Annotated in this window: 104 protein-coding genes and 3 tRNA genes (1 of these 107 cut by a window edge); 71 read left to right on the top strand and 36 right to left on the bottom strand. The window is 70.5% G+C overall.

The features are described from left to right. Window positions 1-182: 182 nt before the first annotated feature. Window positions 183-1,706: a recombinase family protein gene (locus tag AW273_RS17880; RefSeq protein ID WP_083949846.1), complete on the bottom strand. Its 1,524-nt coding sequence runs from the start codon at window positions 1,704-1,706 to the stop codon at window positions 183-185. Window positions 1,707-1,890: 184 nt separating this feature from the next. Further along, window positions 1,891-2,898, bottom strand: a complete 1,008-nt coding sequence (locus AW273_RS17885; RefSeq protein ID WP_062349468.1) for a DUF695 domain-containing protein — start codon at window positions 2,896-2,898, stop codon at window positions 1,891-1,893. A gap of 59 nt (window positions 2,899-2,957) precedes the next feature. Here AW273_RS17885 and mnmA point away from each other — a divergent pair, with 59 nt between their 5' ends. After that, window positions 2,958-4,040 (top strand): tRNA 2-thiouridine(34) synthase MnmA, encoded by a 1,083-nt coding sequence (gene mnmA, locus AW273_RS17890; RefSeq protein ID WP_269750248.1) that lies wholly within the window; start codon window positions 2,958-2,960, stop codon window positions 4,038-4,040. Window positions 4,041-4,134: 94 nt separating this feature from the next. Here the strand turns inward: mnmA and AW273_RS37285 are convergent, their stop codons facing one another. Continuing rightward, window positions 4,135-4,767, bottom strand: a complete 633-nt coding sequence (locus tag AW273_RS37285) for an MBL fold metallo-hydrolase (protein ID WP_062349469.1) — start codon at window positions 4,765-4,767, stop codon at window positions 4,135-4,137. A 19-nt stretch (window positions 4,768-4,786) separates the two neighbouring features. Here AW273_RS37285 and AW273_RS17900 point away from each other — a divergent pair, with 19 nt between their 5' ends. The 3 genes from AW273_RS17900 (at window position 4,787) to ligA (ending at window position 8,593) form a co-directional block, all read left to right on the top strand. Then, a complete protein-coding gene (locus AW273_RS17900) occupies window positions 4,787-5,788 on the top strand; it encodes a methionine synthase (RefSeq protein WP_062349470.1) in 1,002 nt (333 codons plus the stop codon). Window positions 5,789-5,938: 150 nt separating this feature from the next. After that, complete coding sequence (locus tag AW273_RS17905; protein WP_198168210.1) at window positions 5,939-6,340, top strand: hypothetical protein; 402 nt, start codon at window positions 5,939-5,941, stop codon at window positions 6,338-6,340. Between the two features lie 60 nt (window positions 6,341-6,400). Further along, on the top strand, window positions 6,401-8,593 hold the full coding sequence (gene ligA / locus AW273_RS17910) for an NAD-dependent DNA ligase LigA (protein WP_062349472.1): 2,193 nt from the start codon (window positions 6,401-6,403) through the stop codon (window positions 8,591-8,593). A gap of 117 nt (window positions 8,594-8,710) precedes the next feature. Here ligA and AW273_RS17915 read toward each other — a convergent pair whose 3' ends face one another. Then, window positions 8,711-10,108, bottom strand: a complete 1,398-nt coding sequence (locus tag AW273_RS17915; RefSeq protein WP_062349473.1) for a glycoside hydrolase family 6 protein — start codon at window positions 10,106-10,108, stop codon at window positions 8,711-8,713. A gap of 311 nt (window positions 10,109-10,419) precedes the next feature. Between AW273_RS17915 and AW273_RS17920 the strand changes: the two genes are divergently transcribed. The 7 genes from AW273_RS17920 to AW273_RS17950 all read left to right on the top strand — a co-directional run bounded on the left by AW273_RS17920 (window position 10,420) and on the right by AW273_RS17950 (window position 20,182). Continuing rightward, a complete protein-coding gene (locus AW273_RS17920; protein ID WP_062349474.1) occupies window positions 10,420-12,513 on the top strand; it encodes a putative bifunctional diguanylate cyclase/phosphodiesterase in 2,094 nt (697 codons plus the stop codon). Window positions 12,514-12,589: 76 nt separating this feature from the next. Next, window positions 12,590-12,889: an Asp-tRNA(Asn)/Glu-tRNA(Gln) amidotransferase subunit GatC gene (gene gatC / locus AW273_RS17925; protein ID WP_030456557.1), complete on the top strand. Its 300-nt coding sequence runs from the start codon at window positions 12,590-12,592 to the stop codon at window positions 12,887-12,889. After that, complete coding sequence (gatA, locus tag AW273_RS17930; RefSeq protein ID WP_062349475.1) at window positions 12,886-14,379, top strand: Asp-tRNA(Asn)/Glu-tRNA(Gln) amidotransferase subunit GatA; 1,494 nt, start codon at window positions 12,886-12,888, stop codon at window positions 14,377-14,379. Before gatC ends, gatA begins: the two co-directional genes overlap by 4 nt. A 20-nt stretch (window positions 14,380-14,399) precedes the next feature. Next, window positions 14,400-15,632 carry an AAA family ATPase gene (locus tag AW273_RS17935; protein ID WP_062349476.1) on the top strand — a complete coding sequence of 411 codons (1,233 nt, stop codon included), beginning with the start codon at window positions 14,400-14,402 and terminating at the stop codon, window positions 15,630-15,632. A gap of 5 nt (window positions 15,633-15,637) precedes the next feature. Next, window positions 15,638-16,267, top strand: coding sequence for a DUF4276 family protein (locus tag AW273_RS17940; RefSeq protein WP_062349477.1), 630 nt, complete (start codon window positions 15,638-15,640; stop codon window positions 16,265-16,267). Further along, the gene (gatB, locus tag AW273_RS17945; RefSeq protein ID WP_062349478.1) at window positions 16,260-17,768 is read left to right on the top strand and encodes an Asp-tRNA(Asn)/Glu-tRNA(Gln) amidotransferase subunit GatB; all 1,509 of its coding nucleotides are present in this window, start codon (window positions 16,260-16,262) and stop codon (window positions 17,766-17,768) included. The genes AW273_RS17940 and gatB overlap by 8 nt, the downstream gene beginning before the upstream one ends. Before the next feature lie 581 nt (window positions 17,769-18,349). After that, complete coding sequence (locus tag AW273_RS17950) at window positions 18,350-20,182, top strand: VanW family protein (RefSeq protein WP_157555891.1); 1,833 nt, start codon at window positions 18,350-18,352, stop codon at window positions 20,180-20,182. On the opposite strand, the gene AW273_RS17955 is transcribed toward AW273_RS17950, so the two are convergent. Beyond that, the gene (locus tag AW273_RS17955) at window positions 20,179-21,282 is read right to left on the bottom strand and encodes a PQQ-dependent sugar dehydrogenase (RefSeq protein ID WP_062349480.1); all 1,104 of its coding nucleotides are present in this window, start codon (window positions 21,280-21,282) and stop codon (window positions 20,179-20,181) included. The two genes, AW273_RS17950 and AW273_RS17955, sit on opposite strands and share 4 nt — an antisense overlap. A 40-nt stretch (window positions 21,283-21,322) precedes the next feature. Between AW273_RS17955 and AW273_RS17960 the strand changes: the two genes are divergently transcribed. The 6 genes from AW273_RS17960 (at window position 21,323) to AW273_RS17985 (ending at window position 28,974) form a co-directional block, all read left to right on the top strand. Next, the gene (locus tag AW273_RS17960; protein WP_062349481.1) at window positions 21,323-22,234 is read left to right on the top strand and encodes a 2-hydroxyacid dehydrogenase; all 912 of its coding nucleotides are present in this window, start codon (window positions 21,323-21,325) and stop codon (window positions 22,232-22,234) included. A 150-nt stretch (window positions 22,235-22,384) separates the two neighbouring features. After that, the gene (locus AW273_RS17965; RefSeq protein ID WP_232327480.1) at window positions 22,385-25,054 is read left to right on the top strand and encodes a putative bifunctional diguanylate cyclase/phosphodiesterase; all 2,670 of its coding nucleotides are present in this window, start codon (window positions 22,385-22,387) and stop codon (window positions 25,052-25,054) included. A gap of 171 nt (window positions 25,055-25,225) precedes the next feature. Continuing rightward, the gene (locus tag AW273_RS17970) at window positions 25,226-27,016 is read left to right on the top strand and encodes an acetolactate synthase large subunit (protein WP_083949850.1); all 1,791 of its coding nucleotides are present in this window, start codon (window positions 25,226-25,228) and stop codon (window positions 27,014-27,016) included. Then, entirely contained in the window at window positions 27,016-27,540 is a 525-nt protein-coding gene (gene ilvN, locus AW273_RS17975) for an acetolactate synthase small subunit (protein WP_030456565.1), read from the top strand. The genes AW273_RS17970 and ilvN overlap by 1 nt, the downstream gene beginning before the upstream one ends. A 32-nt stretch (window positions 27,541-27,572) precedes the next feature. Further along, the gene (gene ilvC / locus AW273_RS17980) at window positions 27,573-28,562 is read left to right on the top strand and encodes a ketol-acid reductoisomerase (RefSeq protein ID WP_062349573.1); all 990 of its coding nucleotides are present in this window, start codon (window positions 27,573-27,575) and stop codon (window positions 28,560-28,562) included. Window positions 28,563-28,743: 181 nt separating this feature from the next. Continuing rightward, window positions 28,744-28,974, top strand: coding sequence for a hypothetical protein (locus AW273_RS17985; RefSeq protein ID WP_062349483.1), 231 nt, complete (start codon window positions 28,744-28,746; stop codon window positions 28,972-28,974). Here AW273_RS17985 and AW273_RS36355 read toward each other — a convergent pair. From AW273_RS36355 to AW273_RS18005, 5 genes are all read right to left on the bottom strand, one after another. After that, entirely contained in the window at window positions 28,936-29,397 is a 462-nt protein-coding gene (locus tag AW273_RS36355; protein WP_083949851.1) for a Clp protease N-terminal domain-containing protein, read from the bottom strand. The genes AW273_RS17985 and AW273_RS36355 overlap by 39 nt on opposite strands. A 114-nt stretch (window positions 29,398-29,511) precedes the next feature. After that, window positions 29,512-30,048, bottom strand: a complete 537-nt coding sequence (locus AW273_RS17990) for an FHA domain-containing protein (protein ID WP_062349484.1) — start codon at window positions 30,046-30,048, stop codon at window positions 29,512-29,514. Window positions 30,049-30,098: 50 nt separating this feature from the next. Beyond that, window positions 30,099-30,965, bottom strand: a complete 867-nt coding sequence (locus AW273_RS38680; RefSeq protein WP_062349485.1) for a CAP domain-containing protein — start codon at window positions 30,963-30,965, stop codon at window positions 30,099-30,101. 163 nt (window positions 30,966-31,128) lie between these two features. After that, window positions 31,129-32,454, bottom strand: coding sequence for an MFS transporter (locus AW273_RS18000; RefSeq protein WP_062349486.1), 1,326 nt, complete (start codon window positions 32,452-32,454; stop codon window positions 31,129-31,131). A 45-nt stretch (window positions 32,455-32,499) separates the two neighbouring features. After that, window positions 32,500-33,384, bottom strand: a complete 885-nt coding sequence (locus AW273_RS18005; protein WP_062349487.1) for a hypothetical protein — start codon at window positions 33,382-33,384, stop codon at window positions 32,500-32,502. Between the two features lie 317 nt (window positions 33,385-33,701). Here AW273_RS18005 and serA point away from each other — a divergent pair, with 317 nt between their 5' ends. The 3 genes from serA (at window position 33,702) to AW273_RS18020 (ending at window position 37,947) form a co-directional block, all read left to right on the top strand. After that, the gene (serA, locus tag AW273_RS18010; RefSeq protein ID WP_062349488.1) at window positions 33,702-35,291 is read left to right on the top strand and encodes a phosphoglycerate dehydrogenase; all 1,590 of its coding nucleotides are present in this window, start codon (window positions 33,702-33,704) and stop codon (window positions 35,289-35,291) included. 400 nt (window positions 35,292-35,691) lie between these two features. Continuing rightward, window positions 35,692-36,738 (top strand): 3-isopropylmalate dehydrogenase, encoded by a 1,047-nt coding sequence (locus AW273_RS18015; protein WP_062349489.1) that lies wholly within the window; start codon window positions 35,692-35,694, stop codon window positions 36,736-36,738. 117 nt (window positions 36,739-36,855) lie between these two features. Then, window positions 36,856-37,947, top strand: coding sequence for a branched-chain amino acid aminotransferase (locus tag AW273_RS18020; protein ID WP_062349490.1), 1,092 nt, complete (start codon window positions 36,856-36,858; stop codon window positions 37,945-37,947). On the opposite strand, the gene AW273_RS18025 is transcribed toward AW273_RS18020, so the two are convergent. After that, window positions 37,944-38,594, bottom strand: a complete 651-nt coding sequence (locus AW273_RS18025; RefSeq protein WP_062349574.1) for an O-methyltransferase — start codon at window positions 38,592-38,594, stop codon at window positions 37,944-37,946. The genes AW273_RS18020 and AW273_RS18025 overlap by 4 nt on opposite strands. A 194-nt stretch (window positions 38,595-38,788) precedes the next feature. Between AW273_RS18025 and cimA the strand changes: the two genes are divergently transcribed. After that, window positions 38,789-40,363, top strand: a complete 1,575-nt coding sequence (gene cimA / locus AW273_RS18030) for a citramalate synthase (protein WP_062349491.1) — start codon at window positions 38,789-38,791, stop codon at window positions 40,361-40,363. A gap of 21 nt (window positions 40,364-40,384) precedes the next feature. Here cimA and AW273_RS18035 read toward each other — a convergent pair whose 3' ends face one another. From AW273_RS18035 to AW273_RS18050, 4 genes are all read right to left on the bottom strand, one after another. After that, on the bottom strand, window positions 40,385-42,052 hold the full coding sequence (locus AW273_RS18035) for a heparinase II/III family protein (protein WP_232327481.1): 1,668 nt from the start codon (window positions 42,050-42,052) through the stop codon (window positions 40,385-40,387). Window positions 42,053-42,157: 105 nt separating this feature from the next. Further along, window positions 42,158-42,817: a nucleotidyl transferase AbiEii/AbiGii toxin family protein gene (locus tag AW273_RS18040; RefSeq protein WP_062349492.1), complete on the bottom strand. Its 660-nt coding sequence runs from the start codon at window positions 42,815-42,817 to the stop codon at window positions 42,158-42,160. Continuing rightward, window positions 42,817-43,209, bottom strand: coding sequence for a hypothetical protein (locus AW273_RS18045; protein WP_063910005.1), 393 nt, complete (start codon window positions 43,207-43,209; stop codon window positions 42,817-42,819). The genes AW273_RS18040 and AW273_RS18045 overlap by 1 nt, the downstream gene beginning before the upstream one ends. A gap of 61 nt (window positions 43,210-43,270) precedes the next feature. Continuing rightward, window positions 43,271-43,552 carry an antibiotic biosynthesis monooxygenase family protein gene (locus AW273_RS18050; protein ID WP_062349493.1) on the bottom strand — a complete coding sequence of 94 codons (282 nt, stop codon included), beginning with the start codon at window positions 43,550-43,552 and terminating at the stop codon, window positions 43,271-43,273. A 32-nt stretch (window positions 43,553-43,584) separates the two neighbouring features. Here AW273_RS18050 and AW273_RS18055 point away from each other — a divergent pair, with 32 nt between their 5' ends. From AW273_RS18055 to AW273_RS18065, 3 genes are all read left to right on the top strand, one after another. Next, window positions 43,585-44,355: a fumarylacetoacetate hydrolase family protein gene (locus AW273_RS18055; RefSeq protein ID WP_062349494.1), complete on the top strand. Its 771-nt coding sequence runs from the start codon at window positions 43,585-43,587 to the stop codon at window positions 44,353-44,355. Window positions 44,356-44,389: 34 nt separating this feature from the next. Further along, window positions 44,390-45,715: a glutamate--tRNA ligase gene (gene gltX, locus AW273_RS18060; RefSeq protein ID WP_062349495.1), complete on the top strand. Its 1,326-nt coding sequence runs from the start codon at window positions 44,390-44,392 to the stop codon at window positions 45,713-45,715. Between the two features lie 214 nt (window positions 45,716-45,929). Beyond that, window positions 45,930-46,508: a hypothetical protein gene (locus AW273_RS18065; protein ID WP_157555895.1), complete on the top strand. Its 579-nt coding sequence runs from the start codon at window positions 45,930-45,932 to the stop codon at window positions 46,506-46,508. Between the two features lie 3 nt (window positions 46,509-46,511). Here the strand turns inward: AW273_RS18065 and AW273_RS18070 are convergent, their stop codons facing one another. Continuing rightward, window positions 46,512-48,482, bottom strand: coding sequence for a M3 family metallopeptidase (locus AW273_RS18070; protein WP_062349497.1), 1,971 nt, complete (start codon window positions 48,480-48,482; stop codon window positions 46,512-46,514). Window positions 48,483-48,630: 148 nt separating this feature from the next. Between AW273_RS18070 and AW273_RS18075 the strand changes: the two genes are divergently transcribed. The 5 genes from AW273_RS18075 (at window position 48,631) to AW273_RS18095 (ending at window position 50,445) form a co-directional block, all read left to right on the top strand. Further along, window positions 48,631-48,702 (top strand) — tRNA-Gln (locus AW273_RS18075). Between the two features lie 18 nt (window positions 48,703-48,720). Beyond that, window positions 48,721-48,793, top strand: a tRNA-Glu gene (locus AW273_RS18080). 31 nt (window positions 48,794-48,824) lie between these two features. Beyond that, window positions 48,825-48,897, top strand: a tRNA-Glu gene (locus AW273_RS18085). A 73-nt stretch (window positions 48,898-48,970) separates the two neighbouring features. Continuing rightward, complete coding sequence (locus tag AW273_RS39115; RefSeq protein ID WP_062349498.1) at window positions 48,971-49,906, top strand: TlpA disulfide reductase family protein; 936 nt, start codon at window positions 48,971-48,973, stop codon at window positions 49,904-49,906. A 41-nt stretch (window positions 49,907-49,947) separates the two neighbouring features. Continuing rightward, a complete protein-coding gene (locus AW273_RS18095) occupies window positions 49,948-50,445 on the top strand; it encodes a PaaI family thioesterase (RefSeq protein WP_062349499.1) in 498 nt (165 codons plus the stop codon). A 1-nt stretch (window position 50,446) separates the two neighbouring features. Here the strand turns inward: AW273_RS18095 and AW273_RS18100 are convergent, their stop codons facing one another. After that, complete coding sequence (locus tag AW273_RS18100; RefSeq protein ID WP_062349500.1) at window positions 50,447-52,138, bottom strand: hypothetical protein; 1,692 nt, start codon at window positions 52,136-52,138, stop codon at window positions 50,447-50,449. A gap of 63 nt (window positions 52,139-52,201) precedes the next feature. After that, the gene (locus AW273_RS18105; RefSeq protein ID WP_062349501.1) at window positions 52,202-52,930 is read right to left on the bottom strand and encodes an IclR family transcriptional regulator; all 729 of its coding nucleotides are present in this window, start codon (window positions 52,928-52,930) and stop codon (window positions 52,202-52,204) included. 132 nt (window positions 52,931-53,062) lie between these two features. On the opposite strand from AW273_RS18105, the gene leuC reads away from it, so the two are divergent. The 4 genes from leuC to AW273_RS18125 are packed head-to-tail and all read left to right on the top strand — an operon-like array spanning window position 53,063 to window position 55,634. Beyond that, window positions 53,063-54,451 carry a 3-isopropylmalate dehydratase large subunit gene (gene leuC / locus AW273_RS18110; protein WP_062349576.1) on the top strand — a complete coding sequence of 463 codons (1,389 nt, stop codon included), beginning with the start codon at window positions 53,063-53,065 and terminating at the stop codon, window positions 54,449-54,451. A 14-nt stretch (window positions 54,452-54,465) separates the two neighbouring features. Continuing rightward, entirely contained in the window at window positions 54,466-55,053 is a 588-nt protein-coding gene (leuD, locus tag AW273_RS18115; RefSeq protein ID WP_062349502.1) for a 3-isopropylmalate dehydratase small subunit, read from the top strand. Beyond that, window positions 55,032-55,274, top strand: a complete 243-nt coding sequence (locus AW273_RS18120) for an SCO5555 family protein (protein WP_062341426.1) — start codon at window positions 55,032-55,034, stop codon at window positions 55,272-55,274. Before leuD ends, AW273_RS18120 begins: the two co-directional genes overlap by 22 nt. 60 nt (window positions 55,275-55,334) lie before the next feature. Further along, window positions 55,335-55,634 (top strand): HU family DNA-binding protein, encoded by a 300-nt coding sequence (locus tag AW273_RS18125; RefSeq protein WP_062349503.1) that lies wholly within the window; start codon window positions 55,335-55,337, stop codon window positions 55,632-55,634. Between the two features lie 59 nt (window positions 55,635-55,693). On the opposite strand, the gene AW273_RS18130 is transcribed toward AW273_RS18125, so the two are convergent. Further along, entirely contained in the window at window positions 55,694-56,611 is a 918-nt protein-coding gene (locus AW273_RS18130) for a TetR/AcrR family transcriptional regulator (RefSeq protein ID WP_063910006.1), read from the bottom strand. 106 nt (window positions 56,612-56,717) lie between these two features. Here AW273_RS18130 and AW273_RS18135 point away from each other — a divergent pair, with 106 nt between their 5' ends. After that, the gene (locus tag AW273_RS18135; RefSeq protein WP_062349504.1) at window positions 56,718-58,160 is read left to right on the top strand and encodes an MFS transporter; all 1,443 of its coding nucleotides are present in this window, start codon (window positions 56,718-56,720) and stop codon (window positions 58,158-58,160) included. On the opposite strand, the gene cofC is transcribed toward AW273_RS18135, so the two are convergent. After that, window positions 58,157-58,777 (bottom strand): 2-phospho-L-lactate guanylyltransferase, encoded by a 621-nt coding sequence (gene cofC / locus AW273_RS18140; RefSeq protein ID WP_157555897.1) that lies wholly within the window; start codon window positions 58,775-58,777, stop codon window positions 58,157-58,159. The genes AW273_RS18135 and cofC overlap by 4 nt on opposite strands. An 81-nt stretch (window positions 58,778-58,858) precedes the next feature. Between cofC and AW273_RS18145 the strand changes: the two genes are divergently transcribed. The 4 genes from AW273_RS18145 (at window position 58,859) to AW273_RS18160 (ending at window position 62,982) form a co-directional block, all read left to right on the top strand. Next, window positions 58,859-59,533, top strand: a complete 675-nt coding sequence (locus AW273_RS18145; protein WP_062349506.1) for a lysophospholipid acyltransferase family protein — start codon at window positions 58,859-58,861, stop codon at window positions 59,531-59,533. Window positions 59,534-59,554: 21 nt separating this feature from the next. Next, the gene (locus tag AW273_RS18150; RefSeq protein ID WP_062349577.1) at window positions 59,555-60,559 is read left to right on the top strand and encodes an NAD(P)H-dependent glycerol-3-phosphate dehydrogenase; all 1,005 of its coding nucleotides are present in this window, start codon (window positions 59,555-59,557) and stop codon (window positions 60,557-60,559) included. A 100-nt stretch (window positions 60,560-60,659) separates the two neighbouring features. Further along, on the top strand, window positions 60,660-61,847 hold the full coding sequence (locus AW273_RS18155; protein ID WP_232327482.1) for a trans-sulfuration enzyme family protein: 1,188 nt from the start codon (window positions 60,660-60,662) through the stop codon (window positions 61,845-61,847). Window positions 61,848-61,887: 40 nt separating this feature from the next. Next, on the top strand, window positions 61,888-62,982 hold the full coding sequence (locus AW273_RS18160; RefSeq protein ID WP_062349507.1) for a D-alanine--D-alanine ligase family protein: 1,095 nt from the start codon (window positions 61,888-61,890) through the stop codon (window positions 62,980-62,982). Here the strand turns inward: AW273_RS18160 and AW273_RS18165 are convergent. Both AW273_RS18165 and AW273_RS18170 read right to left on the bottom strand, forming a co-directional pair. Further along, window positions 62,979-63,401, bottom strand: a complete 423-nt coding sequence (locus AW273_RS18165) for a DUF3515 domain-containing protein (protein ID WP_062349508.1) — start codon at window positions 63,399-63,401, stop codon at window positions 62,979-62,981. The two genes, AW273_RS18160 and AW273_RS18165, sit on opposite strands and share 4 nt — an antisense overlap. Next, a complete protein-coding gene (locus tag AW273_RS18170; RefSeq protein ID WP_062349509.1) occupies window positions 63,398-63,631 on the bottom strand; it encodes an Lrp/AsnC family transcriptional regulator in 234 nt (77 codons plus the stop codon). The genes AW273_RS18165 and AW273_RS18170 overlap by 4 nt, the downstream gene beginning before the upstream one ends. A 64-nt stretch (window positions 63,632-63,695) precedes the next feature. Here AW273_RS18170 and AW273_RS18175 point away from each other — a divergent pair, with 64 nt between their 5' ends. The 3 genes from AW273_RS18175 (at window position 63,696) to thiD (ending at window position 66,950) form a co-directional block, all read left to right on the top strand. After that, window positions 63,696-64,628 carry a thiamine-phosphate kinase gene (locus AW273_RS18175; RefSeq protein ID WP_062349510.1) on the top strand — a complete coding sequence of 311 codons (933 nt, stop codon included), beginning with the start codon at window positions 63,696-63,698 and terminating at the stop codon, window positions 64,626-64,628. Between the two features lie 797 nt (window positions 64,629-65,425). Further along, window positions 65,426-66,118 carry a hypothetical protein gene (locus tag AW273_RS18180; RefSeq protein ID WP_062349511.1) on the top strand — a complete coding sequence of 231 codons (693 nt, stop codon included), beginning with the start codon at window positions 65,426-65,428 and terminating at the stop codon, window positions 66,116-66,118. 28 nt (window positions 66,119-66,146) lie between these two features. Then, window positions 66,147-66,950 (top strand): bifunctional hydroxymethylpyrimidine kinase/phosphomethylpyrimidine kinase, encoded by an 804-nt coding sequence (gene thiD, locus AW273_RS18185; RefSeq protein ID WP_062349512.1) that lies wholly within the window; start codon window positions 66,147-66,149, stop codon window positions 66,948-66,950. Window positions 66,951-67,006: 56 nt separating this feature from the next. On the opposite strand, the gene rpmB is transcribed toward thiD, so the two are convergent. After that, a complete protein-coding gene (gene rpmB, locus AW273_RS18190; RefSeq protein WP_030456605.1) occupies window positions 67,007-67,192 on the bottom strand; it encodes a 50S ribosomal protein L28 in 186 nt (61 codons plus the stop codon). Window positions 67,193-67,315: 123 nt separating this feature from the next. Here rpmB and AW273_RS18195 point away from each other — a divergent pair, with 123 nt between their 5' ends. The 12 genes from AW273_RS18195 to ftsY all read left to right on the top strand — a co-directional run bounded on the left by AW273_RS18195 (window position 67,316) and on the right by ftsY (window position 81,164). After that, window positions 67,316-68,866: a DAK2 domain-containing protein gene (locus AW273_RS18195; RefSeq protein WP_062349513.1), complete on the top strand. Its 1,551-nt coding sequence runs from the start codon at window positions 67,316-67,318 to the stop codon at window positions 68,864-68,866. 34 nt (window positions 68,867-68,900) lie between these two features. Continuing rightward, a complete protein-coding gene (gene recG, locus AW273_RS18200; protein ID WP_062349514.1) occupies window positions 68,901-71,063 on the top strand; it encodes an ATP-dependent DNA helicase RecG in 2,163 nt (720 codons plus the stop codon). 622 nt (window positions 71,064-71,685) lie between these two features. Continuing rightward, complete coding sequence (rsmD, locus tag AW273_RS18205; RefSeq protein ID WP_062349515.1) at window positions 71,686-72,252, top strand: 16S rRNA (guanine(966)-N(2))-methyltransferase RsmD; 567 nt, start codon at window positions 71,686-71,688, stop codon at window positions 72,250-72,252. Between the two features lie 9 nt (window positions 72,253-72,261). Further along, the gene (gene coaD / locus AW273_RS18210; protein ID WP_062349516.1) at window positions 72,262-72,738 is read left to right on the top strand and encodes a pantetheine-phosphate adenylyltransferase; all 477 of its coding nucleotides are present in this window, start codon (window positions 72,262-72,264) and stop codon (window positions 72,736-72,738) included. Window positions 72,739-72,813: 75 nt separating this feature from the next. Then, window positions 72,814-73,371, top strand: coding sequence for a YceD family protein (locus AW273_RS18215; protein ID WP_062349517.1), 558 nt, complete (start codon window positions 72,814-72,816; stop codon window positions 73,369-73,371). Window position 73,372: 1 nt separating this feature from the next. Continuing rightward, complete coding sequence (gene rpmF, locus AW273_RS18220; RefSeq protein ID WP_030456611.1) at window positions 73,373-73,552, top strand: 50S ribosomal protein L32; 180 nt, start codon at window positions 73,373-73,375, stop codon at window positions 73,550-73,552. 235 nt (window positions 73,553-73,787) lie between these two features. Continuing rightward, a complete protein-coding gene (gene rnc, locus AW273_RS18225) occupies window positions 73,788-74,543 on the top strand; it encodes a ribonuclease III (RefSeq protein WP_062349518.1) in 756 nt (251 codons plus the stop codon). Further along, window positions 74,543-75,400, top strand: coding sequence for a bifunctional DNA-formamidopyrimidine glycosylase/DNA-(apurinic or apyrimidinic site) lyase (gene mutM / locus AW273_RS18230; RefSeq protein ID WP_062349519.1), 858 nt, complete (start codon window positions 74,543-74,545; stop codon window positions 75,398-75,400). The genes rnc and mutM overlap by 1 nt, the downstream gene beginning before the upstream one ends. Further along, window positions 75,394-75,663: an acylphosphatase gene (locus AW273_RS18235; RefSeq protein WP_062349520.1), complete on the top strand. Its 270-nt coding sequence runs from the start codon at window positions 75,394-75,396 to the stop codon at window positions 75,661-75,663. The genes mutM and AW273_RS18235 overlap by 7 nt, the downstream gene beginning before the upstream one ends. Before the next feature lie 189 nt (window positions 75,664-75,852). After that, window positions 75,853-76,047 (top strand): hypothetical protein, encoded by a 195-nt coding sequence (locus AW273_RS18240; RefSeq protein WP_062349521.1) that lies wholly within the window; start codon window positions 75,853-75,855, stop codon window positions 76,045-76,047. Window positions 76,048-76,185: 138 nt separating this feature from the next. After that, window positions 76,186-79,875 (top strand): AAA family ATPase, encoded by a 3,690-nt coding sequence (locus AW273_RS18245; protein WP_062349522.1) that lies wholly within the window; start codon window positions 76,186-76,188, stop codon window positions 79,873-79,875. 134 nt (window positions 79,876-80,009) lie between these two features. After that, window positions 80,010-81,164, top strand: a complete 1,155-nt coding sequence (ftsY, locus tag AW273_RS18250) for a signal recognition particle-docking protein FtsY (protein ID WP_062349523.1) — start codon at window positions 80,010-80,012, stop codon at window positions 81,162-81,164. 104 nt (window positions 81,165-81,268) lie between these two features. Here the strand turns inward: ftsY and AW273_RS18255 are convergent, their stop codons facing one another. Continuing rightward, window positions 81,269-81,757: a DUF6461 domain-containing protein gene (locus AW273_RS18255; RefSeq protein WP_062349524.1), complete on the bottom strand. Its 489-nt coding sequence runs from the start codon at window positions 81,755-81,757 to the stop codon at window positions 81,269-81,271. 19 nt (window positions 81,758-81,776) lie between these two features. Next, the gene (locus AW273_RS18260) at window positions 81,777-82,847 is read right to left on the bottom strand and encodes a PLP-dependent cysteine synthase family protein (RefSeq protein WP_062349525.1); all 1,071 of its coding nucleotides are present in this window, start codon (window positions 82,845-82,847) and stop codon (window positions 81,777-81,779) included. A 227-nt stretch (window positions 82,848-83,074) separates the two neighbouring features. On the opposite strand from AW273_RS18260, the gene AW273_RS18265 reads away from it, so the two are divergent. Continuing rightward, window positions 83,075-83,662 (top strand): sigma-70 family RNA polymerase sigma factor, encoded by a 588-nt coding sequence (locus tag AW273_RS18265; RefSeq protein WP_157555899.1) that lies wholly within the window; start codon window positions 83,075-83,077, stop codon window positions 83,660-83,662. A gap of 35 nt (window positions 83,663-83,697) precedes the next feature. On the opposite strand, the gene AW273_RS18270 is transcribed toward AW273_RS18265, so the two are convergent. Beyond that, a complete protein-coding gene (locus AW273_RS18270; protein WP_062349527.1) occupies window positions 83,698-84,027 on the bottom strand; it encodes a YciI family protein in 330 nt (109 codons plus the stop codon). Between the two features lie 20 nt (window positions 84,028-84,047). Between AW273_RS18270 and AW273_RS18275 the strand changes: the two genes are divergently transcribed. Further along, a complete protein-coding gene (locus AW273_RS18275) occupies window positions 84,048-84,467 on the top strand; it encodes a hypothetical protein (protein WP_157555901.1) in 420 nt (139 codons plus the stop codon). Here the strand turns inward: AW273_RS18275 and AW273_RS18280 are convergent. Continuing rightward, window positions 84,464-85,381, bottom strand: a complete 918-nt coding sequence (locus AW273_RS18280) for an anti-sigma factor RsbA family regulatory protein (protein ID WP_369409043.1) — start codon at window positions 85,379-85,381, stop codon at window positions 84,464-84,466. The genes AW273_RS18275 and AW273_RS18280 overlap by 4 nt on opposite strands. A gap of 260 nt (window positions 85,382-85,641) precedes the next feature. Between AW273_RS18280 and AW273_RS18285 the strand changes: the two genes are divergently transcribed. The 3 genes from AW273_RS18285 to AW273_RS18295 are packed head-to-tail and all read left to right on the top strand — an operon-like array spanning window position 85,642 to window position 87,337. Then, entirely contained in the window at window positions 85,642-85,905 is a 264-nt protein-coding gene (locus AW273_RS18285; RefSeq protein ID WP_232320237.1) for a hypothetical protein, read from the top strand. A 28-nt stretch (window positions 85,906-85,933) separates the two neighbouring features. Then, complete coding sequence (locus AW273_RS18290; RefSeq protein WP_232327483.1) at window positions 85,934-86,704, top strand: polysaccharide deacetylase family protein; 771 nt, start codon at window positions 85,934-85,936, stop codon at window positions 86,702-86,704. Between the two features lie 9 nt (window positions 86,705-86,713). Continuing rightward, window positions 86,714-87,337 carry a DUF2461 domain-containing protein gene (locus AW273_RS18295; RefSeq protein ID WP_062349530.1) on the top strand — a complete coding sequence of 208 codons (624 nt, stop codon included), beginning with the start codon at window positions 86,714-86,716 and terminating at the stop codon, window positions 87,335-87,337. Between the two features lie 125 nt (window positions 87,338-87,462). Here the strand turns inward: AW273_RS18295 and AW273_RS18300 are convergent, their stop codons facing one another. Together AW273_RS18300 and typA are read right to left on the bottom strand one after the other, a co-directional pair. Beyond that, window positions 87,463-88,089 (bottom strand): superoxide dismutase family protein, encoded by a 627-nt coding sequence (locus AW273_RS18300; protein ID WP_062349531.1) that lies wholly within the window; start codon window positions 88,087-88,089, stop codon window positions 87,463-87,465. 92 nt (window positions 88,090-88,181) lie between these two features. Then, complete coding sequence (typA, locus tag AW273_RS18305) at window positions 88,182-90,035, bottom strand: translational GTPase TypA (RefSeq protein WP_062349532.1); 1,854 nt, start codon at window positions 90,033-90,035, stop codon at window positions 88,182-88,184. Between the two features lie 169 nt (window positions 90,036-90,204). On the opposite strand from typA, the gene AW273_RS18310 reads away from it, so the two are divergent. Next, window positions 90,205-90,960 (top strand): alpha/beta hydrolase, encoded by a 756-nt coding sequence (locus AW273_RS18310; protein WP_232327484.1) that lies wholly within the window; start codon window positions 90,205-90,207, stop codon window positions 90,958-90,960. 63 nt (window positions 90,961-91,023) lie between these two features. Here the strand turns inward: AW273_RS18310 and AW273_RS18315 are convergent, their stop codons facing one another. Further along, the gene (locus AW273_RS18315; protein ID WP_062349534.1) at window positions 91,024-92,460 is read right to left on the bottom strand and encodes an aldehyde dehydrogenase; all 1,437 of its coding nucleotides are present in this window, start codon (window positions 92,458-92,460) and stop codon (window positions 91,024-91,026) included. A gap of 203 nt (window positions 92,461-92,663) precedes the next feature. Between AW273_RS18315 and AW273_RS18320 the strand changes: the two genes are divergently transcribed. Further along, window positions 92,664-93,542, top strand: a complete 879-nt coding sequence (locus AW273_RS18320; protein ID WP_062349535.1) for a coiled-coil domain-containing protein — start codon at window positions 92,664-92,666, stop codon at window positions 93,540-93,542. A 10-nt stretch (window positions 93,543-93,552) separates the two neighbouring features. Here AW273_RS18320 and AW273_RS18325 read toward each other — a convergent pair whose 3' ends face one another. Then, complete coding sequence (locus tag AW273_RS18325) at window positions 93,553-94,800, bottom strand: GH1 family beta-glucosidase (protein WP_062349536.1); 1,248 nt, start codon at window positions 94,798-94,800, stop codon at window positions 93,553-93,555. Between the two features lie 73 nt (window positions 94,801-94,873). On the opposite strand from AW273_RS18325, the gene AW273_RS18330 reads away from it, so the two are divergent. From AW273_RS18330 to AW273_RS18340, 3 genes are all read left to right on the top strand, one after another. Then, window positions 94,874-95,506, top strand: a complete 633-nt coding sequence (locus tag AW273_RS18330; RefSeq protein WP_062349537.1) for a TetR/AcrR family transcriptional regulator — start codon at window positions 94,874-94,876, stop codon at window positions 95,504-95,506. Window positions 95,507-95,545: 39 nt separating this feature from the next. Next, a complete protein-coding gene (locus tag AW273_RS18335; RefSeq protein ID WP_030456635.1) occupies window positions 95,546-95,923 on the top strand; it encodes a MerR family transcriptional regulator in 378 nt (125 codons plus the stop codon). A gap of 74 nt (window positions 95,924-95,997) precedes the next feature. Continuing rightward, a complete protein-coding gene (locus AW273_RS18340) occupies window positions 95,998-97,443 on the top strand; it encodes a peptidoglycan D,D-transpeptidase FtsI family protein (RefSeq protein ID WP_062349538.1) in 1,446 nt (481 codons plus the stop codon). Between the two features lie 7 nt (window positions 97,444-97,450). On the opposite strand, the gene AW273_RS18345 is transcribed toward AW273_RS18340, so the two are convergent. Continuing rightward, the gene (locus AW273_RS18345) at window positions 97,451-99,352 is read right to left on the bottom strand and encodes an ABC transporter ATP-binding protein (protein ID WP_062349580.1); all 1,902 of its coding nucleotides are present in this window, start codon (window positions 99,350-99,352) and stop codon (window positions 97,451-97,453) included. Between the two features lie 153 nt (window positions 99,353-99,505). Between AW273_RS18345 and AW273_RS18350 the strand changes: the two genes are divergently transcribed. From AW273_RS18350 to AW273_RS18365, 4 genes are all read left to right on the top strand, one after another. After that, window positions 99,506-101,935, top strand: a complete 2,430-nt coding sequence (locus AW273_RS18350; RefSeq protein ID WP_062349539.1) for an ATP-binding protein — start codon at window positions 99,506-99,508, stop codon at window positions 101,933-101,935. Between the two features lie 355 nt (window positions 101,936-102,290). Further along, on the top strand, window positions 102,291-103,010 hold the full coding sequence (locus AW273_RS18355; RefSeq protein WP_062349540.1) for an AMP-binding protein: 720 nt from the start codon (window positions 102,291-102,293) through the stop codon (window positions 103,008-103,010). 72 nt (window positions 103,011-103,082) lie between these two features. Continuing rightward, on the top strand, window positions 103,083-104,354 hold the full coding sequence (locus AW273_RS18360; protein ID WP_062349541.1) for an ABC transporter substrate-binding protein: 1,272 nt from the start codon (window positions 103,083-103,085) through the stop codon (window positions 104,352-104,354). A 24-nt stretch (window positions 104,355-104,378) separates the two neighbouring features. Further along, complete coding sequence (locus AW273_RS18365; protein ID WP_062349542.1) at window positions 104,379-105,605, top strand: MFS transporter; 1,227 nt, start codon at window positions 104,379-104,381, stop codon at window positions 105,603-105,605. On the opposite strand, the gene AW273_RS39120 is transcribed toward AW273_RS18365, so the two are convergent. Beyond that, window positions 105,606-105,737 (bottom strand): hypothetical protein, encoded by a 132-nt coding sequence (locus AW273_RS39120; protein WP_269750250.1) that lies wholly within the window; start codon window positions 105,735-105,737, stop codon window positions 105,606-105,608. Between the two features lie 81 nt (window positions 105,738-105,818). Here AW273_RS39120 and AW273_RS18370 point away from each other — a divergent pair, with 81 nt between their 5' ends. The 3 genes from AW273_RS18370 to AW273_RS18380 are packed head-to-tail and all read left to right on the top strand — an operon-like array spanning window position 105,819 to window position 109,567. Then, on the top strand, window positions 105,819-107,270 hold the full coding sequence (locus AW273_RS18370; RefSeq protein ID WP_062349543.1) for a benzaldehyde dehydrogenase: 1,452 nt from the start codon (window positions 105,819-105,821) through the stop codon (window positions 107,268-107,270). A gap of 23 nt (window positions 107,271-107,293) precedes the next feature. Continuing rightward, window positions 107,294-108,454, top strand: a complete 1,161-nt coding sequence (locus AW273_RS18375) for a CynX/NimT family MFS transporter (protein WP_062349544.1) — start codon at window positions 107,294-107,296, stop codon at window positions 108,452-108,454. A gap of 30 nt (window positions 108,455-108,484) precedes the next feature. Further along, the gene (locus tag AW273_RS18380) at window positions 108,485-109,567 is read left to right on the top strand and encodes a glycerophosphodiester phosphodiesterase (protein ID WP_062349545.1); all 1,083 of its coding nucleotides are present in this window, start codon (window positions 108,485-108,487) and stop codon (window positions 109,565-109,567) included. Here AW273_RS18380 and AW273_RS18385 read toward each other — a convergent pair whose 3' ends face one another. Together AW273_RS18385 and AW273_RS18390 are read right to left on the bottom strand one after the other, a co-directional pair. Then, a complete protein-coding gene (locus tag AW273_RS18385; protein ID WP_062349546.1) occupies window positions 109,568-110,107 on the bottom strand; it encodes a cysteine dioxygenase in 540 nt (179 codons plus the stop codon). It abuts the gene before it with no gap. Beyond that, window positions 110,104-110,988 (bottom strand): amidohydrolase family protein, encoded by an 885-nt coding sequence (locus AW273_RS18390; protein WP_062349547.1) that lies wholly within the window; start codon window positions 110,986-110,988, stop codon window positions 110,104-110,106. Before AW273_RS18390 ends, AW273_RS18385 begins: the two co-directional genes overlap by 4 nt. 126 nt (window positions 110,989-111,114) lie before the next feature. Between AW273_RS18390 and AW273_RS18395 the strand changes: the two genes are divergently transcribed. Beyond that, window positions 111,115-112,095 (top strand): LacI family DNA-binding transcriptional regulator, encoded by a 981-nt coding sequence (locus tag AW273_RS18395; RefSeq protein ID WP_062349548.1) that lies wholly within the window; start codon window positions 111,115-111,117, stop codon window positions 112,093-112,095. On the opposite strand, the gene AW273_RS18400 is transcribed toward AW273_RS18395, so the two are convergent. Beyond that, window positions 112,078-112,389, bottom strand: the final stretch of a protein-coding gene (locus tag AW273_RS18400; protein ID WP_063910008.1) for an aromatic amino acid lyase. The gene runs 1,014 nt beyond the window's last position; only the last 312 of its 1,326 coding nucleotides appear in the window; its start codon lies beyond the right edge, outside the window; its stop codon occupies window positions 112,078-112,080. The two genes, AW273_RS18395 and AW273_RS18400, sit on opposite strands and share 18 nt — an antisense overlap.

Below are 112,389 nucleotides of genomic sequence, written 5' to 3' on the forward strand. Positions count from 1 at the left end.
CGATCACGTGATCGCTGCCTACGCCCGATCGATCGTGGCCGCTGCCGGGCCTCTCAGCGATGACGCCGTGGACCGGCTGGCGGCCTTGCTCGGCTACCGGTAGCGGCGCTCACCTCCTTATCCCTTGTGCGGGCAAGCCCTTGCCGGTGGCTGGCGGCGTGGGCTTGCCCGTCATGGCGCGGCTATGCGGCATCGCGTACCCACGTGAGGCGTTCGTGGGCGGGCAGACGCTTGCCGGGCGTCTTGGGGTTGATCCGGACCTGGCCCAAGTACTGCGGGCTGAGAAGAATCTTGGCGATCTTCCGGCGGACCTCCACCGGAGCATCGCGCCACCGGGTCACCGCATCGGCAGCAGGGCTCCCGTCCTCAGGTGCCAGCAGTGAGGCAAGCTCGGACGGGCTGGTCAGCCCGCGCAATTGGGCCTGCTTGTCGGCAAGCTTCGGCTTGATGTCCTCGATGATCCGGGCGAACATGCGGGCCTCGGAGACATTGGCGGGCACCGCGTTCTCGGCCTCCTCCAGCTCGGCCCGAAGCCGCGCGATCGCGGTCTCCAGCGCGCGGATCTGCGGGGTGTCCACACGGTGGGCTACCCGCGCGGTGAAGTCGCCTTGCGCGAGGAAGTCCTCGATGACGGCGTTGAGGATCTTGTCAACGGGGGCTTTGGTGATGCGGGCGCATCCGCCGTTCTGGCACATGTAGTCACCCCGCTTGCTGTTGAGCGTGGTGATCGGACCCAGGCACTTGGCGCACCGCATCGTCCGGGTGTACTCGTGCTTGACGCTCCCGAATCGAGGCGCGGTGGACTGGTGCGCCGGTTCGGCCAAGATCCGCTGTACGTCCCACCACAGATCACGCTCGACGATCGCGTCCCACGTGCCTTCGATCAGCTCGCCGTGGTGAACCCGCAGACCCGTGTAGGCGGCTTTGGTCGCCATGTCCCGCAGATGCGCGTGGGTGTAGGGGTTGCCCCGCTTGTTGCGGTACCCGCGCTCCTCGAACTCCCTGGCGATGCTCCGTCCACTGCGGCCTCGCCGGTACAGCGTGAACAGATCAACGATCATGGGCGCGGTGTCGGGGTCGGCCTCCCATGTGATCAGTTTCCCGGTCCGCTCGTGGTAGACCGGACGCAACCCCACCGGGCACAACCCGTGCGGGCGGCCTTCTGCGGCGTTGGCGGCCATGTCCCGCCTGATCCGCTGGGCGATCTTCGCCGACTCATACTCGCTGTCGTTGGCGTCATCGATCAGCCCGCGACGATCACGCGGGTTGGCCGGGTCATACAGACGGCCGTGCGTGGTGACGAACACCAAGATTCCCTGCCGCTCCAGCAGGTCAAGCATCGTCACCCACTCCAGCACCCGCCGCGAACCCCGGGAGCTCTCCCACAGGACCAGGACGTCCGCGCCGAACTCCCCGCTACGCAGGTCGGTCATCAGACGGTCGAAGTCGTCGCGGACATCGGTGCTGTACCGGGAGGCCGACACCGCCCGGCCTTCGCGGTAGGGCTCGCCCAACGTGATCCGATGCGCCGCGCATGCCCGTTCGTTGTCCTCGTGCTGCTGGGCGGGCGATTTCATACGCTTAGACCGGTCTTCACTGACACGGAGGTATTCCCGGCCGGTCAGTTCCCTGCTTCCCGGCAGGTCATCACCGGGGAGCAGAGAGGCGGGTAACCCCTTCGACCTGGGATGCAATGACTTGGTCATACATCGAAGGTAACTCTAAGAAGGTCCGAGCACTGAGGAGCGCAGGAGAGCGAAGCGAACCGGAGCGACGAGGGAAGACGCCGGATCAAAGCGCTCAGGCCGCGCGTGCGGAGCACGCGCCAGGTACCCGCGCTCAGGCCGCGCGTGCGGAGCACGCGCCAGGTACCCGCGCCAGGTACCCGCCCTAGGTAAGGAAGTGGGCCACCGCCGACCACTCCGGGTCCATCGTCGTGACGATCGCCGGGCGGCCCTCGCGCCAGACCAGGTCGCGGATCGCGCGTTCGGTGGCGCCCGTCGGGTCGGCGTAGACGTGGAAGGTCCGGACGCCCTCCGAGCTCACGTGGGCCGCCACGACCGCCGGGCCCAGTGCCGCGGTGAGGGTCTGGTGGAAGGTGTTGAGGGCGTCGAGCGAGTCGCCCGCCGGTAGGCCGTCGGCGTCGGACTTGCGATAGGGCAGGGTGACGGCGATGTGCTGGTCGTAGAGCGGGTAGTCGACCGGGCGGAGGGGGAACCTGGCGGTCGCGGTGAGTTTCTTGCCGCGGGCCGTGGTGCCCTCCAGGAGGGCCCACTGTTCGTCCTGGAAGCCCTCGGCGACGTCGGCCACGACGGCCGGGAGGTGGATCGCGGGCAGGGCGTCGATCGGTTCGATCTGGGCGGCGGTCACGTCGCCGACCCAGCGGGCGACCTCGTCTTCGCCGAGGAGGCGGTCGAGGGCCAGCATGGCGGTCTCCATGCGGGTGTCGTCGTCGATGTCCTCGAAGATCGGGTGATAGGCGGAGATGTCGACCCGCGGGCTGCCCGGCGGAACACGCAGCGCCACCACGAAACGGGCCATGTCGAACTCGTGGGGGCCCACGGGGAACCGCACGTCGGCCGGGATCGAGGCCGCCTGCCGGGACGGATGGAACTCCCACATCGCGTCGGGCTCGGGGGCCGCCTTCGCCCAGCGGTGGGCCAGGGAGCGCAGTTCGGGGTTGGCGGCCGAGCTGACGACCAGGGAGAAGAGGCTGCCTCGGCCGTTGCCGACCTCCCAGACCAGGCCGGGGTCGATCGCAGCCACGGCGGGGGCCATCAGTTCCGCCTTGTCGTCGGCGGCCTCCACCCGGGGGCGGGCCTCGGCCCACCACGTCCAGAACTCGGAGATCGCCACCGCCGGGTCAACCGGCTCGCTCTTGCGCCCGAACAACCGCATGGCGTGCAATCCAACCAGCAGGACGGGCAGGACGCCAACGCGGGTAGGCTCGAAGGGTTATGGGATTCAAGCCTCTGCGCGTGCTCGCCGCCATGTCCGGCGGCGTCGACTCGGCCGTGGCCGCCGCCCGCATCGCGGAGGCGGGCCACGATGTGACGGGTGTGCACCTCGCGTTGTCGTCCAACCCGCAGTCCTACCGCACCGGCGCCCGGGGCTGCTGCACCGTCGAAGACTCGCGTGACGCCCGCCGCGCCGCCGACGTCATCGGCATCCCCTTCTACATCTGGGACATGGCCGAACGTTTCCACCGCGACGTGGTGGAAGACTTCGTGGCCGAATACGCCGCCGGGCGCACCCCCAACCCCTGCCTGCGCTGCAACGAGAAGATCAAGTTCGAGGCAGTGCTCGACCGGGCCCTCGCCCTCGGCTTCGACGCCGTCGCGACCGGCCACCACGCCCGCCTTGAGGACGGCGTGCTGCGGCGCTCGCCCGACGAGGGCAAAGACCAGTCCTACGTGCTGGGCGTGCTGACCCGCGAGCAGCTCTCCCACGCGATCTTCCCGCTGGGCGACTCGACCAAGGCCCAGGTGCGCGAAGAGGCCGCCCGCCGGGGCCTGACCGTGGCCGACAAACCCGACTCCCACGACATCTGCTTCATCGCCGACGGCGACACCCGGGCGTTCCTGGCCGACCGCCTCGGCGAGACCGAGGGCCCCATCGTCGACGCGTTGTCGGGCAAGGTCGTCGGCACCCACGGCGGCGCGTTCGGCTACACCGTCGGGCAGCGCAAGGGCCTCAACATCGACCGGCCCGCCGCCGACGGGCGGCCCCGCTACGTGTTGTCGATCGAGCCGGTGTCCAACACGGTGACGGTGGGGCCTCGGGCCGCGCTTGAGGTGAGGTCCATCGTCGCGACCAAGCCCGTGTGGAACGGGCCCGTCGACACCTCGGCCGGGGAGATCGGGTGCCTGGTGCAGTTGCGGGCACACGGGGAGGTCTATCTGGCGCGGGTGCGGGTCGGCGAGGGCGAGGTCCACATCACGCTGGAGACGCCGGCCACGGGGGTCGCGCCTGGTCAGGGGGCTGTGCTCTACGACGGCGACATGGTGATCGGCTCCGCGACGATCGCCTCGGCCGCCTGAGAATCCTTTCTCTGTTACGGCACCGCCTGGCCGGCGCCGACCGCCGTCTCCGGCCAGCGCCGGTTCGTGTTTCCGGCATGTCGGGATTCGTGGGTCAGGCGAATTCCACTGACTCGCCCGGCTTGAGGCGGCGCATGTCGGCCTTCTGTTTCTTGCCCTCCATCGTCATGAAGTTGTCGATCATGCCCTGGCCGATCTCGTTCACCATCCCGTCGTGGGTCGAGAAGGCGTGGTCGGGGCGGACCATTCGCAGGTACTCGATGAAGTCCCACACCCGCAGCCACGGCGCGTTCGACGGGGCCAGGAGGGTTTCGACGGGCACGCCCGGGTCGGTCAGGGCGTCGCCGGGGTAGAAGACGCGGTCGTCGATCAGGAAGCCGATGTTCTGGATGATCGGGGCGTCCGGGATGGTGGGGGCGTGCCATTCGCCGATGACACGCACGGAGAAGCCGGCCACGTCGAAGACGTCGCCCTCGCGGACGGTCTGGATCTTCACGGGGACCTCGCCGAGGGTGTTCGTGACCCCGTTGCAGGTCCAAACCTCCAGGTCGGGGCTGGCCGACTTGATCAGGTTCGTGTCGAGGTGGTCGACGTGCTCGTGGGTGATCAAGGCGGCTTCCGCGCCGTCGAGGAGGCCGGTCCCGCTGAAGCTGCCCGGGTCGAGGACGAACGTGCGGCCGTCCTTCTCGAAGCGCCAGCAGGCATGGCCGAGTTTGGTGAGCTTCATAATTCCTAAGCTAGTCCTCGTGCATTCGTACCCATGGGACCAGGCCACCGCGACCGGGGTCGGCTCCCACCCCGGCGAAGACCATTTCGAGGCGCTCCGGACCGTTTTCGGGGAGCTGCCGATGCCTTATCTGCCCGAGTTGCCGGGGCGGGGGGTGGGGGCGGACATGATCGGGCGTACCGCGTCGTTGCTCATCGAACTGCCCGTCGAGGTGCAGCCCTCGGGCTGGCGGATCGCCGACCGGCCGGGGCGCGACCACAAGCGGGCGCGTGATCATCTGCTCCGGGATCTCGACGCGCTTGAGGAGGTCGCGCAGGGGTACACCGGGCCGCTGAAGATCCAGGTCTGCGGGCCGTGGACGCTCGTCGGGGCCATCGAGCTGCGTCACGGCGACAAGATCCTCGCCGACGCCGGGGCGGTCCGCGACGTGACCGACTCGTTGACCGAGGGGCTCGCCGCGCACCTCGCCGACGTGCGGAAACGTGTTCCGGGGGCCTCTCTGGTCGTGCAGGTCGACGAGCCGGGGCTGCCGGGGGTGCTGGCCGGGACGGTGCCGACGGCGTCGGGGTTCTCCCGTCTGGCGGCGGTCGAGGGGTCGCTCGCGGCCGCGCGGCTCGGGCAGGTGCTGTCCGCCGCCGAGTTCCCGATCGTCCACTGCTGCGCGCCTTCCGTGCCGTTCGAGGTGCTGCGCTCGGCGGGGGCCAAGGGGATCTCGCTCGACGCCGCGCTCATGCGGCGGCGCGACGAGGACGCCCTCGGCGCGGCCATCGAGGCCGGGATCGCCTTCTTCCTCGGCGTGGTGCCGGGCACCGACAGCCGGCTGCCCGACGTCGGCGTGGTCGCCAAGCCCGCGCTGGAGTTGTGGCGGCGGCTGGGGTTCCGGCCGGAAGGGCTGGCGCGGCAGGTCGTGCTGACGCCCGCCTGCGGGCTCGCGGGGGCCTCGCCCGCCTACGCGAAGGCCGCGCTGGCCAAGTGCCGCGAGTCGGCCCGGGTGCTGCGGGAGGACCCGGGGGAGGAGTAAGAGCACTTTCCGTTACGGCTCCGCCTGGCCGGCCCCGCCCGCCGCCGGGGGCCGGCCGCCGCATCCGGCGCCCGACCGGCCGCTCCTCCGCGCGCCGCGACGACGTGGAAGTACATCCGATTGCAAGTGCGGCCAGGTATCCCTGCATCTATGCGGATATTTCTGATCATGGGGGCGGTACTGGCCGGGCTCCTCGTCGCGGCCTCGCCGGCCGCCGCCGACACCTGGCACTGGGGGCCGGTGAAGTCGGCCGACGGCAAGGGCGGGGTCACGAACGGGAAGATCGTCAGCACCGCCACGGGGCTCAAGATCACGGCACGGCTGCACGACGCCACGGCAGGCGGTTCGTGCTCATGGGTGCGGTTCCGGTACCTGACCGACAACGGCAAAACGGTGTACAAGTCGTACAAGACCTGTAAGGCCGGATGGAGCGCGGTAACCCTCAAAACCGGGCACGTGCTCAGCGTCGAAGCGCGGGTCTGCCGGGGCACGGCCACGGCCGTTACCGGGCGTTGCTCCGCTTATGAGGGGGTCTGGGCGCAGGGCGGCTGAGCACGGGAAAGTCGGTCGGCGGCGATAGGTTCTCCCTGAGTCGCGAGAGGGGAGCGGGGCATGACCGAGCAGACCGCGCCGGAGCCGAGTCCGGAAGAGGCCGAGCTCAGCAGGCGGCACTCGGAGCTCGCCGAGTTGATCGAAGAGGCGAGTTTCCGCTATTACGTGCGTGATTCGCCGACGGTCAGCGATGCCGAATACGACTCCTGGATGCGGGAGATCACGGCCATCGAGGAGCGGCGGCCGGAGCTGCGCACCCCCGACTCGCCGACGCAGAAGGTCGGCGCGCCGATCTCCACCGAGTTCACCGCCGTCGAACACCTGCAGCGGCTCGAAAGCCTCGACAACGCCTTCAACACGGCCGATCTGGCGGGGTGGCAGGGCCGGGCAGAGCGGCTCGCCGAGCGTGATCCCGCGCCCTACCTGTGCGAACTGAAGATCGACGGGCTGGCGGTCGCGCTGGTCTACGAGAAGGGGCGCCTGGTCAGGGCCGCCACCCGCGGCGACGGGCGCGTCGGCGAAGACGTGACGCCCAACGTCCGGACCATCGCCGACGTGCCCGAGCGGCTGACCGGCGACGACGTGCCCGACCTCATGGAGGTCCGGGGTGAGGTGTTCCTGCCGGTCTGGGGGTTCGAGAAGCTCAACCGGGAGCTCATGGACGCCGGCAAGCCGCCTTTCGCCAACCCGCGCAACTCCGCCGCGGGGTCGTTGCGGCAGAAAGACCCGCGCATCACCGCTCACCGGGCGCTGCGCATGATCGTCCACGGTGTCGGGAAGTGGGAGGGCGCGGGGGCGCCGAAGGCCCAGTCCGAGATGTACGAGCGGCTGAGGTCGTTCGGCCTGCCGGTCAGCGACCGATACAAGGTCGTCGCGACGATGGCCGAGGTCCACGAGTTCGTCGACCACTACGCCGAACACCGCCACGACACCGAATACGAGATCGACGGCGTGGTGGTCAAGGTCGACCGCGTCGACGTGCAGCGGCAACTGGGGTCGACGAGCAAGGCGCCCCGGTGGGCGATCGCCTACAAATACCCGCCGGAAGAGGTCACGACCAAGCTCCTCGACATCCGCGTCGGCATCGGGCGCACCGGCCGGGTGACGCCGTTCGGCATGATGACCCCGGTGGTCGTGGCCGGTTCGACGGTCGAGCGGGCGACGCTCCACAACGCGTCCGAGGTGGTGCGCAAGGGCGTGCTGATCGGCGACACGGTCGTGCTGCGCAAGGCGGGCGACGTGATCCCCGAGATCGTCGCGCCGGTGGCCGACCTCCGCGACGGCACCGAGCGGGCGTTCGTGATGCCGACCCACTGCCCCGAGTGCGGCACCGAACTCGCCTACGAACGCGAGGGCGACGCCGACCTGCGCTGCCCCAACACCCGGGCCTGCCCCGCGCAGCTCCGGGAGCGCATCTTCTTCGCCGCCGGCCGCAACGCCTTCGACATCGAGGGCCTCGGCTACGTCGCCGCGACCGCCCTCACCCAGCCGCTGCCGCCGCAGGAGCCGGTCGTCCGCACCGAGGCCGACCTGTTCGACCTGACGATCGACCGGCTGCTGCCGATCAGGTCGTCGGTCCGCGACCAGGACTCGGGCCTGGCCAAACACGACCCCGAGACGGGCGAGGAGAAGGTCGTCTCCTTCTTCGCCAACAAGTCGGGCGCGCCCAGCAAGAACGCCCTGACCATGCTGGAGAACCTGGAGAAGGCCAAGTCGGCGCCGGTCGCGCGGGTGCTCGTGGCCCTGTCGATCCGGCACGTCGGGCTGCCCACCGCGACCGAGCTGGCCGCGCGGTTCCGCTCGATCCAGGCCATCGCCGACGCCTCGGTCGACGAACTGGCCGAGGTCGAGGGCATCGGCGCGCGTGTGGCCGAGTCGATCAAGGAGTGGTTCGAGGTCGACTGGCACCGCGAGATCATCGACCGGTGGCGGGCGGCGGGGGTCGTGATGGAGGACCCCGAGCCCGTCGACCGCCTGCCGCAGACCCTCGAAGGGCTGACGTTCGTCGTCACCGGCACACTGGCGGCGTTCAGCCGCGACGAGGCGTCGCAGGCGATCACCTCACGGGGCGGGAAGGTGACGTCCTCGGTGTCGAAGAAGACGAACTTCGTCGTGGTGGGGGAGAACGCGGGGTCGAAGTACGACAAGGCGGTGGCGCTGAAGGTGCCGATCCTCGACGAGGAGGGGTTCCGGGTGCTGCTGGTCCAGGGGGTGGAGGCGGCGCGGGATCTGGCGGTCGCGGGGCAGGAGTAGGCGTCACTTCCGGACATGGAAGAGGCCACCCGTTCCGGGCTTCTGGGCCGGGACGGGTGGCCTCGGTCTGCGGGGGTGCTCGGGTGTGGTTCGGCGCAACCCGCAGAGTTCAGGGTGTTACAGGGCGGTGCAGGTCACCGACGGCACGTTGTTGGTGCCGCTGCTGTTGCCCAGGAAGCCGAAGTTCGTGGTGGCGTTCGGGTTGAGGTTGCCGTTGTAGCTGAGGTTGCTCACCTGCACGTTGCCGCCCGACTGGGTGTGGCTGCCGTTCCACAGTTGGGTGAGGGTCTGGCCGTTGGCGTAGGTCCAGTTCACCCGCCAGCCGGTGAGCGCGCTGCCGCCGCTGTTGCGGACCACGACCTCACCCTGGAAGCCGCCGCCCCACGAGCTGGTCACCGAGTAAGTGGCCGTGCACGACTTCCCGCCCGGCGTGGGCGTCGGGGTGGGGCTCGGCGTGGGAGTGGGCGTGGGCGTCGGCGTGGGCGTGGGCGTCGGCGTGGGCGTGGGCGTGGGCGTGGGCGTCGGCGTGGGGGTCGGGGTCGGCTGCGGGGTGTACGGAGCCGCCATCGCCAGGTCGTAGGCGCGCTGGGGCACGAACTGGCCGGCGCTTGCGATGCAGCCGTCGGCCTCACCGGGCAGCTTGATCCACAGGAAGGCGTCGATCGCCGAGTCGCCGGTGTTGGTGGTGCTCCACGTGCCGGTGGCGCGGCCGCCCGGGTCGCACCACTCGCTGCCGAGCGGGCCGTTGCCGTTGCGGCTGGTGTCGATCACGGCCTTCAGGCGGGAGATGCCGGTCGCGGCGATGATGTTCTTCGCGTAGGCGATCTCGGTCGACGAGTAGCGGTAGTTCGAGACGTTGAGGGAGATACCGTCGGCCGAGTTGGCGATGTCCGACTGGAGGAGCCGGTTGGCCGCCTCCTGGGCGCCGAGCCAGCCCGAGTGGCCGATGTCGAAGTAGACCTTGACCTGCGACGAGGCCGCCTTGAGCTTCTTGCCGGCGTACGCCATCGACGCCTTGACGTCGTTCTGGAGCGAGGTGCTCATGCAGTTCGTCATGATCGGCAGCACGTCGGGTTCGAGGACGATGTACGCCGCGCGGCCCTGGAGACCCGCCGCGACCTCGTCGATCCAGGCCCGGTAGGCCGCGTGGCTGGGCGCGCCGCCGGTCGAGGCGCCGGAGCAGTCCCGGTTGGGGATGTTGTAGACCACCATGATCGGGATCTTGCCCTGGGACGCCGCCGCGCCCACGTAGGAGCTGACCTGCGAACGGACCGCCGAGGTGTTGGTCGTGGTGAACCAGCGGCCCTGCGGCACGGCCGCGATGCGGTCGCGGATCACGGCGGTCTTCGAGTCGTTCGGGTTGGCGGCCACCCAGCGGGCGGCGCCGGTGTCGGGGTCGACCCAGAACACCGAGTCCGCGGCGTTGGCGGCCGACGTGCTGAGAACGGCGGTGCCCACCCCCAGGGCGATGACGGCGGCGGCGAATGCGGCCGTCAGAGTCCTTCTTCGAAACATGAGATACTCCGTCCCAGAATGTGGGAGCGCTCCCACCAGGTTGCGGCGATCTAATCACCAGTTGGCGGGCACCTGAAGGCCCAGGCCGAATAAGGCGGGGTTCCCAACGTGAAACACCCAGGCAACGCGGTGGAAACGGCTATCCGGGCATCTGAAACTTTCAGTGCGAACGTGCTAGATCAATCCATCGCACGAAATATCCCGTAACGCAACGTGCCCAAGCGGTTTCGCGAAGTGGCCCGTAGGCCGTACCCTCCCATAGTGACCTCTTGGGGGGTTTCTCAACGATGACTGCAATTGCGCGCCATCTCATGCCATGTCCTGAGATCGGTGACTCGACCGGACCTATTGACCGCGCCCCCGCGCCGCCCGACACTCGGGACGCCGGGCCGCGGCCCGGCTCGCCCCTGTGGATCTACTTCGCGTCGATCATCACGATCGGGTTCACCGCCCTCGTCGTCGCGACCGTCCGGCTCGGCGGCCCCGAGCTGGGGCTGCTCGGCGCCGACCCGCTCTTCTGGGTGCTGGTCGTGCTCGTCTTCCTGGGCGAACTCCGGCCCGTGATGGTGAGCTCGTCCGCCCTCGTCGGAGGCACCCCCACCTCGACGATGTTCACCTTCGCGGTGCTGATGCACTACGGGTTGTCCGCCGCCGCGATCATGCAGGCCGTCGCGATGCTGGTCAGCGGGCTGGTGCACAGACGGGCCTGGCATCGCATCGCGTTCAACATCGCCCAGGTCACCCTCGCGTGCCTGGCCGCCGCCGTCACGTTCGGCATGTTCGGCGTGCACTCCCGGCCCATGAACACCTGGACGCCCACCGGTGCCGACATCCCGGCCATCGTGCTCGCCGGCCTGGCCTACTTCCTGGTCAGGGGCCTGCTGGTGTGCGGCGCGGTGGCGCTGCACGAGCGCAAGACCGTGCTCCGCGTGCTGAAGACCTCGCTCCTGCCGCAGGGCCTCGTCTACGGGGCGCTGCTGGGCCTCGCGCCGCTGGTCGTCGTGGTGATGGAGCACTCCGCCGGGCTGGTGCCGCTGTTCGTGGCGCCGCTCGCGGCCGTCTACTTCACCGCGACGCTCTCGATGCGCCGCGACCACCAGGCGATGCACGACGGCCTGACCGGCCTGCCCAACCGCAAACTGCTCATTCTCCGTACGGAGGAAGCGCTCGCCGAAGCCCGCCACGACGAGCGGGTGGGCCTGCTGCTGCTCGACCTCGACCGGTTCAAAGAGGTCAACGACACCCTGGGACACCCGGTCGGCGACCTGCTGCTCAAGATCGTGGCCCATCGGCTGACCCACTCCGTCCGGCCCGGCGACGTCGTCGCGCGGCTCGGGGGCGACGAGTTCGCCGTGCTGCTGCCGCAGATCCGCGACGCCCAGGCGGCCAAAGAGGTGGCCTCCCGCCTGCGGGTCGCGCTGACCGAACCGGTGCGGCTCGAAGGGATGACCTTCGACCTCGACGCGTCCATCGGCATCGCGCTCTACCCCGACCACGCGCCCGACTTCGAACTGCTGCTCCAGCGCTCCGACGTGGCGATGTACATGGCCAAGGAGGCCCGCTCGGGCGTCGAGTTCTACGTCGCCGAACGCGACCGCAACTCCCCGGAGCGGCTCAGCCTGCTCGGCGACCTGCGCAGGGCCATCGACGGGGCCGAACTCGACCTGCACTACCAGCCCAAGGTGGCCCTCCAGGACGGCAGCGTCGAAGGCGTCGAGGCACTGCTGCGCTGGTGGCATCCGGTCCGCGGCCCCGTCTCGCCCGGCGAGTTCATCCCGCTGGCCGAGCAGTCCTACCTGATGCGCGAGCTCACCCAGTACGTCATCGCCAAGGCCCTCGACCAGGCCGCCCGCTGGTGGCATTCGGGCCTGGAGGTGCCGATCTCGGTCAACGTGTCGGCCCGCGACCTGCTCGACTCGGGGCTGCCCGACCAGCTCTCGGCCGGTCTGGCCCACTACTCGCTGCCCGCGAACGCCATCCACCTGGAGGTCACCGAGCGCATCCTGATGACCGACCAGGCCTATTCGGCCGACACCATCCGCACGCTGGCGACCCTGGGCGTGCCCCTCGCGCTCGACGACTTCGGCACGGGCTATTCGACCCTCGTACGGCTGCAGCGGCTCCAGGTCGACGAGGTCAAGATCGACGCCTCGTTCGTCCGGAAACTGGGGGAGTCGGCCGACGACGAGCGGATCGTGCGCTCGATCATCGATCTGGTCCGTTCCCTCGGATTGCGTGCCGTGGCAGAAGGTGTGGAATCGGTCGACATCGCCGCGCAATTGCGGGGCATGGGGTGCCATGCCGGGCAAGGCTGGTGGCTCGCCGAGCCCATGCCGGCCGAGGAGGCCGCCGTGTGGTTGCGGTCGCGGCTGCGGCTGCCGATGGCCACGGTCAGGGTCGATTGACCGCGTCGAGGAGGGGCGGCGGCTCGCCCTAGGATGAGGTGTCCACACTCCATCCAGGAATCGGGTTAAACGACTTATGTCTGCCATAACCCGCGAAGAGGTCGCTCACCTCGCCCGGCTGTCCCGGCTGGCGCTGGCCGACGAGGAACTCGACCACTTCGCCGCCCAGCTCGACCAGATCGTCGGCGCGGTCGCCCGCGTCGCCGAGGTCGCGACCGCCGACATCCCGCCGTCGTCACACGCGCTGCCGCTGACGAACGTGTTCCGGCCCGATGTCGTCGCGCCCAGCCTCACCCCCGAGCAGGCCCTTTCCGGCGCGCCCGCCGTCGAGGACGACCGCTTCCGCGTGCCCCGCATCCTCGGGGAGGAGGCGTGAGCGAGCTGATCAGGAAGACGGCCTCCGAGCTGGGGTCGCTGATCGCCTCCGGCGAGGTCTCCGCCGTCGAGGTGACCCAGGCCCACCTGGACCGGATCGCCGCGGTCGACGACCGCGTCCACGCGTTCCTGCACGTGGGCGCCGAGTCGGCGCTCGCCCAGGCCGCCGCCGTCGACGCCCGGCGGGCCGCCGGCGAGGAGCTCGGCCCGCTGGCCGGCGTGCCGATCGCCCACAAGGACGTCTTCACGACGACCGACATGCCCACCACGGCCGGCTCGAAGATCCTCGAAGGCTGGCGCCCGCCCTACGACGCGACGGTCACCCGCCGCCTGCGCGAGGCCGGGCTGGTCATCCTGGGCAAGACCAACCTCGACGAGTTCGCGATGGGCTCCTCGACCGAGAACTCCGCCTACGGCCCGACCCACAACCCGTGGGACCTGACCCGCATCCCGGGCGGCTCGTCGGGCGGCGCCTCGGCCTCGGTGGCGGCCTACGAGGCCCCCCTCTCCACCGGCACCGACACGGGCGGCTCGATCCGCCAGCCCGCCGCCGTGACCGGCATCGTCGGCATGAAGCCGACCTACGGCGGTTCGTCGCGCTACGGCCTGATCGCCTTCGCCTCGTCGCTCGACACCCCGGGCCCGTTCGCCCGCAACGTCCTCGACGCCGCCCTCCTCCACGAGGCGTTCTCCGGCCACGACCCGATGGACTCGACCTCGATCGACCAGCCGGTGCCCTCCGTGGTCGAGGCCGCCCGGCAGGCCGACGTCGCGGGTCTCACGGTCGGCGTGGTCAAGGAGTTCGGCGGCGACGGCTACCAGCCGGGCGTGCTCGCCCGGTTCCAGGAGGCCGTCGAGCTGCTCGAATCCCTCGGCGCCAAGGTCGTCGAGGTGTCGTGCCCCTCGTTCACCTACGCGCTGCCGGCCTACTACCTGATCGCGCCCTCCGAGTGCTCGTCGAACCTGGCCCGGTTCGACGCCATGCGCTACGGCCTCCGCGTCGGCGACGACGGCACCCGCTCGGCCGAAGAGGTCATGGCCCTCACCCGGGCGGCCGGCTTCGGTCCCGAGGTCAAGCGGCGCATCATGCTGGGCACCTACGCGCTCTCCTCCGGCTACTACGACGCCTACTACGGGTCGGCGCAGAAGGTGCGCACGCTCATCTCGCGCGACTTCGAGGCCGCGTTCCAGCACGTCGACGTGCTGATCTCGCCGACGACGCCGACCACGGCGTTCCCGATCGGCGAGCGCGCCGACGACCCGATGGCCATGTACCTGGCCGACCTGTGCACGATCCCGTCGAACCTGGCCGGGAACGCGGCCCTCTCGGTGCCGTGTGGTCTCGCCGACGAAGACGGGCTTCCCGTCGGTCTGCAGATCATGGCTCCGGTGCTCGGCGACGACCGGTGCTACCGGGTCGGCGCGGCCGTCGAGCGGGCTTTCGAGGCCCGCTGGGGCGGGCCGCTGCTGTCCAAGGCTCCGGCTCTGTAGAAACAGGGAAGGAGGGCGGCATGATCACTCGCATCGAGATCGACGGCTTCAAGTCGTTCGAGAACTTCGCGCTGGATGTGCCGCCCTTCCTGGTCCTCATCGGCACCAACGCCAGCGGCAAGTCGAATCTCCTCGACGCGTTGACCTTCCTGTCGTGGGCTTTCGCCTTCGATCTGGATGTCGCCGTCGATAATGTTCGCGGCGATGCCCGAAGCCTCTTTAGGCGCCGAGGTGACGGTTCGACGGTTGATCGGATTCGTTTCGCCCTAGAGGGCGAATTCTTCGGTTCGGAGGGCGACGAATACCGTCTCCGCGTCCGCTACGAGTTGGAACTGGTCTGGGGAGTCCGAGACGATCTTCTCGATGGGTTGGTGATCGCGAGCCACCGCATCGCCCCTGAACTGATTCCGTCGGAAGGGGAACCCAGCCGTCCAGGTTGGATGAGTTTGCCTGTCCAGGCCGGTGCGCAGGTCATTCCCTCGCAGAAGGGTCTGCGCGACAAAGCCGATCTGTTTCCGGCTCACGGCGAGGCGGAAGCCTCCATTGGTGCGTTCGCCCTGCGGCGCATCGAGGTCGAGCTTATGCGCATGCGTGTCCTCCATCTGGAAGCGGCGGCATTGCGGCAGGTCAGCAGAGTCGGCGATGCATCGAAACTCGACCCGACGGGACTTCGGCTGCCCAATTACCTTCGTCGTCTCGCCCGCAGGTCGGCATCGCCCGACCGGCCGAAAGGTGTCTTGAACGACATCACCATCGAACTCGGTGGATTGGTTCGGGAGGTCACAGGTTTCGACGTGGTGGTCGACGAAGCCCGGAGAGATGTGCGGATCGAATTCTCGTCTCCTTATCAGCAGGGGATAGCCGCCGAATCGGCGTCTGACGGAACTCTGCGGATTTTGGCGATGCTGGCCGCGATGCATGACGAGGGGCTTACCGCCGCCGAGGAGCCGGAGAACGGAGTGTTCCCCGAGCGGCTCCGTCAGTTGCTCGGGATCGCGCAGGAATTGGAGGGGGACCGGCAAGTCCTGTTCACCAGTCACTCTCCAGTGGTTCTCGATGCCGTCCCACGCGAGAACATCGCCTACTTCGACATGACCACGGTGATCGAGAACGGCAAGCCCAGCCGAGTCACCCGAGTCCGTCGTCTCCGCGACGAAGGCGGGCCCTCCTCCGTCGACGGCGAGCGGTGGGCCCGGGTCACCGACTCCGAACTCGATCGGTTCCGCGCCGGAATCGAGGAGCCGGTCGGGTGAGAAGTGTGAGTTGCGTCCTCATCCGCGAAGGCCCCACCGACGACTGGTTCCTGCCGATCCTGCTGCGCCGCGCCCTGGAGACGATGGTCATCGAGAACTTCCCGTCCTGCCGGGAAGTGCAGGAGATCCGCAGTCTGCCGAGAGCGGGGAACCAGCATCCCGACTCGGTGCTGAAGGCACTCGACGCCGAGAGGGGCACCTTCGATGTGGTCCTCTACCACCACGACGGCGCCCCTCCCGCGAAGTCGGAGGAGACCATCAGCCGTATGACCCAGGCGTGGGCGTCCGCGAAGTCGCCTGAGCCCATGGTCACGGTGGTCCCGATGAAGGAGACCGAAGCCTGGATCCTCGCCGACCAGGCGGCGGTCGCACGGGTCTTGTGCGTGCGGAAGTTCACCACGATCATCCCTGCCGGTCCCGCCGCAGAGGGGTGTCCCGACCCCAAGGCGACTCTGGCGGCGTTGTTGAAGAATGACGCTGGAATGAACCCCAGTAAGACCGGCGTTGTTCGCAATTTCTACGTAACCATGGCCGAAGCTGCTGATATCGCCGTGCTGAAGAAGGTGCCGTCCTTCCAGCAGTGGTGGGCCGACATGATCAAAGCTCTGGAAGGACTGGGTTATCAGCATGGCTGACACGCCGACACTCATGCCCTACGACGAGGCGTTGGAGAGGTTCGAGCCGGTGCTCGGCCTGGAGACCCACGTCGAACTCGGCACCGACTCGAAGATGTTCTGCGGCTGCCCGACCACCTTCGGCGCCCCGCCGAACACACACGTCTGCCCGACGTGCCTGGCCTTCCCCGGCGCGCTGCCGGTCGCCAACGCGGTGGCGATCGAGTCGACGATCCGGATCGGCCTCGCGCTCAACTGTTCGATCGCCGAGTGGTGCAGGTTCGCCCGGAAGAACTACTTCTATCCGGACATGCCGAAGAACTACCAGATCAGCCAGTACGACGAGCCGCTCTGCTTCGACGGCCACCTCGACATCACCGTCGATGGGAAGACGGTCCGGATCGAGATCGAGCGGGTCCACCTCGAAGAGGACACCGGCAAGTCCACTCACGTCGGTGGCGCGACCGGACGCATCCACGGCGCCGACCACTCGATCGTCGACTACAACCGGGCCGGCATCCCGCTGGTCGAGATCGTCACCAAGCCGATCGTGGGCGCCGACCGGCTCGCTCCTGAGGTCGCCCGCGCCTACGCCACCGAGCTGCGCGAGGTCATGCGGTCGCTGGGCGTCTCCGACGTCCGCATGGACCAGGGTTCGATGCGTTGCGACGTCAACGTCTCGCTGATGCCGCGGGGCTCCAGCGAGTGGGGCACGCGTACCGAGACCAAGAACGTCAACTCCTTCCGCAGCGTCGAGCGGTCGGTCCGCGGCGAGATCGAGCGGCAGGCCGCGATCCTGGCCGAGGGCGGCCGGATCATCCAGGAGACCCGCCACTTCCACGAGGACACCGGCCTGACCACGTCGGGCCGCTCGAAGGAAGAGGCGCAGGACTACCGCTACTTCCCCGAGCCCGACCTGGTCCCGATCGCGCCCGACCCGGCGTGGGTGGCCCGGCTCAAGGCCGAGCTGCCCGAGCTGCCGTCGGTGCGACGCGCTCGCCTCCAGGCGGAGTGGGGGGTCAGCGACCTCGACATGGCCGCGATGCACAACGCCGACGCGTTCGGCCTGGTCGAGGCGACCGTCGAGGCGGGCGCTCCGGCGGCCGACGCGCGCAAGTGGTGGATGGGCGAGCTGGCCCGCCGCGCCAACGAGAACGGCGTCGCGCTGGCCGAGTTGCCGATCTCCCCGGCGCAGGTCGCGCGGGTGACCGAACTGGTGAAGTCGGGCGCGCTGAACGACAAGCTGGCCCGCCAGGTCCTCGAAGGCGTGCTCGCCGGTGAGGGCTCGCCCGACGAGGTCGTCGAGTCGCGCGGCCTGAAGATCGTCAACGACGAGGGCGAACTGTCGGCCATCATCGACCAGGTCATCGCCGACAACGCCGACGCCGCCGACAAGATCCGCAGCGGCAAGATCGCCGCCGTCGGCGCCCTCGTGGGCGGGGTCATGAAGGCCAGCCGGGGCAAGGCCGACGCGGGCCGCGCCCGCGCGCTCATCTTCGAGAAGCTCGGCGTCAGCGAATAGCTCGAAGTCGCCCGGGCCTGCCCAGGCCCGGGCACTTCTCTTTTCCGCTACGGCTCCGCCCACCAAGGCCCCGCCCGCCGCCTCCGCCTCCCGCCGCGTCCGGCGCCCATCACCCGCTCCCGGATCCCGCCGCGACGGACCACCTCTGACGAAACGCCGCGGCCTTTGACACGCCCGCCAATACTCGCCATATGACATAGCGCTAAAAAATCACCGCACAAATCCTTGATCTGTTTCATCCGCACTCATGCCCGTGCTGAATGTGCCATGACAGATCCCTGACAGCCCCGTCCTCGTGGCACCTGGCTCTGTTATAAGAAGTCCGACGTCTCGCGCCAGAACGTCCTTCCACGGTCGCTTGACATGACCCCTGACAGGGCGAACCTCATGTTTTCGCGACATATCCAGAAGAGGGTGCTTTAGGGTTAACTGAAGGGAGTTTCCCCTGAGCCGGAGGAGAGCAAGGCGTGCGGAACGCCGAAGCGTCCATCGACCCGCCGACGGATCCGTTCGGGACGGACTCTGAGGCGGTCTCCGCACGTAAACACCCGGTTCGCGCGGGCGGTTCGTTGCCCCCGGGCGTGACGTCCGACATCTTCGGCAGCGCCCCCCTCGTCAAGTCGCCGCCGTCCGACGCCTCGTTACCGCCGCCGGCCAAGGTCGAGGTCTGGCCGGTCGCCGCGCCGCGCAAGGTCACCATCGCGCCGCTGCCCGCCGAGGTCGAGGATCTGCCCGAGGAGGGGCCGGGGTTCCGCTGGGTGCGGCCCGCCCTGTTCGCCGTGGCGGGGCTCCTGGTCCTGCTGTACACCGTCCCCGCCTTCCTCATGGCCGGCAACGTCTATCCGGGCACGACCGTGCTCGGCGTCGACGTGGGCGGGCTGAACGCCCGCGAGGCCGCCGACCGGCTGACCACGGGGCTGGTCAGCGCGGCCACGAACGCCATCGTGGTGCGCCACGGGACCAAGAGCGAGCGCATCAGCCCCGAGCGGAGCGGCCTGTCGATCGACATCCCGGCCACCGTGCGGGCCCTGCCCATGGGGTTCCCCAGTCCGGCCGACATCTGGCGGGCGATGACCAACGGGCGTGAGGTGACGCCGGTCGTCCGGGCCGACAGCGGACGGCTCGGCGAGGTCGTCTCCACCCAGGTGGCGCAGGCCATGGAACGGCCGATGGTCGAGGGCGACGTCACCTTCGACGGCCTGCGGCCCCAGCCGGTCTACCCGAAGGAGGGGAGCACGCTCGACGTGCCCCGAGTGGTCGAGGCGGTGCGCGACGCCTACCTCAACCCCGACGTCATCGTCGACGTCAAGCCCGTCCAGGCCGCTCCGCGCGCCACGCGCGAGGGCGTGAACCGGGCGGTGGCCTGGGCGCGCAGGGCGGTCGCGGCGCCGGTCACGCTGACCTACGGGGGCGTCTCCCTGGAGCTCGCGCCGGTCGACATCGCGGCGGCGCTGAGCTTCGTGCCCGGCGAGACCGGCGGGCTGGAGGCCCGGTTCGACGCCGCCGTGGCGACGCGGGGCATGCGGTTCGTGCCCGTGCAGGAGGCGCCCCGCGACGCGACCTTCGTCATCGAGGGCGGGCGGCCCAAGCTGGTGCCCGGACGGCCCGGCATCGGGATCGACACCTCCAAACTGGGCGCCCAGATCATCGCCATCCTCGGCCGCCAGAGCAGCCGGACGGTGACCGTGCCGATGACCCTGCTGAAGCCCGGCCTCGACGACAAGGAGGCCGCGGCGATCGGCATCGAGACCGAACTGGTCAGGGTCGACATGAGCTACAGCTGCTGCCAGCCCCGCGTGACCAACATCAAGGAGACCGCGCGGCGCGTCAACGGCCTGATCGTCCGGCCCGGCGAGACGTTCTCCCTGAACCAGGCGACCGGGCTCCGCGAGGGACGACCCGGATACGCAGGGCCCGCCGAGCCGGTCGAGATCCGCGGGGAGCAGGGCCGGGACGTGCCGGGGGTCTCGGTCGCCGGGACCGTCCTCTACAACGCGGCCCTCCGCGGCGGCCTCGACATCGTCGAGGCGGTGCCGCACGAGTCGTTCCTGCCGCCCTACCCGGCCGGGGTCGAGGTGGCCGTCTCCTACCCGGGGCCCGACCTGGTCTGGCGCAACAACACCGACTACGGGGTGCTGATCCAGGCCTCCGCCACCGACACGGTCATGACGGTGTCGTTGTGGGGGACCAAGACCTACGACGTCACGATCACCCAGAGCAGCCGCACCCGGTTCACCTCCACCCCGGCGCTCCAGGGCCCCGAGTCGGGCTGCGTGGCCTCGGTGGGCAGCGCCGGGTTCACGATCGTGACGACCCGCGAGCGGGTGCGTCTCGACGGCACCGCCGAGACGCCGGAGGACTGGAAGACGGTCTACCGGCCGCGCCCCGAGATCGTCTGCTCCGACGCCGACTAACGTCCGGGGATGACCAGGATGCGGTCGTCGCCGTTCTTCGGGTCGCCGCGGCCGTCGCGGTTGCTCGTGCCGACCCACAACGAGCCGTCGGGCGCCGTCGCGACCGACCGCAGGCGGCCGAACTCGCCCTCGTAGAGCGCCTCCGGGCGGCCCGCCGCCCCGTCTTGGGTCACCGGGACCTTCCACAGCCGCTCGCCCCGCAGCGCCGCCGCCCACACCGCGTGGTCGGCGTAGGCCAGGCCCGAGGGGGACGCCTCGTCGGTCGACCACGTCACCAGCGGGTTGACGAAACGGTCGTCGGCGGCGACGCCCTCGACCTCCGGCCAGCCGTAGTTGCCGCCCGCCCGGATCAGGTTGAGCTCGTCGAAGGTGTTCTGGCCGAACTCGGTGGCGTACATGTTGCCGCTCTCGTCCCAGGCCAGGCCCTGGACGTTGCGGTGGCCCATGCTCCAGACGAGGGTGCCGAACGGGTTCTCGGGGGCCGGGTCGCCGTCGACCGTCATGCGGAGGATCTTCCCGGCGAGGGAGTCGCGGTCCTGGGACAACCCCCGATCGCCGATCTCGCCGGTGGAGGCGTACAGGAAACCGTCGGGGCCGAAGGCCAGCCGGCCGCCGTTGTGGTTGCCGCCCTTGGGGATGCCGGTCACGATCGGCTCGGGGTCGGACAGGGCGCCGTCGTAGCGGTAGCGGACGATGCGGTTGTCCTGGGCCGAGGTGAAGTAGACGAAGATCTGCCTGTCGCGCTCGTACTCGGGGGAGACCGCGAGGCCCAAAAGGCCGCCTTCTCCCGACGCGGCCACCCCGGCCACGGTGCCGACCTCGGTCTTCCGGCCCGACGGGGCCACCTGGACGATCTGGCCCGAGTCGCGCTCGGTCACCAGCGCCTCGCCGGTGGGCAGGAACGCGATGGCCCACGGCACCTCCAGGCCCTCGGCCAGCGTGCGCGGACCGTCCGCGGGAGCGGAGGTCTCCGACGCCGTCGCGGCCAGCGGGGTCGGCGTCACGCCCGTGCCCACTCCGGTCTCCGCCGTGCAGGCGGCGGTGCAGCCCACCGTCAGTGCCGCCGCCAGCGTGAGCAGCCCGGTCCGGCCTACGCGCATCAGTTACACCCTTCTGTACCGGTCATTAGGGTTGTCCCCTGTGAAGATCTGGGTGGCCCCGCAGGCCGAGTCCGCTGTCCCGACTGACCTGGCCGACGTCGAATACACGCTCTTCGACGGGCGCGACCATCCCGAGCCGCCCGGGGCCGAGGACGTCGAGGTGTGGGTTCCCCCGCTCATCCCGGTGCCGGACATCTCGGAGCTGCTGTCGCGGATGACACGTTTGCGCCTCATCCAGACGGTTACCGCCGGGGTCGAACCCTACCTGCCTCACGTCCCCGATGGTGTGTTGCTGTGCAACGCCAGGGGCGTGCACGACGCCGGAACCGCCGAGTGGGCGGTCGGCGCGATGATCGCGATGCAGCGCGAGTTCCCCCTGTTCGTGCGCGCCCAGGAACAGGGCCGCTGGGCCTATCGGCACACGGGTGTGCTGGCCGACTCCACCGTGCTCATTCTCGGGTACGGCTCCATCGGCGCCGCCCTCGAACGACGGCTGGCCGGGTTCGAGGTCGACGTGATCAGAGTCGCCAGGAGCGCCCGCGACGGCGTCCACGCCGAATCGGAACTGCCCGACCTGCTGCCCCGGGCCGACGTCGTGGTGCTGCTGGTGCCGGCCACGGCCGGCACCAAGGGCATGGTCGACGCCGCGTTCCTGGCCCGGATGAAGGACGGCGCCCTGCTCGTCAACGCCGCCCGCGGGCCCGTGGTCGACACCGGAGCGCTGCTGGCCGAGCTCGAATCGGGCCGGCTGCGGGCGGCGCTCGACGTCACCGACCCCGAGCCGCTGCCCGAAGGGCATGCGCTCTGGAAGGCGCCCCACCTGTTCATCACCCCTCACGTCGCGGGCAGCACCCCCGCCTCGACCAGGCGCGCACTCGTCTATGTCGAGGCACAGCTGCGAAGGCTGCACGACGGCCGTCCGCTGACCAATATCATCAGCGGGGGCTACTGAATCTGGTTCCGGACCGTAGCGAGGCCGTGACCTCGGGTCCGTACCGTGAATTCCTGTTTATCAGATCGGTGACGACTGGGCCGATGTCTCCATCAGGGGCGGCACCGGCGCGCAAACTGACGATGTGACCGGAAGTAAAGGGCGACGAGCGTGAACGGCACGCGTGACCCCAGGGTCTCGCTCATCGCCGCTGCCGGGCTCGGCGCGGCGGTCATCGCCGCTGCCCTGATAGCGGGGGGATCGGCCTCCGCGGTGACGGCGGTGGCGGGCCTGGTGACCGGCCTGCTGGCGGCGGTCTCCCTCGTGGTGGCCTCGGGCCGCGTCATCTCGGGCGAGCGCGACACGGGCGACAGCGCGAGCGACCGCCGAGAGGCCGTGGGCTGGCGCTGGCTGGCCGGCGGCGCGCTCACCTGGCTGGCCGGGATCGGCGTGCGGCCGGTGGCCGAGGGCACCGCCTTCGTGCTCACCTTCGCCGACCTGATGCTGCTGGTCGGGGCGCTGCTGCTGATGATCGGCTGCTGGCTGACCTCGTTGCCGCCGCCGCAGAGCCGCGGCCTGTTCCGCCAGATCAGCGACGGTTACCTGTCGGCCGCCTCCCTGTTCGCGATCACTTGGGCGCTGCTGCTCGCGCCGATGTTCGCCAAGGCCGAGGAGCCGGGCGCCTTCTACACGACCCTCGCGCTGCCGCTGCTGTGCCTGCTGGCGACCTGCGCGGCGGCCCCGTTCGTCGCGGTCTCCCGGGCGGCCAACCGGGCGGTCGGACTGGCCGGGCTCGGGGTGTTGTCCGCGGTCACGGTGGCCGAACTGGCCACCGCCGTCTCCCGCCTCAACGGCGTCGACCCGGTGATCCCGGCCGGGCTGGTCGCCCCCCTGGGATTCCTCGCCCTGGCCGTCGCTCCGTGGATCGAGGAGGCCGGACGCCGCCGGGTGCCCTCGGATCAGCGCAACGCCGCCACGCCTCCCGTGGTGGTCACCGTCACCCCCTACGCGCTCGTGCTCGCGGCCGTGGCCGTGGTGGCCGTCAAGGCCGTCGGCGCCACCGGCGACGTGCTGATGCCGGTCGTCACCGTGTCGGCCGTGGCCGTGTTGCTGGCCCGGCTGCTGATCGTGATGTTGTCGGCCGACGGCATGCGGCGGCAGATGGTCGTGAGCGAGCGGCAGCTCCGGCAACTGGCCGAGAACACCGGCGACGTCGTGCTGATGGTCGACCTCGAAGGGGTCGTACAGGAGATCAGCGACGGCGTCGAGACCACCTACGGCTACCCGCCCGCGAGCCTGCTCGGCCAGCCGATCGTCGACTACGTCCACCCTGAGGACGTGCCCGTCATCCAGGCGCTGCTGCGCCAGCTCGCCGAAGACGACGGCAACATCGAGCGCTACGGCACCTGCCGGCTGGCCTGCCGGGTCCGCGCCGCCGACGGCACCTGGCGGCCCACCGAGTCGGTGGCGACCCGCGACGTCCGCCGCGAAGACCTGATCCTGGTGACCACCCGCGACGTCTCCGACCAGGTGGCGCTACGCAACCAGGTCACCCACCTGACCTTCCACGACGGCGTGACCGGGCTGCCCAACCGGGCCTACTTCGAGGAGCGCACCCGCGAGGTGCTCGCCCGCTCGGCCGGCACCGCCGTGATCTTCCTCGACCTCGACGGCTTCACCGGCGTCAACGACTCCGTCGGCCACGCCAGCGGCGACTACCTGCTCGGCCAGGCCGCCCGGCGGCTGCGCCAGGCCCTGCGGGCCGACGACACGCTCGCCCGGTGGGGCGGCGACGAGTTCGCCGTGCTACTGGAGGCCGGGGCCGACGCGCAGATGGTCGTCGACCTGGCCGAACGCCTGGTCCGGGCGGTCTCCCAGGAGCCCTTCCGGGTCGCCGACCGCGACATCGCGCTGACCGCGTCCGTCGGGGTGGCCTTCACCGAAGACGACACCTCGGCGGCCGACCTGCTGCGCAACGCCGACGTGGCCATGGCGCGGGCCAAGGGCCTGGGCGGACGCCGGGTCGAGGTCTTCGCCGCCCACATGCACGCCGAGGCCGTACGCCGGCTCGAAACCGCCGCCGACCTCCAGCGGGCCCTGCTCGACCAGCAGTTCGCGATCGAATACCAGCCCGTGGTCGACCTGGCCACCTCCCGCGTCACCGCCGTCGAGGCGCTGGTGCGCTGGTGCCGGGGGAGCGGCGTGTTCACCCCGCCCGAGCAGTTCCTCGGCACGGCCGAGGACACCGGCCTGATCGTGCCGCTGAGCGAGTGGATACTGCGCGAGGCCTGCCGCGAGGTCGCCGAATGGCGCGCGGCCAACTGGGACATCGGCCTGTCGGTCAACCTGTCGAAGCGCCAGATCATGGCGGCCGGCTTCGTCGAGACGGTGTCGGAGGCCCTGACCGACAGCGGCCTGCCCCCCAGCGCCCTCACCCTCGAAGTGATCGAGGAGATGCTGGTGGAAGACGCCGAAGACACCATCGGCAAATTGTCCGACCTCCGCGCGCTGGGCGTCCGTTTGGCGATCGACGACTTCGGCACCGGCTACGCCTCGCTGGCGCTGCTCCGGCAGCTCCCCGTCGACATCATCAAGATCGACCCCTCGTTCGTCAGCGGCCTGGGCCGCGACGAGACCCTCAGCCTCCTGACCCGCACGATCGTGCGCCTCGGGCACGACCTCGGCCTGATCGTGGTGGCCGAGGGCATCGAGCGCCCCGAGCAACTCGACCTGCTGCGCGAGATGGGCTGCAGCCGCGGCCAGGGCTACCTGGTCGGCCGCCCGATGGCCGCCCAGGGAGTGAGCTCCCTCATCCGCACCAGCCTGACGGCCTCGGCCTGACCCGGCCTGTCTCATTTCCTGAGACGTCCGTCCCACCGGATTTGACGACTGCCCGTTTCATCGGACAAGGTGGTTCCATGCATCGCGGTGGGATCCTCCTCGTAGTACTTCGCAGGCGCGCCTGACGAAGTCCGAAGTCCTGCGCGCGCCGCCCCAGTCCCGCTTCAGCGGATGGGGCATTTTTTATGCCGGAACACGCCCAGCTCAGCCTCAAGGAACGAGCCGATGACCGAACAGATGACAGGTGCTCAGGCCCTCGTGCGGGCCCTGGAGCAGGTCGGGGTCGACACCGTGTTCGGGATCCCCGGCGGTGCGATCCTCCCCGCCTACGATCCCCTTTACGACTCCAAGAAGGTCCGGCACGTGCTCGTGCGTCACGAGCAGGGCGCCGGGCACGCCGCCGAGGGATACGCCCAGGCCACCGGCCGGGTCGGGGTCTGCATGGCGACCTCGGGTCCCGGCGCCACCAACCTGGTGACCCCCATCGCCGACGCCTACATGGACTCGGTGCCGATCGTGGCGATCACCGGCCAGGTCGCGTCGGCCGCCATCGGCACCGACGCCTTCCAGGAGGCCGACATCTCCGGCATCACGATGCCGATCACCAAGCACAACTTCCTCGTCACCGACGCCGCCGACATCCCCCGCACGATCGTCGAGGCCTTCCACATCGCGGCGAGCGGGCGCCCCGGCCCCGTCCTCGTCGACATCTCCAAGGACGCGCTCCAGGCGACCACCACGTTCACCTGGCCCGTCCAGATGCAGCTTCCGGGCTACCGCCCGGTCACCCGCCCGCATTCCAAGCAGATCAGGGAGGCGGCCCGGCTCATCGCCGAGTCCAAGCGCCCGGTCCTGTACGTCGGCGGAGGCGTCCACAAGGCGCAGGCGTCGGCGGAGCTGTTCGAACTGGCCGAACTGACCGGCATCCCGGTCATCACGACCCTGATGGCCCGGGGCACCTTCCCCGACAGCCACCGGCAGCACCTCGGAATGCCCGGCATGCACGGCACGGTCGCGGCGGTCGGCGCGCTCCAGCGCACTGATCTGATCATCGCGCTGGGCGCCCGCTTCGACGACCGCGTCACCGGCCGGCTCGACACCTTCGCCCCGTACGCGAAGGTCGTCCACGCCGACATCGACCCGGCCGAGATCTCCAAGAACCGCCACGCCGACGTGCCGATCGTCGGTGACTGCAAGGAGGTCATCGCCGACCTGGTCACGGCGATCAAGGCCGGTTCCGCCCGGGGCGACTACACCGAATGGTGGCGCCACCTCGACGCCTACCGCGAGACCTACGCCCTCGGCTACGAGACCTACGAGGACGGCTCGCTCGCGCCGCAGTACATCATGGAGCGCATCGGCGCCCTGGTCGGGCCCGACGCCATCTACACCGCGGGCGTCGGCCAGCACCAGATGTGGGCCTCGCAGTTCATCGGCTACGAGAACCCGGGCTCGTTCATCAACTCCGGCGGCGCGGGCACGATGGGCTTCGCCGTCCCGGCCGCGATGGGCGCCAAGATGGGCCGTCCCGACAAGGACGTGTGGGCCATCGACGGCGACGGCTGCTTCCAGATGACCAACCAGGAGCTCGCGACCTGCGCGCTCGAAGGCGTCCCGATCAAGGTCGCGGTCATCAACAACGGCAACCTCGGCATGGTGCGCCAGTGGCAGACGCTCTTCTACGAGGAGCGCTACAGCAACACCGACCTGCAGTCGGCCCGCCGCATCCCCGACTTCGTCAAGCTGGCCGAGGCCTACGGCTGCGTCGGCCTGCGTTGCGAACGGCCGGAAGACGTCGACGACACCATCCGCAAGGCGATGGAGATCACCGACATGCCCGTCGTGATCGACTTCGTGGTGCACCAGGACGCCATGGTCTGGCCGATGGTCGCCGCCGGCACCAGCAACGACGACATCAAGTACGCCCGTGACATGGCGCCGAAGTGGGAGCACGAAGACTGATGAGCAGGCACACCCTGTCCGTTCTGGTCGAGAACAAGCCTGGCGTGCTCGCCCGGGTCTCGGCCCTGTTCAGCCGCCGCGGATTCAACATCGACTCGCTCGCGGTCGGTCCGACGGAACACGCCGACGTCTCCCGCATGACGATCGTCGTCAACGTCGAGGACCTGCCGCTGGAGCAGGTCACCAAGCAGCTCAACAAGCTGGTGAACGTCCTCAAGATCGTCGAGCTCGACACCGCCCAGTCGGTGCAGCGCGAACTCATGCTGATCAAGGTGCGGGCCGACGCCGACTCGCGCAGCCACGTCCTGGAACTGGTCAACCTGTTCCGGGCGCGCTGCGTCGACGTCGCCCCCGACGCGGTCACCATCGAGGTCACCGGTACGGTCGACAAGCTGGAGGCGTTCGTGCGCGTCCTTGAGCCGTTCGGCATCAAGGAACTCGTGCAGTCGGGCATGGTGGCCATCGGCCGCGGTGCCCGGTCGATCACCGACCGCTCGCTCCGGGCCCTGGACCGGACCGCTTAAGAAACCCTGAAAGGTTTATCGAAGTGACTGAGATCTACTACGACAACGACGCCGACCTGTCGATCATCCAGGGCCGCCACGTCGCCGTCCTGGGCTACGGCAGCCAGGGCCACGCGCACGCCCTGAGCCTGCGCGACTCCGGCGTCGACGTCCGCGTCGGACTCCCCGAGGGCTCCAAGAGCCGGGAGAAGGTCGAGGCCGACGGCCTGCGGGTGCTCAACCCGTCCGAAGCGGTCGAAGAGGCCGACCTGACCATGATCCTCGCGCCCGACCACATCCAGCGCCACCTCTACGCCGAGCACGTCGCGCCGAACCTGGTCGAGGGCGACGCCCTCTTCTTCGGCCACGGCCTCAACATCCGCTACGGCCTCATCGAGGCCCCCGAGGGCGTCGACGTCGCCATGGTCGCCCCGAAGGGCCCGGGCCACCTGGTCCGCCGCCAGTTCGCGGCCGGCCGCGGCGTGCCCTGCCTGGTAGCCGTCGAGAAGGACGCCACCGGCAACGCTTGGCCGCTCGTGTTGTCGTACGCGAAGGGCATCGGCGGCACCCGCGCCGGCGCGCTCAAGACCACCTTCACCGAGGAGACCGAGACCGACCTGTTCGGCGAGCAGGCCGTGCTCTGCGGCGGCGTGTCCGAGCTCATCAAGGCGGGCTTCGAGACCCTGATCGAGGCCGGCTACCAGCCGGAGGTCGCCTACTTCGAGTGCCTCCACGAGATGAAGCTGATCGTCGACCTCATGTACGAGGGCGGCATCCACAAGATGTACTGGTCGGTCTCCGACACCGCCGAGTACGGCGGCTACAGCCGCGGCCCGCGCCTCATCAACGACGAGACCAAGAAGGAGATGCGCCGCATCCTCGACGAGGTCCAGTCGGGCGAGTTCGCGCGTGAGCTCGTGGCCGAGTTCGACGGCGGCCAGAAGCGCTTCCAGCAGTACCGCGACGAACTGGCCGAGCACCCGATCGAGAAGACCGGCGCCAAGCTCCGCCCGATGATGTCCTGGCTCCAGAACCAGGCCTGAGCCGATCACGGCCCCCTTCTCCTCCGAGGACGTCTTCGGGATGAAGGGGGCCGTTCTGCTTTCTCGCCGCGCGGAACCTCTCGCCGTCCATGGTGAAAAGCTCGATTCTCCGTTACGGCTCCGCCTGGCCGGCCATATGGGCGACTCTGGCCTCATCACCCGCCGAGCCGAAGGAGGACCGGTGAGCACGTATCACGTGGCGGCGCAGAAGTGCGGGACCTGGTGGGCGCTGACGGTGGAGGGGCCCGGGCTGTCCCGGCCCGCGCACACTCAGGTCCATCGGCTCGACGAGGCCGAGGACATGGTGCGTGACCTGCTGGCTTTGTCGGCCCTGCCGGGTTCCGGCGACGTCATCGTGGCAGTGCCCCCGGACTCAAGGCCAGACCCAGCCGACCGGAACCGGTTCCCGTAACACGTCGACGACCTGCCGTCGGAAGGCGGCCGGATCCGCCCCGAGGCGGGCAAGAAGATCCGCAGCTCCACCTGCGGCCTCCTCCGCCAATCCCAGCAGGAGGTGTTCGGTGCCGATGTACCGGTGGCCGAGGAGGTGGGCCTGACGCCGTGCTTGTTCCAGAACCGCAGTGATCCCGGTCGCCGTCGGCGGATCGTCGGCCCGGGGCGGGTGGGCCAGGTCTTGGGGACCGGCGCCGAGCTTGTGCAGGCACAGGACCGCGACCCCGTTTCCGTTCTTCAGCAGAGCGGCCATGAGGTGCTCGGGTGCCACCTGGGGAGCATGTGCGGCGACCGCCGCCTGATCGGCCAGTGCGAGCACTCTTTCGGCGTTGGTGGTGAGAAACCGCTCGACAGGCCCTCGCAGCACTCCGCGCGGGAACATGGGGACTCCTCTCGTAACGGTGGAAACCAGGAAAGCCCGGCTCCCTTGATCAGGAGAAGCCGGGCTTGTGTTCGACTGAGAGCGGACGAACCCGCCCGTGCGGAGCACGGGCGATTAGACGGGCACTGAGACCAGGAAGGCGCAGTCGCCGAAGCTGATCTCGTCACCGCTGCGGATGCGGGCCGGGCCCACCAGCCGCCACCCGTTCAGGCGGGTGCCGTTCAGTGAGCCCAGGTCGACCAGCAGCCAGTGGTCTTCTTCTCGTCGCAGTTCCGCGTGGATCCGCGACACGGTCAGGTCGGCCAGCACCAGGTCGCAGGCTGAGCCGCGCCCCACGACATATCGGATCCGGGTGTCTGCCGGCAGTGCGAGGCGGGGGAGCTTGGGGCGGCGCCAGGCCGCCCGCAGGCGGGTGCTGAAGTCGGACACCGAGCCGACGAGGTCGGTGGCCCGTCGCCGGAACCTGCCCCGCTGGGGCAGGTCGGCGACGAGTTGTTCGAGCTCTGCGGCGCTGCGGGCGCGCAGGGCCTGGTCGACCCTGCCGACGAACGTCTCCATGGAGAGGTGGCCTTCGGCCGCCCGTTCACGTAGCTCGTTGAGCGCACGCTCGCGGTCCTCGTCAGAGGCGCGCACGTGTGGCTCGGAGCTCATGTCTGGAGTATCCGCTTTCCGTCAGGCCGGTGTCCAGATAGCCCCTAACCTCAGGGCTTCGCGAAGTCTTGGGTCCAGTATGGCCCACCCGCGACCACGTGACCCACGCCGATGTGCGTGTAGGTGCAATTCATGATGTTGGCCTTGTGGCCGGGGCTGTTCATCCAGCCCTGAACGACCTGGGCGGCCGTCTGGTAGCCCTTGGCGATGTTCTCGCCGGCGGCGCGGAAGCTGAAGCCGGCCTGCTTGAGGCGGTCGCCGAACGAGCGGCCGTCGGCCGAGTCGTGGCTGAAGTAGTTCTTCGCCGACATGTCCGCGGAGTGGTTGAACGCGGCGGTGCGGAGCTTGGCGTCGTGCGTCAGGGGGCCGCAGCCGCCCTTGGCGCGCTCGGCGTTGGTCAGCCGCACGACCTCGTTCTCGACCGCCGTGCCGACGGTGGAGCCGGTGGGGGTGGCCGACGGGGTGGCGCTGGGCGTGGCGCTCGGCGACGTGCTGGGCGAGGCCGACGGCGACGGGGACGGCGCGGGGGCCGGGGTGCACGTGGTGATGTTCACCCGGCGCGAGTTGACGACCTGGCCGAAGCGGCCCGTCACCTGGGTGTAGTAGACGCCGGGGGCGCAGGTCGTGCGGACCCGTAGCTTGGCCGTGCGGACCACCTTGGAGCCGCTCTTGAGCGTCTTGTCCGGTCCGGCGACGAACTGCTTGATCCGCACCCGGACCCGGGTCTTGCCGAAACAGTTGCCGGTGCGGGAGCCGACGGCGGTCAACTGGCCGAGCTGGTTCACTGCCGGCTTGGAGGCGACGATGCGGCAGCGCGCGGTATGTGCCTGCGCCGCCGCCGCGGAGGCGGTCGTCGCCGGGAGCGTCGCTGCCAGCAGCACACCGGCGCAGAAGAGCGCGCGGAGTGAAGTCTTCATGAACTTCCTTCCAGGGGTGGGGGTTCCGAAGCTCTGGAATGGAACCGAAGTATGGCCTGGTCGGAAGTGCTGTGTGAGGAAAACCGTCATATTCGGTGACCTGGCCGAGATCATCCTGTTACGGAATCCCTGATGGCCACGTTCCAGCCGATGGTTCTGTGATTTAGGTCACATCATGTGAAAGCTGGGACATCTTGGCACTGGTGAGGTCGTACTTGAAGGTCATCAGGACGCCCAGGAGGATGATGATCGCCGGCACGATCGTGATGCCGATGAGCACCGCGAACTCGGCGCTCTCGGGCTGGGTGACCGGGTTGGCGGGGTCCGACTCGCGGAAGCCGCCGATTGCCAGGGTCACGCCGTAGATGGTCGCGCCGAAGGCGGCCACCGCGCTCTCCACCGCCGTCCACAGGCCGGTGAACACCCCGCCGCGCCGCTTGCCGCTCACCATGCCGTCGTACGCGATCACGTCCGCCAGCATCGAGAACTGGAGGAGCTGGAGGCCGGCGTACCCGACGCCGACCACGACGATCACCGCGTGGGCGTAGACCGGTCCGAACAGGGGGGTGGCCACGGCCGCGACCGCCCCGCTCATGAACAACACCCCGGAGAGGATCATCGCGCCGCGCTTGTCGAGCTTCTTCGCCAGCCACACCCAGAGCGGCATCGTCACGAGCATCGGCCCGACCAGCGCCGCGAACAGGGTCGTCGTCGCGCCGGTGCTGCCGATCGTGTACGCCGCGAAGTAGGGGGCGCCGGCCAGCATGACGTACGCGCCGAGGGTCTGCGCGCTGCTCAGGCCCAGCAACCACATGAACGGCCTGGAGGTGCGGGCCGCCCTGAGCTGGGCCTTCAGGCTGGCCTCGGGCTCCGACTGGCCGGTGTAGGGCGCGCCCGCGGTGCCGAAGAAGGAGGCCAGCATCGCGAGCAGCAGGATCACGCCGAAGACCAGGCCCATGAGCCGGTAGCCCTCGACGGTGTCGCCCGCGAGGATCGGCGCCAGGATGCCGCTCATGCCGATGCCGATGGCGATGAAGATCATGCGCCACTGGAGCAGCGACGTGCGCTCGTGGTAGTCGTGGGTCATCTCGGCGGGCATCGCCTTGTAGGGGACCTCGTAGAGGGCGTACCCGCTGGCCGCGACCAGGAAGGCGGCCCCGACGAAGAGCGCGGCCGGGACGCCCGTGAGCGGCGGGCCGATGAACATCACCACGAACGCGACCGGCAGGATCGCCGCCCCGCCGAGCAGCCACGGCCGCCGGGGGCCCCACCGCGACACCGTCCGGTCGGACCACTGGCCGACGAGCGTGTTGGCGACCAGGTCCCACGCCTTCGGCAGGAACACCACGACACCGGCCAGCAGCGGATCGACGGCCAGCACGTTGGTCATGTAGATGAGCAGCAGGAGGCCGGGGATCGTGGTGAAGTTCGCCGTGCAGAAGGAGCCGACGGCGTAGCCGAGGCGCACTCGGGTGGGGACCGTGACCATGGCCGCAATTCAAGCCCAATCACGGTAAATCGGATAGGGAATCGATCAGTCCGTTACGTCGGCACAGACGACGTGCGCGCCCAGTTCGATCATGCGCCGCTCGGTGAACGCGTCGGCCACCCGCGCCATCAGCACCGGAGCCTCGCTGGCGGCCAGTTGCGGCAGCCTGGCGCGCACCCCGCGATGGAGGTCGCGGACGATGTCCTCGGAGTTGGCGGTGTGCACCTTCACATGCAGCATGATCCCCTGCGACCCCGAGACGGTCCGCGCGGCGGAGATCCACACGTGGTGGACGACCGGGATGTCACGCAGCAGCTCGGCGATGGCCACCCGCAGGGCGGGCAGGATCGGGTGGTTCGTGCGCTGGTATCCGGGGTCGACGACCTGCATCGCGCCCGACAGGTGCTGGCGCGGCTGCGGGATCCACGGCGCGGGCGCGGCCGGGGCGTGCTGCTGCACCGGCGGGACCGGCGCGCCCAGCGGCATCGGCGCCGCGGTGCGGACCGGCGGCTTGGGGATCCGGTCCATGCTGCCGGTCGCGTAGGCGTTCGGCGTGGCGCCCGACAGGACGGGATGCGGTCCGCTGCGGGTCTGGCGGAGGTATCGCTGGAGGTCGTCGATCGGCACGGCCGCGGCGGCGGGGCCCGCGGCGTCGATGACGATCTCGCGGACCCCGGTCACCCGCTGGATGTCCAGGATGGTGTCGGCGTCGCACACCGACAGCGAGTGGCTGCCCCGGTGGCGCGCGTAGGTCGCCGGACCGGTGTAGCCGAGCAGCACCCGTTCGCCACTCTGGGTGGTGCCGAGCACCACGGAACGATCGGGCCGGACGGCGACAAGGATGCCCCAATCCGCCAAAGCGGCGAGAAGTTGGTGCGGACTGCCGTGCTGGGCGAGCACTTCGCCGAGAGCGGGATTCCCGATGCTCATATGCTGAACCATAGGTACCGAACCACGATTTAGCAGGCTAATCGGCAAGATTAGGTGCGATCAATACCAAGTTGGCGGCTGTGGGGATTGGCTCGGTCCAACCCGGGTATGCCGATGAATCCGCCGTTTACGTGAGGGATTCTCACGACTCCCCTGGGTAACAGCCGTCTCGTATGGCGGATCCTCCGAGGGCTCTCCGAACGGCGTGGATAGACTCGTCGGCGACCCATGAAGCGAGACGCGGCGGCCTGGGGCCGGCTGCGGCTCGCGCTCGTGAATCTGCCCTTAGAGTCGTCACGTTCGAAGGAAATCATCCAGTGAACAAGCCCGTCGTACTGGTCGCAGAGGAGCTCTCCCAGGCCGGTCTCGCCGTCCTCGGAGCGGACTTCGAGGTCCGTCAGGTCGACGGAGCCGACAGGTCCGCGTTCCTTCCGGCTCTCTCCGACGTCGACGCTCTGATCGTGCGCAGCGCCACCCAGGTCGACGCCGAGGCCGTGGCCCACGCGCCGAAGCTGCGTGTGGTGGCCCGCGCGGGCGTCGGCCTCGACAACGTCGACGTCGACGCGGCCACCAAGGCCGGCGTCATGGTCGTCAACGCGCCCACCTCGAACATCACCAGCGCCGCCGAGCACACCGTCGCGCTCATCCTCGCCTCGGCCCGCAACGTCGCCCAGGCCCACACCGCCCTCAAGGGCGGCGAGTGGAAGCGGTCCAAGTACACCGGTGTCGAGCTCGACGAGAAGGTCGTCGGCATCCTCGGCCTCGGCAAGATCGGTCAGCTCGTCGCCCAGCGCCTCGCGCCGTTCGGGGTGGAACTGATCGCGTACGACCCCTACCTCCCGGCGGCCCGCGCGGCGGCCATGGGCGTCCAGCTCGTCTCGCTCGACGAGGTGCTGGCCAAGGCCGACTTCATCACCGTCCACCTGCCGAAGTCCAAGGAGACCATCGGCCTGATCGGGGAGCGAGAGCTCCACATGGTCAAGCCGAACGTCCGCCTGATCAACGTGGCGCGCGGCGGCATCATCGACGAGAACGCCCTCTACTCCGCCATCAAGGAGGGCCGGGTCGCCGGCGCCGGCATCGACGTGTTCCCCAAGGAGCCCGTCACCGACAGCCCGCTGTTCGAGCTCGACCAGGTCGTCGTCACGCCCCACCTCGGCGCCTCCACCCACGAGGCCCAGGAGAAGGCCGGCACCCAGGTGGCCCGCAGCGTGAAGCTCGCCCTCGGCGGCGAGTTCGTGCCCGACGCGGTGAACGTCCAGGGCGGCGCGGTGGCCGAAGAGGTCAAGCCGGGCCTGCCGCTGACCGAGCGGCTCGGCCGGGTCTTCACCGCCCTCGCGGGCGAGGTCGCCACCCGCCTGGTCGTCGAGGTCCGGGGCGAGATCGCCTCGCAGGACGTGCGGGTGCTGGAGCTGGCCGCGCTCAAGGGCGTCTTCACCGACGTCGTCGAGAACGGCGTCACCTACGTGAACGCGCCGCTGCTGGCCCAGGACCGGGGCACCGTCGTCGAGCTGGTCACCAGCCCCGACAGCCCCGACTGGCGCAACGTGATCACCGTCCGCGGCGTGCTGGCCGACGGCCGCACGGTCTCGGTCTCCGGCACGTTGTCGGGCCCGCGCCAGATCACCAAGATCGTCGAGGTCAACGGCTTCGCGATGGAGATCGAGCCCACCGACCACCTGGCGTTCTTCACCTACACCGACCGCCCGGGCATCGTCGGCATCGTCGGCCGCCTGCTCGGCGAGCAGAGTGTCAACATCGCCTCCATGCAGGTCGCCCGTGGCGCCAAGGGCGGCAAGGCCCTGATCGCGCTGACCCTCGACTCGGCGGCCCCGGCCGACGTGGTCGACCAGATCGCCAGCGAGATCGGCGCCGACAGCGGCCGGGTCGTCGACCTCGAAGGCTGATCGTCACGACATCGAGGCCGCATCCGTTCCCGGAACGGGTGCGGCCTTTGCCGTCTCATGGGGTGAGATGGTAGGTCGTCCTACGAGATGGCTGGGGTACTGTGGCAGGGATGCGTCGGGTACTCGTAATTACCTGCCGCGGCGGGGTCTGACCCAGCAGGCCGGCGACCCGCCGCGGAGTCGTGGCGTGCCGACCTCCTTTCTCCTCCCAGAGCCTGGAGACCCTCATGTACGACATGTATCCGTGGAACCGTCCCGAAGACACCGACGACGAGGTCGCCGAGGCGCTGCAGATCGCCCTCGACCGGCGCGACAACGGCGGCTCGCCCGAGCGCTGACGCGACATTCCGTATGGTGAGATCGTTGTTCGATCTCCGAGACAGCCCGCTAAGGTACCCCCATGGATTCGAGCAACATCCGCCTGGCAGTGATCCCCGGCGACGGGATCGGCACCGAGGTCGTCGCGGAGGGCCTCAAAGTTCTCGACGCGGTCGGCGTCAAGGTGGAGTCCACCCACTATGACCTGGGTGCGGCGCGCTACCACGCCACGGGTGAGACCCTGCCGGACTCGGTGCTCGCCGAGCTGCGCGGCTTCGACGCGATCCTGCTCGGCGCGGTGGGCGACCCGAGCGTGCCGCCGGGGGTGCTGGAGCGCGACCTGCTGCTGCGCCTGCGCTTCGAGCTCGACCACTACGTCAACCTGCGCCCGGTGAAGCTCTTCCCGGGCGTGGAGACCCCGCTCGGCAAGGCCCGCCCCGAAGACATCGACATGGTCGTCGTCCGCGAGGGCACCGAGGGCCCCTACGCCGGCGCGGGCGGCGTGCTCCGCAAGGGCACCCCCCACGAGATCGCCACACAGGACTCGGTGAACACGGCCTACGGCGTCGAGCGGGTCGTCCGCTACGCCTTCGAGAAGGCCGCCGGCCGCGAGCGCCGCCACCTCACGCTGGTCCACAAGACCAACGTGCTGACCTTCGCCGGCGACCTGTGGTCGCGCACGGTCAAGCGGGTCGCCGAGGAATACCCGCAGGTCACCACCGACTACTGCCACGTCGACGCCGCGTCGATGTTCTTCGTCTCGCAGCCGCAGCGGTTCGACGTGATCGTCACCGACAACCTGTTCGGCGACATCATCACCGACATCGGCGCCGCCATCGCGGGCGGCATCGGCCTGTCGGCCAGCGGCAACGTCAACCCCGACCGCACCGCGCCGAGCATGTTCGAGCCGGTCCACGGCTCCGCCCCCGACATCGCCGGGCAGGGCAAGGCCGACCCGAGCGCGACCATCCTGTCGGTCGCCATGCTCCTCGACCACATCGGCCAGCCCGAGGCCGCCGCCCGCGTCGAGCAGGCGGTCGCCGACGACCTGGTCGAGCGCGCCGGCGCGTGGGCGGCCCGCACCACCCGGGAGATCGGCGACGACATCGCCGCCCGAGTAGCCGGCTGATCGCCGGCCACCTTCGACGTTCCCTAGCGCACAGTGGCCCGTGTTGGGCCACTGTGCGCTTTTTCGTGCCCCGCGACATGCCCTAGGTTTTCATCAGTAGCGTAGAGAGGAACCCGCATGACCAGCCAGCTCAGCTTTGAGGTGCGCGCCAACCCCCAGGCGCGCAGCACGTCGGAAAGAGAGCGGGTGCTGGAGGCGCCCGGCTTCGGGCAGACGTTCACCGACCACATGGTGTCGATCGACTTCACCGAGGGCGAGGGCTGGCACGACGCCCGGCTCGAACCCTACGGCCCGCTCGTGCTCGACCCGGCCACGTCGGTGTTCCACTACGCCCAGGAGCTGTTCGAGGGGCTGAAGGCCTACCGGCAGGCCAACGGCTCGATCGTCGCGTTCCGCCCCTACGCGAACGCGGCCCGGTTCAACACCTCGGCCGCCCGCATGGCGATGCCCGAGCTGCCCGAGGACGTGTTCGTCGAGTCGCTCGAACTGCTCGTGCAGACCGACCGCGAGTGGGTGCCCACGACCGAGGGCCATAGCCTCTACCTGCGCCCCTTCATGATCGCCACGCAGGCCGGGCTGGGTGTCAACTACCCCTCGAAGACCTACCGCTACATGGTGATCGCCTCACCGGCGGCCTCCTACTTCGCGGGCGGCGTGAAGCCGGTGTCGGTGTGGTTGTCGACCGAATACACCCGCGCGGCCCCCGGCGGGACCGGCTTCGCCAAGTGCGGCGGCAACTACGCGGCCGCCTTCGTGGCCCAGCGCCAGGCCGTCGCCGAGGGCTGCGACCAGGTCGTCTGGCTCGACGCCGTGGAACACCGCTACGTCGAGGAGATGGGCGGGATGAACCTGTTCTTCGTCTTCGGCGACCGCCTGCTCACCCCGGCGCTCACCGGCACCCTGCTACCGGGCATCACCCGCGACTCGATCCTCACCTTCGCGGCCGACCTCGGCCTGACCGCCGAGGAGGGCCGCATCTCGATCGAGGAGTGGCAGGCCGGGTGTGAGTCGGGCGAGCTCACCGAGGTCTTCGCCTGCGGCACCGCCGCCGTCGTCACCCCGGTCGGCTCGGTGAAGGGCGCCGACCGCGCCTGGACCGTCGGCGACGGCACCCCCGGGCCGGTCACCCTGAAGATCAGGGAAGAGCTCATGGGCATCCAGTACGGCACCCGCCCCGACCCCCACAACTGGGTGCACAAGATCGCCTAACGCTTGCGCGCCAGCGTCAGACCGTCGGCCACCGGGAGCAGCACCGAATCGACCCGGGGGTCGGCGGTCACCATGTCGTTGAACTCGCGCAGCACCGGCACGTTGCCGTCCGCGTCGGGGTCGGTGATCCGGCCGCCCTGGATCGTGTTGTCGCAGACGATCAGGCCGCCCGGACGCATACGCGGCAGCAGCGCCTCGTAGTAGGCCGGATAGCCGGCCTTGTCGGCGTCGATGAACGCGAAGTCGATCTCCTCGCCGCCGGGCAGCGCGCCCAGGGTCTCGACGGCGTCGCCGAGCCGCAGTTCGATGCGGTCGGTGAGCCCGGCGCGTTCCCAGTACCTGCGGGCCATCGACGTCCATTCCTCGCTGACGTCGCAGGCGATCAGCCGCCCGCCGGGAGCCAGGCCCCGGGCGATGCAGATCGAGGAGTAGCCGGTGAACGTGCCGACCTCGACCGCCAGTCTCGCGCCGGTGAGCCGCACCAGCATGGTCATGAACGTGCCCTGCTCGGGCGCGATCTGCATGCCGGCGAAGTCGGCGTGCAGAGCCGTCGTCTCGGCCGCGAGATCACGAAGGACCTGGTCGGGCTGGGTGGCGTGGGCGGAGAGGTAGGCGGGCAGCGCTTCGCCCAGATAGGAACCCTTCATGATCACTATCTTACTTGGTGAGATCGATGTGCCAGAGGGTGGTTCCGGCGGGTAAGCTCGGCTTCACCATGTTCAACGGTCTGCTCATTATTGGCAGGCGCGCCGGCTGACGGATCATTCCAGCCAGGCGCGCAGACCTCTCACGCCCGTGAGGGGTCTTTTTGTTTGTCTCGCAATCACCCCAAGGAACCGAGATGGCCGACGACCGCTTCCACGTGTACGACACCACGCTCCGCGACGGCGCTCAGCAGGAGGGCCTCAACCTCTCCGTGGCCGACAAGCTCGCCGTCGCCCGTCACCTGGACGCCCTGGGGGTCGGTTTCATCGAGGGCGGTTGGCCGGGCGCCAACCCCAAGGACACGGAGTTCTTCCGGCGCGCTCAAACAGAGCTCGACCTGAAGCACGCGCAACTCGCCGCGTTCGGCGCGACCCGCCGGGCCGGAGTGAAGGCCGCCGACGACCCACTGGTGGCCGCCCTGCGCGACTCCGGCGCGCCCGTCGTGACCCTTGTCGCCAAGAGCCACGACCGGCACGTCGAACTGGCCCTCCGCACGACTCTGGAGGAGAACCTCGCGATGATCCGCGACACGGTCTCCCACCTGCGTGCGGAGGGCCAGCGGGTGTTCCTCGACGCGGAACACTTCTTCGACGGCTACAAGTCCAACCCCGCCTACGCCCTGGAAGTGCTCCGGACGGCGGCCGAGGCCGGGGCGTCGGTGATCGCCCTGTGCGACACGAACGGCGGGATGTTGCCCGACGAGCTGGCGGACGTCGTCCACAACGCGGTTCAGACCAGCGCCCGGATCGGCATCCACTGCCACGACGACACCGGCTGCGCCGTCGCCAACACCCTGGCGGCCGTGCGGGCCGGGGCGACCCACGTGCAGGGCTGCGCCAACGGCTACGGCGAGCGCTCGGGCAACGCGAACCTGTTCACCGTGGTGGCGAACCTGCAGCTCAAGCGGGGCTTCGACCTCGTGCCGCCGGAGGCGCTGCGCGACCTGACCCGCATCGCCCACGCCATCACCGAGGTCACCAACGTGACCCCCAACTCCCACGCCCCCTACGTCGGCGCCTCCGCCTTCGCCCACAAGGCCGGCCTCCACGCCTCGGCGATCAAGGTCGACCCGAACCTCTACCAGCACATCGACCCCGCCGAGGTCGGCAACGACATGCGCATGCTGGTCTCCGACATGGCCGGCCGCGCCTCGGTCGAGCTGAAGGGCCGCGAGCTCGGCTACGACCTGACCGGCGACCAGTCGCGGGAGCTCGTCGACCGGGTGAAGGACCTGGAGTCGCGCGGCCACACCTTCGAGGCCGCCGACGCGTCGTTCGAGCTGCTGCTCCGCGACACCCTCCACGGCGAGAGCCGCCGCCACTTCACCGTGGAGTCGTGGCGGGTGATCGTCGAACGCCGCCCGACGGGCGAGGTCGTCAGCGAGGCGACCGTGAAGGTCCACGCCAAGGGCGAGCGCATCGTCGCCACCGGCGAGGGCAACGGCCCCGTGAACGCCCTCGACCGGGCCGTCCGGCTGGCGCTGGAGAAGCTCTACCCCGAGCTGGCGACCGTCGAGCTGATCGACTTCAAGGTCCGCATCCTGGAGGGCACCCACGGCACCGACGCGGTGACCCGCGTCCTGGTGACGTCGAGCGACCCGAAGGGCGACTGGAGCACGGTCGGCGTCGACGAGAACATCATCGAGGCGTCCTGGCACGCCCTGGAGCAGGCGGTGACGTTCGGCCTGCTCCGCGCCGGATACGAAATCTAACTGCCGCGCCTCCGGCGCGATCTAGACGAGGTCCTTGCCCGAAACCTTGAAGGTGACCGGCCCGTTCGGGGTGTGCGCGATGACCGTGCGCCCCGAACAGGTCACCGACCCCTCGGCGGTGCCCGGCACGACCACGGTCAGCAGGCCCTTGGCCGACGGTGACACGATCACCGGGGCGGCGGTCTTCTGCATGTAGGTCTGGGAGATCCACCCCTGGAAGGGCTTCGGCCGGCCGGAGACGATCTGCTGGCCCTTCACCGGCTTGCAGCCCGGCAGCACGAACTGCACGACGGAGGCCCGCCAGTCGTTGTCCTTGACCACGACCCGGCCGCCGCCGTTGCCGGCGACCGACATGCGCGGATCGAGGTGCCACAGGTTGCGCACCTTCCCGGACGCGACCGTGTCGAGGACCGCCATGACGTCCTTCTTGTCGTGGTTGACCAGCACGGCCCTGGTCCGGCTGACGCCGTAGGCCCGGTCGGTCAGCGTGTACGACTGGCGGTCGTCCTTGACGGTCTTCTTCGTCAGCGACGACGGCGTGCCCGGCCGCAGCCTGCGCCCCTGGGGGATCGGGACGTTGTGGGCCTCGGGGCTGAGGGTCCAGTTGCGGTAGGGGCTCGGCTCGTAGGAGTGGAACCCGGCCTCGGTCAGGATCGGCCGCCCCTGGGCGTAGTAGGTGACGCCGAGGTGGTCTTCGTGGCCGTGGAACTTCATGCCGGGGCCGTACCGGATCGAGTAGTAGGAGGCCTCTTTGGAATCCCAGGCGGACCGGCCGAAGACGTACCCGGCCTTGTAGATCTGGACCTTCGAGTCGGGCCGCGCGTAGGCGGAGGGCTGCACGTCGGCCGCGCCGTCGCCGATCGGCACCAGGAAGCCGTTGGGCATCGTGGCGGCCGAGATGTGCTCGGGCATCAGGTCGAAGCGGGCGGCCATCTCGGCGGGCACCTTCTGGCCGCACTCGCGGATCCGGTCCATGGCGACCTTGAGCCGCTCGTGGAAGTAGATCGCGTAGCGGGGCGACTGCTCCAGCAGGGCGCCCTGGGAGTCGACGTCCATCTTGGTGGTCGTCGTCATCCGGCTCAGCGCCTTGGACTTCCAGGCCGCCTTGCCCATGCGGCACCCGACGCCCAGCAGGGCGATGTCGGCGTCGAGCCCGTGGTTGTGCCCCCACTTGTAGTTGGAGTTGTCGTTGAGGAACCGCGCGTGGCCGTTGAGGCTGTCGGTCAGCCACTTGGCCGAGACGTGCTTCGACAGGCACACCAGCACCGGAGTCCGCAACGAGACGGTGTGCTCCGCCCACGCCAGCTTCGGGGTGTTCCGCCCGTGGTAGGGGTTCTTCTCGACCCAGTCCTTGATCACGGCGGTGCCGCGGGCCAGGTAGGAGGCCTTGCCGGTGGTCTCGTAGTCGGCCACCAGCCGCCCGGCCCAGCGCAGCGACTGGAACACCATGACCCACGACCGGTTCTTGTACGGGTCGAGCTTCCAGTCGACCCTGTCGCCGATCTTGACCGGATCGAGATCGAGGAAGCCCAGCTCACCGTCCATGACCTCGGGGGAGGTCGGCGTCGAGGGCAGCCACTCACCCTGACACTCCGTCGTCTTCGCCACGGCATGGGCGGGCCCGGCCTGAATCAGGCTGCCTAACACGACAAGAACGGCGAACACGCCGAATCGGATACGGCGCGTCACGCCTGTTCCTTCCATACGGGGGGCGCGGCTCATGCTGGCCGACGGTGCGTGACAGGTCAAGTCGGTCGGCTGAGCCTGGGAAACCCCTGAGAGGCCGGGAACGTGCTAATCGGCGATCTCGTGGGCCAGCCGGAGCGAAAGATCCTTGTACCAGTCCAGAGCGAACTGCCGGATCTCCGCGAGGTGATCGTCGCTGAGATCGTACTGCGCGAAGATCTGGTCATCGAGATATGTCGCCGTCTCCAGCCGCTCGACGAGGTGCGTGAGGCTGAAGCGGTCTTCGAAGACCGCCCCGAGGCGCTCCAACTGGCCGAAACTGTAGAACTCCCGAACCGACGCCACATCGATGAGGTCACGGGCGACGCTGCGTCCGTGGAGCGCGGCCACCTTCATGCCCACCATGTCGTCGAGGCTGGCCACCGGCAGGTCGTGCTTCCGGACGGGTTCCTTCTGGAGCGGTTCCTTCATGAGGTCTACGGCGCAGGTCTGCTCGGTGATCGGATCGATGACGATCAGGCGACCGAGAAGGGGAGTGCCGCGAACCTCTTCGACGGTGAAGCCGTGCCGCCGGAAGGCTTCGGCCATCGCTCGCGTGGCCACGGGGATGGACGGGGCGTCGAAGGTGGCGAAATCGAGGTCCTGGCTCGGCCGATCGACCAGACCATGGGCTCGCATGGCGTATCCGCCGGCCAGGACCAGGCGATGCTCGTCGCACACTTCGAGTGCGACCGACAGGACGCGCCGATGAAAATCGGGCATCTCCATCAGGCGGAACGCCTCGCCTCGATCGTCTCCCGGGCACGGCGCATCTCGGCCTTGAGTGCGGGCGCCGCCTGCTCGGCCACCTCACGAAGGACAGGGAAGCGCCCTTCCCAGGTCTCGATGTATGCGGGTCCGAGCATCCGGTGCAGCAGGGGCCAGACCTCAAGCAGGTGCTCAGCCGTCAGGTAGTGCTCGACGTCGGCCCGGACGCCCTCGGTGATCACGATCTGGTACATCATCAGGCACTGCGTGGGATCTCCCAGGTCGAAACTGCGGAGACCTGACCAGCAGAGCTTCAGCGGGAGATCGACGACTCCGTCGGCGGGGCCGCGCAGCGCCGCCAATGAGGTGGGCGCGCGGTCCGGGACGTCCGCGTAGCGACTCGGAAGGGCCATGTCCTCAGTATCCCCCGCCCCGCCTCGTCGCGCAGGGGATTGGTTCAGATCCTGTACAGGACTAGACTGCCGCCGGGCCGGTGCTCTGGACCACGTCGAACGTCCATACCTCCGCCTGTCCCTGCCCGTGCCCCTGCCCCGCCCATCGCTGGAAGTCCTCCTCGCTGCGCCACCGCGTGTAGACCAGGTACTTGTCCGTCCCCTCGACCGGGCGCAGCAGTTCGAACCACTCGAAGCCGTCGGCCGTCTCCACCATTCCGGCCCGGCCGGCGAACCGCCGTTCGAGGTCGTCGCGCATCTCCGCCGGGATGGTCAGGACGTTGATCTTCACTACCGATGCCATGGCGCCACCTTACGAGGCACTAGCCTGGGACGGTGCGTATCGCGAGGTTCTCCACTGGTGGCGGGGTCGCCTTCGGTGTGGTCGAAGAGGGCGAGCAGGTGCTCGCGAGGATCGACGGTCATCCCTTCGGCGGGGTGTCGCTGACGGGGGAGCGGTTCCCCGTGGCCGAGGTGCGCATGGTCGCGCCGATGTTGCCGTCCAAGGTCGTGGCGATCGGGCGCAACTACGCCGACCACGCCAAGGAGATGGGCAACGACGTGCCGTCCGAGCCGATGATCTTCCTGAAGCCGTCGACCTCGGTCATCGGGCACAACGAACCCATCGCCTATCCCGAGAACCTCACCCAGCACGTCGACTACGAGGGCGAGCTCGCCGTCGTCATCGGGCGGTTGTGCCGCGACGTGCCGGCCGAGCGGGCCGGCGACGTCATCCTCGGCTACACCTGCGCCAACGACGTGACGGCCCGTGACCTCCAGCGCAAGGACGTCCAGTTCACCCGGGCCAAGGGGTTCGACACGTTCTGCCCGCTCGGGCCGTGGATCGAGACCGACCTCGACGCGTCCGACCTCGCGCTGACCACCACGGTCAACGGCGAGTTGCGGCAGAGCGGGCGCACCTCCCAGCTGATCTTCGACATCCCGGCGCTCATCGCCCACGTGACCGCCGTCATGACCCTCCTGCCGGGTGACGTCATCCTCACCGGCACCCCCGCCGGCGTCGGGCCGGTCAAGCCCGGTGACGAGGTCTCCGTGGGCATCGAAGGCATTGGAACTCTCACCAACAGGGTTGTCTCTCGTGACTGAGGTACGTGTTCGCTTCGCGCCGTCCCCCACCGGCATGTTCCACGTGGGCGGCGCCCGGTCGGCCCTCTTCAACTGGGCCGTCGCCGAGCAGACCGGCGGAAAGTTCGTGCTCCGGATCGAGGACACCGACGCCGCCCGCAACCGCCCCGAATGGACCGACGGCATCATCTCGGCGCTGGCGTGGATCGGCATCCACAGCGAGTCGCCGCTGTTCGAGGGCCCCTACTTCCAGTCGGCCTACGCCGACCAGCACCGCGAGACGGCCGCCCGCCTCCACAAGGAGGGCCGCGCCTACCACTGCACGTGCACCCGCGACGACGTGAAGGCCCGCACGGGCTCGGAGCACAAGGGCTACGACGGCTACTGCCGCGACCGCGGCCTGACCGAGGGCGCGCTGCGCTTCCGCACCCCCGACACCGGCATCACCGTGGTCGAAGACCTGGTCAGGGGCACGGTCGAGTTCCCCAACGACGCGATGGAAGACTTCGTGATCTCCCGCGCCGACGGCTCGCCGCTGTTCGTGCTGGCCAACGTGGTCGACGACGTCGAGATGGGCATCACCGAGGTCGTCCGCGCCGAGGAGCACCTGTCGAACACGCCGAAGCAGCAGTTGTTGTGGGAGGCCCTCGGCCACACCCCGCCCGTGTGGGCGCACCTGCCGGTGATCGTCAACGAGAAGCGCCAGAAGTTGTCGAAGCGGCGCGACAAGGTCGCCCTGGAGTCCTACCGCGACGAGGGCTACCTGGCCGAGGCCATGGTCAACTACCTGATGCTGCTCGGCTGGGGCCCCGGCGACGACCGCGAGATCATGCCGTGGTCCGAGATGGCCCCCCTGTTCGACCTGCGCAAGGTGAACCTGTCGTCCGCCTTCTTCGACGAGAAGAAGCTGCGCGCCTTCAACGGCGAATACATCCGCAGGCTGACCCTCGCCGAGTTCGTCGAGCGCTGCGACCCGTTCCTCGACCCCGCGTGGGACCGCGCGACGTTCCTGAAGGTCGCCGAACTGGCCCAGACCCGCGTGGCGGTCCTGTCGGAGATCGCCCCGAACGTCGACTTCCTCTTCCTCGACGAGCCCGTCCACGACCAGCAGTCGTGGGAGAAGGCCATGAAGGCGGGCGCGACCGAGATCCTGACCGGCTACGCCGGCCGCCTGGCCACCGTCGACTGGACCCCCGACGCCCTCAAGACCGCCCTGGAGGAGGTCGGCGCCGAACACGGCCTCAAGCTGGGCAAGGCCCAGGCCCCGGTCCGCGTGGCGATCACCGGCCGCACGGTCGGCCTGCCGCTGTTCGAGTCCATCGAGGTCCTCGGCCGCGAGAAGTCGATCGAACGCGTCAACGCGGCCCTGTCCAAGCTCTGACCGCGCCGGCCGCCTGCCCGATCACGGCAGGCGGCCGTCTTCAAGCCCTTCCGTTACGGCTCCGCCCACCCCGGCCCCGCCCGCCGCCTCCGCACCCCGCCGCGACCGGCGCTCCTCACCCGCTCCCGCCTCCCGCCGCGACGCGGGCACCCCAGGGTCGCCGGCCGAAAAGACCAGGGTCCACACGTCGTCACGTCAGCCGCACACTGGGCGCATGTCCTTACGCTCCAGGTTGGCCCGCGCGTTCGTCGCGGTCACGGTCGCCGCCACCGTCGTGCTGGCCCCGGCCGGACCGGCGTCCGCCGGGATCTGGCAGATCACCGACGGGTTCGAGCCCGGCAGCAATCCGGCGTCCCGGTGGTCGCCCACCGTCGTGGGCACCTGCTGGGGGCCCTACTACACGGGCGGCATCGGGCCCGCCCGCACCGGCACCGGCTTCGCCCACTGGCGGGTGCTCTATCGGCCCGACTGGTGCTCGATCGGGCGCACCATCACCCTCACGCCGGTGGTGACCCGCCCGGGGCCCATCAGGTGCAGCGCGGGCGTCTGGGCGCGGCTGCGCGGCGGGGACCCCCAGTTCGCCCTCGAAGTGATCGATCCCGACACCTGGACGTACATCGCGCTGAAGACGGTGCCCTATCCGGGCTGGAGGGCCGACTACACCCTCCACACGGTGAGCTGGACCGCGCAGCGCGCCGACGTCGTGCTCCGGCTCACCCTGGGGGCCATGGGGAACGGCCCTTATCCGGCCGAGATCGAACTCGACGACGTCGTCGTGCAGTGCACCTACTGATCGTCAGAGGAGCCCGCGCCTTTCCAGCAGCGGTTCGATGCGCGGATCGCGGCCGCGGAAGGCGCGGAAGGCCTCCATCGGGTCGGCGCTGCCGCCCTTCGACAACAGGCGAGACCGGAAGACGTCGCCGTTCTCCCTGGTCAGCCCGCCGTTCTCGGTGAACCAGTCGACCGTGTCGGCGTCGAGGACCTCGCTCCAGATGTAGGAGTAGTAGCCCGCCGCGTATCCGCTGGCCCAGATGTGCGCGAAGTAGGTGCTGCGGTAGCGCGGCGGGATCGCCGGCAGGTCGAGCCCGGCGCCGCGCAGGGCGGCCACCTCGAAGGTCTCGGCGTCGCCGCCCTCGTAGTCGGTGTGCCAGGCCCAGTCGAGGAGGGTGGCGGCCAGGTATTCGACCGTCGCGTAGCCCTGGTTGAACTTCTGGGCCTCCAGCATCCGGTCGACCAGTTCGCGGGGCATCGGCTCGCCGGTCTCGTGGTGCCTGGCGTAGTTGGCCAGGATCTCCGGGTGGGTCGCCCACATCTCGTTGACCTGGGAGGGGTACTCGACGAAGTCGCGCGGCACCGACGTGCCGGAGAAGCGGGGGAAGCGCACGTCGGAGAACAGGCCGTGGAGGGCGTGGCCGAACTCGTGGAACATCGTGTTGACCTCGTCGAAGGTCATCAGGGTCGGTTCGCCCTTGACGATGTTGAGGTTGTTGACCACGACCGGGCGGTGGCCCGTCAGGCCCGACTGGTGGACGAGGCTGTTCATCCACGCCCCGCCGCGCTTGGACGCCCGCGCGTGGAAGTCGCCCAGGAACAGGCCCAGCGGGGAGCCGTCTTCGTTGGCGACCTCCCAGACCCGCACGTCGGGGTGGTAGCCGACGAGGTCGGGGCGCTCGGTGAACGAGAGCCCATAGAGGCGGTGGGCGGCGTGGAAGACGCCGTCGACCAGGACGCGGTTCAGCTCGAAGTAGGGACGCATCGCGGCGCTGTCGATGTTGTAGCGGGCCTGGCGCACCTTCTCGGCGTAGAACGACCAGTCCCAGGCCTCGATCGGGAAGCCGGCCTGCTCCTCCAGCGCCTCCTGCTCGCGGCGGGCGTTGGCGACGGCGGGGGTGACGAGCTTGTCGAGCATCTCGGTGACCGCGCCGGTGGTGCCGGCGGTCTGGTCGGCCAGGACGTATTCGGCGTGGTTCCGGTAGCCGAGCAGGTCGGCCCGTTCGCGGCGGAGCCGGGCGATGCGGGTGATCAGGTCGGCGTTGGCGGCGCCCCGGCCGGTGGAGGCGCGGTGGACGCGCTCGCGCAGCGACCGGTCGGTCAGCGACGACAACGCGGGCTGGCCGGTCGGGAGGACCAGGGTGATCAGGTATCTCCCGTCGAGGCCGCGCTCGTTCGCGGTCTCGCGCAAGCCGGCGATCTCGTCGGGGGACAGGCCGTCGAGGGCCGACTCGTCGTCGACCGCGACCGCGCGCTCGTTGGTGTCGGTGAGCAGGTTCTGCTGGAAGGCGGTGGCCAGGCCGGACAACTCCTCGTTGATCGCCCGGAGCCGGGCCTGCTGCCCTTCGTCGAGCTCGGCCCCGGCGCGCACGAAGTCGGTGAGGTAGCGCTGGAGCAGCCACTGCTCCTCCGGCACATCGGTCTGGACGGCCTTGAGCCGCCCGTAGAGCGCCGCGTTGAGGTGGATGGAGTCGCCGTGGGCGGCCAGCTTCGGCGTGATCTCCTTCTGGATCTCCTGGATCCCGGGCGTGGTGTCGCTGCCCGCCTGGTTGAAGAAGACGATGGAGACCCGCTGGAGCGTCTCGCCGGCCCGTTCGAGCGCCTCGACGGTGTTGGCGAAGGTGGCGGGGGCCGGATCGCACGCGATGGCGTCGACTTCGGCGAGGTGGTCGGCCATGCCCCGCTCGAACGCCGGAACGTAGTGCTCCTCCCTGATCTCCGCGAACGGCGGCAGCAGATAGGGGAGGTCGCTGGGCGTGAGGAACGGGTTGGTCATCGGCCGGACTCCTTCGCGAATCGGGACTTTCAGCTTGTCACACCGGTCATCGGCGAGGCGATCGGCTTTCGTTTTGGCAGTGGGCCCGGAGCTGGGCTATTCTTTCGGAGTCGCGAGCGGTAAGCCCCCCGGGGAACAAGTTCGCTGATGGGGTATGGTGTAATTGGCAACACGACTGATTCTGGTTCAGTTATTCTAGGTTCGAGTCCTGGTACCCCAGCGCACGCAGTGCAGCTTTGCTCCCGTCGTCTAGTGGCCTAGGACGCCGCCCTCTCAAGGCGGTAACGGCGGTTCGAATCCGCTCGGGAGTACGAGAATTTCCCCTCTCACCAGTAGTTACATGGCTCCGTCGTCTAGTGGCCTAGGACGCCGCCCTCTCAAGGCGGTAGCGGCGGTTCGAATCCGCTCGGGGCTACTTTGAAGCGGGCTCCCTTCTCGGGAGTCCGCTTTTTTGTTGTTCTCAGATTGGATAGTGCTACTATCGATAGATGAGCTATCTACTAGTCGACGGGCGCGAAGAGACCATCGCCGGGGCCGTGGTGCCGCACGGCGTACCGCTGATGGGCTGGGAGCGCAAGCCGCACGGGTGGTGCCGGGGAGACGCCTGCATCCCGGCGTTCCGCGCCGCCGCGGCCGAATCGGCCGAGGGTGTCGATGTGGTCAAGTTCGCCGAGCTGCTCGGACGTCCCGTGGTGGCGGGCGACGGGGTCATCGCGGTCGGCGAGCCCGCCATAACCGATCCGGGTGCGGCGCCCGATTTCACCCTCGACGGGTTCACCCTGTCGTCGCTGCGGGGGAGGAAGGTCGTCCTGGTCTTCTGGGCGTCGTGGTGCGGGTGCCGCTACGACCTGCCGGCCTGGCTGGCGCTCGGCGCCGAGTTGCCCGTGGAGATCGTCCCGATCTCGCTCGACCGCGACCGCGCCGACGCCGCGGCCTGGCACGACGGGCCCGTCGACGCCGAGGGCGTCGTGGCCGAGTTCTACAACGTCGTCAACGTGCCGACCGTGGTCTGGATCGACGAGGACGGCCGCGTCGCCCGCCCCCAGGACACCATGACCGCGACCGACACCTTCCGCTCCATGAACGGCCTCTCGTCGGAGGCCGCCGTCGCGGCGCTGCGCCACTGGGCGCTGACCGGCGAGTCGGGCGCCTCGGGCCGGAGCCTGCGCCGGGCCACCGACGAGGAGCGCGCCGCCCGCCTGCACGCCCGGATCGCCGCCTGGGCCTTCCGCGAGGGCCGCCCCGACCAGGCTCGGCACCATCTGGCGGCCGCCGCCGAACTGGCCCCCCACGACATCGCGATCAGGCGCGGGCTGATGCCGCTCGACGGGGTCGACCCCTTCGGTGACGCCTACTTCGCCCTCAAGGGTGAGCTGGAGGACGCGGGCATCGCGATCTACCGCCCGCTGCCCGATTGGTCGTGACGATTTGCCTCCGGCCACCCCTGAGTTCCAAAATTAGACTCATGACGACCACGACGCAGAGCCGGACCCACTCCTGGGCGCCACCGACGATTCCCGCCGACGTCGCCGAGATGTCGGGGCTGGAGTTCCTCCAGGCCATGCTCGACGGGAAGATCGCGGCGCCGCCCATCGCGGGCACCCTGGGCTTCACCATGGTGAAGGTCGAGAAGGGGCTGGCCCTGTTCGAGGGCGAGACGGGGGAGCACCAGTACAACCCGATGGGCACCGTGCACGGCGGCTACTTCGCCACCCTGCTCGACTCGGCCCTCGGGTGCGCGATCATGACGGCCCTGCCGGCCGGGCGGGCGTACACGACCGTGCAGCTCAACGTCAACATGATCAGGCCCGCGTTCGCGCACACCGGCCCGCTGCGCTGCGAGGCGAAGACCCTGCACGTCGGCCGGACCACCGCCACCGCGGAAGGGTCGCTCGTGGGCGTGAACGACGGCAAGCTCTACGCCCACGGCACGACGACCTGCGCGGTCTTCCCCCTCAGATAGGTCAGCCGCCCGACCGGGCCTTGAACAGGGCGCGCTTGGCGGCCTTGCCGACGTTGCGGTCGGGGTGGGCCTCGGCGATCGCCTCAAGGAGTTCGTCGAGGTGAGGGTGGCGGACCTTCCAGATCACGTCGAGCAGGCTGATCAGGTCGGTCGCCGGGCCGATGTCCTCCAGGCTGCTGACGAACTCGGCGCGGCCCAGGCCCGCCGAGATGGTCCACATGTCGAGGATCAGCCAGTGGGTGTCGGCCTGGGTCGGCTCGGGCGCGCCCTCGACCTCAAGCTGGGTGAGGTGGGTCGCGGCGTAGGAGCGCAGCGACTCCTCGGCCAGGGCCTTCTTCCAGGCCGGGATCGCCACCTCGCCGAGCTGACCGACCAGGGAGGCGGCCTGGACGCGGACGAGCGCGTCGGACTCGTCTTCCACGGCGGCGCCGAGCAGTTCCTCGGCGGCCTGGGCCGGCTCGCGCAGGCGCATCCAGGCGGCGAACTCGGCGTCGGCCTCCTCTTCGGACATGTCGGCGCTCAGCGACAGCAGGTCGTGGGCGGTCATGGCGTCGATCGCCGGGCGGGCGTCGATGTCGAGGTCGGCCTCGTCGACCAGGTGGACGACGCCCTCGGTGCCCAGGGAGGTCAGCCTGACCGTCTGGCCGTCGACCTCGGCCATGCCGTAGCCGGTCAGCCAGTCGAGGACGGGGACCAGCGGGTCGCCGGCCGCCTCCCACGCGGCGTCGCCCAGGTCGTCGTAGTCGCGGACCGCCTCGGCCAGCTCCTCGCGCAGCTCGTCGAGCGCCTTCTGGCCGCCGCTCAGCAGGACGCGGACCAGGGTCTCGCGGGTCAGGCCCGACAGGGCCAGGGTCAGGTCGTCGTCGTCGAGCTCGGGGTCGCCGTAGTCGACCGAGCCGAGACCGAGCATCCAGGCGTCGAGGACGTCTTCGTCGTCGTCGAACGGCCAGGCGGCGGTGTCGGAGTCGATGCTGACGGTGTCGTCACCCGAGGGGGTGACGAACTCCAGGTCGATCGCCAGGTTCCACAGGTTCCACAACTTCTGCGGGCCGGCCAGCCCCAGGGCCGTCACGGCCTCGTCGACCTCGGCGTCGGTCAGCAGCGTCGACTGGCCGACCTTGCGGTCGGTGCCGATCCAGACCGACAGGTCGCGCGCGGCGGCGATCAGCGGCACCCGGCGGGCGTCGGCGGCCAGCTCGGCGTCGGGACGCAGCCGCAGGGTCGGCAGCTCGGCGAGCTCGTCGGCGAAGGGCTCGAAGTCGCCGAGGCCCTCGTCCTCCTCGCCGTCTTCCTCGTCGTCCCAGTCGGTCTCGCCGATGGCGTCCTCCATGCGGTCGACGAAGTCGTCCTCAAGCGCGTCGAGCTCGTTGAGCAGCAGCTCCAGGCGGTCGGAGGCGGCCGTCAGGCGGCCGGTCTCGTCGAGGAAGGTCAGGTAGGACCGCAACGACGGCACCATCGCGTCGGCGGCGGCGTCGGGGTCTTCGACCACCTGTGGCAGACGATCGAGCATGAGGGGGCGCAGATCGTCGCGGCGCCAGTGGCCCACGTCGGAACGCTGGCTCAGGCGGTGCCACAACGCGGCCGAGCCGACCAGGTCGGGGTCGCTTTCGGGGGCGTGGACGGGCACCCAGAGAAGGAACTCCTGGAGCAGTGGACGCAGTTCAGCCGCAGCTGCCTCAATGCGATCTGTCACCCCGCCAGCCTAGGGCCAACGGGCGGAGCCATCTAACCGGTTGGCCCTTGTTGCGAACCCCGTTCAGGACCCGTTCGCACCGGCCCTGCGCATCGCCTCGGTGATGCGGTCGGCGGCGCTCACGACGGGCGCGGCGTGGAGGCGGCCGGGGGTGCGGGTGAGGCGCTCTATGGGGCCGGAGACCGACACGGCGGCGATCACCTTGCCGCCCACGCCCCGGATGGGCGCCGAGACCGAGGCGACCCCCTGCTCGCGCTCGCCGACGCTGTGGGCCCAGCCGCGCCGGCGGACGCTGGCCAGGGTCGCGGCGGTGAACTTGGCGCCGCGCAGACCCCGGTGCAGCCGGTCGGGCTCCTCCCAGGCCAGCAGGATCTGGGCGGCCGACCCGGCGCTCATCGGCAGCGCCGACCCGACGGGAACGGTGTCGCGCAGGCCGCTGGCGCGTTCCGCCGCCGCGACGCACACCCGTTCGTCGCCCTGGCGGCGGTAGAGCTGGGCGCTCTCGCCGGTGAGGTCGCGCAACTGGGTCAGGACGGGACCCGCGACCGCGAGCAGGCGGTCTTCGCCCGCCGCGGTGGACAACTCGGACAGACGCGGGCCCAATATGAAGCGGCCCTGCGTGTCGCGGGACACGATCCGGTGATGCTCCAGGGCCACCGCCAGGCGGTGGGCGGTGGGTCGGGCCAACCCGGTGGCCTGGACCAACTGCGCGAGCGACGCCGGTCCGGCCTCCAGGGCGTTGAGCACGAGGACGGCCTTGTCGAGAACGCCGACTCCGCTAGAGTTGTCCATACCCCGATACTGCCGTCTCGCTATCCGAGATGCAACCGAAGCAGTGGCGGTTAGAAGATACAGTGTCCATATCCCGATATTTCAGTCTCATGATGAGAGACGGGACGATAACGCGAGGAGGCGTTGGAGACCATGGGACGCACACTGGCCGAGAAAGTATGGGAGCAGCACGTCGTCAGGCGCGCCGACGGTGAGCCCGACCTGCTCTTCATCGACCTCCACCTCATCCACGAGGTGACCAGCCCGCAGGCGTTCGACGGGCTCCGCATGGCCGGGCGGCCGGTGCGCCGCCCCGAGCTGACCATCGCCACCGAAGACCACAACGTGCCGACGGTCCGCGGCCCGATCGCCGACCCGGTGTCCCGCACCCAGGTCGAGACGCTGCGCAAGAACGCCGCCGAGTTCGGCATCCGGCTCCACCCGATGGGCGACGCCGGCCAGGGCGTGGTGCACATCATCGGCCCGCAGTTCGGGCTCACCCAGCCGGGCATGACGATCGTCTGCGGCGACAGCCACACGTCCACCCACGGCGCCTTCGGCGGCATCGCGTTCGGCATCGGCACCTCAGAGGTGGAGCACGTGCTGGCCACGCAGACGCTGCCGGCTTACCGGCCGAAGACGATGGCGATCGAGGTCAAGGGCGCGCTGCCGTTCGGCGTCACGGCCAAGGACCTGATCCTGGCGATCATCGCCGAGATCGGCACCGGCGGCGGCCAGGGCTACATCGTCGAATACCGGGGCGAGGCGATCCGGAACCTCTCGATGGAGGGCCGGATGACGGTCTGCAACATGTCCATCGAGGCGGGCGCCCGCGCGGGCATGATCGCCCCCGACGAGACGACCTTCGCCTACCTGAAGGGCCGTCCCCACGCCCCCGAGGGCGAGGCGTGGGACACCGCGGTCGAATACTGGAAGACGCTGCGCACCGACGACGACGCCGTCTTCGACAAGGTCGTGGAGATCGACGCCGCGACGCTCACCCCGTTCGTCACATGGGGCACCAACCCGGGCCAGGGTGCGCCGCTGAGCTCGGTCGTCCCGGCTCCCGAGCAGTTCGGCGACCCGATCGAGCGGTCGGCCGCCGAGCGGGCGCTGGAGTACATGGGGCTGACCGCCGGCACCCGGCTCACCGACGTCGAGGTCGACACGGTGTTCGTCGGCTCGTGCACCAACGGCCGGATCGAAGACCTGCGGGCCGCCGCCGAGATCCTCCAGGGCCGCCAGGTCCGCACCCGCACGCTGATCGTGCCGGGCTCGATGATGGTCAAGCTCCAGGCCGAGACCGAAGGGCTCCACGAGGTGTTCAAGGCCGCCGGGGCCGAGTGGCGGGAGGCCGGGTGCTCGATGTGCCTGGGCATGAACCCCGACACCCTCGCGCCGGGGGAGCGCAGCGCCTCCACGTCCAACCGCAACTTCGAGGGCCGGCAGGGCAAGGGTGGCCGCACCCACCTGGTGTCGCCGCAGGTCGCCGCGGCGACCGCCGTCACCGGCAAGCTGACCGCCCCCGCCGACCTCGTCTGATCCGGAGACCTCTGATGGACGCCTTCGTCACCCACACCGGCACCGCCGTCCCGCTGCGGCGCAGCAACGTCGACACCGACCAGATCATCCCGGCCGTCTGGCTCAAGCAGGTCAGCCGCACCGGCTTCGAGAAGGGCCTGTTCGCCGCCTGGCGCGAAGACCCCTCGTTCGTGCTGAACGACCCGGCCTACGCCGGCGCCTCGATCCTGGTCTCCGGGCCCGACTTCGGCACCGGCTCCTCCCGCGAGCACGCCGTCTGGGCCCTGCAGCAGTACGGCTTCCGCGTCGTCGTCGCCGCCCGCTTCGGCGACATCTTCCGCAACAACTCCACCAAGATGGGCCTGCTCCCGGTGGTCCTGTCGCCCGAGGCGGTCGAGACGCTCCAGAAGGCCGTCGAGGCCGACCCCACGACCGAGATCACCGTCGACCTGGCCGAGCGCCAGGTGCGGGCGGCCGGCGAGACGTGGTCGTTCGAGATCGACGACTACACCCGCTGGCGGCTGATGGAGGGCCTCGACGACATCGGCCTGACCCTCCGGCACGCCGACGCCATCGCGGCGTACGAGAGCGAGCGGCAGCCGTGGCTGCCGAAGACGGCCTGACCGGCCCCGAAGAAGAACTGGCGCGGCGGCTGCGCGACGCGCAGCGCCGCGTTCGGGACCTACCCTTGACAGGGGAGGAGCGGGAACGTGTCGCTCGGAGGCTGCTCGCGATCTGTGATGCGGCAAAGCGCGACATTCCCCACGCAACCACCCGGCTGGAGGGCTTCATCGCCTTCCTGGACGGCGAATTCGACACGCCGAGTGGCGGTGAATTCACGTAAGGTGATTGAGTCGCGCGCGTTCCTCCCCTACTTTCAAAGCGCGTAAGGGGGAGGAACCACATGAACAAGAAGGAACTCGTCGACGCCATCGCCGACCGTGTCGGCGACAAGAAGACGGCGACCGAAGCGATCAACGCCGTCATCGACGCAATTCAGCACGCCGTGGCCAGCGGCGACAAGGTCTCGATCACCGGCTTCGGCGCTTTCGAAATGGCGCACAAGCCGGCCCGCACCGCGCGCAACCCTTCCACGGGGGAGCCGATCAAGGTCGCCGAGAGCTGGGCGCCGAAGTTCCGTCCGGGGGCCGATTTCAAGGAACTGGTCAACGCGGGCGGGAAGAAGGCGCACAAGAAGAAGTAGTCACACCTGCGGAAAACGGCGCACCCGATGCACGATCGTTTCGGGGGCGCCGTTCCTTTTTACGGCACCGGAAATGTGCTGAGCGTAATGAACGAGATCGTGCCGTCGGTCAGCACGATGTTGACCCGCTGGCCCGGCCGGAGCAGCCGCAGCGGGCCCGCGTCGAAGGCCGCGGCCGGGAACGGCACCTCGGTGCCGTCGTCGAGGTAGACCGACCCTGAGCGGGTGTCGTCGTCGAAGGTCTTCACCGTCGCCTGCACGCCGTCAGGGTAGTCGATGTAGGACGCCAGGCCTCTGAGGATGACGTCGAGCCCGAGGTCGAACCGGTAGTCGTTGGTCTCGCCGGTCATGTAGGGCGCCATCGCCGTCAGGTTCGGGTAGTCGTCGGCCGGCAGGTCGCGGAAGTAGCCCTCCAGTTGTTCCATGACCTCGGCCCACTCCTCCGGGGTGGAGGCCTTGAAACGCTGCTCCCAGGTGCTCTCCTCAAGGGTGAAGCCTTCGAGGAAGGTCGACAGCAGGTCGCCCGCGATGGCGGCGACCCGGTCGGGCAGGCCGCCGGAGCGCAGGATCGCCATCAGCCTCTCGACGTTGGGCATCAGCTCGGGCGTGAACGGCACGTGCTGCATCGAGATCCAGGCCAGGTCGCGATGGGCGCGCAGGCGCTCCCGGCCGGCCCGCGCGAAGTCCTTGACCTGCCGCATCCAGTTCGCCGGGTCGGGCTCGGGCAGGCCGTCGCCGACGAACATGCGCTCGTACATGAGCTTGAACAGCTCTTCCTTGTTCTGCACGTGGGCGTAGAGGGCCGAGACCGCGACGCCGAGTTCGGCGGCGACCTGGCGCATGCTCAGGCGGTGGTAGCCCTCGCGGTCGAGCACGACGTAGGCCGCGTCGACGATGCGGTCGCGGCTGAGCGGGACCTTGGCCGGACGCTTGGGCTCCTGCTCGTTCTTCTCCCATGGGGGCGTCGGCATGGTCATGGCCCAAGCCTTTCAGATGAACAGTGTTCTTGATTACTGAACACTGTTCATGCTAGAACAGTGTTCACTTCATTATGAACACTGTTCTCCTCCCGGGGGTAATCGCATGTCCCACCCGACGGTCACGGAGGTGACGGAGGGCTACCGGTGGCGCTGGCCCGCCCTCTTCGTCATCCTCGGCGCCGAGATCATGGACCTGATCGACGCCATGGTCACCAACATCGCCGGCCCGCACATCCAGGCCGAGCTCGGCGGTTCCGAGACGCTGCTCCAGTGGCTCGGCGCCGCCTACACCCTGGCCATGGCCACCGGCCTGCTCACCGGCGGCCGGCTCGGCGACGTCTTCGGCCGCCGCCGCATGTTCCTCGTCGGCGCCGTCGGCTTCACCGTCAGCTCGTTGCTCTGCGGCCTGGCGATGTCGCCCGAGATGCTCGTCGCCGCACGCGCCCTCCAGGGCCTGTTCGCCGCCGTCATGCTGCCGCAGGGGCTCGGCATGTTGCGCGAGATGTTCCCGCCCGCGGAGATGGGCAAGGCGTTCGGCATGTTCGGGCCGGTCATGGGCCTGGCGTCGGTCGGGGGGCCGATCCTGGCCGGGTGGCTGGTCGACGCCGACTTCTTCGGCACCGGCTGGCGCATGATCTTCCTGATCAACCTGCCCGTCGGGCTGCTGGCCGTCGCGGGCGGCCTGCGCTACCTGCCCGAGTCGAAGTCGCCCACCCCGCCCTCGCTCGATCTGCTGGGTGTCGTGCTCGCGTCGGTCGCCGGGCTGCTCGTCGTGTTCCCGCTGGTCCAGGGCCGTGAGCACGACTGGCCCGCGTGGGCCTTCGTGATGCTGGCCGCCTCGGTCGCGGTGTTCGGATTGTTCGGGTGGTACCAGGGCCGGCGCACCCGCACCGGGCGCGACCCGCTGATCGAGGGCAGCCTGTTCCGCAAGCGCGCCTTCAACGGCGGCCTGGTCACCGGGCTCGTCTTCTTCTCCGGCATGTCGGGCTTCATGCTCGTCTTCAACCTCTACACCCAGATCGGGCTGCACTACTCGCCGCTGAAGGCGGGCCTGGCCGGCGTCCCGTGGTCGATCGGCATGATCATCGGCTTCGGGCTGGTCCAGCCGCTCATGAAGCACGGCCGGGCCTGCCTCCAGGGCGGCGCGCTGCTGATGACCCTCGGTGTCGTGCTCGTCTGGGTGACCCTCCGGCTCGCCGGGCTCGGCGTCACCCCCTGGCAGCTCACCCCCGCCCTGATCGTCACCGGCGTCGGCATGGGCTTCCTGATGGCGCCCTTCTTCAACCTGGTGCTCGCCGGGGTGGAGCCCCACGAGACCGGCTCGGCCTCGGGCACGCTCACGGCGGTGCAGCAGCTCGGCGGCGCGTTCGGGGTGGCGCTGCTCGGCACGGTCTTCTTCGACCTGCTCGGCGACGTGCCCAGCCCCGGCACGTTCGAGACCGCGATGGAGACCACGCTCTGGGTGGTGGCCGGGATGTTGCTGCTCACCTTCGTGGTGTCGTTCCTGCTGCCCACGCACGTCAGGGAAGAGGACCTGCAGCACTAACCGGGCAGCACCAGCCTCGCCACGGCGGCGGTGTGGGGCCCCAGGCCCAGCGCCGCCGCCGCGGCCAGGTCCTCGATCGTGTCGACGTCGCGGCGGACCGAGTCGACGCCGGCCAGGCAGAGCTCCTTGGCGCCGCCCGACAGGTGCCGCGCCCGCGACTCGCCGCCGAACCCCGGCCGGAAGGCCACCCCGGGGCGTGCCGCGTAGAGGACGGTCCCCACGTCGGCGGCGTCGGGCAGGAACGACTGGTCGAACTCGGCCGCCGCCGCCAGCACCCTGGTCAGCTCGCGGGGGCGCAGCGCGGGCAGGTCGGCCTGGAGGGCGGCCACCGCCCCGGTGGCGCTCGCCGCCCCGGCCCGCAGGGCCGCGTTCAGCCCGACGTCGGGGTCCGGTACGACGTCCGCACCCAACCCCGCCAGCACGGCCGCCGGTCTCGGGTCGGCCGTCACCACGATCACCCGGGCGACCCCCTCGGCCGACAGCGCGGCCGTCACCGTGTCGGCGGCCACCGCCACCGCCAGGTCCTCCCGATGGGGCCCCGCCGCGGCGGCCAGCCGGGTCTTGGCCCTGATCAGGGTCTTGACGGGGATGACGATCGTCCATCCGAGCCGTTGCATGACACCAAGCATCGCGCCTCGACATCCGCTCCGGCCAACCGGGACACTAGGGGTCCTTACCGTGACAGACCGAGGTGTTCGATGAGCCGCCGCCCCGGGCGACCGTCCCGATTCTGGGAGACGGTCGCCGTCGTGATCATCAAGCCGCTTTCCCTGCTGCTCGTGAAGCACGACTGGCGCCGCCTCGACCGCATCCCCCGGACCGGCGGCGTGATCGTCGTCGCCAACCACCTGTCGTGGACCGATCCGGTGCTGCTCGGCCACCTGCTCTACGCCTCCGGGCGCTGGCCGGTCGTGCTGGCCAAGTCGGGGGTGTTCGCCGTGCCGGTCCTGGGCAAGGTGATCGCCGCGCTGCGCGCCATCCCGGTCTATCGCGGCAGCTCCGAGGCCACCCGCTCGCTGCACGACGCCGAGGAGCGCCTGGCCGAGGGCGCCTCGATCCTGTTCTATCCCGAGGGGACGATCACCCGCGACCCCGACCTGTGGCCGATGGCCGGCAAGACCGGCGCGGCCCGCCTGGCGCTGGCGACGGGCACCCCGGTGATCCCGATCGCCCACTGGGGGGCGCAGGAACTGCTGCCGTACGGCGAGAAGAAGCCCCGGCTGTTCCCCCGCAAGACCTTCAAGGCGATCGTCGGCGAACCGGTCGACCTGTCGGGGTTCGAAGACCGCCCGACAGAGGCGACGGCCGAGATCATGCGCGCCGTCACCCTGCTCCTCGCGGAGCTGCGGGGCGAGAAGGCGCCTGACGCCTAATCACCGCGTACGGTGAGCACCATGACCAAGGCTGCCGTTTTCGGGTCCGGTTCGTGGGGCACCATGTTCGCGCTCATTCTCGCCGAGGCGGGCACGAAGACCACGCTGTGGGGCCGCCGGCCCGATCTCATCGAGGCGATCAACCAGCGCCACGAGAACCCCGACTATCTGCCCGGACTGCGGCTGCCCGACACGGTGCGCGCGACCACCGACCCGGCCGAGGCGATGGACGGCGCGGAGTACGTCGTGCTGGCCGTGCCCTCGCAGACCCTGCGTGCCAACCTGGAGGTCTGGCGGCCCTGGTTGCCGCCGCGGGCGGTGCTGGTCAGCCTGATGAAGGGCATCGAGTTGTCCACGACCAAGCGGATGAGCGAGGTCATCGAAGAGGTCGGCGGGGTGCCGCGGGAGCGGATCGCCGTCGTGTCCGGCCCCAACCTGGTGGGCGAGCTGGCCCAGCGGCAGCCGGGGTCGACGGTCGTGGCGTGCTCCGACGAGGCGGTGGCCGCCCGGTTGCAGGAGGCGATCCACCTGCCGTGGTTCCGGACCTACACCAACACCGACGTGGTCGGCGTCGAGGTCGGGGGCGCGGTCAAGAACGTGATCGCGCTCGCGGTGGGGGTGTCGGCCGGCATGGGCATGGGCGACAACCTGGCCGCGACGCTGATGACCAGGGGCCTGGCCGAGATCTCCCGGCTGGGCGTGGTGCTGGGCGCCGATCAGCACACCTTCGCCGGACTCGCCGGGATGGGCGATCTCATAGCCACATGTACTTCTCCGTTGTCCCGTAACCGCACTTTCGGTGAGAATCTTGGGCGCGGTATGACCTTCGACGAGGTCGTCTCCGTGACCAAGCAGACCGCCGAGGGGGTCAAGTCGTGCGAGTCGGTGCTGGAGCTCGCCAGGAAACACGACGTCGAGATGCCCATCACCGAGGTGGTGGTCGGGGTCGTGCACGACGGGATGACCCCCGGCGAGGCGGCGATGCTCCTGATGTCCCGCACCCCGAAACCAGAGCGCTACGTGTGAGAGCGGGGGACGCCCGGTGAGACGAGCTCGTGAACCACAACGCGGGCCGCAGCTGTCCTCCGGCCGCCCCCCGGTCGCTCTCGGAGAGAACACCCGCGCCGTGCACCTGCCCAAGCCTCCGTCGCCCGGGCAGGAGCCCATCGGGCAGCCCGTCTGGCGGTCGGCCTCGTGGGCCTTCGACTCCTCGGGCGACCACGCCGACGTGATCGCCGAACACCGGCCGGGATACGCGTACAGCCGCATCGACAATCCGACCGTCGACGCCTTCGCCGCCGCGGTGGCCGCCCTTGAGGGGGCCGCCGCGCCGGAGGACGTCGCCGGCCAGGCCTTCTCCTCCGGGATGGCGGCGATCACCGGGACCCTGCTCACCTTCCTGGGCAACGGCTCCCACGTCGTCGCCCCGGCGCCGGTGAACGGGGCCACCCACAAGCTGCTCGCCGGCGTGTTGTCGCGTTTCGGGGTGTCGGCCGACTTCGTCGACTACGCCGACCTGCGCGGGGCGCGGGCCGCGATCCGGCCCACCACCAAGATCGTGTACGCCGAGACGCTCGCCGACCCCACCATGGCGGTGGCCGACATCCGGGGCCTCTACCAGGTCGCCCGGGAGGCGGGCGCGCTGCTGGTGGTCGACTCGACGTTCGCCACCCCGGTCGTCTGCCGCCCGCTCGAACACGGCGCCGACCTCGTCATCCACTCGGCGACCAAATACATGGGCGGCCACGACGACTGCGCCGGCGGCGTGGTGGTCGGCCGCCCCGACCTGGTCGCCAAGGTCCGCCAGACCCGCATCGACACCGGCTCGGCGCTCTCGCCCGACGAGGCCTTCCTGCTGCGCCGGGGCCTGGAGACCCTGCCGCTGCGGGTCCGCCGCATGTGCTCGACCGCCATGGTCTTCGCGGCGTCGCTGGCCAGGCATCCGCACGTCCGGCGGGTCGACTACCCGGGCCTGCCCACCCATCCGGGCCACCAGACCGCCCGGCACCTGTTCGACTCCGGCCCCGAGGGCACCCGGTTCGGCGCGGTCGTCACCCTCATCCCCCACGGCGGGTTCGAGGCCGGGGTGGCGCTGACCGACCGGCTCCGCACCGCCGCCATCGCGCCCTCGATGGGCGGCACCCACACCAAGGCCGTCCATCTGGCCTCGGTGGCGCGCTCCGACGAGGCCCCGCCGGGGGGCGACGCCGGGGCCGTGCGGTTCGCCATCGGGCTCGAAGACGCCGAGGACCTGATCGCCGACGTCACCCAGGCGCTCGACGCATTGGGCTCTTTGCCCCGAGCTCGGACCTGACGAGGCGTTTTTCCACCTCGACAGGATAGATTCGGACCTCATGAACCGGATTCGAGTCGCCGTCGTCTTCGGCGGGCGCAACTCCGAGCACGCGGTGTCGCTGATGGGTGCCGGGAGCGTCCTGTCGGTGATCGACCGTGAGCGATATGAGGTCGTGCCGATCGGCATCGCACCGGACGGCCGCTGGGTCATCGCGGCCGACACCCAGAGCTTCACGATCGAGGACGGCGCCCTGCCGGTCGTCGACACCAGCGGATCGGCGCTGGCCATCCCACCCGGCGACGGCTCCCTGGTCGCCCTCGACCCGGGCGACGTCCCGCGCTCGCTCGGCGCGGTCGACGTGGTCTTCCCGGTCATGCACGGCCCCTTCGCGGAGGACGGCACCATCCAGGGCCTGCTGGAGATGGCCGGGGTCCGGTACGTCGGCTCGGGGGTGCTCGCGAGTGCCGTTGGTATGGACAAGGCGTACATGAAGGCCGTCCTGAATTCGGCCGGGCTGCCGGTCGGGCCGTACGTCGTGGTGGCCGACCGGACCTGGCGGACCGACCGCCACCGGGTGCTCAAGGAGGTCGAGGAGCTCGGCTGGCCGGTCTTCGTGAAGCCCGCGCGGGCCGGGTCGTCGCAGGGCATCTCCAAGGCCGCGACGCCCGAGGAACTGGAGACCGCGATCGAGTTCGCCCGCGAGCACGACCCGAAGGTCCTGGTCGAGGCCGCCATTCCCGGCCGCGAGATCGAGTGTGCCGTGCTGCAGGGCCTCGGCGACGAGCCGCCGGCCGCGAGTGTGCCCGGCGAGGTGCTGGTCATGGGCGGGCAGGAGTTCTTCGACTTCGAGGCCAAGTACTACCCCGACCAGATGGCCCTGCGGGTCCCCGCCGACCTCCCAGAAGAGGTGGCCGAGGAGATCAGGGCCATGGCGGTGCGCGCGTACGAGGCCCTGGGCTGCGAGGGGTTGTCGCGGGTGGACTTCTTCTACACGCCCGACGGCCGGCTGATCCTCAACGAGATCAACACGATGCCCGGGTTCACGTCGCTCTCGGTGGCGCCCCAGCTCTGGGCGGCGACCGGGCTGCCCTATCCGGAGCTCGTCGACCGGCTGATCCGGCTGGCCCTGCAGCGCCCGCTGGGCCTGCGCTAGGGGATCGTGGCCTTGATCGGTTCGGCGAGGTCGACCAGGACGCTGCCAGGCTGATGGTTCGCCGAGATCGTCACCTCGACGTAGGCCTCGCGGTTGACCGAGGTGAACAGGGTCGGACGCGCGGGATCGGCGAACCAGCCGACCCCGTTGACGTCGCTCACCTCGGCCGTCGGCTCCATCGCGGCCGGGCGGGCCACGCCGCAGCGCAGCGCGATCTCCCCGGCCCCCCACACGGCCGTGTAGGGGGACACCGGATCGGTCTCGGTGCGGGCCAGGCCCTCGATGGTGGCGGGCAGTTTCGCGGCCAGGGCCTGGCAGGCGGTCGCGGCGGCCCCTTCGGGGGCCGGTGGGTCGAGGCGCACCGTCTGGGCGCACCCCGCCGCCGCCAGCACCGCCACGATCAACCAGCCACGCTTCATATGTGGACGATAGGGCAGGTCAGCGTGCGGGTGATGCCCTTGACGGACTGGATCTGGGCGACCACCAGCTTGCCGAGCTCGTCGACGTTGTTGGCCTCGGCCCGGACGATCACGTCGTAGGGGCCGGTCACGTCTTCGGCTTGGGTGACCCCTGGGATCTTCGCGATGGTCTCGGCCACCGCCGCGGCCTTGCCGACCTCGGTCTGGATAAGGATGTAGGCCTGCACCATCAGGTCCTCCCGGGATTGATCACCACCGAAAGGTCAAGGTACCCCGAACACCAGGAGGTGTGACATCACAGTCGGAGAACTCGGCGAATTCGGTGTTGTTAGCCGGATATCGGGGCGTCTGCCCCAAGGCGCGACAGTCCTCCTCGGCCCAGGCGACGACGCGGCGATCCTGCGCGCTCCGGACGGCAGGGTCGTCGTCACGACGGACATGCTTCTTGAGGGTAGACACTTCCGCCGCGATTGGTCCAGCCCATACGAAGTAGGTCGAAAAGCGGCAGCACAGAATCTTTCCGACATTTCGGCCATGGGGGCGGTGGGGACGGGGCTTTTCGTGGGCCTCGGCATACCCGCCGACCTGCCCGTGGCCTGGCTCGACGCGTTGATCGACGGGCTCCGCGACGAGTGCGCCCTCGTGGGGGCGAGCCTGGCCGGAGGAGACGTGACACGCTCGGCCTCCGTGGTGCTGGGCGTGACCGCCCTGGGGGATCTCCAGGGCCGCTCCGCCGTGTTGCGGTCGGGGGCCCGGCCGGGTGACGTCGTGGCCGTGACGGGCTCTCTGGGGCGTTCTGAGGCCGGTTTGCGACTGCTTCTGGCGGGATTGTCAGGTTTTGACGATCTGGTGGCGGCGCATCGGCGGCCCAGACCGCCCTACCCGGAAGGGCCACGCGCCGCCGCGCTGGGCGCCACGGCGATGCTCGACGTCAGCGACGGGCTCCTGCAAGACCTCGGGCACATCTGCGCGGCCAGCGGCGTGGCGATCGTGCTCGATCCCGTCGAGGTGCCCGGCGATCTCGCGGCGGCCGCCAAGGCCCTCGGGGCCGATCCCGTCGACTGGATCCTCGCCGGAGGAGAGGACCACGCGCTCGCCGCGACCTTCCCATCAGGTGTTGTCCTGCCTTCGGAGTGGCGGATTGTAGGAAATGTGGCCGAAGGGGATGGAGTACAGGCCGGAGGGCGCGAGAATGTCCCGGGGGGCTGGGACCACTTCCGAGGATGACGGGAACTTTGTGACAGCGGCAGCGTGACCTGTTAAGAAGGTTGGCGGGTGCAGATCAGGAAGGACCAGGAATGGGGCGCCACCGGGCCGGACGGACGGCCACGACCCCGGGCAAGAAAACCAAACCGAAGGTTGACGAGACCGGCGCCCCCGTAACGGGCCCGGTTCCACCTGCACCGATCCCGAACCCGGGCGATCCCCAGCCGACCGGCCCCCTCGCCGCCCCGGTCCAGGCCCCGGCCGACCCTCAGGGCGACCTCTCCACCGGGCCGTTCACCGGGCCGTTCACCGGGCCGTTCACCGGGCCGACGCAGCGGATCGCACCGCCGTCGACGGGCGCTTTCGCGGCCCCCGTCCAGGCGCCCGGCAGGCCGATGCCCGACCCGCCGCCCCCCGGCGCGGCCCCGCCTCCCGGCGGCCCGCCTTCGACGGGCGCCTTCGTGGCTCAGGGCGGCCTCACGGCCGACCCCACGACCGGCCCGTTCACGGGCCCGGTCGCCGGCGGTCTCATCGCCGATTCCCAGGCAGGTCCCGGGCCGACGGGCCCCTTCACGGGCCCCGCTTCCGGCCGTCCGTTCCCAGGTCCTTCGACAGGTCCGGTCGGGGTGCCTTCGGTTGATCCTTCGACGGGTCCGTTCACCGGGCCGGTTGGCATGCCTTCGGGTGGTCCTTCGACGGGGCCGTTCACGGGTCCGGTCGGGGTGCCTTCGGGTGGTCCTTCGACGGGTCCGTTCACAGGCCCAGTCGGGGTGCCTTCCGGCGGTCCCTCGCCAGGTCCGTTCACCGGGCCGATCGGCATGCCTTCGGGTGGTCCCTCGACCGGACCGTTCACCGGGCCGGTCGGGCCGCCCTTCGGTGACGATCCTCTGGGTGCTCCGAGCCGGGCGTCCGGGGCCGACGATCCGGCCACCGGGCCGATCACGGCCCCCGTCCGGGCGGCTCTCGGGACGGCCGCGGGCTCAGCCGACGCGGCGGCCGGGCAGCAGCAGGCGCAGGGGACGGCGCAACTGACCTACCGGTGGCCCGACGACGACGAGGCCGCCACCGGGGAGATGCCCGAGGCCACCACCGAGGCGCCGCTGCCCGGCGGGCCGAGGCCGGGTCGCCGGCGGCGGAACCGGGAGGCGGTGCCGATCGCGCGGTCGCGGCGGATGGCGGTGATCTCCGGGGTGGCCGTGGCCGCGGCGGTGTGTCTCACGCTGCTGGGCATTCGGCTGGCGTCCGGCGGAACCGAGCTGGTCGTGGTGCCCACGCCCAGCGAGACCGCGCCGCCGTCGCCGTCGCCGACGCCCAGGAAGGCCTCGCCGAGCCCGACGCCCAAGGCGTCCGAGTCGGCGCAGGCGACCTCGCGGCCGCATCCGCAGCCGGTGGTCACCAAGCCGAAGCCGAGCCCGAAGCCCAAGCCCACCACGCCCACGCCCGAACCGCCTCCCGTCGAGGTCGACCTCGACACCGGGCCGACGCAGAACCAGCCGGGGTTCGGGTTCTAGCCGGGAAGGCAACTGATTGGATGTCAGCATGACCCCACCGCGTGTGCTGACGATCGCGGGCTCGGATTCCGGCGGGGGCGCCGGGATCCAGGCCGACCTGAAGACGATGCTGGCCAACGGTGTCCACGGCATGAGCGTGATAGCCGCGGTGACCGCGCAGAACTCCCTGGGCGTGCAGGGCTACTGGGAGTTGCCGCCCGAGGCGGTCAGGGCCCAGCTCGACTCGGTGCTGAGCGACATCGGCGTCGACGCCGTGAAGACCGGCATGCTGGCCTCGCCGATCCTGGTCCAGACCGTCGCCGAGGTGCTCGCGGGGGTCGACGCGCCGATCGTGGTCGACCCGGTCGGCGTGTCGAAACACGGCGATCCGCTGCTCGAACCGGCGGCGGTCGACGTCGTCAAGACCCGGTTGCTGCCGCTGGCCACCGTCGTGACGCCCAACCTGTGGGAGGTCGAGCAGCTCACCGGCGTGAAGGTCGAGGCCGAGGAGCAGATGATGACGGCGGCCGAGGCCGTGCTCGCACTCGGGCCCGAGTGGGTGCTGATCAAGGGCGGCCATCTGCCGGGCGAGCCGGTCGACCTGCTGACCGACGGCCAGACCGAATATCGCTACAGCGCCGAACGCCACGACAACCACCACACCCACGGCACCGGCTGCACCCTGGCCTCGGCCATCGCCTCCCACCTCGCCCACGGCGAGGACGTGCCCGACGCGGTCAGGATCGCGAAAGACTACGTGACCGGCGCCATCGCCCACGGGTTCGGGCTGGGGGCGGGCATCGGCCCGGTCGACCACGCCTGGCAGTGGCGGCCCCTCGACGTCGTGCAGTGAGGGCGGGGAGAACACGAAAAGGCCCGCCTCGTGAGGCGGGCCTTTTCTGAACAGCTCTAGCGGGTGACCTTCCCGGCCTTGATGCAGGAGGTGCACACGTTCAGCCGCTTCGGCGTCCCATTGACCGTCGCGCGCACGGTCTGGATGTTGGGCTTCCAGTTACGGCGGGTTCGGCGGTGCGAGTGGGAGACGTTGTTGCCGAAGATCGGCTTCTTAGCGCAGACGTCGCAGACGGAAGCCACGGTCATCGCTCCTTCGGAGAATCAGGGAGCCCGGGTCGTATCGGGCAGAAAGGCCAGGCCGAACGGCTGGCCATATGAGGATAGCCGATGTCGGCCAATGCATGTTAAACGAAGGGATCACCCATGCTGGACGTCCTCGATCCTCCCGCGGTGCGGGAGTGGGCCAGGCGGTCGGCGCAGGCGCTCGGCGCGGCCCGCGCCCAGATCGACGCGCTGAACGTCTATCCGGTCCCCGACGGCGACACCGGCACCAACCTCCACCTGACGCTCCTCGCGGCGGCCGACGCCCTCGACGCGCTGCCCGACACCGCCGATCACGACGCGACCTGGCGGGCGCTCGCCCACGGCGCCCTCCTCGGGGCCCGGGGGAACTCGGGGGTGATCGTCAGCCAGGCGCTGCGCGGGCTGGCCGAGGTCCTCCGCACGGCCGAGGGCCGCGCCGCCGACCTGCGGACCGGCCTGGTCAGGGCGGCCGAACTCGCCACGGCGGCGGTGTCGCGGCCGGTCGAGGGCACCGTGCTGAGCGTGCTGGCCACGGCCGCCGCGGCGGTCCGCGACCTGCCCGGCGACCTCGCGGCGATCGCGGCGAAGGCCGCCGAGGAGGCCCGCGGGGCGCTCGCGCGCACCACCGCCCAGCTCGACGTGCTGGCCAGGAACGGGGTCGTCGACGCGGGCGCGGCCGGGCTGGTGATCATCCTCGAAACGCTCGTGGACGTCGTCACGGGCGTGCACGGCCGCCACGAGGTGCCCGCGCCGGCCCGGCCGGTGATCCGCGAGGACGAGCAGGACGCCCACGGCTACGAGGTCATGTACCTCCTGGACGCCCCCTCGGTCGGCCGGCTGCGGGAGGAGCTCGACGCGTTGGGCGACTCGCTGGTGATCGTGGGCGGCGACGGGCTCTGGAACGTGCACGTCCACGTCGCCGACGCCGGGGCCGCGATCGAGGCCGGGCTGGCGGCCGGGCGGCCGCACCGGATCAGGGTCACCTACCTCGGCGGGCGGGCCCACGTCACGGGCGGGCGCGGGGTCGTCGCGGTGGCCGCCGGAGACGGGCTCGCGGCCCTCTTCCGCGACTCGGGGGCCGTGGTGGTCACCCGGGAACCGGGGTCGTCGCCGCCGCTGGCGGCGGTGCTCGCGGCGATCAGGGCGGCCGGGTCGGAGGTCGCGGTGCTGCCCAACGACGCCGCGGTGCGGTCGGTCGCCACCGCGGCGGCGGAGATCGCCCGCGAGGAGGGCACGGTGGTCGGCGTGCTGCCGACGCTCGCCTCGGTGCAGGGGCTGGCGGCGCTCGCGGTGCACGATCCGGCCCGGCGGTTCGACGACGACGTGCTGGCCATGGCCGAGGCCGCCGCCCACACCCGGCACGGGCACGTCTGGGTGGCCAACCGGGAGGCGATGACGTCGGCGGGGGTGTGCCGGCCCGGCGACGTCCTGGGCGTGGTCGACGGGGACGTCGCGCTCATCGGGGCCGGGCTGCGGGAGGTGACCGAGGACGTCGTGCGGCGGCTGGTGTCGGCCTCCAGCGAGCTGGTGACCCTGGTGACCGGAGGTGAGACGGGGGAGGGGCTGGCGAAGGCCGTACGGGACCTGCTGGCCGTCGAGCGGCCCGACGTCGAGGTGGTGGTCTACGCGGGCGGGCAGGGCGGCTACCCGCTGCTCATCGGTGTCGAGTGATTTCTGTCGGCCGGGCGCGGTAGAACTGGGTGTCGTGACCAGGTTCGACGAGCCGTTGAAGCGGGTGGTCGGCGCCAAGACCGCCGCGCCGCTCGAAAGCGCCCTCGGCGTCGCCACCGTCGGCGAGCTGCTGCGCCACTATCCGCGCCGCTACGCCGAGCGGGGTGAGCTCACCTCGATCGCCTCGCTGGAGCACGACGAGATCGCCACCGTGCGGGGGCGCGTGTCGGCGGTGCAGCGGCGGCCGATGAAGAACCGCCAGGGCACTTGGCTCGACGTCGAGGTCACCGACGGCAAAGACCGCATCCACCTGGCCTTCTTCGGCAAGGGCGCGTTCGTGGCCGAGCAGCGGCTGCTGCCGGGCACCGAGGCGACGTTCTCCGGCAAGGTCAACGTCTTCGTCTCCCCGAAGGGCGCCAAACGCCGGTCGCTCACCCATCCCGACTACGTCACCGACGACGAGGAGACCAGCGAGGAGTTCGCCACCGCGCCCGTGCCGATCTACCCGTCGGCGCAGAACCTGGCGAGCTGGAAGATCGGGCGCGCGGTCCGGCTGATCCTCGACACCCTGTCCCTCGACGACCCGCTCCCGGCTCCGATGCGCGAGCGCCACGGGCTGATCGGCCTGGCCGAGGCGCTGACGCTGATCCACCGCCCGCGCGACCAGGGCGACATCGCCCGCGCGAAGAAGCGGCTCAAGTTCGACGAGGCGTTCAACCTCCAGGCCGTCCTGGTCCGCCGCCGCATGGCCGCCGACGCCCTGCCCGCCCAGCCCAGGCCCGGCAGCGCCGACGGCCTGCTGGCCGGCTTCGACGGGCGGCTGCCGTTCCAGCTCACCGAGGGGCAGCGGGCGGTGGGCGACGAGATCGCCGCCGATCTCGGGCGCGACCATCCGATGCACCGCCTGCTCCAGGGCGAGGTGGGCGCCGGCAAGACCGTGGTGGCCCTGCGCGCGATGTTGCAGGTCGCCGACTCGGGCGGCCAGGCGGCCCTGCTGGCCCCGACCGAGGTGCTGGCCCAGCAGCACCACCGCTCGATCACCGCCATGCTCGGAGACCTCGCCGGCGGCGGCATGTTCGGCGGCACGTCGGTGGCCCTGCTGACGGGCTCGATGGGCGCCGCCGCGCGGCGGCAGAACCTCCTCGACGCCGCCTCCGGGGCCGCCGGGATCGTCGTCGGCACCCACGCGCTGCTACAGGACAAGGTCCAGTTCGCCGACCTGGGGCTGGTCGTGGTCGACGAGCAACACCGCTTCGGCGTCGAGCAGCGCGACGCACTGCGGGAGAAGTCGGCGTCCGGGCGTCCCCACGTGCTGGTGATGACGGCGACCCCGATCCCCCGCACGGTCGCCATGACGGTGTTCGGCGACCTGGAGGTCTCGACCCTCTCCCAGCTCCCCTCGGGCCGCGCGCCGATCACCACCCACGTGGTGCCCGCCGCCGAGAAGCCCCACTACCTGGAGCGCACGTGGGAACGGGTGCGCGAGGAGGTCGGGCTCGGGCGGCAGGCCTACATCGTGTGCCCGCGCATCGGCGACCTGGAGGGCGACGAGGGCGACCTGACGAAAGACGCCGACGAGCGCCGCCCGCCGCTGGCGGTCCTCGACGTCGCCGAGATGCTGGCCTCCGGCCCGCTGGCGGGCCTGCGGGTCGAGGTGCTCCACGGCAAGCTGCCGCCCGAGGAGAAAGACGCGATCATGCGCGCCTTCACCCGGGGCGAGATCGACGTGCTGGTGGCCACCACGGTCATCGAGGTCGGCGTCGACGTGCCGAACTCCTCGGTGATGATCATCATGGACGCCGACCGCTTCGGCGTCTCCCAGCTCCACCAGTTGCGCGGCCGGGTCGGGCGTGGCGGCCTGCCGGGCCTGTGCCTGCTGGTCAGCGAGACCATGCCCGGCACCCCGGCCCGCGAGCGGCTCGACGCGGTGGCGAGCACGCTCGACGGCTTCGAGTTGTCACGCGTCGACCTCGAACAGCGCCGGGAGGGCGACGTGCTCGGCGCGGCCCAGTCGGGGCGCAAGTCGTCGCTGCGCATGCTCCAGCTCCTCCGCGACGAAGACGTCATCGCCGAGGCCCGCGAAGAGGCGCAGAACCTGCTGGCCCGCGACCCGGAACTGGCCGATCATCCGGCGCTGAAGGCCGAACTCGACGCCCTGGCGGCGGGGGAGCGCGCGGAGTACCTGGAGAAGACCTAGGGTTCCCGCCGCGGATGTGCGCCGAGGACGCAGGTGACCCCTCTCGCCGCGTCGGCGCTTGGACCACCACCGGCGAACCCTCGATCCGGCACGGCTGGGTGGCGGCCGGCTGGGTGGGCGTGTCGTTCGGTGGCGTCGGCGGCTCGGTGGGGAGGCGTGGCGGCGCCGGTTCTGGCGTGTCGTTCGGCTGCGCTGGCGGCGTGGCGGTGCGGTGCGGGAGCGGGGGGTTGGCGCCGGTTACGGGTGAGTCGCGGGGGCGGTGGGCGGGGCCGGGCAGGCGGGAGCCGTAACGGAAAGAGTTGCGAAACGGCGGAGATCTGGGAGCGATCCGTGCAGAGGGCTGCCGGGCTTGGGGCCCTGGGTCATAGAAATGACCCAGGGCCCAGCCATGGGACGGCCTCCCCCCGAATGCCGTCCCCGGCTGGGCCCACCCTCGGGTCAGGTGCCGAGGGCGCCGGCGTGCGGAAGGGCTCACGATCACGCCGGCCGGCCTTCCCCTGGGTCACCTTGAAGGCCGCACGTTCATAGTGCAGGGCCGCGACCACGAACGGAACGACCCTGGCCGTTCCTTCGCCAGGCATTACCGAGCTTTTCCATTCCGGCTCTCCGGGACAATGGGCCGGTGACGCGTCTCATCGCCGGAACCGCCGGTGGCAGGCGGATCGAGGTCCCGCCCGGCAGGGGAACCCGGCCCACCAGCGACCGCGCCCGTGAGGGCATCTTCTCGACCGTCGGGTCGCTCGTCGGCGTGCCGGAGCGGGTGGCCGACCTCTACGCCGGGTCGGGCGCCATCGGGCTGGAGTCGCTGAGCCGGGGGTCCGGCCACGCGCTGCTGGTCGAGTCGGACGCCAAGGCTCTGCGAACGATCAGGGCCAACGTCGCCGCCCTGAACCTTCCCGGGGCCGTGGTGCGCGCCGAGAAGGTCGAGCGGCTCGTCGCGCGCCCCTGCGAGGGCGAGCCCTACGACTTCGTCTTCGCCGACCCGCCCTATGCCGTCTCCGACGACGTGGTCCACAGGGTGCTGGTCCAGTTGCTGGAGAACGGCTGGCTCGCCGACGGGGCCCTGGTGGCGGTCGAACGCGAGACCAGAGGGAATGATCTGCGGTGGCCCCCCGGCTTCGAGGAGGCCAGGGCGCGTCGTTACGGTGAAGCGACCGTTTGGTACGGTCACGCCAACCGGGCCGAGTAGGGGGTTGTTGTGCGCAGAGTCGTCTGCCCCGGATCGTTCGATCCCGTGACGAACGGCCATCTCGACATCATTGGCCGAACGTCGCGTCTGTACGACGAGGTCGTCGTCGCGGTGTTGATCAACATCGAGAAGACGAGCCTGTTCACCGTCGAGGAGCGCATCGACATGCTCCAGGCGGTGACCAAGGAATACGGCAACGTCCGCGTGGAGAAGTTCCACGGCCTCCTGGTCGACTTCGCCCGCCAGCAGGGCATCCCGACGATCGTCAAGGGCCTGCGCGCGGTCAGCGACTTCGACTACGAGTTGCAGATGGCCCAGCTCAACTACCGCATGTCGGGGGTCGAGACGCTGTTCATGTCGACCAACCCCGAATACTCCTTCCTGTCCTCCAGCCGGCTGAAGGAGATCGCCCGCTACGGCGGCGACGTGTCGGGCCTGGTGCCCGACCTCGTGCTGAAGCTGCTGGTGGAACGCGTGCGCGGCTGAGCCCCCCGGCGGGCTGGTATTCTTGCGTTTCGGCCTTGCACGACGGCGGTGATTCGCCATGCCTAAGAGACCAGGATGAAAGTGCACACCCTCGACCCTCGCGCTCCATGGGTAATCTCGACCCATGACCTCGGGCGCCGCCCGGGGTCGATGCGCACGATGAAGCCCGTTCTCCCGGCTCCGGCGGATGTCGCGGTCGGCTTGATCGGCGTCCCCAAAGACGCCGACGTCGAGCTGGATCTCCGGCTCGAAGCAGTGATGGAGGGCGTGCTCGTCACGGGCACGGCGCTGGCTCCTCTCACGGGAGAGTGCTCGCGCTGCCTGGAACCCCTGACCTCGGATGTCGAGGTCGACTTCCAGGAGCTCTTCTTCTACACGGCGGAAGACGCCGGAGAGGACGACCAGATCCTCGACGGCGAGCTACTGGATCTTGAGCCGACATTCCGTGACGCGGTGGTGCTCGCGCTGCCGCTGAGCCCGGTCTGCAGCGACGACTGCGCCGGTCTCTGCGCGGAGTGCGGGGTCAGGCTGGCCGAGGCCGGTCCCGACCACCGTCACGAGACGCTCGATCCCCGCTGGGCATCACTGCGGGGCCTGGTTTCCAACAACGACGAAGACGATCAGGAGGCCTGACGTGGCCGTTCCCAAGAGGAAGATGTCGCGGGCCAACACGCGCGCCCGCAGGTCCCAGTGGAAGACCAGTGCGGTCGCGCTCGTGAGCTGCCCCCAGTGCCGCTCCCCCAAGCGCCCCCACATGGCCTGTGGCGAGTGCGGCACCTACAACCGCCGCCAGGTCATCGAGCCCAACGCCTGACCGCCCCGGCGGCTCAGGTGACCGCCGGCCGGGATCGTCAAACGACCCCGGTCGGCGTTATTTTGCTCCACAGACGCGTCAAAAGGCGCGGCTCCACTGCGTGCGGCGGCGGTCGTGCCCGCGGTCGTGGTGGACGCCGGGTTCAACCCGGCGTCCACCACGCCTTCGGGGCTTCGCCAGAAGTTCACTCCTGCCACCGTGCCGGCGGTCCGCCATGCACGAGGAGGAAAACTTCATGATCGGTAAGCCCGTCGCCGTCGAGGCCGTCCGCGACGAGCTGGAGGGCGTCCTCCAGGTCCGGCTCGACACCGCGATCCTGGAACGCGCCCTGACCCACCGCTCCTACGCGTACGAGAACGGCGGGCTGCCCACCAACGAGCGCCTGGAGTTCCTGGGCGACTCGGTGCTGGGCCTCGTGGTCACCGACACGCTCTACCGCGACCACCCCGACCTGCCCGAGGGCCAGCTCGCGAAGCTGCGGGCGGCCGTGGTCAACATGCGCGCCCTGGCCGACGTCGCCCGGTCGCTCGGCATGGGCCGCTACCTGCGGCTGGGCCGGGGCGAGGAGGGCACGGGCGGGCGCGACAAGTCGTCGATCCTGGCCGACACCCTGGAGGCCCTGATCGGCACCGTGTACGTCGACAAGGGCCTCGACGAGGCGTTCCGGGTCGTCCACACGCTGTTCGACCCGCTGATCAAGCGGTCGGCGTCGCTGGGCGCCGGGCTCGACTGGAAGACCTCCCTGCAGGAGCTGACCGCCTCCGAGGTGCTCGGGGTGCCCGAATACCACGTCGAGGAGTCGGGGCCCGACCACGCCAAGTCGTTCGTGGCGACCGTCCGTGTCGGCGGACAGGACTACGGCACCGGCGCCGGGCGGTCGAAGAAGGAGGCCGAGCAGCAGGCCGCCGAGGCCGCCTGGACGGCCATCCGCGCCATGCGCGACGCCCGCGAGGCCGCCGCCGCCGCCGCTGCGGCGGGCCCGGTGGCCTGATGCCGGAACTGCCGGAGGTCGAGGTCGTCCGGCGCGGCCTCGACGTCTGGGTGTCGGGCCGGACGATCGAGTCGGCCGAGGTGCTCCACACGCGGGCGGTCCGCCGGCACGAGGGCGTGTTGTCCGACCAGCTCAAGGGCCGCCGCGTCGAGTCGGCCGACCGGCGCGGCAAGTACCTGTGGCTCCCGCTCGACGACGGGGCCGCGCTGATGGCCCATCTGGGCATGAGCGGCCAGGTGCTGATGGTCCCGAAGGGGTCGCCCGACGAGAAGCACCTCCGGGTCCGGGTGACCTTCGCCGACGACGGCCCCGAGCTGCGCTTCGTCGACCAGCGGACGTTCGGCCACCTCATGATCGCCCCGCTGACGGCGAGCGGGGGGCGTACCGTCCCGCTGCCGATCGCACACATCGCTCCCGACCCGTTTGAGGACGCCTTCGACGAGGACGCCTTTACGGCAGCTCTGAAAAAGCGAAAAACCGGTATAAAGCGGGCGCTTCTTGACCAGAGTTTGATCAGCGGCGTGGGAAACATCTACGCCGACGAGGCCCTCTGGCGGGCGAAACTCCACTGGGCCCGCGCCACCGAGACCCTGACCAAGCCGAAGATCTCCGAACTCCTTGCCGCCGCCCGTGCCGTCATGACCGAAGCGCTCGGCCAGGGGGGTACATCGTTCGACAGCCTGTATGTGAACGTGAACGGCGAGTCGGGCTATTTCGACCGGTCACTCAACGTGTACGGCCGCCGAGACGAACCCTGCCCGAGATGCGGCACGCCGATCCGGAGAGACGCCTTCATGAACCGCAGCAGCTACTCCTGCCCCACCTGCCAGCCGCGCCCGAGGAACGGGCGATGGTGAGGCTCACCGCGTGGGTGCGCGGACGGGTGCAGGGCGTGGGTTTCCGCTGGTGGACGCGGGCGCGGGCGCTGGAGCTCGGGCTCACCGGCTGGGCGCTCAACCTGGCCGACGGCCGGGTCGAGGTGGTGGCGGAGGGCCCCAGGGAGGCCTGTGAGCGCCTCCTGGAGCGACTGAGAGGCTCTGACGCGCCCGGACATGTCTTAGGAGTGTCTGAGCGCTGGACGGACGTCAAGGGCGGTTTGGTGGGGTTCTTGGAGCGATAGCTCTTCCCTTAAACCGCCCAAATGAGGTATATTTACATGTCGACAGTGTCCAACGGCTGATCCTTACGAGGCGTTCAACTTGACCGACTTCGCAGCCGGTGCGACTCTTGGACAAGAACCACGCGCACCCCTCCCGCGGCTTGAAGTGCGCGAACCAGTCTGGTCACTCAGCGTGGAGGACCCTTAACCATGGCTAAGGCTCTACTCGGCCACGTCGGCGGTCCTGATCCTCGAATGGTCTCGGAAATGCGTCGCCTCCAGCAGCGCATCCGTGATCTGGAGGCAGAACTCACCCGACTCCAGGAGCAGAACGAGGCCCTTGCGGCGCAAACTCGTGACGACGACCTGGTCCGGCTGCAGGATCGCGAGCCGGCTCTCACCTGAGAGACCGGGTTTTCACGAAATCAATTGCAAGGGGCGCCTCGTAGGGGCGTCCCTCGTCATTTCGGTTCCCTGACCGCTCATCCGGGAAGCAGGCGATAGTCTTCCCCGGTACTGTCGGCGCAGGGAGGGACTCTTGAGGTGTACCTGAAGACCCTCACCCTGCGCGGCTTCAAGTCGTTCGCGTCCGCGACGAAGCTGCAGTTCGAGCCCGGCATCACCTGTGTCGTCGGGCCCAACGGGTCGGGCAAGTCCAACGTCGTCGACGCCCTGGCCTGGGTGATGGGCGAGCACAGCGCCAAGTCGCTGCGCGGCGGCAAGATGGAAGACGTCATCTTCGCGGGCACCTCCTCGCGCCCCCCGCTCGGCCGCGCCGAGGTCACGCTGACCATCGACAACACCGACGGCGCGCTGCCCATCGAATACTCCGAGGTGACGATCAGCCGCCTCATGTTCCGGTCGGGCCAGAGCGAATACGCCATCAACGGCGACACCTGCCGCCTGCTCGACATCCAGGAGCTCCTGTCCGACTCCGGCATCGGCCGGGAGATGCACGTCATCGTCGGCCAGGGCCAGCTCGACCAGGTGCTGCACGCCGGTCCCGAGGAACGCCGGGCGTTCATCGAGGAGGCCGCGGGCGTCCTCAAGCACCGCAAGCGCAAGGAGAAGGCGCTCCGCAAGCTCGACGCGATGCAGGCCAACCTCACCCGCGTCCAAGACCTCGCGACCGAGCTCCGGCGTCAGCTCAAGCCGCTGGGCCGCCAGGCCGAGATCGCCCGCAAGGCCGCCGTCATCCAGGCCGACCTGCGCGACGCCCGCCTGCGGCTGCTGGCCGACGACGTGGTCTCCCTGCGCGACACGCTGGAGCGCGAGGCGGCCGACGAGGCGGCCGTACAGGCTCGGCGTTCGCAGGTCGAGCAGGGGCTCAACGAGAACCAGGAGCGCGAGGCCGCGCTGGAGGCCGCCGCGGCCGAGGCCCAGCCCCGGCTGACCGTCGCCCAGGAGACCTTCTACGCACTGTCGGCCCTGCGGGAGCGGCTGCGCTCGGTCGAGAACCTGGCCGCCGAACGGGAGCGCCACGCGACCGACGCGGCGGCGATCGAGCGGCGGGGGCGCGACCCCGAGGAGTTCGAGCGCGAGGCCGCCGAGATCCGCGAGAAGGAACGGGTGCTCCAGGAGGCGCTCGACGAGGCCCAGATGCGCCTCGAAGCGGCCGTCGACGCCCGTGGCGAGGCCGAAGAGGCGCTGGCCGGGGAGGAGCGGCGGTTGTCGATCGCCGCCCGTGTCGCCGCCGACCGCCGTGAGGCCCTCGCGCGGTTGCGCGGGCAGGCCGAGTCGGCCCGGGGGCGGGTGCGGGCCGCCGACGACGAGATCGGCCGGCTGGAGGCCGCCGTCCGGCAGGCCAGGGAACGCGCCGCCCAGGCACAGGGCGACCTGGAGGCCCAGGCGGTCGCCGAACCCGCCACCGACCCCGAGGTCGCCGCCGAGCTGGCCGTCGCGGAAGAGGGCGTCGAGCTCGCCCGCGCCGAGGTCGAGGTGGCCCGGGAGGCCGCCGAAGAGGCCAAGGCCGCCGTCGACGACGCCCGCGCCGCGCTGGCGGGCCCCCGCGCGGCCCTGTCGGCCGCGTCCTCGGGGGTCTCCGCCGCCCGTACGGCCGATCAGGAGGCCCAGAAGGCCGTCACCGCGCTGGAGGCCCGGCGGGAGGCGCTCGGGCTGAGCCTGGCCGGAGGGGCCGACGGCACCGCCCTGCTGGCCGAGAGCGGCCACGCGCCGCTGGCGGCCGTGATGAGCGTGCGGGCGGGGGCCGAGACCGCCATCGCGGCGGTGCTGGGGCCGCTGGCCGAGTCGGTGACGGTGGCGTCCGTCGAGACCGCGCTCGACTCCCTGGAACTGCTCCGCGCCAAGGAGACCGGCCGGACCTCCCTGGTCATCGGGGCGGCCCCGGCCGTCACCCGGCCCTCGGGCACGTTCGAGTGGGCCGCCGACCTGGTCGAGGTCCCCACCGAGCTGCGGCCCGCTCTCGAACACCTGCTGTACGGCGTCGTCGTCGCCCCCGACCTCGACGCCGCCCGCACGATCGTCGCGGCGCGCCCCGACCTGCGGGCGGTCACCCGCGACGGCGACCTCCTCGGGGCCCACACCGCCCAGGGCGGCTCGGGCGGCGGTTCGATCCTCCAGGTCCGCGCCGCGCTCGACCAGGCGGGTTTCGACCTCGACCAGGCTCGCGCGGCGGGGGAGGAGACCGCCTTCGCCCTCGACGAGGCCCTGGAGGCCGAGGCCGCCGCCCAGGAGGCGCTCGAAGCGGCCCAGGGTGCGGTGGCCGAGGCGCAGGCCCAGCAGTCGGCGGCCCAGAACGGCGTCAACGCCGCCCGCTCCCGCCTCGACCAGGCGCAGGCGGCCCTCGACCAGGCCCGGGGCCGGCAGCGCGCCGCCGACCAGCGCCTCGCCGACGCCGCCAAGCAGCTCGCCCGCCTGGAGGCCAACGTCAAGGCGGCCCTCGACGAGGCCGAACGCCTCCAGGGCTCGGTCGCCTTCGCCGAAGAGGGCCGTGAGCTGGCCCGCGAAGAGTCCCTCACACTGGAGGAACGGCTCGCCGAGGCCGAGTTCGCCGCCGAACTGGAGTCCGAGCCCACCACCGAGGAACGCGACCGTCTGGCCGCCGCGGTCGGCGTCACCCGCCAGGCCGAGATGGAGGCCCGCCTGACGGTCCGCACCGCCGAGGAGCGGGTCCGCGGCATCGCCGGCCGGGCCGACGGCCTGATGCGCGCCGCCCAGCGCGAACGCGACGACCGCGCCAAGGCCGCCGCCCAGCGGGCCCGCCGGCGCCGCCAGGCCACCGTCGCCGCGAGCGTGGTCAGGGCCGCCCGGATCGCCCTCCACTCCCTGGAGGCCTCGATCATGCGGGCCGCCGCCGAACGCGACGAGCTCGCCGTCGCCCGGGAGGCCGTCGACGCCGAGCTGAAGACGGTCCGGATCAGGGTCCGCGAGCTCGGCTCGGAGCTCGACAAGCTGGTCAACCGGGCCCACGGCAGCGAGATGGCCCGCACCGAGCAGCGACTTCGCCTCGAACAGCTCGAAGAGCGCGCTGTGGAGGAGTACGGCGTCGAGTCCGAGGCGCTGGTCGCCGAATACGGCCCGAAGGCGCTCGTCCCGGGAGACCCTCCGGTGCCCTACGTGCGCGAGGAGCAGGAGAAGCGGGCCCGCGTCGCCGACAAGCAGATGCAGCAGCTCGGCAAGGTCAACCCGCTGGCCCTGGAGGAGTTCGCCGCCCTGGAGGAACGCCACACGTTCCTCACCTCACAACTCGAAGACCTCAAGAAGACCCGCCGCGACCTGCTCCTCGTCGTCAAAGAGGTCGACGACCGGGTCGAGCAGGTGTTCTCGGCGGCCTACGAAGACGTCCAGCGCGAGTTCGCGACCATCTTCGAGCGCGTCTTCCCGGGTGGTGAGGGCCGCCTGCTGCTGACCGACCCGACCGACATGCTGACCACCGGCGTCGAGGTCGAGGCCCGCCCGCCCGGCAAGAAGGTCAAGCGCCTGTCGCTGCTGTCGGGCGGCGAGCGCTCACTGACGGCCGTGGCGTTCCTGGTCGCCATCTTCAAGGCCCGCCCGTCGCCCTTCTACGTGATGGACGAGGTCGAGGCCGCCCTCGACGACACCAACACCCAGCGCCTGCTGACCCTCTTCGAGGAACTGCGACAGAACTCCCAGCTGATCGTCATCACCCACCAGAAACGCACCATGGAGATCGCCGACGCCCTCTACGGCGTGTCCATGCGCGGCGACGGCGTCACCCAGGTCGTCAGCCAGCGCCTACGCGAACACGCCTGACCCCTGGCTCGCCGTACCGCTCTCTGGACTGACGGAGTCGGCGGGAGCGGAGGAGGGAAGACGCCGGACAAGAGCGGCGAGCTCGCCGTGCCGGAGGCGCGGCCATAGACACAGCTCTGCGAGACTGACGTTTTGTGGATGGGTACATCGGCATCATCGCGATCATCATCGTCGTCATTCTCCTGGGCATAGGCACCACCGCCCTGCTCGTACGGCCGCGGTCGAAGACGACCCTGCCGCCGCCCCCCGCCCCGACCCCGCAGGCCCCCGCGCCGCCGGTCGAGGAGGAGGTGGTCGAGACGGTGGCGCCTCCGGCCGTTTCGGTGGAGGAGCTGGTCAAGCCGCCGGAGGTCGAGGTCCCGCCGCCGTCGGCCGGGCGGATGGTCCGGCTGCGCGCCCGGCTGGCCCGCTCGCAGACCACGCTCGGCCGGGGACTGCTCGAACTGCTGTCGCGCGACCGGCTCGACGACGACGTGTGGGACGAGATCGAGGAGACCCTGATCACGGCCGACGTCGGGGTCGCCCCGACCCGGGCCATGGTCGAAGACCTGAAGACCAAGGTGAAGGTCCTCGGCAGCCGCACGCCCACCGAGGTGCGCGCCCTGCTCCGGGCCGAACTGCTCACCCAGATCGACCCCGGCCTCGACCGGACCCTCCACACCTCCGCTCCCGGCGAGCGCCCCGCGGTCCTCCTGGTCGTCGGCGTCAACGGCACCGGCAAGACGACCACGACCGGCAAGCTGGCCCGCTCGCTGATCGGCGACGGCAAGTCGGTCGTCCTGGGCGCCGCCGACACCTTCCGCGCGGCGGCGGCCGACCAGCTCCAGACGTGGGGCGACCGTGTCGGCGCCCCCGTGGTCCGCGGGCCCGAGGCCGGCGACCCGGCGTCGGTCGCCTTCGACGCCGTGGCTCGGGGCATCGCCGACAAGGCCGACGTGGTGATCGTCGACACCGCCGGCCGCCTCCACACCAAGACCGGCCTGATGGACGAGCTCGGCAAGGTCAAGCGGGTCATCGAGAAGAAGGCCCAGGTCGACGAGGTGCTGCTGGTCCTCGACGCGACGACCGGGCAGAACGGCATGCGGCAGGCGCAGGTGTTCGGCGAGGTCGTGAACATCACGGGCATCGCGCTGACCAAGCTCGACGGCACGGCCAAGGGCGGCATCGTGATCTCGGTGCAGCGGGAGCTGGGCGTGCCGGTGAAGCTGGTCGGCCTGGGCGAGGGCCCCGACGACCTCGCGCCGTTCGACCCCGAGGTCTTCGTCGACGCCCTGCTGGGCGACGCGTAGGTCTCCGCACGTCTGACGCGGGGCGGGCGCGGCCGGGACGGCGCCGGATGCGGCGCGGGCCGGGGGCGGCGGTCGGTGCCGGGGTGGGCGGAGCCGTAACGGAATCACCCGCGGGGTAAGCGCACGCCCGTGGCGCGGTCGGCGAGGGCGAGGGCGCGGGCGGCGTAGTCGGACGGGAAGTCGACCGAGTCGCCCGTGAGGTGGAGGCGCAGGTCTTCGACCTCGGCTCCGAACCGGCCGGGGTCGAGGCCCTCGCGGGTGTCGTAGGTGAACAGGTTGAACGCGGTGACCAGGCGGCCGTCTTCGTAGTAGGCGAACCGGTCGGTGTCGACCGTCACCTCGACCAGGGCCGCCACCGTGCCGGCGGACAGCAGTGCGGTCAGGTCGCCGGGATGTTTGCTGAGGGCGCCGAAGAACACGACCGTGCCGCCTTCGGCCGGGGTGGCGTAGAGCTCCTTCTCCGGCGTGAGCCGGGCGAGCGCGTCGTCGGGGGAGAGGCCGCGCACGAAGGCGACCTCCAGCCACGTGTCGCCGGCGTCGTCGGTGGAGTCGCGGTAGAGCCACGTGTAGGTGCGGGCGCTGGCCTTCCTCATCGGGCGATCATGCCAGGTCCTACCGACGGAAGAGACTCCGGAACTCCGCCAGGGCGGGGGCGATGTCGATGCCGTTCTTCCGCAGCCACGAGTCCTTCTCGTACGTCCCCTTGTAGCGGCTGGAACTGTCGCAGATCAGCGTCACGACGCTGCCCCTGATGCCGTGGCTGCGCATCTCGCGGATGATCTCCATGGCGGCCGCCACGCTGGTGCCCGTCGAGGCGCCCACCTGGTGGTGGGTGACCTCGTTGACCCAGCGCATCGCGGCGATCGAGGTCGCGTCGGGGACCGAGGTCATGCGGTCGATGACCATCGGCAGGAACGACGGCTCCACGCGGGGGCGGCCGATGCCCTCGATCCTCGACGGCGTGCCGGGGTGGGCGGCGCCCGTCACCCACGACGGGTAGAAGGACGAGCCCTCCGGGTCGGCCACGCACAACCGGGTCGAGTGGCGGCGGTAGCGGATGTAGCGGCCGATCGTGGCGGAGGTGCCGCCGGTGCCCGCGCCGACCACGATCCAGGCCGGGACGGGGAACCGCTCCATCGCCATCTGCTCGTAGATGCTCTCGGCGATGTTGTTGTTGCCGCGCCAGTCGGTGGCGCGTTCGGCGTAGGTGAACTGGTCCATGTAGTGGCCGCCGGTCTCCAGGGCCAGGCGGGCCGACTCTTCGTAGATCTTCCCCGGGTCGTCGACCAGGTGGCACTTGCCGCCGTAGAACTCGATGATCTCCCGTTTCTCGGGAGAAGTGGTGGCTGGGATCACCGCGATGAAGGGCAGACCCAGGAGCCGGGCGAAGTACGCCTCGCTGACCGCGGTCGAACCGGAGGAGGCCTCGATGATCGTGGTGTTGGGGCCGATCCAGCCGTTGGACAGGCCGTAAAGGAAGAGGGAGCGGGCCAGCCGGTGCTTGAGTGAACCGGTCGGGTGGACCGACTCGTCTTTCAGGTAGAGGTCCACGCCCCACGAGGGCGGGAGGGGAAAGACGTGGAGATGGGTGTCGCAACTGCGGTTGGCGTCGGCCTCGACGGCGCGGATGGCGTCGTTCACCCAGGTCCGCGTCGCGGGGTCATGCCGGTCCACGTGTTTCATGTGAGCCACTGTAGTGAGTGTGGTTTGACACATTTTACGTCGGTTAGGGGGTTCGGTGTTACGATAATGAGACCTGTCCGGCTTGCGTGTGACCGATGCCACGCCCGCCGATGCGCCGCCTAACGCCCGACTTACGGGCCGGTTGAAACGATGACGACGGGATCCGCCCTACCCGCATGGATCGCCATCGGACGGGTAACGGGGGAGAGTTCAGCAGGGGGGATGACATGATCTCGATGACCGACGAGCAGCGTCAGGCCTGGTTCGAGCGCGACGTCGTGCCGGTGACCAGCCAGCTCTACGCGTCAGCCATGCGACTCACCCGCAACCCGGCCGACGCAGAAGACCTCGTGCAGGAGACCGTCACCAAGGCGTTCACGTCCTACCACCAGTTCCGCGAAGGCACCAACCTCAAGGCCTGGCTCCACCGGATCCTCACCAACAACTTCATCAACGACTACCGCAAGAAGCAGCGCTCGCCGAAGTTGTCGGCCGCCGAGGAGATCGAAGACTGGCAACTCGCCGCCGCCGAATCTCACACCTCGACGGGGCTGCGCTCGGCCGAGAACGAGGCGCTCGACTCGCTGCCCGACAACGTCGTGATGAACGCATTGCGTGCGCTGCCCGAGGAGTTCCGGGTGGCCGTCTACCTCGCCGACGTCGAGGGGTTCGCCTACAAGGAGATCGCCGACCGGATGGGGACCCCCATCGGGACCGTGATGTCCCGGTTGCACCGGGGGCGGCGTCAGCTCCGGGGCATGCTGGAGGGCTACGCCCGCGAGGAGGGCGTCGTGCGGGAGGCCATGGCCGCCTGACGCGGCGCACCCCGGCACTTGCCGAGACGCCGCCGTCAGGCGAGCGGGTCGTACTGGAACGCGCGGACCTCCTGGGCGCAGCGGCAGGAGGCCGCGATCTTCCGGGCCCACTCCAGTGCCGCCTCGCGGGAGGGCAGGTCGAGGACGGTGTATCCGCCGTTCAACTGGGCGGTCTGGGGATGGGTGCCCTCGGTCACCGTGCCGTCGGCGGCCACGAGGACGGGAGCGACGTCTTCGTCTATTCCGCCGCCGAAGACGTGGACACCCGCGTCTTTGGCCTCCTGGATGACGGCGTGGGCGTCGCGCACCACGTCGGGGAACTCCTCCTCGGTGAGGACCATGGCCGCGCTGGGGAACGAGATCATCTGGGTATAGCCTGCCGGGCGTGCGGCGATTACTCACGCCCCGGGCGTTGATTCTCTTTTCGGCCACGGTCGCGGCGACCGTGGCCGTGGTGTTCTTCCTGCGGCGTCCCCGGCCCGAGATCCCCGTGCCGGAGCCGGTGGACGACAAGCCGGCCCCCTGGCCTCCCGAGCCGGTTCTCGGGCGGCCGACCGAAGAGGATTTCGCGCGGATGCGGGGCGAGTACGTGCCGCCGAGACCCCGTAGACCGCTGTCGCGCTGGGTGGTCGCGGGGATCGTGCTCGCCGTCGTGGCCGGGCTCGGGCAGTTGCTCGTGTACGCCGTCTTCGACGAGCCCCGGGTGCCGTCGCCGGGCCTCCACTACGAGTGCCCGCCCCACGAGTGCTCATGGACGTACGACGACTACCAGGTGGTCGGCGGCTTCCTCGAAGGGGAGCCCTAGGCCATCGCCATGTGCAGGCGGACGCGTGACTCCCGTCCCGTCGTCTGGACCTCCATCAGGTCGCAGAGCTGGCGGCTGATCCACAGGCCGTAGCCGCGCGGCGACTCCTGCTCCGGCGGGATGTAGCCGGGGAACTCGACCTCGATCCCGCCCCCGTCGGGGTTGGTGATCTCGCAGACCAGGTCGGTGCCGGCCGTCCAGATGGTCACCGTGCCGTGCCCGGCTCCGTGTTCGACCGCGTTGGCGGCGATCTCCGCCGCGGCCAGGACCAGCGAGCCGGCCGCGTCGTCGCTCAGGCCGGCCTCGGTGGCGGTGGTGCGGACGAACGACCGCATGTCGCGTACGGTCGGCAGGTCGAACTCCATCACCCGGGCGCTCTCCGGCGGGGCCGGGAAGGGCGGCGGGTCCCAGTTCATGCGCTGCGGCGGGACGTACCCTCGGCTGCGGTGCTCCCCGGCCATGTCGAGGTAGCGGGGGTGGGTGCGCAGGGCGTCGTCGGCGGGGCGCCGGTAGACGCACAGCGCCGCGCCCTTCAGGGAGGCGCAGACGATGTTGACGATCGCCTCCACCCTGGCCCATTCGGCCGCGTCGCGGGGCGTGCGCCACGTGGGCTCCCCGACGAACAACGACGGGCCGCCCCGGCGCGCGTAGTCGAAGTATTCGGCCAGGACGCGGGCCGGATGGCCGTACCAGTCCTGGCTTCTGACGGAGCGGATGCGGGAGGTGTCGGCGCCCAGATGAGCGCGGATCAGGTCGAGGTTCTCCTCCGGCGCAACGAACAGGATGCGGTCGCCCCGACGCAACCCGTCGATGAGGGCCGGCAGCACCAGCCGGAGGTATTCCTCACTCGTCCCATATGGCACAGCAAGGTGCGTGAAGGCCACCGCACCGCGACTTCCCCGTTCGGCCTGCACGGGGATGAACGTAACAAGCGTCTTGCGTCGCGACAATGCGTCAGGAAGCGACAATAAACCGAATACAGCAGGAACTTCCCGGGACGCACAACCTTGCGGTTAATACGCCTGCGTGATGACGGGATGGAGTCCCATGATTACTCCATGCCGCCGCTACGTGATGTCCCAAATTTGGGTACATCCACCAATGTGCGCGTCTCGTCCTGGAGGTTGCCCCGGTGAGTGAGTCTCGCGCAGCTATACAAAAACTGCATTCGGACTTGATCGAACTCGGCGTGAACGGCGCCTACGAGCTGGGCGACGACGCTACGCTCTGTGTGTGGATCGGCCTGGTGGTCGTCTATCGCGATGGCTGTTTCCGCTGGTGGGAAGGCGCCTCCCGATGTCGGCACCCGGGAGACGATCCACGCGGGTGCGCCGTCCGGGTGGCCCGGCGGCACGCCGGGTTGATCAAGGAAGTGCCACCCTGGTGGGAGGACCAGAACGAGGTCCTGCGGGGGGAAGCCGTGGACGACCATCCATAACCCCCTACGACGTCTGGGGGGACGAAATATGCGGGGATTTCTGCGGCTGCTGGCGGTCACCGTCTGTGTCATGGTGAACACGCCACCGGTACACGCGGAGACCCCCGACCCCGATCTGCTGAACCGCAAGCTGACGCTCGCGCAGCCCGACTTCCCCCGGGTGCCGTTCCCGCCGATCAGGCGGGTCGACTGCGCCAAGGCCAAGTGCGTCGCGCTGACCTTCGACGACGGGCCCGGCGCCGAGACCGGCAAGGTGCTCAACCACCTGGCCCGCCACCAGGCCAAGGCGACCTTCTACGTGCTCGGCGAGCTGGTCACGCCCGAGTCGGCGCCGGTGCTGAAGCGCATGGTCGCCGAGGGCCACGAGCTGGGCAACCACTCGTGGGACCACGCCATGCTCTCGGGCCTGTCGCGAGACGGCGTCGACCGGCAACTGGCCCGCACCCAGCAGGTCGTCCGCAAGATCACCGGAGTGCGCATGCGCACCATGCGCCCGCCCTACGGCGCGACCAGCAAGATGGTCGCGGAGGTCAGCAGGGTCCACGGGCTGGCCCAGATCATCTGGAGCGTCGACACCCAGGACTGGCTGGTCCGCAAGCCCGACCGCATTGTCCGGCGGGCGGCCTCGGCCAAGCCCGGCGAGGTGATCCTGCTGCACGACATCCACGAGTCGACCGTCCGGTCGGTGCCGCGCCTGCTCGACGCGCTCGACAAGAAGGGGTTCGTGTACGTCACCGTCAGCGAGCTCTTCGGCGAGATGACCCCGGGCAAGAAGTACTTCGACAACCGGGCCAAATAAAGTGGGCCAATGGCATTCACCGGGTTCCCCGACGAGGCGCTGCTGTTCTACGAAGGGCTGATCGCCGACAACGGCAAGGCCTACTGGACCGCCAACAAGCACCTCTACGACAGCGCCGTCAAAGCCCCCATGCAGGAGCTGATGGCCGAGCTGGCGGACGAGTTCGGCGAGCCCCACGTGTTCCGCCCCTACCGTGACGTCCGGTTCTCCAAGGACAAGACGCCCTACAAAGACCACCAGGGCGCCTACGTGGCCAAGCTCGACGGCGTCGGCTACTACGTCCAGGTCGACGCAGAGGGTCTCTACGTGGCCGGCGGCTGGTGGGCGTCGGGGGAGATGACCCGCCGTTTCCGCGAGGCCGTCGACCACGACGACCACGGCTCCGAGCTGGAGAAGATCGTGGCCGGGCTGCCCGGCCGGTTCGTGGTCGAGGGTGACCGAGTGAAGACGCGCCCCCGTGGCGTCTCCCTCGACCACCCCCGGATCGAACTGATGAAGCACCGGACTCTCTACGCGGGTCACCGCTTCGAGCCCGACCCCTGGTTCCACACCGCCGAGGTGACCCAGCGGGTGCGCGCCGCGTGGCGCGAGCTCACCCCGCTGGTCGACTGGCTGCGAGTACGGCTGAGCTAGCCGATCACGATGACGAGTAGGGCGATCAACGCCCAGGCGCCCAAGAGCGCCGCGTAGGTTCCCCCGCTGACGATTCTCATGTTCCGAGGATCCCGCCGGCGTCTTGTGACTGACTTGCAGTTCAATCAGCGAAGGACGCCACAGACCACCCGTCCGCCCGCGTCGCCGGTGCGCAGGGTGGCGGCGTCGGCCGCGCCGTAGCGCTCGGGGAGGTGGGCGAGGTTGTCGGGCAGCGCGTGGACGACGAACGCGGCCCCGTCGGCGTCGGTCAGCCTGCCGACCTTGAACCGGTCGGTGATGAACGACGCGGCGGCCACGCCGTCGTCTCCGGCCAGCAGCGGCGGCAGGTCGCCCGCGTGGTCGCCGTGGTTCTTCGGCGCGACCGGCAGCGGCAGCACCGTCGTGTCGGGCTCCGCGGCGGCCCTGGCGACGTCGAGGTGGCCGCCGGCGGTGAAGAACGGCGTCACCTGGCCGGTCGCCGGGTCGACCGCCTTGGGGTCGCAGACGCCAGTGGTGTGAACATGGAACCCGTGGAAGCCCGGAGCCAGCCCTCTGACCTGGACCCCCACCCGTACTTTGGTGACGCCTCTGCGCTGCACCACGACGGTGCCCACGCGGGTGCCGGCGGCGTCGTGGAGCGCGATGGAGCGGCCCCGGCTCCAGGGCCCGGCCTCGGCGACCGTCGTGGCCCCGATGACGCCGACACCCGTGAGCAGCGCTCCGGCGAGCGCGAGATGAATCTTGCCCGGCATGCGAGCCTCCCCCTCAAATCACAACTCTGCGTGACTAGGCAAGCACAGAGGGTGGAGGCTCGCACGGAGAAAGGCCGAAGCGATCTCGTTATCTAGTTGGCGCGCTTGGCCCGCGCGGCGGTCCGGCCCCGGGTGGAGGCGTCGAGCACGACCTTGCGGATGCGCACCGTCTCGGGGGTGATCTCGACGCACTCGTCGTCGCGGATGAACTCCAGCGCCTGCTCCAGCGAGAGCTGGCGCGGCGGGATCAGCGTCTCGGTGACGTCGGCGGTCGAGGACCGCATGTTGGTGAGCTTCTTCTCCTTGGTGATGTTGACGTCCATGTCGTCGCTGCGCGAGTTCTCGCCGACGATCATGCCTTCGTACACCTCGGTGCCGGGGCCGACGAACAGCACGCCGCGCTCCTGGAGGTTGGTCATCGCGAACGCGGTGACCGGGCCGGAGCGGTCGGCGACCAGGGAGCCGTTGTTGCGGGTGCGCAGCTCGCCGAACCACGGCTCGTAGGCCTCGAAGACGTGGTGGACGAGCCCGGTGCCGCGGGTCTCGGTGAGGAACTCGGTGCGGAAGCCGATCAGGCCGCGGGCCGGGACGATGAACTCCATCCGGATCCAGCCCGTGCCGTGGTTGGTCATGTGCTCCATGCGGCCCTTGCGGACGGCCAGGAGCTGGGTGATCGCGCCCAGGTATTCCTCGGGGCAGTCGACGGTGAGGCGCTCGACGGGCTCGTGGCGCTTGCCGTCGATCTCCTTGGTGACGACCTGGGGCTTGCCGACGGTCAGCTCGTAGCCCTCGCGGCGCATCTGCTCGACCAGGATGGCCAGCGCGAGCTCGCCGCGGCCCTGGACCTCCCACGAGTCGGGCCGCTCGGTCGGCAGGATCCGCAGCGACACGTTGCCGACCAGCTCCTTGTCGAGCCGGTCCTTCACCATGCGGGCGGTGACCTTGCTGCCCTTGACCCGGCCGACCAGCGGCGAGGTGTTGGTGCCGATGGTCATCGAGATCGCCGGCTCGTCGACCGTGATCAGCGGCAGCGGGCGCGGGTCTTCGGGGTCGGCGAGGGTCTCGCCGATCATGATGTCGGGGATGCCGGCGATGGCGATGATGTCGCCGGGGCCCGCCGAGTCGGCCGGCTTGCGCTCCAGCGCGTCGGTCATCAGCAGTTCGGTGATCTTCACCCGCTGGATCGAGCCGTCGGTGCGGCACCAGGCCACCTGCTGGCCCTTCTTGATCTCACCCTGGTGGATCCGGCACAACGCGATGCGGCCCAGGTAGCTGGACGCGTCGAGGTTGGTGACGTGGGCCTGGAGCGGGGCCACCGGGTCGTAGACCGGGGCCGGGATCGTCTTGAAGATCGTCTCGAACAGGGGCTCGAGGTTCTCCTCGTCGGGCATGCCGCCGTCGGCCGGGCGGTTCAGCGAGGCCCGGCCGGCCTTGGCCGACGCGTAGACGATCGGGAAGTCGATCTGCTCCTCCGTGGCGTCGAGGTCCATGAAGAGCTCGTAGACCTCGTCGACGACCTCGGCGATGCGGGCGTCGGGGCGGTCGACCTTGTTGATGCACAGGATGACCGGCATCTTGGCCGACAGGGCCTTGCGGAGCACGAACCGGGTCTGGGGCAGCGGGCCCTCGGAGGCGTCGACGAGCAGGACCACACCGTCGACCATCGACAGGCCGCGCTCGACCTCGCCGCCGAAGTCGGCGTGGCCGGGCGTGTCGATGATGTTGAGGGTGACACCGCCGTGCTTCACGGCGGTGTTCTTCGCGAGGATGGTGATGCCCTTCTCGCGCTCGAGGTCGTTGGAGTCCATGACGCGGTCGTCGACGTCCTGATTGGCGCGGAACGCCCCGGACTGCCACAGCATGGCGTCGACGAGCGTCGTCTTGCCATGGTCGACGTGCGCGATGATCGCGAGGTTCCGCAGGTCGTCGCGGCTGTTCATAGGCATAGTTGAGTCTCGCTCTGGTCGTCGGGGCGGTGCCGCGTCTCGCTCCCGATCGGGAGACGCGTTCGGCCGCGCAATGGCGCGACCTTCCCATTTTAGTTGATCGCCATTACCGCTCCGAGCCTGCCGCCCGCAAGAGGGCGACAATTCACAGCGTCGTAATGTTGCCCCCATGATCTATGGGGCCATGTTGCGCACTCCTGACGGTGTCCGGATCGACGCGGCGCACCTGCCCGGCGACGGCGATCTCGGGATCGTGCTGGCCCACGGCTTCACCGGAACCTGGCGTTCCCCGGCCAACCGGCGCATCGCCGCCGCGTTCGCCCGCCACGCCGGGGTGATCGCGTTCGACTTCCGGGGGCACGGCCGTTCGTCCGGGCTGAGCACGGTCGGCGACCTGGAGGTCCTCGACCTCGATTCGGCGGTACGCCACGCGCGCGCCCACTACGCCAGGGTGGCGACCGTCGGCTTCTCGATGGGGGCCGCCGTGGCGGTCCGGCACGCCGCGCTCAACCGGGGCGTCGACGCGGTCGTCTCGGTGAGCGGCCCGGCGCGCTGGTACTACCGGGGCACCCGCCCGATGCGCACGGTCCACTGGGCGATCGAACGCAGATCGGGCCGGCTGGCCGCCCGGCTGGCCAAACGCACCCGGATAAAGGTCGGCACCTGGGACCCGATCCCGCTCGCGCCCTACGAGGCGGTGCCGCTCGTCACGCCGGCGCCGCTGCTGATCGTCCACGGCGACGACGACACGTTCTTCCCGCTGGAGCACGCCGAGCAGCTCTACGCGTGCGCGAACGAGCCGAAGGAGCTCTGGGTCGAGCCCGGTTTCGGGCACGCGGAGAACGCCGCGAGCGCCCATCTGATCCGGCGCATCGAAGAATGGATTTTCGCGCGAACCAAATCGGCGCAGGCGTCGTCTACATGAACGTGCGGGAGGGGCCCAGCGTCGCGGGGGCGTGTTGGGCACCCTCCCGGTGATCCCGGAGGCTCAGCCCAGCCGCGCGATGCTCTTGTACTCCAGGTAGCCCGCCAGCCCCTCCGGCCCGAGTTCGCGGCCGATGCCGCTGGCCTTGAAGCCGCCGAACGGGTTGCCGCTCTCCAGCGGGTTCATCATGTTGACGCCGTAGGTGCCGGTGCGGACCTGGCGGGCGATGTCCATCCCGTGGTCGGCGTCGGCGGTCCACACGCTGCCCGACAGGCCGTAGTCGCTGTCGTTGGCGATGCGCACGGCGTCGGCCTCGTCGTCGTAGGGGATCACCGTCAGGACCGGGCCGAAGATCTCCTCGCGGGCGATCCGCATGTCGTTGGTGGCGTCGGCGAAGACCGTGGGGGCGACGTACCAGCCGCGGTCGAACGGGCGGTCGAGGCCGCCGACGACGGCCTTCGCGCCCTCCTCCAGACCGATGCGGATGTAGCCCTCCACCCGTTCCTGCTGGCGCTTGGCGACCATCGGGCCGATGCCGGTGGCCGGGTCGGCCGGGTCGCCGACCTGCTGCCCGGCGGCCATCTCGGCGACCGCCTGCACGACCTCGTCGTAGCGGCCGCGGCTGGCCAGGATCCGGGTCTGCGCCACGCAGGCCTGGCCGCTGTTGAGGAGGGCGGCGATCGAGAACATGCCCATCGCCGAGGGCAGGTCGCAGTCGTCGAGGATGATCGCGGCCGACTTGCCGCCGAGTTCGAGGCTGACCCGCTTGAGCTGCTCGCCGCAGATCGAGGCGATGCGCCGCCCGGCGGCCGTCGAGCCGGTGAAGGCGACCTTGTCGATCCCGGGGTGGGAGACCAGGTGCTCGCCCGCCTCGCGCCCGGCCGCGACGATGTTGACCACACCCGGCGGGAGCCCCGCCTCGCGGATCACCTCGGCCAGGACGTAGCCGTCGAGCGGGGTCTCCGGCGCGGGCTTCACCACGACCGTGCAGCCCGCGAGCAGGGCGGGGGCCAGCTTGGTCATGATGACGAACTGCGGGACGTTCCACGGCACCACGGCCGCCACCACGCCCACCGGCTCCCGGCGGACGGTGACCGCGCCGAACATGCCCGGCCGCTCCTCCTCCACCTGGAAGGTCTTGCCGAGTTCGGCGTACCACTGGAGCACCCCGGTCGGCGGGCCGACCTGGCCGAAGTGGGAGAAGGTGATGGGCGAGCCCATCTCCAGGGTGATCAGGTCGGCGAGCTCGGCGGCGCGGGCCGCGTAGAGCCCGGCCAGGCGGCCCAGCGCCTCGGCCCGCTCGGCCATCGTCAGGCGCGGCCACGGGCCGTGGTCGAAGGCCTGCCGCGCGGCGGCGACGGCCCGGTCGAGGTCGGCCGGGGTGCCTTCGGGGACCCTGCCGACGATCTCCTCCGTATGGGGGGAGACCACGTCGATCGTGCCGGTGCCCGCCGGGGGAACCCAGTCGCCGCCGATGAAGAGCGTCTCGTGCCGGATCATGGAATGCACCTCCGTAAGGTCTGCCGCACCCGACCGAATCATGTTCTGTGAGGCCTTGGCAAGGATGGGACAGTCCTCGCGCATCATCTCGTCCCATACAAAATGGACGAATCTTCGCCAAAGGCGCATGGGTTCCCTGGTTCGGGTGGCGACCACCAAGATCGCCTCCTATAGTTTCGGTCCGACTGGGAGGGGAGGGACACATGCGGCGGGCACTCGTGGCTCTCCTCGTCTCCGGTCTCCTGCTCTCCCTCTGCGTGTCGCCCTCGGCCGCCGAACCCGACCGGCAGGCCCGGCTGAACAAGCTGACCAAGCAGGCCGCCGACCTCCAGAAGGCCTACCGGGGCGAGATCGCCACCCTCGACGACACCCGCAAGGCCGCCCAGCGGGCCGACGCGCGGGTCAAGAAGCTGCGGCGCGACCTCGGCGCGGCCGAACGCCGGGCGATCCAGTTCGCGCAGACCTCCTACATGGGCGGCGGCCTCGACACCGTCAGCATCTTCTCGATGTCGTCCGACCCCGGGAACGCGGCCACCCTCACCTACCTGTCGAGCGAGAAGATCGAGCGGCTCGGCAACGTCCAGCGCCTCATCGACCGGCAGAAACAGGCCGCCAAAGAGGCCGACCAGAAGGTCGACCAGCTCGAAAAGGACATCAAGGAGCTGAAGGCCAAGCAGCGCGACGTCGAGAAGCTGCTGGCCAAGTTCGGCTTCCAGACCCCCGACGCGGGCAGCGGCCTGACCGCCCGCATGGTCAGCATCCGCAATGCGATCATGGCCCAGTTCCCGATGCCCTACGGCGTGGGGTGCCTGCGTCCCGGCGACTTCGGCGAACACGGCAAGGGCCGGGCCTGCGACTTCATGATGTCCGGCGGCGGCAGCATGGCCGCCGGCGCGAACAAGGCCCGCGGCGACGCCCTGCTCCAGTGGTGCCTCACCAACGGCCGTGCCCTCGGCATCATGTACGTCATCTGGCAGCAGAAGTACTACGACATCCGCACCGGCGCCCCCGGCAAGATGATGGCCAACCGCGGCGGCGCGACCGCCAACCACTACGACCACGTCCACGTGTCGGTGCTCTGACGGTCCGGGGTCAGGCGCCCCGGGCGATCCGCTCCCGGTACCACCGGTACGACGCCTTCGGGGTGCGCTCGCCCGTCTCGAAGTCGACGTGGACCAGCCCGAAGCGCTGGTGGTAGCCCTCGGCCCACTCGAAGTTGTCGAGCAGCGACCAGACGAAGTAGCCCCGCACGTCGGCGTCGGACCGGAGCGCCGCGTCGATGTGCCCGTCGAGGTAGGCGACGCGGTCGTGGTCGTCGATCCCCTCGTAGGAGCAGCCGTTCTCGGTGACGTAGAGGGGCACCCGGTAGCGCTCGTGCAGGCCGGTGAGGAGCTCGCGCAGGCCGTCGGGGACGACGGGCCAGCCGAACGCGGTGGCAGGGTAGCCCTCGACGCCCGCGTCGGTGAAGGGGAGTTCGGGCGACCGCGGGGCCGAGACGCGGGTGGGGTTGTAGTAGTTGACCCCCAGGCCGTCGATCGGACGGCCGATGATCGCCAGGTCGCCGTCGCGGAGGCCGGGCATCGTGTCCAGGCCGAAGGCACGCAGGTCCGGATATTCGCCGAGGAACACCGGGTCGTTGAACATCCGGTTGTGCAGGGCGTCGTAGGCGCGGGCCGCCGCGACGTCCTCGGGGGAGTCCGAGGCGGGCCACACGGGGGTCAGGTTGTTGGTGATCAACACCGTCGGGGCCCCGGCCGCGCGCAGCGCGTCGACGGCCAGGCCGTGGCCGAGGAGCTGGTGGTGGGCGGCCGGCAGGGCGTCCAGGAAGAGCGCCTGCCCGGGGGCGTGGACGCCGAGGGCGTGGCCGTAGACGGTGTGCACGAACGGCTCGTTCAGGGTGATCCACAGGCCGACCCGGTCGGCGAGCCGCCCGGCCACCAGGGAGGCGTAGTCGGCGAACCGGTGGGCGGTGTCCCGGTCGAGCCAGCCGGGGAGGGCCGCCGGGAGGTCCCAGTGGAACAGCGTGAGCGCGGGGGTGATCCCGGCCGCCAGCAGGGCGTCGACCAGCCGCTCGTAGTGGTCGAGGCCCTTCGGGTTCGCCGGGCCGGTCCCGTCGGGCTGGACGCGGGTCCAGGACACCGAGAAGCGGTAGGCGTTCACCCCGAGATCGGCCAGCAGCGCCACGTCGTCGGCCCAGCGGCGGTAGCTGTCGCACGCCACCTCGGCCGTGTGGCCGTCGCGGATCGGCCCGAAGGAGTCCCAGATCGAGGGCCCGCGGCCGTCGTCCGAGAGCGCCCCTTCGATCTGGAAGGCGGCCGTGGCCGCGCCCCACAGGAACATCAGCGGTCCCCCCTAGAACACGAGTGCGACTCAGGTTAACTCGTTGGCAATCGAATCGGGAGAAAATGGGGCCATGACAAAAACCGCCACCGGCACCCTGCGCCGCAAACCCGCCCAGCGCAGGAGCGCCGAGAGGGTGGAGCGCATGCTCGACGAGTGCGCCCGGCTGCTCGACGAGGTGGGTTACGAGGGCCTGACCACCAAAGAGGTCGCCCGCAGGGCCGAGGTCCCCATCGGCACCTTCTACCAGTTCTTCCCCGACAAGCAGGGGCTGGTCCGCGCGCTGGCCTACCGCAACCTGGAGGCCTACCTCGCCCGGATCAGCGCCACCCTGGCGCACACCACGATCAACGACTGGACCGAGGCCACCGACCTCGTGATCGACGAGTTCGTGTGGATGAAGCGGTCGACGCCCGGCTTCAGCGTCTTCGACTTCGGCCTCACGCTGGCCGCGCCGGGCACCTCCCGGATGCTCGACGAGGCGCTCGAAGACAACCTCGTCGTCGCCGACCGGCTGCGCGGGCTGCTGATCGACCTCATCGGGGTGCCCGCCGGAGAGGTCCAGGCGCGCGCGTTCGTGGTGGCCGTCGAGGCCGCCGACGCCGTGCTCAAGCTCGCCTTCCGGGCCTGCCCCGACGGCGACCCCGACCTGATCGCCGAGTGCAAGAGGCTGGTCCGCCGCTACCTGTCCGACCACCTCGGCTAGCTTGACCTGGAGCCGACTCCAGGTGTGATGATGCCGTGCATGGCCGTTTACACACCAGGACAGGTCGTCGAGGAGACGGGGTTCAGCCTCGACACGCTCAGGTACTACGAACGGATCGGGCTCCTCGGCAACGTCGGCCGCAACTCGGCCGGTCAGCGCAGGTTCACCGACGGCGACGTGGGCTGGCTCGGCATGATCCGCTGCCTGCGCGACACGGGCATGCCGATCGCCGAGATGTTGCGCTTCGCCGAGCTGACCCGCGCGGGCGACCACACCATCCCCGAGCGCATCCGCCTGCTGGAGGCGCACGACCGCCAGGTCGAGGAGCAGGTCGCCGACCTGCGCCACAAGCAGGGCGCGATCCAGCGCAAGATCGACTACTACAAGGACCACGTGATCGTCCCCGAAGCGATCTAGTTCCCCGCTTTACCCACCGCGAGCCCCCTCTTTCCGGTCCGGCTGTTAGACCGGACTCTGGAGGAGGGGGCTACATGGCGGGTCCGCGCGCCGGGCGCATGAACGTGCCGCTGCGCGGGGTCGCGGCGGTGTCCGGGCTGATGTTGTTCGCACTGCTCGGCAACGTCACCTACATCCAGGCGTTCCGGTACGACGACCTGACCGCCGACCCGCGCAACAACCGGACCATGATCCTGCGGTTCGACGAACCCCGGGGCGAGGTGCGGCTGCGCGACGGCACCGTGGTCGCGGCCAGCGAACGTGTCAGCGACCAGCGGTTCGGCTACCGCCGCGTCTACCCCCACGGCCCCGTCTACGCCGCCGCCACCGGCTACGCCTCCCTCTACCGGACGACCGGCATCGAGGGCGCCGAAGACGCCTCCCTGACCGGCGAGGATCCGCGGGTACGGGTCCGCGCGCTCCTCAAGGACATCGACCGCGGCGCCACCGTGACGCTGACGCTCGACTCCCGCGCCCAGCAGGCCGCCTACGACGGCCTGGCCGCCACGGGCAGGCACGGCGCCGTGGTCGCCCTCGACCCCCGCACGGGCGCGATCCTCGCCATGGTCTCGCTGCCCTCCTACGACCCCAACCGGCTCGCGACCTTCTCGGCGGAGGAGCTGGCGGCGTACGACCGCGAACTGCAACGGGACCCCGCGCGGCCGCTGCTGAACCGCGCGATCGGGGAGAACTACCCGCCCGGCTCGACCTTCAAGGTGATCACCGCGGCGGCGGCCCTCGCGTCGGGCGACTACGACCCCGAGACCGAGGTGCGGGCCCCCGCCCGGATGAAGCTGCCCGGCACCCAGACGTGGTTGCGCAACTCCGGCGGCGCGGAGTGCGGCGACGGCACCCCCGCGCTCCTGGACGCCTTCGTGATGTCGTGCAACACCGCCTTCGCCGACCTCGGCCTCGAACTCGGCGAGGAGGAGCTGGGCCGCTGGGCGGCCGCCTTCGGCTTCGGCGACGCGGGCCTGAAGGTCCCGCTGGCCGTCGCCGCCAGCGTCTACCCGACCGGTCTCGACCGCGCCCAGACCGCGATGAGCGCCATCGGCCAGTACGACGACCGCGCCACCCCCCTGAGCATCGCGATGATCTCGGCGGCGGTGGCCAACGGGGGCAGCCTGATGCGCCCCTACCTGGTCGACGAGGTGCGCCTGCGCGACGGCACGATCGTGCGCTCGACCGACCCCGCCGAATACCGCGACGCGATGCCGGCGGCCGTGGCCGACCGGCTGACCGAGATGATGGTCGCCGTCACCGGCCCCGGCGGCACCGGCACCGCCGCCGCGATCCCGGGCGTGAAGGTCGCGGCCAAGACCGGCACCGCCGAGAACGAGGGCTCCGATCACGCGATCTTCACCGCCTTCGCCCCCGCCGACGACCCGGTGGTGGCCGTCGGCGTCCTGGTCGAACACGGCGGCTTCGGCGGCCGGGTGGCCGCCCCCATCGCCCGGGCGGTCATTCGCGCCCTGCTCTAGCCCTGCTCTAGCTCTGGTAGGCGCTGGCCTGGAGGCCGTAGAGGTCGGCGTAGATGCCCTGGCGGTCGATCAGTTCGTCGTGGGTGCCCTCCTCGACGACCAGGCCGTGGTCGAGGACGTAGACGCGGTCGGCGTAGCGGACGCTGGCCAGGCGGTGGGTGATGAGCAGGACGGTGCGCCCGTCGGCGTGGGCGCGGATGCGTTCGAACAGGGCGTGCTCGGCCCGCGCGTCGAGGGCCGCCGTCGGTTCGTCGCAGATGAGCAGCGGGGCGTCGCGGTAGAAGCCCCGCGCCACCGCGATGCGCTGCCACTGGCCGCCCGACAACTCCTGGCCGTCCTTGAAGCGGCGGTCCAGGAGGGTGCGGTAGCCGTGGGGGAGTTCGTCGATGACCTCGTCGGCCCCGGCGACCCCGGCCGCCCGGATCACCGCGTCCTCGCTCTTCTGCAGGCCCATGGTGATGTTGTGACGGGCCGACAGGGGCCAGCGGGTGTGGTCTTGGGCGATGACCGCGATGCGGCCGCGCAACTCGTGGGCGTCGACCGTGGCCAGGTCGGTGTCGTCCCAGCACACGCGGCCCGACTGGGGCTCGTAGAGACCGGCCAGGATCTTGGCGAGGGTGGTCTTGCCGGAGCCGTTCTCGCCGACCAGGGCGACCACCTCGCCGTGGTCGAGATGGACCGACACGCCCTTGAGGGCCGGGGTGTCCTTGCCGGGATAGGCGAACACCAGGTTCTCGGCGGTGATGCGGCCGAAGCGGCGGGGCGGCGTCTCCGTGCCCGCCATGCCCGGCGTCGACTCCCCGGCGGTGCAGAAGTCGAGGAAGTCGGTGAAGTAGAGGCCGTTCTCGTAGAGCCGGTTGACGCTGTAGAGGAGGTTCTGCAGGGCGCCCTGGCCCGTGCGGACCGCCAGCACCGCCGTGCCCGCGATCGCGAGCTCGACCTGGCCGCCCGCCAGCAGCAGGCCGAGGGCCACGAACACCAGAGCGGTGCCGACGCCGCCGAGCGCCTGGCCGATGATCCCGGCCGTGGCCTGGCGGCGGGCCAGGTCGACCAGCACGTCCTGCTGGGTGCGGGCCACCATGTCGTAGACGCGGAGCAGGAAGCCGCGCATCGTGAACGAGCGCACCTCGGCGGCGGTGTTCCGGTCGGCCAGCAGTTCGCTGACGATCCACTTGCGGCGGTAGACCGGCAGCAGCGACAACATCGTCGTGTAGCGCATGCGGGCCGACCGGACCGTGGCCCACGCGTCGGGCAGCACGGCCAGCAGGAGCAGCGGAAGCAGGACCGGGTGCAGCACCCCGAGGACGCCGCCCGCCGCGACCAGGCCGATCGCGGCGGTCAGCACGTCGACGGCGGAGCCGACCACCTCGTCGGAGGAGTTGACGCCGCTGGTGCGGGCCCGCTGGAGCGTGTCGTGGAACTCGGGGTCGTCGAACCTGATCAGGTCGACCCGGGAGGTCAGCCCGTAGAGGCGCTTCTCGGCGATGCGCAGGACCTGCGGCTGGAGCCGCGACTGCGCCAGTCCCGCGCCCGCCTGCACCAGGGCGCGGGTGACCGCGGCGGCGCCGACGACCAGCAGGGCGGGCAGCGCGTCGCGCACCCGCTCGGGAGTGGGCCCGGCCGCGAACAGCGCCTCCAGCACGCCCGCGGTGGCCAGCAGCCCGAACGCGGTGAAGACCCCGCCCAGCACGTTGAGCGCGATCGTGGCGGCGGTGTCGCGGGGGCTGGCCTCCCAGGCCATGCGGCACCCCTGGACGATGAGGGCGGGCAGCCGCCGGGCGACGGTCAGGAACCCGATGTTGCTCATCAGGTCGTCGTGGGCGTGCCAGTCGTTGGTGGTCAGATCGGAGAAATCCGGAAGGTCATCGCTTTCTGATGGGTCGTCCCTGTCGACGGGGGTGACGGTCATGCTCGTCAGTGTGCGGCCGCCCACCGACAAAGCGGCACCAAGGATGTCGTGGGCCAAACCGGAATGCGATCTGGGCACGTTCCGGAATTGATGCGACACTTCCTGTGACGATCCACCCCCCGCAGCTCACGCATAGGCGACTTCCGAGGGCCGATGACCACTGAGATCTCCCACTCGATCGCCGTCGAGGGCAACCTCCCCCTGGAACCCAACGCGTTCGTGGGACGCGAGCCCGACGTCGAGGAACTCCTCCAGCTGATGACGGCCACCCGGGTCGTCACCCTCTGTGGCGTGGGCGGGATCGGGAAGAGCCGCCTCGGCCTGCGGGTCGCCGCCGAGCTCGCCCGCGACCTGCCCGACGGCGCGTGGCTGGTGGAGTTCCCCGAGGGCACCCGGCCCAAGGAGACCATCCGCCGGGTCGCGTCGGTGCTGGGCGTCGAGGGGGAGCCGGGGCGCGACCTCGGCCTGGCCGTCGCCGAGGTGTTCGCGGGGCGCAAGGCGGTGATCGTGCTCGACAACTGCGAGACGGTGGTCGAGGAGTGCGCGCTGCTCACCCGGCGGCTGGCCGAGCACTGCCCGGAGGTGCGGGTGCTGGCCACCAGCCGCGAGCCGTTGCGGGTGCCGGGCGAGACGGTCTGGCGGGTGCCGCCGCTGGCGCTGCCGCCCGACCACAACGCGGGCGCGGCCGTCGTCGGCGGCTACGAGGCGGTCCGCCTGTTCCAGGATCGGGCGGCCTCGGTCCGGCCCGGGTTCACGCTGACCGACGAGAACGCGCCCGACGTGTCGCGGTTGTGCCACGCGCTCGACGGCATGCCGCTGGCGCTCGAACTGGCCGCCGGGATGACCCGGGTGTTGTCGATCCCGCAGATCGTGGCCCGGCTCGGCGACCGGTTCCGGCTGCTGTCGGCCGGCGACCGCACCGCGCCGCCCCGGCAGCGCACCCTGCGGGCGACCGTCGACTGGAGCTACGGCCTGCTGACCGAGCCCGAGCGGGTGCTGCTGCGCCGGGCCACGGTGTTCCGGTCCGGCTGGACGCTCCCCATGGCCGAACTCGTGTGCGCGGGCGGCCCGGTCGAGGGGCCCGAGGTGCTGGGCCACCTGACCGCCCTGGTCGACAAGTCCCTTGTCGTGGTCGACGGCGAACTCGCCGGCGAGGCCCGCTACCGCCTGCTCGACACCATCCGCCAGTACGCCGCCGAGCAGCTCGACGGCCCCGACGAAGAGGCGACCCGGCGGCGGCACCGCGACTTCTTCGTCACGTTCGCCCGCGACTGGGAGATCGCGGTCGACGCGGGGTCGTGGCCGGCCGTGCACCGGCGTACCGAACGGCTCGAAAGGTTGCAGAGCGACCTGCGGGCGGCGGTCGATTGGTCGCTCACCACCGGAGACGCGGCGCCGATGCTCCAGGCCTTGCTCGGGCTGCGGTGGATGTTGCTCGGCAGCGGCCGGTTCCAGGCCGAGCTGATCCGGTGGGCCGACCGGCTGGTGGAGCTCGCGCTGCCCGAGATCGACCCGGCCACCCACGGCCGCGCGCTGGCGTTCACCGCCAACCTGCTGTCGAACACCGCCGACTTCGCCGGGGCCAGGGAGCGGGCGCGGCAGGCCCTCCACCTGTGCCGGCAGGCCGGTGACCGGCTCGGCGAGGGGCAGGCGCTGCTCGTGCTCGCCATCAGCGACGGGTCGGAACCGGCCGAGCACCGGCTGGAGGAGTCCATCTCGATCGCCCGCGCCATCGGCGAACGGGTGCTGGAGGCCGAGGGCCACGGCACCCGCGCGTTCCTCGCGCTGGCGCAGGGGCGGCTGCGGGAGGCCCAGCGGTCGGCCGAACGGCTGGTGGTGCTGGCCACCGAGCTCGACAACCACCTGGCGCTGGTCATCGGCCTGTCGGGGCTGGGCCAGACCGCCCGCCGCCGCGGCGACCTGCCGGCCGCCCGCCGCCACTTCACCCGGGCGCTGCGCATCGTGCGCACCTTCGACGCCCGCCAGTGGCTCATCTCGTGCCTGGCCGGGCTGGGGTCGGTGGCGCTCGACGCGGGCGACCTGCCCGAGGCCCGCCGCCGCCTGGGCGAGGCGCTGCGGCTCGGCCGCGACGCCGGGCTGCGCATGCAGTCGGCCCGCCGCCTGGAGACCTTCGCCGCGCTCTACCTCAGGCAGGGCGACCCGCGCCGGGCCGTGCTGCTGGCCGCCGCCTCCGCCGGGCTGCGCACCGGGCGGCCGGGGGCCCGCGTCGAGAACGTGCTGGCGCCCGCCCGCGACGCCCTGGGCGAGCCCGTCGTGGCGGCGTTGTGGGCCGAAGGGCTCCTCCTGCCGTTCGACGCGGCCGTCACGCTCGCGCTGGAGGAGTCGGCCGGCAGCCCGCCGCCCGTCGTCGCGCCCGTCGCGGTCGTCCCGCAGAGCACGCTGACCGCCCGCGAACGCGAGATCGCCGAGCTGGTCGCCCGGGGCCTCAGCAACCGGGCCATCGCCGACGAACTGGTCATCAGCCAGGCCACCGTGGCCCGCCACGTCGCCAACATCCTGGCCAAACTCGGTTTCACCTCACGCACCCAGGTCGCCACCTGGGTCGTCGAGCACGGTGTGTAGCCGCCGGGCGGCGTCTCGTCTACACACCCACGTGCGCACATTCGCCGATGTGAGGGCCAGCCCCGCCGACCTACGGTGAATCCGTGGTCGGGTGCGGCGACTCCGTGGCCGTCCCCAGGCCCGCGAGGGCGGATGCCTGCCGAAGCCGGACGTCAGGGGGGGCATCTGGAAACGGCCGCGTGTCCGTCACGCCGGTCGAGGTCACCTCGGAGGGGTGGAGACCGAGACCGGGGGCACGTGGCCCGCGGGCCCGGGTCGCGCAGGACCCGGGCCCGTCCACGCGCGCCCGGTTACACATCCCGCTACACACATATGCGGATTCCGGCGCGGGAGCCCGGCCCGTACGGTCACGGACATGGAGTCAGGGGTCACCGGCGCGGTGTTCGGCCGATCCGCGCTGTGGGCCGACCGGCCGGCGCTGATCGATTTCGGCGAAGGCCGGGCCGTCAGCCACGAGACACTGGCCGCGACGGTCAGGAGGGCTGCCACGGGGCTGGTCAGGAGGGGGACCCGCCCCGGGCAGACCGCCGCCGTCTGCACCGACGGCGTGAGCGGGCATCTGACCGCCGTCTTCGCGGTCGTCGCGGCCGGCGGGGTGGCGCTGCCGCTGAGCGTGCCCGACCCGGCCGAGCTGCTCGCCCACGACGTGCGGCTGATGTTCACCGGCGCGAGGCGGGCCGCCGAGGCGGTCTCGGCGGCGGAGGCGTCGCGGGTGCGGCAGGTCGTCTCGTTCGGCGGCGGGCCCGGCGCGACCGAGTTCGAGGTGCTGCTCGGGCTCGACCCGCTGCCGCTGCCGGTCGCCGCCGCGCGGACCCCTGCGGTCGTCGCGGAGGAGGGCGAGCTCAGCCACGACGGGTTCACGGAGGCGATGGCGCTGCTCGACGGGCACGTCCGCCTCGACGAACACGACGTCGTGCTGGTCGACTGGCCGCCCTCGGGCTCGGCCGACCTGGCGGTGCTGGGCGGGCTGGCGTTCGCCAAGGGGGCGATGCTGGTGACGGGCGGCGGGCGGGAACTGGGGGTGACGGTGGCGGCGGTGGTCGAATGCGGGAAACGCGGCCTCCGCCGTATATAGAACCGTTGCTTGACGGGGCGGCTCCAGTGGTGGGTTGATGGGCTGCCATTTCACACCCGGAGGTCGGCCGCGATGAGGCGACGATTGACCGCGGTCGCCGCGGCGCTGCTGGTTCTGGTGACGTCGTGCACGGGCGAGGCGGCGGAGACCCCCGAGCCGTCCGCGAAGCAGCGGGTCGAAGTGTTCTCCTGGTGGACCGGCTTAGGCGAGGCCGACGGCCTCAAGGCGATGCGCACCCTGTTCGAGAAGCAGAACCCCGGCTTCACGTTCGTCGACGCGGCCGTCGAAGGAGGGTCGGGCGACCAGGCCCGCGCGCTCTTAGCGAGCAAGCTCCAGGCCAACCAGCCCCCCGACACCTTCCAGGGCCACGCGGGCGCCGAACTCCAGGGCTACATCACCGCGGGCAAGCTCGAACCCCTCAACTTCCTGTACGACGAACTGAAGCTGCGCGACGCCTTCCCGCCCCAGCTCGTCGAGCAGATCTCGGTCCACGGGGAGATCTACTCCGTGCCGGTGAACATCCACCGCTCGAACGTCCTGTGGTTCAACCCGGCGATCCTCAAGGCGGCCGGGGTGACCGGCGCCCCGCGGACCATCCCGCAGTTCCTCGACGCGCTCGGCAAGGTCCGCGACACCGGGAAGATCCCGCTGGCCATCGGGCCGCAGTGGACCGTGGTCCACCTCTTCGAGTCGGTGCTGCTGGGGTCGCTGGGGACCAGGACGTACAACAAGCTCTGGACCGCCGACGCCGACTGGAACAGCGCCGCGGTGCGGAAGGCGCTGACCGACTTCGCGGCGATCCTGGCGATGACCGGGCCGCCGCAGACCGACTGGCAGCCGGCCGCCAAGCAGGTGGCCGACGGGGAGGCCGCGTTCACCGTCATGGGTGACTGGGCCTACGGCTACTTCCACAACAAGCCCGACGGCGGGCTCGGCAAGACCTCGAAGACCGACTTCGACTGGGCCGCCTCGCCGGGCACCGAGGGCACCTTCATGTGGCTCTCCGACAGTTTCACGCTGCCGCGCGGCGCCCCCAACCGGGAGGGCGCGCTGGCCTGGCTCAAGGTGGCCGCGAGCAAGGCGGGGCAGGACGCGTTCAACCCGCTGAAGGGCTCGATCCCGGCCCGCCGCGACGCCGACACCTCGCTCTACAAGAACTACCTGGCCTGGAACCTGGGCGAGTGGTCGCGCGACGAGCTGGCCGGGTCGATCCAGCACGGCGTGGTCGCCAACGACGGCTGGCGGGCGGCCATCAACGACGCGGTCGGCATCTTCATCGACGACCCGGACGTCGCGGAGCTGCAGCGGGCACTCGTGCTGGCGGCGAAAAACAGTGGCCAATAGACCGGTTTGTCATAGCATCGCCCGGTGAGTGTGGTGGACGGCCGGGGCGCGACCTTCGGTGAACTCTTCCGGATCGGCGAGTTCCGGGCACTGTTCGGCAGTCAGTTGCTGCTGACGCTGAGCGAGTCGGTCAAGATGCTGGCGTTCTCCGTCATCGTCTACGACCGGACCGAATCGGCCGGGTTGTCGGCCATCTCGTGGATGATCGGCTTCCTGCCGATGATGCTCGGCGGCCTGTTCCTGTCGTCGATGGCCGACCGCGTCCGGCCCCGGGTGCTGATGATCACCGGAGAGCTCACGCGGGTCGTGGTGTGCCTGCTCCTGGCGTTCGCCGGGCTGCCGGTGTGGGCGATGTTCGCGGTCGTCCTGGTCACCGGCGTGCCCACCGCCGTGTTCATGGCGGCGCGCAACGCGGTGTTGCCCGACATCCTCGACGGCGACCGGTTCGTGCTCGGGCGGGCCCTGTTCACCATGACGGGCGCCGGGGCGCAGATCGCCGGGCTCGCGGTCGGCGGGGCCATGCTGGCGCTGACCGGGCCCGAGGGGGCGCTGCTGATCACCGCCGGGCTCTCGCTGGCCGCCGTCCCGCTCATCCGGTTCGGCATCGTCAACCGGCCGGCCCGCGCGGCCAGGGACGGCACCGGCGCGGTCCGCGCCACGCTGCGCGGCAACTGGGAGCTGCTGACCGACCGGACCGTCCGGGGACTGCTGCTGGCCGGGTGGTTGCCGCTGATGTTCATGGTCGGCTCGGAGGCCGTCTTCATCCCCTATCTGACCGAGATGGGGCAGGCCGGGGCGGCCGGGTTCGTGCTGGCCGCGACGGCCGCCGGGATGGGCTTCGGGGAGTTCGTCGTCGGCCGGTTCGTGTCGCCGGCGAACCGGGCCCGGCTCGGGTTGCCGCTGGTCGCGCTGATGGGGGTGCCGCTCATCGGGTTCGTGGCCGCGCCGGGGCCGTGGTGGGCCGGAACGCTGGCGTTCCTGGCGGGGAACGGGCTGGCGTATCAGCTCATGTTGCAGCGGCCGTTCGTCGACGCGGTGCCGGAGGGGCGGCGGGGGCTGGCGTTCGGGCTGCAGGGCTCGGGGATGATGACCGTCCAGGGGCTCGGGGGAGTGGTGGCCGGCGGCCTCGCCGAACTGGTCGAGGTGCACCACGCCATCGCGATCTGCGGCGGGCTGGTGCTCGTGTCGGGCGCGTCGTTGTGGCGCCCGCTCACCCCGCCCGCGCTCGCCGCCGAGGCGCCGGAACGGTAGTCACCGCGGGGTCGCGTGGAGGTCGGTCTCGATCTTGGCGGCGCCGGGGAGCAACGGGGGCAGCAGGTCGCGCCGGGCCGACTCCAGGGAGGTGCGGCTGGCCGAACCATTGTTCTCTTTGCTCGCCGACACCCTTGACGGGGTCAGCCCCGCCCTGACAGAACGGTCAGAACCTCTTCTTTCCGACATGGCAGTCATCCCGTAGGAGGTCACATGTCCTTGCTGGACCCCGAACTCTGGACCGGCCGGATCTTCAGCGGCGGCTGGGTCACCTCCCAAGCGGGTGACGCGGCCGTGGTCGAGCCCGCCACCGGCGGCGAACTCGGCCGGATCGGCGTCGCCGGGGCCGACGACGTGCGGGCCGCCGCCCGCGGGGCCGCCCAGGCGCAGAAGGACTGGGCGGCGACCAACTTCGAGGAGCGCGCCGCCGTGCTCCGCCGCGCGGGCGCCCTCTTCGAGCAGTACGCCGACGAGATCCACCACTGGATCATCAGGGAGACCGGATCCGTACCGCCGAAAGCCGGCCTGGAGACCCACGTCGCCGCGCAGGAGTGCTTCGAGGCGGCGGCCCTGGCCTCCGGGACGACCGGGGAGATCCTGCCGACCAACCGCAAGCGGCTCAGCCTGGCCCGGCGGATCCCGGTCGGCGTGGTCGGCGTGATCGCGCCCTTCAACGTGCCGCTGATCCTGGGCATCCGCTCGGTCGCGCCCGCGCTCGCGCTGGGCAACGCCGTCGTGCTGAAGCCCGACCCCCGGACCGCCGTCTCCGGCGGGGTGGTGATCGCCCGGGTGCTGGAGGAGGCCGGGCTGCCCGAAGGGCTGCTGCACGTGCTGCCCGGCGGGCCCGAGGCGGGGGAGGCGCTGGTCGCCGACCCGCTGGTGCCGGTCATCTCGTTCACCGGCTCGACCGCCGCCGGGCGCAAGGTCGGCGAGGCCTGCGGACGCCTGCTCAAGCGGGCCCACCTGGAACTCGGCGGCAACTCGGCACTGATCGTGCTCGACGACGCCGACCTCGACCTGGCCGCCTCGGCCGGGGCGTGGGGCTCCTTCCTGCACCAGGGCCAGATCTGCATGACCACCGGCCGCCACCTCGTGCACGCCTCCCTGGCCGACGAGTACGTCGAACGCCTCGCCGCCAAGGCCGACCACCTGCCCGTGGGCGACCCCGCCACCCAGCAGGTCGCCCTCGGCCCGCTGATCTCGGCGGGCCAGCGGGACAAGGTGCACGCCCTGGTCACCGGCAGCGTCGAGGCGGGCGCGCGGCTGGCGGCGGGCGGGACGTACGAGGACCTCTTCTACCGCCCGACGGTGCTCGCCGGAGCGGGCCCCGCCTACGACAACGAGGTGTTCGGGCCGGTCGCGCCGGTCATGCCCTTCCACACGATCGAAGAGGCGGTGGCCCTGGCGGGCGACAGCGAATACGGCCTGTCGCTCGGCATCCTCAGCCGCGACGTGATGAAGGCGATGCACCTGGCCGAGCGCATCCCCACCGGGATCGTGCACATCAACGACCAGACCGTCGACGACGAAGCGGTCGCGCCCTTCGGCGGGCTCGGCGCCTCGGGCACCGGTTCGCGGTTCGGCGGGCCCCGCGCGAACGCCGACGCGTTCACCCACACCCAGTGGGTGACCGTCCAGGGTGACATCGCTGCTTATCCGTTTTGACCGATCTTGTAGGTTCGGGGGTCATGAGAAAGAACGGCTGGTTGTTGCTGGTCGCCGGGTTCGTCCTGGCCGCCCTCAACCTGCGACCGGCGCTTGCCGGAGTCTCGCCGCTCCTGGGCGAGATCATGTCCGACCTGTCCCTCTCCCCCGCGGCGGCCGGGGCCATCACCACCATCATGTTGTTGTGCCTCGGCCTCCTGGGCCCGCTGGGCCCGATCCTGTCCTCCCGCCTCGGTCTCGACCGCACCCTCATGGCGGGCATGTTGCTGCTCATCGCCGGAGTCGTGATCCGCAGCTCCGGCGGCGTCGTCACGCTCTACCTGGGCGCGGCGATGGCCGGCACCGCCATCGCGTTCATGAACGTGATCATGCCCGGCCTGGTCAAGCAGCACTTCCCCGACAGGGTGGGCCTGTTCACCGGGCTCTACGTCAGCAGCCTGGTCAGCGGCGCCGCCCTCGGCTCCGCCGTGATGGTGCCGCTCGCCCAGGAGATGGGCTGGCGCTGGGCCGCCGCCACGACGGCGATCTTCGCCCTGATCTCCGCGATCGTCTGGTTGCCGCAGGTGCTCCGCACCCCGACCCCGCCGCCCCCGCAGGCGCCGCGGCCGTTCCGGGCCCTGATGAAGCGCCGGGTGACCTGGTACGTCGCGACGTACATGGGCGTCCAGTCGATGACCTTCTACATCATGCTGGCCTGGCTGCCCACGATCTTCACCGACGCCGGGCTCAGCGCCGACGACGCCGGATACCTGCTGGGCCTCACCAACCTGGCCCAGATCGCCGCCACCCTGACCGTGCCGATTCACGCGGGGAAGGCGAAATCCCAGGTTCCGCACGTCGTCGGGGCGGCCGTGATCACCATCGTCGGATACGTCGGCGTGTTGTTCTGGCCGACCACCGTCCCGTGGTTGTGGATGATCGTGCTCGGCCTCGGCCAGGGCGCGTCGATCGCCCTGGCGCTGCTGATCATCACGCTGCGCGCCCCCGACCCCCGCTCGGTCACCGCTCTGTCGGCGGTCGCCCAGTCGACCGGCTACACCCTGGCCGCCATCGGCCCGGTCGTGATCGGCGCGATCTACCAGGTCAGCGGCGACTGGACGGTTCCGCTGGTCGTGGGGCTCGGGGTCTGCGGAGTGCAATTGGTGTTGGGTTATCTCGCCGCGCGTCAACCGCACGGCACCTGATCTTCACCTCACCCCTTTACCGTCCGGCCCATGAGTCTCACGCGCAGAGGCGCGATCACCGTGCTCGCGGCCGGAACGGCCGCCGGCGCCCTGATGGGCACCACTCCCGCGTCCGCCAGGCGCCGCTTCGGCGACGTCACCGTGATCGGCCACCGGGGCGCCAGCGCCGTCCGTCCGGAGCACACCCTGCTCTCCTACGAGGCGGCAATCGCCCTGGGGGCCGACTACATCGAGCCCGACCTCGTCTCCACCAAGGACGGCGTGCTCGTCGCCCGGCACGAGAACGAGATCGGCGGCACCACCGACGTCTCGACCCGGACCGAGTTCGCGGGCCGCCGCACCACCAAGGTCATCGACGGCCGCCCCATCACCGGCTGGTTCACCGAGGACTTCACCCTCGCCGAGCTGAAGACCCTGCGGGCCACCGAGCGCATCCCCGACCTGCGGCCGAACAACGCTGCGTTCAACGGCCTGGCCGAGATCCCCACCCTGGAGGAGGTGATCCAGCTCGCGCAGCGCCACGAGGTCGGCATCTACCCGGAAACGAAGCACCCCACGTACTTCGACTCCATCGGCCTCTCGCTGGAGGAGCCGCTCCTGGACGTGCTCGACCGCCACGGCTGGCGCCGGTCCGGCGACCCGGTCATCATCCAGTCGTTCGAGGTCGGCAACCTGAAGGCGCTGCGCCCGAAGACCAAGCTCAAGCTGGCCCAGCTCATCGACGCCGCCGGCAAGCCGTTCGACACCGCGACCCTCACCTACGACCAGATGGTCACCCGCGAGGGCCTGCGCGAGATCCGCACCTACGCCAACGGCATCGGCGTCAACACCCGCCGGATCCTCCCGGTCGGCCCCGACAACCGCACGCTGCCGCCGACCACGCTGGTGCGCGACGCCCACCGCGAGGACCTGATCGTGCACGCCTGGACGCTGCGCAACGAGAACGCGCAGCTCCCGGCCGACTACCAGTTCGGCAACCCGGCCAGCCCCGCGTTCCCGCGCGCGGTCGGCGACGTCATGGGCTTCGCGGCGGCGCTGTTCGAGCAGGAGATCGACGGCATCTTCGCCGACGACCCCTCGATGCCCCGCGCGGTGCTCAGCTCGGACCGGTGACTAGTCGAGCGGCCGAAGCTCGTCGGCGTAGCTCACCGACTGGCGGCGCATCATGCCGTCGTCGCTGATCGAGTACTGACCGAGCCGCCACAGGGGCGGGGAGTAGGCGTGGATCGACACGCTGCCGTGCTCCGCCCCTGTGAGGCGGTGGATGTGGTCGGGGCCGAAGCTGAACGAGGTCCCGGCGCTCACGCTCGTCTCCAGGTGCCGGCCGCCGATGCGTGGGTTGGCCTCCACCAGCGTGCCCCGGACCACGTTGACCGCGCCCGAGGAGACGTCGTGGTCGTGCCAGCCCGTGTCGTCTTCCGGCCGCCAGCACAGCAGCCAGACGTCGACGTAGGCGTCGCGGTAGAGCGAGGCGTAGTGGCGTCCGCCGTCCTCGGAGCCCTCGAACGACAGGTGCTCCTGCCAGAGCTCCGGCTTGACGGCCAGGTCGTCGACCAGTTCCCGCAGTTCACGCCGGTCGAGTGGGCGTGGTGGCAGCGACTGGAAAGGTGCCGTGGGACAGGTGCCCGGCACCGGGACGGTGGGCGTGCTCATGAGGACGGCTCCTTTCGTGTCAGCAATCTGGCGGGGTTCGCCACGGTGATGGCGTGCCGGGCGGCCGGCCCGAAGTCGAGCACGGGCGCTTCGGCGTAGGGGCGGTCGGACCCGTTGACGATCACGTCGATGCCGAGTTCCCGGACCACCGCGTCGACGGCGCGCGGGCCGTAGGACGAGGTCTCCACGAACACGGCCGGATCGACGAGGCCGCGGCCCGAGCCGCCGCGGGTGATCTGGCGTTCGGCGTGCAGCGGCGCGAGGCCGGCCAGCAGCGCGAAACAGACTTTGAGGCGGGGGTGCCGGGGGCGGCCGAACGCCTGGAAGGCGTACCAGGAGGCGTGCATCTGCTGCACGTAGGGCACGACGGCGGGCCACCAGGGCGGGGTGCCGGGCGCCGAGGCCGGTCCGGGGTGGACGAACAGCGGGCGCTCGCCCAGGGCGTCGAGCAGCGGCGCGACGCGGGCCAGCCCCTGTTCGTCCTGGATCGCCGTGGCGGGGAGCTGCAGGCCCGCCGCCCCGGCGGCGAGCGCCTCTTCGAGTCTCGGCACGGAGACGTCGGTCACCGGAGCCGACGCCCAGAAGCCGAAGGGCTCCGGGAGGGCCGCCGCGCCCTCGTGGAAGGCGTCGATCAGCGGCCACGCCTCGTCGGGCGGGAGGTGCTCGACGCCCAGCGGGCTCGACAACGAGACGAGCGCGAGGTCGAGCGCGGAGTTCAGCTTGGCCCGTGCGGCGGGGTCGTGGTCGGCCGGGTTCACCTCGTAGGCCGGCTCGCCGTCGAGCAGCAGGGTCCAGCCGTCGAGGCGGGGGTTGACGGTCCGCGAGCGCAGCGCGTCGAGAAAAGAGGCAGGCCAGAGGTGCTGGTGCACGTCCACAACCATCTCCGCCTCCCCCAACCCGAATTCCCTACTCATAATACAGGTATATCGATCTGAGGCTAGTGAACCGCTTCACTGATTCGCTTCAGTGAACCGTTTCACCCCATATGTGTCAAGTAGGCTGGATCGATGCCCCAACGGAAGCGAGCGACGATCCGTGAGGTGGCCCAGGCGACCGGCCTGTCCACCGCCGCCGTCAGCTACGCGCTACGGGGGCTCCAGGTCTCCGAGGAGACCATGCACCGGGTCCGCCGCGCCGCGGCCGAACTCGGCTACGAGGCCGATCCCAACGCGCGGGCGCTGGCCAGCGGGCGCACCGGGATGATCGGCGTGCTCTGCGGTTCGCTGGAAGACCTGTGGCAGCAGTCGCTGGCCGTCGGCATCGGCCGGTCGCTGCGCGAGAAGGACCACTACGGCCTCATCCTCGACGCCGCGGGCGACCCCGACCGGGAGCGCACCCTGGCCCGGCAACTCCGGGGGGTCGACGGCCTGATCGTGCAGCCGGTCGACCCGGCCGCGCCGTTCTGGGCGGGAATCGCGGAGAACATCCCGCTGGTGACGATCGGCGACGCGCTGAAAGAGGCCCGCACCGCCGCCGAGGTGGTCTTCGACAACCAGAGCGGGGTCACCCTCGCCCTCGAATACCTGGCCGGACGCGGGCACCGGCGGGTCGCGGTGCTGACCCCGACCCTGGCCGAGACGCCCGACCGGCCCGCCGACCGCCTGGTCACCGCCGAGGCCGCGCGGCTCGGCCTCGACGTGACCGTGGCGACCTGTCCCCAGGGGCTCGGCCCGGCCGCCGAGGCGGCCCGCGCCGTGTTGCGCGACCGGCCCAGCGCGGTGTTCTGCTTCTCCGACTCGATCGCGTACGGCGTCCTCAAGGCGGCCGACGACCTCGGCCTGTCCGTGCCGGGTGACGTCTCCGTCATGGGCTACGACGACCATCCCATGTCGGAGCTGCTCGGTCTGACCACGGTGAGCTGGGACCTCGACACGATCGTGCGGTCGGCGGTCCGGCTCGTGCTCGGCGCGGCCGACGGGACGCTGCGCCGCCGCCGGGTCGTCCAGGAACCCACGCTCCGCGAACGCGGATCAGTCGGCCAGCGCTGACCGGGCCGCCTCGATGTCGGCCTCCAGCGACCGGTCCGCCGGGTGGTCTCCGGCGCGGATCGCCAGCGCGCGGTCGGCGGCCACCAGCTCGCAGGCCAGGATGATCTCGTAGGGCTCCCGCGCCGCGAGGCACGCCCGTGCCGCCTGGGTGCCGAACCCGGCGTGGTCTTCCACGCTGCGCGACAGGACCGCGCCGCCCAGGGTCACCGGGGCGGCGAGTTGGCGCAACGAGGCGAGGGCGTCGTGGGCGACGTACTCCAGGATCAGCGCGCCCGAGCCTCCCGGCGACCCGGC

Origin of the sequence: Herbidospora yilanensis (assembly GCF_001570565.1) — a bacterium.
Taxonomy (GTDB): Bacteria; Actinomycetota; Actinomycetes; order Streptosporangiales; family Streptosporangiaceae; genus Herbidospora; species Herbidospora yilanensis.

Coding starts and splice junctions, on each gene's coding strand:
- AW273_RS17880 (WP_083949846.1), bottom strand. CDS start 1,706: ATGACCAAGTCATTGCATCCCAGGTCGAAGGGGTTACCCGCCTCTCTG.
- AW273_RS17885 (WP_062349468.1), bottom strand. CDS start 2,898: ATGCGGTTGTTCGGGCGCAAGAGCGAGCCGGTTGACCCGGCGGTGGCG.
- mnmA (WP_269750248.1), top strand. CDS start 2,958: ATGGGATTCAAGCCTCTGCGCGTGCTCGCCGCCATGTCCGGCGGCGTC.
- AW273_RS37285 (WP_062349469.1), bottom strand. CDS start 4,767: ATGAAGCTCACCAAACTCGGCCATGCCTGCTGGCGCTTCGAGAAGGAC.
- AW273_RS17905 (WP_198168210.1), top strand. CDS start 5,939: ATGCGGATATTTCTGATCATGGGGGCGGTACTGGCCGGGCTCCTCGTC.
- ligA (WP_062349472.1), top strand. CDS start 6,401: ATGACCGAGCAGACCGCGCCGGAGCCGAGTCCGGAAGAGGCCGAGCTC.
- AW273_RS17915 (WP_062349473.1), bottom strand. CDS start 10,108: ATGTTTCGAAGAAGGACTCTGACGGCCGCATTCGCCGCCGCCGTCATC.
- AW273_RS17920 (WP_062349474.1), top strand. CDS start 10,420: ATGCCATGTCCTGAGATCGGTGACTCGACCGGACCTATTGACCGCGCC.
- gatC (WP_030456557.1), top strand. CDS start 12,590: ATGTCTGCCATAACCCGCGAAGAGGTCGCTCACCTCGCCCGGCTGTCC.
- AW273_RS17935 (WP_062349476.1), top strand. CDS start 14,400: ATGATCACTCGCATCGAGATCGACGGCTTCAAGTCGTTCGAGAACTTC.
- gatB (WP_062349478.1), top strand. CDS start 16,260: ATGGCTGACACGCCGACACTCATGCCCTACGACGAGGCGTTGGAGAGG.
- AW273_RS17955 (WP_062349480.1), bottom strand. CDS start 21,282: ATGCGCGTAGGCCGGACCGGGCTGCTCACGCTGGCGGCGGCACTGACG.
- AW273_RS17970 (WP_083949850.1), top strand. CDS start 25,226: ATGGGGCATTTTTTATGCCGGAACACGCCCAGCTCAGCCTCAAGGAAC.
- ilvN (WP_030456565.1), top strand. CDS start 27,016: ATGAGCAGGCACACCCTGTCCGTTCTGGTCGAGAACAAGCCTGGCGTG.
- AW273_RS36355 (WP_083949851.1), bottom strand. CDS start 29,397: ATGTTCCCGCGCGGAGTGCTGCGAGGGCCTGTCGAGCGGTTTCTCACC.
- AW273_RS17990 (WP_062349484.1), bottom strand. CDS start 30,048: ATGAGCTCCGAGCCACACGTGCGCGCCTCTGACGAGGACCGCGAGCGT.
- AW273_RS38680 (WP_062349485.1), bottom strand. CDS start 30,965: ATGAAGACTTCACTCCGCGCGCTCTTCTGCGCCGGTGTGCTGCTGGCA.
- AW273_RS18000 (WP_062349486.1), bottom strand. CDS start 32,454: ATGGTCACGGTCCCCACCCGAGTGCGCCTCGGCTACGCCGTCGGCTCC.
- AW273_RS18005 (WP_062349487.1), bottom strand. CDS start 33,384: ATGAGCATCGGGAATCCCGCTCTCGGCGAAGTGCTCGCCCAGCACGGC.
- AW273_RS18015 (WP_062349489.1), top strand. CDS start 35,692: ATGGATTCGAGCAACATCCGCCTGGCAGTGATCCCCGGCGACGGGATC.
- AW273_RS18020 (WP_062349490.1), top strand. CDS start 36,856: ATGACCAGCCAGCTCAGCTTTGAGGTGCGCGCCAACCCCCAGGCGCGC.
- AW273_RS18025 (WP_062349574.1), bottom strand. CDS start 38,594: ATGAAGGGTTCCTATCTGGGCGAAGCGCTGCCCGCCTACCTCTCCGCC.
- cimA (WP_062349491.1), top strand. CDS start 38,789: ATGGCCGACGACCGCTTCCACGTGTACGACACCACGCTCCGCGACGGC.
- AW273_RS18040 (WP_062349492.1), bottom strand. CDS start 42,817: ATGGAGATGCCCGATTTTCATCGGCGCGTCCTGTCGGTCGCACTCGAA.
- AW273_RS18045 (WP_063910005.1), bottom strand. CDS start 43,209: ATGGCCCTTCCGAGTCGCTACGCGGACGTCCCGGACCGCGCGCCCACC.
- AW273_RS18050 (WP_062349493.1), bottom strand. CDS start 43,552: ATGGCATCGGTAGTGAAGATCAACGTCCTGACCATCCCGGCGGAGATG.
- gltX (WP_062349495.1), top strand. CDS start 44,390: ATGTTCCACGTGGGCGGCGCCCGGTCGGCCCTCTTCAACTGGGCCGTC.
- AW273_RS18065 (WP_157555895.1), top strand. CDS start 45,930: ATGTCCTTACGCTCCAGGTTGGCCCGCGCGTTCGTCGCGGTCACGGTC.
- AW273_RS18070 (WP_062349497.1), bottom strand. CDS start 48,482: ATGACCAACCCGTTCCTCACGCCCAGCGACCTCCCCTATCTGCTGCCG.
- AW273_RS39115 (WP_062349498.1), top strand. CDS start 48,971: ATGAGCTATCTACTAGTCGACGGGCGCGAAGAGACCATCGCCGGGGCC.
- AW273_RS18095 (WP_062349499.1), top strand. CDS start 49,948: ATGACGACCACGACGCAGAGCCGGACCCACTCCTGGGCGCCACCGACG.
- AW273_RS18105 (WP_062349501.1), bottom strand. CDS start 52,930: ATGGACAACTCTAGCGGAGTCGGCGTTCTCGACAAGGCCGTCCTCGTG.
- leuC (WP_062349576.1), top strand. CDS start 53,063: ATGGGACGCACACTGGCCGAGAAAGTATGGGAGCAGCACGTCGTCAGG.
- leuD (WP_062349502.1), top strand. CDS start 54,466: ATGGACGCCTTCGTCACCCACACCGGCACCGCCGTCCCGCTGCGGCGC.
- AW273_RS18125 (WP_062349503.1), top strand. CDS start 55,335: ATGAACAAGAAGGAACTCGTCGACGCCATCGCCGACCGTGTCGGCGAC.
- AW273_RS18130 (WP_063910006.1), bottom strand. CDS start 56,611: ATGACCATGCCGACGCCCCCATGGGAGAAGAACGAGCAGGAGCCCAAG.
- AW273_RS18135 (WP_062349504.1), top strand. CDS start 56,718: ATGTCCCACCCGACGGTCACGGAGGTGACGGAGGGCTACCGGTGGCGC.
- cofC (WP_157555897.1), bottom strand. CDS start 58,777: ATGCAACGGCTCGGATGGACGATCGTCATCCCCGTCAAGACCCTGATC.
- AW273_RS18145 (WP_062349506.1), top strand. CDS start 58,859: ATGAGCCGCCGCCCCGGGCGACCGTCCCGATTCTGGGAGACGGTCGCC.
- AW273_RS18150 (WP_062349577.1), top strand. CDS start 59,555: ATGACCAAGGCTGCCGTTTTCGGGTCCGGTTCGTGGGGCACCATGTTC.
- AW273_RS18160 (WP_062349507.1), top strand. CDS start 61,888: ATGAACCGGATTCGAGTCGCCGTCGTCTTCGGCGGGCGCAACTCCGAG.
- AW273_RS18165 (WP_062349508.1), bottom strand. CDS start 63,401: ATGAAGCGTGGCTGGTTGATCGTGGCGGTGCTGGCGGCGGCGGGGTGC.
- AW273_RS18170 (WP_062349509.1), bottom strand. CDS start 63,631: ATGGTGCAGGCCTACATCCTTATCCAGACCGAGGTCGGCAAGGCCGCG.
- AW273_RS18180 (WP_062349511.1), top strand. CDS start 65,426: ATGCCTTCGGGTGGTCCCTCGACCGGACCGTTCACCGGGCCGGTCGGG.
- thiD (WP_062349512.1), top strand. CDS start 66,147: ATGACCCCACCGCGTGTGCTGACGATCGCGGGCTCGGATTCCGGCGGG.
- AW273_RS18195 (WP_062349513.1), top strand. CDS start 67,316: ATGCTGGACGTCCTCGATCCTCCCGCGGTGCGGGAGTGGGCCAGGCGG.
- AW273_RS18215 (WP_062349517.1), top strand. CDS start 72,814: ATGAAAGTGCACACCCTCGACCCTCGCGCTCCATGGGTAATCTCGACC.
- rnc (WP_062349518.1), top strand. CDS start 73,788: ATGATCGGTAAGCCCGTCGCCGTCGAGGCCGTCCGCGACGAGCTGGAG.
- mutM (WP_062349519.1), top strand. CDS start 74,543: ATGCCGGAACTGCCGGAGGTCGAGGTCGTCCGGCGCGGCCTCGACGTC.
- AW273_RS18235 (WP_062349520.1), top strand. CDS start 75,394: ATGGTGAGGCTCACCGCGTGGGTGCGCGGACGGGTGCAGGGCGTGGGT.
- AW273_RS18240 (WP_062349521.1), top strand. CDS start 75,853: ATGGCTAAGGCTCTACTCGGCCACGTCGGCGGTCCTGATCCTCGAATG.
- AW273_RS18255 (WP_062349524.1), bottom strand. CDS start 81,757: ATGAGGAAGGCCAGCGCCCGCACCTACACGTGGCTCTACCGCGACTCC.
- AW273_RS18260 (WP_062349525.1), bottom strand. CDS start 82,847: ATGAAACACGTGGACCGGCATGACCCCGCGACGCGGACCTGGGTGAAC.
- AW273_RS18265 (WP_157555899.1), top strand. CDS start 83,075: ATGATCTCGATGACCGACGAGCAGCGTCAGGCCTGGTTCGAGCGCGAC.
- AW273_RS18270 (WP_062349527.1), bottom strand. CDS start 84,027: ATGATCTCGTTCCCCAGCGCGGCCATGGTCCTCACCGAGGAGGAGTTC.
- AW273_RS18290 (WP_232327483.1), top strand. CDS start 85,934: ATGCGGGGATTTCTGCGGCTGCTGGCGGTCACCGTCTGTGTCATGGTG.
- AW273_RS18295 (WP_062349530.1), top strand. CDS start 86,714: ATGGCATTCACCGGGTTCCCCGACGAGGCGCTGCTGTTCTACGAAGGG.
- AW273_RS18300 (WP_062349531.1), bottom strand. CDS start 88,089: ATGCCGGGCAAGATTCATCTCGCGCTCGCCGGAGCGCTGCTCACGGGT.
- typA (WP_062349532.1), bottom strand. CDS start 90,035: ATGCCTATGAACAGCCGCGACGACCTGCGGAACCTCGCGATCATCGCG.
- AW273_RS18310 (WP_232327484.1), top strand. CDS start 90,205: ATGATCTATGGGGCCATGTTGCGCACTCCTGACGGTGTCCGGATCGAC.
- AW273_RS18315 (WP_062349534.1), bottom strand. CDS start 92,460: ATGATCCGGCACGAGACGCTCTTCATCGGCGGCGACTGGGTTCCCCCG.
- AW273_RS18320 (WP_062349535.1), top strand. CDS start 92,664: ATGCGGCGGGCACTCGTGGCTCTCCTCGTCTCCGGTCTCCTGCTCTCC.
- AW273_RS18325 (WP_062349536.1), bottom strand. CDS start 94,800: ATGTTCCTGTGGGGCGCGGCCACGGCCGCCTTCCAGATCGAAGGGGCG.
- AW273_RS18330 (WP_062349537.1), top strand. CDS start 94,874: ATGACAAAAACCGCCACCGGCACCCTGCGCCGCAAACCCGCCCAGCGC.
- AW273_RS18335 (WP_030456635.1), top strand. CDS start 95,546: ATGGCCGTTTACACACCAGGACAGGTCGTCGAGGAGACGGGGTTCAGC.
- AW273_RS18340 (WP_062349538.1), top strand. CDS start 95,998: ATGGCGGGTCCGCGCGCCGGGCGCATGAACGTGCCGCTGCGCGGGGTC.
- AW273_RS18345 (WP_062349580.1), bottom strand. CDS start 99,352: ATGACCGTCACCCCCGTCGACAGGGACGACCCATCAGAAAGCGATGAC.
- AW273_RS18350 (WP_062349539.1), top strand. CDS start 99,506: ATGACCACTGAGATCTCCCACTCGATCGCCGTCGAGGGCAACCTCCCC.
- AW273_RS18355 (WP_062349540.1), top strand. CDS start 102,291: ATGGAGTCAGGGGTCACCGGCGCGGTGTTCGGCCGATCCGCGCTGTGG.
- AW273_RS18360 (WP_062349541.1), top strand. CDS start 103,083: ATGAGGCGACGATTGACCGCGGTCGCCGCGGCGCTGCTGGTTCTGGTG.
- AW273_RS18370 (WP_062349543.1), top strand. CDS start 105,819: ATGTCCTTGCTGGACCCCGAACTCTGGACCGGCCGGATCTTCAGCGGC.
- AW273_RS18375 (WP_062349544.1), top strand. CDS start 107,294: ATGAGAAAGAACGGCTGGTTGTTGCTGGTCGCCGGGTTCGTCCTGGCC.
- AW273_RS18380 (WP_062349545.1), top strand. CDS start 108,485: ATGAGTCTCACGCGCAGAGGCGCGATCACCGTGCTCGCGGCCGGAACG.
- AW273_RS18385 (WP_062349546.1), bottom strand. CDS start 110,107: ATGAGCACGCCCACCGTCCCGGTGCCGGGCACCTGTCCCACGGCACCT.
- AW273_RS18390 (WP_062349547.1), bottom strand. CDS start 110,988: ATGGTTGTGGACGTGCACCAGCACCTCTGGCCTGCCTCTTTTCTCGAC.
- AW273_RS18395 (WP_062349548.1), top strand. CDS start 111,115: ATGCCCCAACGGAAGCGAGCGACGATCCGTGAGGTGGCCCAGGCGACC.